Annotated in this window: 96 protein-coding genes (1 of these 96 running past the window's edge); 28 read left to right on the forward strand and 68 right to left on the reverse strand. The window is 32.0% G+C overall.

Annotated features, from left to right (window positions below; translation table 11 throughout):
- From Q0807_RS04805 to Q0807_RS04835, 7 genes are all read right to left on the reverse strand, one after another.
- Positions 1 to 524 (reverse strand): choice-of-anchor L domain-containing protein (locus tag Q0807_RS04805; RefSeq protein ID WP_299107007.1); only part of this gene is annotated, 524 nt, incomplete at its 3' end.
- Positions 525 to 663: 139 nt separating this feature from the next.
- Entirely contained in the window at positions 664 to 5,505 is a 4,842-nt protein-coding gene (locus Q0807_RS04810; RefSeq protein ID WP_299107009.1) for a T9SS type B sorting domain-containing protein, read from the reverse strand.
- A 413-nt stretch (positions 5,506 to 5,918) separates the two neighbouring features.
- On the reverse strand, positions 5,919 to 7,700 hold the full coding sequence (locus Q0807_RS04815) for a gliding motility-associated C-terminal domain-containing protein (protein ID WP_299107011.1): 1,782 nt from the start codon (positions 7,698 to 7,700) through the stop codon (positions 5,919 to 5,921).
- Between the two features lie 38 nt (positions 7,701 to 7,738).
- Positions 7,739 to 10,180 (reverse strand): T9SS type B sorting domain-containing protein, encoded by a 2,442-nt coding sequence (locus tag Q0807_RS04820; protein WP_299107013.1) that lies wholly within the window; start codon positions 10,178 to 10,180, stop codon positions 7,739 to 7,741.
- 19 nt (positions 10,181 to 10,199) lie between these two features.
- Positions 10,200 to 13,637: a T9SS type B sorting domain-containing protein gene (locus Q0807_RS04825; protein ID WP_299107015.1), complete on the reverse strand. Its 3,438-nt coding sequence runs from the start codon at positions 13,635 to 13,637 to the stop codon at positions 10,200 to 10,202.
- 107 nt (positions 13,638 to 13,744) lie between these two features.
- Entirely contained in the window at positions 13,745 to 14,569 is an 825-nt protein-coding gene (locus Q0807_RS04830; RefSeq protein ID WP_299107017.1) for an ABC transporter permease subunit, read from the reverse strand.
- 81 nt (positions 14,570 to 14,650) lie between these two features.
- Positions 14,651 to 15,553 carry an ABC transporter ATP-binding protein gene (locus tag Q0807_RS04835; RefSeq protein WP_299107019.1) on the reverse strand — a complete coding sequence of 301 codons (903 nt, stop codon included), beginning with the start codon at positions 15,551 to 15,553 and terminating at the stop codon, positions 14,651 to 14,653.
- A gap of 137 nt (positions 15,554 to 15,690) precedes the next feature.
- On the opposite strand from Q0807_RS04835, the gene Q0807_RS04840 reads away from it, so the two are divergent.
- Positions 15,691 to 16,752 (forward strand): hypothetical protein, encoded by a 1,062-nt coding sequence (locus Q0807_RS04840; protein WP_299107021.1) that lies wholly within the window; start codon positions 15,691 to 15,693, stop codon positions 16,750 to 16,752.
- Positions 16,753 to 16,764: 12 nt separating this feature from the next.
- A complete protein-coding gene (locus Q0807_RS04845) occupies positions 16,765 to 17,214 on the forward strand; it encodes a hypothetical protein (protein ID WP_299107023.1) in 450 nt (149 codons plus the stop codon).
- Between the two features lie 60 nt (positions 17,215 to 17,274).
- Here Q0807_RS04845 and Q0807_RS04850 read toward each other — a convergent pair whose 3' ends face one another.
- The 7 genes from Q0807_RS04850 to Q0807_RS04880 all read right to left on the reverse strand — a co-directional run bounded on the left by Q0807_RS04850 (position 17,275) and on the right by Q0807_RS04880 (position 23,435).
- Complete coding sequence (locus tag Q0807_RS04850; RefSeq protein ID WP_299107025.1) at positions 17,275 to 17,790, reverse strand: hypothetical protein; 516 nt, start codon at positions 17,788 to 17,790, stop codon at positions 17,275 to 17,277.
- A gap of 25 nt (positions 17,791 to 17,815) precedes the next feature.
- Positions 17,816 to 18,832, reverse strand: coding sequence for a COX15/CtaA family protein (locus Q0807_RS04855; protein WP_299107027.1), 1,017 nt, complete (start codon positions 18,830 to 18,832; stop codon positions 17,816 to 17,818).
- Positions 18,829 to 19,284 carry a GNAT family N-acetyltransferase gene (locus Q0807_RS04860; protein WP_299107029.1) on the reverse strand — a complete coding sequence of 152 codons (456 nt, stop codon included), beginning with the start codon at positions 19,282 to 19,284 and terminating at the stop codon, positions 18,829 to 18,831. The genes Q0807_RS04855 and Q0807_RS04860 overlap by 4 nt, the downstream gene beginning before the upstream one ends.
- Before the next feature lie 4 nt (positions 19,285 to 19,288).
- Positions 19,289 to 20,701, reverse strand: a complete 1,413-nt coding sequence (locus Q0807_RS04865; RefSeq protein ID WP_299107032.1) for a CCA tRNA nucleotidyltransferase — start codon at positions 20,699 to 20,701, stop codon at positions 19,289 to 19,291.
- A gap of 129 nt (positions 20,702 to 20,830) precedes the next feature.
- Positions 20,831 to 21,511 (reverse strand): acylneuraminate cytidylyltransferase family protein, encoded by a 681-nt coding sequence (locus Q0807_RS04870; protein ID WP_299107034.1) that lies wholly within the window; start codon positions 21,509 to 21,511, stop codon positions 20,831 to 20,833.
- 1 nt (position 21,512) lies between these two features.
- A complete protein-coding gene (locus tag Q0807_RS04875) occupies positions 21,513 to 22,217 on the reverse strand; it encodes a sugar phosphate nucleotidyltransferase (RefSeq protein ID WP_299107036.1) in 705 nt (234 codons plus the stop codon).
- A 3-nt stretch (positions 22,218 to 22,220) separates the two neighbouring features.
- Complete coding sequence (locus tag Q0807_RS04880) at positions 22,221 to 23,435, reverse strand: UDP-N-acetylglucosamine 4,6-dehydratase (RefSeq protein WP_299107038.1); 1,215 nt, start codon at positions 23,433 to 23,435, stop codon at positions 22,221 to 22,223.
- Positions 23,436 to 23,651: 216 nt separating this feature from the next.
- Between Q0807_RS04880 and Q0807_RS04885 the strand changes: the two genes are divergently transcribed.
- The gene (locus Q0807_RS04885; RefSeq protein ID WP_299107040.1) at positions 23,652 to 24,416 is read left to right on the forward strand and encodes a lipopolysaccharide kinase InaA family protein; all 765 of its coding nucleotides are present in this window, start codon (positions 23,652 to 23,654) and stop codon (positions 24,414 to 24,416) included.
- Here Q0807_RS04885 and Q0807_RS04890 read toward each other — a convergent pair whose 3' ends face one another.
- On the reverse strand, positions 24,417 to 25,181 hold the full coding sequence (locus tag Q0807_RS04890; RefSeq protein ID WP_173301551.1) for a glycosyltransferase family 2 protein: 765 nt from the start codon (positions 25,179 to 25,181) through the stop codon (positions 24,417 to 24,419). It lies immediately after the preceding gene.
- A 40-nt stretch (positions 25,182 to 25,221) separates the two neighbouring features.
- Between Q0807_RS04890 and Q0807_RS04895 the strand changes: the two genes are divergently transcribed.
- The gene (locus Q0807_RS04895; protein WP_173301552.1) at positions 25,222 to 26,046 is read left to right on the forward strand and encodes a glycosyltransferase family 2 protein; all 825 of its coding nucleotides are present in this window, start codon (positions 25,222 to 25,224) and stop codon (positions 26,044 to 26,046) included.
- Here the strand turns inward: Q0807_RS04895 and Q0807_RS04900 are convergent, their stop codons facing one another.
- The 3 genes from Q0807_RS04900 to Q0807_RS04910 form a co-directional block, all read right to left on the reverse strand.
- Positions 26,047 to 27,129 carry a CDP-glycerol glycerophosphotransferase family protein gene (locus Q0807_RS04900; RefSeq protein ID WP_299107045.1) on the reverse strand — a complete coding sequence of 361 codons (1,083 nt, stop codon included), beginning with the start codon at positions 27,127 to 27,129 and terminating at the stop codon, positions 26,047 to 26,049.
- Between the two features lie 52 nt (positions 27,130 to 27,181).
- Positions 27,182 to 28,171 carry a Stealth CR1 domain-containing protein gene (locus Q0807_RS04905; RefSeq protein WP_299107047.1) on the reverse strand — a complete coding sequence of 330 codons (990 nt, stop codon included), beginning with the start codon at positions 28,169 to 28,171 and terminating at the stop codon, positions 27,182 to 27,184.
- A 79-nt stretch (positions 28,172 to 28,250) separates the two neighbouring features.
- Positions 28,251 to 29,066 (reverse strand): 2,3,4,5-tetrahydropyridine-2,6-dicarboxylate N-succinyltransferase, encoded by an 816-nt coding sequence (locus Q0807_RS04910; RefSeq protein ID WP_299107049.1) that lies wholly within the window; start codon positions 29,064 to 29,066, stop codon positions 28,251 to 28,253.
- 491 nt (positions 29,067 to 29,557) lie between these two features.
- On the opposite strand from Q0807_RS04910, the gene ruvX reads away from it, so the two are divergent.
- The 4 genes from ruvX to mazG all read left to right on the forward strand — a co-directional run bounded on the left by ruvX (position 29,558) and on the right by mazG (position 32,044).
- Entirely contained in the window at positions 29,558 to 29,971 is a 414-nt protein-coding gene (ruvX, locus tag Q0807_RS04915; RefSeq protein ID WP_299107050.1) for a Holliday junction resolvase RuvX, read from the forward strand.
- Between the two features lie 132 nt (positions 29,972 to 30,103).
- Positions 30,104 to 30,694, forward strand: a complete 591-nt coding sequence (def, locus tag Q0807_RS04920) for a peptide deformylase (RefSeq protein WP_299107053.1) — start codon at positions 30,104 to 30,106, stop codon at positions 30,692 to 30,694.
- Between the two features lie 10 nt (positions 30,695 to 30,704).
- On the forward strand, positions 30,705 to 31,133 hold the full coding sequence (locus tag Q0807_RS04925) for a DUF5606 domain-containing protein (protein ID WP_299107055.1): 429 nt from the start codon (positions 30,705 to 30,707) through the stop codon (positions 31,131 to 31,133).
- Between the two features lie 137 nt (positions 31,134 to 31,270).
- Complete coding sequence (mazG, locus tag Q0807_RS04930) at positions 31,271 to 32,044, forward strand: nucleoside triphosphate pyrophosphohydrolase (RefSeq protein ID WP_299107057.1); 774 nt, start codon at positions 31,271 to 31,273, stop codon at positions 32,042 to 32,044.
- Positions 32,045 to 32,314: 270 nt separating this feature from the next.
- Here mazG and Q0807_RS04935 read toward each other — a convergent pair whose 3' ends face one another.
- The 15 genes from Q0807_RS04935 to Q0807_RS05005 form a co-directional block, all read right to left on the reverse strand.
- Positions 32,315 to 32,500 carry a hypothetical protein gene (locus Q0807_RS04935; RefSeq protein WP_299107059.1) on the reverse strand — a complete coding sequence of 62 codons (186 nt, stop codon included), beginning with the start codon at positions 32,498 to 32,500 and terminating at the stop codon, positions 32,315 to 32,317.
- Positions 32,501 to 32,518: 18 nt separating this feature from the next.
- Positions 32,519 to 34,516, reverse strand: coding sequence for a DUF349 domain-containing protein (locus tag Q0807_RS04940; protein WP_299107061.1), 1,998 nt, complete (start codon positions 34,514 to 34,516; stop codon positions 32,519 to 32,521).
- A gap of 77 nt (positions 34,517 to 34,593) precedes the next feature.
- Complete coding sequence (locus tag Q0807_RS04945) at positions 34,594 to 35,355, reverse strand: shikimate dehydrogenase (RefSeq protein WP_299107063.1); 762 nt, start codon at positions 35,353 to 35,355, stop codon at positions 34,594 to 34,596.
- Positions 35,324 to 36,343 (reverse strand): DUF368 domain-containing protein, encoded by a 1,020-nt coding sequence (locus Q0807_RS04950; protein ID WP_299107066.1) that lies wholly within the window; start codon positions 36,341 to 36,343, stop codon positions 35,324 to 35,326. Before Q0807_RS04950 ends, Q0807_RS04945 begins: the two co-directional genes overlap by 32 nt.
- Entirely contained in the window at positions 36,343 to 37,311 is a 969-nt protein-coding gene (locus tag Q0807_RS04955; protein ID WP_299107068.1) for a DUF368 domain-containing protein, read from the reverse strand. Before Q0807_RS04955 ends, Q0807_RS04950 begins: the two co-directional genes overlap by 1 nt.
- A gap of 39 nt (positions 37,312 to 37,350) precedes the next feature.
- Entirely contained in the window at positions 37,351 to 38,757 is a 1,407-nt protein-coding gene (locus tag Q0807_RS04960) for a tetratricopeptide repeat protein (protein WP_299107070.1), read from the reverse strand.
- A 161-nt stretch (positions 38,758 to 38,918) separates the two neighbouring features.
- On the reverse strand, positions 38,919 to 40,094 hold the full coding sequence (locus Q0807_RS04965; RefSeq protein WP_299107072.1) for an aspartate aminotransferase family protein: 1,176 nt from the start codon (positions 40,092 to 40,094) through the stop codon (positions 38,919 to 38,921).
- Positions 40,095 to 41,957, reverse strand: a complete 1,863-nt coding sequence (locus tag Q0807_RS04970; protein WP_299107880.1) for an OstA-like protein — start codon at positions 41,955 to 41,957, stop codon at positions 40,095 to 40,097.
- A 79-nt stretch (positions 41,958 to 42,036) separates the two neighbouring features.
- A complete protein-coding gene (locus tag Q0807_RS04975) occupies positions 42,037 to 43,317 on the reverse strand; it encodes an adenylosuccinate synthase (RefSeq protein WP_299107077.1) in 1,281 nt (426 codons plus the stop codon).
- A gap of 11 nt (positions 43,318 to 43,328) precedes the next feature.
- Positions 43,329 to 43,781, reverse strand: coding sequence for a Fur family transcriptional regulator (locus tag Q0807_RS04980; RefSeq protein ID WP_299107080.1), 453 nt, complete (start codon positions 43,779 to 43,781; stop codon positions 43,329 to 43,331).
- 114 nt (positions 43,782 to 43,895) lie between these two features.
- Complete coding sequence (locus Q0807_RS04985) at positions 43,896 to 46,103, reverse strand: RelA/SpoT family protein (RefSeq protein WP_299107083.1); 2,208 nt, start codon at positions 46,101 to 46,103, stop codon at positions 43,896 to 43,898.
- A 149-nt stretch (positions 46,104 to 46,252) separates the two neighbouring features.
- The gene (locus Q0807_RS04990; RefSeq protein WP_299107086.1) at positions 46,253 to 46,972 is read right to left on the reverse strand and encodes a 3-ketoacyl-ACP reductase; all 720 of its coding nucleotides are present in this window, start codon (positions 46,970 to 46,972) and stop codon (positions 46,253 to 46,255) included.
- A 143-nt stretch (positions 46,973 to 47,115) separates the two neighbouring features.
- Complete coding sequence (locus Q0807_RS04995; RefSeq protein ID WP_299107089.1) at positions 47,116 to 47,565, reverse strand: SET domain-containing protein; 450 nt, start codon at positions 47,563 to 47,565, stop codon at positions 47,116 to 47,118.
- A gap of 49 nt (positions 47,566 to 47,614) precedes the next feature.
- On the reverse strand, positions 47,615 to 48,847 hold the full coding sequence (locus Q0807_RS05000; protein WP_299107091.1) for a M48 family metallopeptidase: 1,233 nt from the start codon (positions 48,845 to 48,847) through the stop codon (positions 47,615 to 47,617).
- Positions 48,848 to 48,993: 146 nt separating this feature from the next.
- Positions 48,994 to 49,791, reverse strand: a complete 798-nt coding sequence (locus Q0807_RS05005) for an RNA methyltransferase (RefSeq protein ID WP_299107093.1) — start codon at positions 49,789 to 49,791, stop codon at positions 48,994 to 48,996.
- Between the two features lie 480 nt (positions 49,792 to 50,271).
- Here Q0807_RS05005 and Q0807_RS05010 point away from each other — a divergent pair, with 480 nt between their 5' ends.
- The 3 genes from Q0807_RS05010 to Q0807_RS05020 all read left to right on the forward strand — a co-directional run bounded on the left by Q0807_RS05010 (position 50,272) and on the right by Q0807_RS05020 (position 53,812).
- Positions 50,272 to 50,883 (forward strand): hypothetical protein, encoded by a 612-nt coding sequence (locus tag Q0807_RS05010; RefSeq protein ID WP_299107095.1) that lies wholly within the window; start codon positions 50,272 to 50,274, stop codon positions 50,881 to 50,883.
- Between the two features lie 255 nt (positions 50,884 to 51,138).
- Complete coding sequence (locus Q0807_RS05015) at positions 51,139 to 52,905, forward strand: T9SS type A sorting domain-containing protein (RefSeq protein WP_299107097.1); 1,767 nt, start codon at positions 51,139 to 51,141, stop codon at positions 52,903 to 52,905.
- Between the two features lie 106 nt (positions 52,906 to 53,011).
- The gene (locus tag Q0807_RS05020) at positions 53,012 to 53,812 is read left to right on the forward strand and encodes a DUF6503 family protein (RefSeq protein WP_299107100.1); all 801 of its coding nucleotides are present in this window, start codon (positions 53,012 to 53,014) and stop codon (positions 53,810 to 53,812) included.
- Positions 53,813 to 53,902: 90 nt separating this feature from the next.
- On the opposite strand, the gene Q0807_RS05025 is transcribed toward Q0807_RS05020, so the two are convergent.
- From Q0807_RS05025 to Q0807_RS05045, 5 genes are all read right to left on the reverse strand, one after another.
- Entirely contained in the window at positions 53,903 to 55,213 is a 1,311-nt protein-coding gene (locus Q0807_RS05025; protein WP_299107102.1) for an amidohydrolase family protein, read from the reverse strand.
- An 11-nt stretch (positions 55,214 to 55,224) separates the two neighbouring features.
- Positions 55,225 to 58,206, reverse strand: a complete 2,982-nt coding sequence (locus tag Q0807_RS05030) for an amidohydrolase family protein (RefSeq protein WP_299107104.1) — start codon at positions 58,204 to 58,206, stop codon at positions 55,225 to 55,227.
- A gap of 135 nt (positions 58,207 to 58,341) precedes the next feature.
- Complete coding sequence (locus Q0807_RS05035) at positions 58,342 to 59,409, reverse strand: DUF3810 domain-containing protein (protein WP_299107106.1); 1,068 nt, start codon at positions 59,407 to 59,409, stop codon at positions 58,342 to 58,344.
- A 5-nt stretch (positions 59,410 to 59,414) separates the two neighbouring features.
- Positions 59,415 to 59,573: a hypothetical protein gene (locus Q0807_RS05040; RefSeq protein WP_299107109.1), complete on the reverse strand. Its 159-nt coding sequence runs from the start codon at positions 59,571 to 59,573 to the stop codon at positions 59,415 to 59,417.
- Positions 59,574 to 60,326: 753 nt separating this feature from the next.
- Positions 60,327 to 60,851, reverse strand: a complete 525-nt coding sequence (locus tag Q0807_RS05045; RefSeq protein WP_299107111.1) for a hypothetical protein — start codon at positions 60,849 to 60,851, stop codon at positions 60,327 to 60,329.
- Positions 60,852 to 61,047: 196 nt separating this feature from the next.
- Here Q0807_RS05045 and Q0807_RS05050 point away from each other — a divergent pair, with 196 nt between their 5' ends.
- Positions 61,048 to 62,511, forward strand: coding sequence for an aminoacyl-histidine dipeptidase (locus Q0807_RS05050; RefSeq protein WP_299107113.1), 1,464 nt, complete (start codon positions 61,048 to 61,050; stop codon positions 62,509 to 62,511).
- Positions 62,512 to 62,678: 167 nt separating this feature from the next.
- On the opposite strand, the gene Q0807_RS05055 is transcribed toward Q0807_RS05050, so the two are convergent.
- The 3 genes from Q0807_RS05055 to Q0807_RS05065 all read right to left on the reverse strand — a co-directional run bounded on the left by Q0807_RS05055 (position 62,679) and on the right by Q0807_RS05065 (position 65,503).
- Positions 62,679 to 63,842 (reverse strand): peptidylprolyl isomerase, encoded by a 1,164-nt coding sequence (locus tag Q0807_RS05055; RefSeq protein WP_299107116.1) that lies wholly within the window; start codon positions 63,840 to 63,842, stop codon positions 62,679 to 62,681.
- Complete coding sequence (gene gldI, locus Q0807_RS05060) at positions 63,835 to 64,368, reverse strand: gliding motility-associated peptidyl-prolyl isomerase GldI (RefSeq protein ID WP_299107119.1); 534 nt, start codon at positions 64,366 to 64,368, stop codon at positions 63,835 to 63,837. Before gldI ends, Q0807_RS05055 begins: the two co-directional genes overlap by 8 nt.
- 100 nt (positions 64,369 to 64,468) lie before the next feature.
- Complete coding sequence (locus Q0807_RS05065) at positions 64,469 to 65,503, reverse strand: bifunctional oligoribonuclease/PAP phosphatase NrnA (RefSeq protein WP_299107121.1); 1,035 nt, start codon at positions 65,501 to 65,503, stop codon at positions 64,469 to 64,471.
- 392 nt (positions 65,504 to 65,895) lie between these two features.
- On the opposite strand from Q0807_RS05065, the gene Q0807_RS05070 reads away from it, so the two are divergent.
- Positions 65,896 to 66,315, forward strand: a complete 420-nt coding sequence (locus tag Q0807_RS05070) for a nucleoside-diphosphate kinase (RefSeq protein WP_299107124.1) — start codon at positions 65,896 to 65,898, stop codon at positions 66,313 to 66,315.
- A 109-nt stretch (positions 66,316 to 66,424) separates the two neighbouring features.
- On the opposite strand, the gene Q0807_RS05075 is transcribed toward Q0807_RS05070, so the two are convergent.
- Positions 66,425 to 66,838, reverse strand: coding sequence for an MFS transporter (locus tag Q0807_RS05075; protein WP_299107127.1), 414 nt, complete (start codon positions 66,836 to 66,838; stop codon positions 66,425 to 66,427).
- A 215-nt stretch (positions 66,839 to 67,053) separates the two neighbouring features.
- Between Q0807_RS05075 and Q0807_RS05080 the strand changes: the two genes are divergently transcribed.
- The 7 genes from Q0807_RS05080 to Q0807_RS05110 all read left to right on the forward strand — a co-directional run bounded on the left by Q0807_RS05080 (position 67,054) and on the right by Q0807_RS05110 (position 71,373).
- Positions 67,054 to 67,476 carry a DUF2141 domain-containing protein gene (locus Q0807_RS05080; protein WP_299107129.1) on the forward strand — a complete coding sequence of 141 codons (423 nt, stop codon included), beginning with the start codon at positions 67,054 to 67,056 and terminating at the stop codon, positions 67,474 to 67,476.
- Positions 67,477 to 67,539: 63 nt separating this feature from the next.
- On the forward strand, positions 67,540 to 68,166 hold the full coding sequence (locus tag Q0807_RS05085) for a M48 family metallopeptidase (protein WP_299107132.1): 627 nt from the start codon (positions 67,540 to 67,542) through the stop codon (positions 68,164 to 68,166).
- Between the two features lie 13 nt (positions 68,167 to 68,179).
- Positions 68,180 to 69,532 (forward strand): histidine kinase, encoded by a 1,353-nt coding sequence (locus tag Q0807_RS05090; RefSeq protein WP_299107134.1) that lies wholly within the window; start codon positions 68,180 to 68,182, stop codon positions 69,530 to 69,532.
- 12 nt (positions 69,533 to 69,544) lie between these two features.
- Positions 69,545 to 69,871 (forward strand): 2TM domain-containing protein, encoded by a 327-nt coding sequence (locus Q0807_RS05095; protein ID WP_299107136.1) that lies wholly within the window; start codon positions 69,545 to 69,547, stop codon positions 69,869 to 69,871.
- Positions 69,872 to 69,882: 11 nt separating this feature from the next.
- A complete protein-coding gene (locus Q0807_RS05100) occupies positions 69,883 to 70,221 on the forward strand; it encodes a 2TM domain-containing protein (protein WP_299107139.1) in 339 nt (112 codons plus the stop codon).
- A gap of 19 nt (positions 70,222 to 70,240) precedes the next feature.
- Positions 70,241 to 70,567, forward strand: a complete 327-nt coding sequence (locus tag Q0807_RS05105) for a 2TM domain-containing protein (protein WP_299107141.1) — start codon at positions 70,241 to 70,243, stop codon at positions 70,565 to 70,567.
- Between the two features lie 50 nt (positions 70,568 to 70,617).
- Positions 70,618 to 71,373 carry a LytTR family DNA-binding domain-containing protein gene (locus Q0807_RS05110; protein WP_299107143.1) on the forward strand — a complete coding sequence of 252 codons (756 nt, stop codon included), beginning with the start codon at positions 70,618 to 70,620 and terminating at the stop codon, positions 71,371 to 71,373.
- Between the two features lie 47 nt (positions 71,374 to 71,420).
- Here the strand turns inward: Q0807_RS05110 and Q0807_RS05115 are convergent, their stop codons facing one another.
- From Q0807_RS05115 to Q0807_RS05140, 6 genes are all read right to left on the reverse strand, one after another.
- On the reverse strand, positions 71,421 to 71,981 hold the full coding sequence (locus tag Q0807_RS05115; protein ID WP_299107145.1) for a hypothetical protein: 561 nt from the start codon (positions 71,979 to 71,981) through the stop codon (positions 71,421 to 71,423).
- Between the two features lie 26 nt (positions 71,982 to 72,007).
- The gene (locus tag Q0807_RS05120) at positions 72,008 to 73,183 is read right to left on the reverse strand and encodes an LETM1-related biofilm-associated protein (RefSeq protein ID WP_299107148.1); all 1,176 of its coding nucleotides are present in this window, start codon (positions 73,181 to 73,183) and stop codon (positions 72,008 to 72,010) included.
- Positions 73,184 to 73,256: 73 nt separating this feature from the next.
- On the reverse strand, positions 73,257 to 73,946 hold the full coding sequence (locus Q0807_RS05125; RefSeq protein ID WP_299107150.1) for a DUF4253 domain-containing protein: 690 nt from the start codon (positions 73,944 to 73,946) through the stop codon (positions 73,257 to 73,259).
- Positions 73,947 to 73,973: 27 nt separating this feature from the next.
- Complete coding sequence (locus tag Q0807_RS05130; RefSeq protein ID WP_299107152.1) at positions 73,974 to 74,516, reverse strand: DinB family protein; 543 nt, start codon at positions 74,514 to 74,516, stop codon at positions 73,974 to 73,976.
- Between the two features lie 134 nt (positions 74,517 to 74,650).
- Positions 74,651 to 75,235, reverse strand: a complete 585-nt coding sequence (locus Q0807_RS05135; RefSeq protein ID WP_299107154.1) for a hypothetical protein — start codon at positions 75,233 to 75,235, stop codon at positions 74,651 to 74,653.
- 257 nt (positions 75,236 to 75,492) lie between these two features.
- Entirely contained in the window at positions 75,493 to 76,122 is a 630-nt protein-coding gene (locus Q0807_RS05140; RefSeq protein ID WP_299107156.1) for a YceI family protein, read from the reverse strand.
- Between the two features lie 146 nt (positions 76,123 to 76,268).
- On the opposite strand from Q0807_RS05140, the gene hemN reads away from it, so the two are divergent.
- Both hemN and Q0807_RS05150 read left to right on the forward strand, forming a co-directional pair.
- Positions 76,269 to 77,633, forward strand: a complete 1,365-nt coding sequence (gene hemN, locus Q0807_RS05145; protein ID WP_299107159.1) for an oxygen-independent coproporphyrinogen III oxidase — start codon at positions 76,269 to 76,271, stop codon at positions 77,631 to 77,633.
- A 91-nt stretch (positions 77,634 to 77,724) separates the two neighbouring features.
- Complete coding sequence (locus tag Q0807_RS05150; protein ID WP_299107161.1) at positions 77,725 to 78,558, forward strand: universal stress protein; 834 nt, start codon at positions 77,725 to 77,727, stop codon at positions 78,556 to 78,558.
- Positions 78,559 to 78,664: 106 nt separating this feature from the next.
- On the opposite strand, the gene Q0807_RS05155 is transcribed toward Q0807_RS05150, so the two are convergent.
- From Q0807_RS05155 to Q0807_RS05195, 9 genes are all read right to left on the reverse strand, one after another.
- Positions 78,665 to 79,240, reverse strand: coding sequence for a hypothetical protein (locus Q0807_RS05155; RefSeq protein WP_299107163.1), 576 nt, complete (start codon positions 79,238 to 79,240; stop codon positions 78,665 to 78,667).
- 68 nt (positions 79,241 to 79,308) lie between these two features.
- Positions 79,309 to 80,010, reverse strand: coding sequence for a sulfite exporter TauE/SafE family protein (locus Q0807_RS05160; protein WP_299107165.1), 702 nt, complete (start codon positions 80,008 to 80,010; stop codon positions 79,309 to 79,311).
- The gene (locus tag Q0807_RS05165; RefSeq protein WP_299107167.1) at positions 80,011 to 80,457 is read right to left on the reverse strand and encodes a FixH family protein; all 447 of its coding nucleotides are present in this window, start codon (positions 80,455 to 80,457) and stop codon (positions 80,011 to 80,013) included. It lies immediately after the preceding gene.
- A gap of 89 nt (positions 80,458 to 80,546) precedes the next feature.
- On the reverse strand, positions 80,547 to 81,971 hold the full coding sequence (ccoG, locus tag Q0807_RS05170) for a cytochrome c oxidase accessory protein CcoG (protein WP_299107169.1): 1,425 nt from the start codon (positions 81,969 to 81,971) through the stop codon (positions 80,547 to 80,549).
- Between the two features lie 22 nt (positions 81,972 to 81,993).
- Positions 81,994 to 82,968 carry a cbb3-type cytochrome c oxidase N-terminal domain-containing protein gene (locus Q0807_RS05175; protein ID WP_299107171.1) on the reverse strand — a complete coding sequence of 325 codons (975 nt, stop codon included), beginning with the start codon at positions 82,966 to 82,968 and terminating at the stop codon, positions 81,994 to 81,996.
- Positions 82,965 to 83,150: a CcoQ/FixQ family Cbb3-type cytochrome c oxidase assembly chaperone gene (locus Q0807_RS05180; RefSeq protein ID WP_299107173.1), complete on the reverse strand. Its 186-nt coding sequence runs from the start codon at positions 83,148 to 83,150 to the stop codon at positions 82,965 to 82,967. The genes Q0807_RS05175 and Q0807_RS05180 overlap by 4 nt, the downstream gene beginning before the upstream one ends.
- 6 nt (positions 83,151 to 83,156) lie before the next feature.
- The gene (gene ccoN / locus Q0807_RS05185) at positions 83,157 to 85,355 is read right to left on the reverse strand and encodes a cytochrome-c oxidase, cbb3-type subunit I (RefSeq protein WP_299107175.1); all 2,199 of its coding nucleotides are present in this window, start codon (positions 85,353 to 85,355) and stop codon (positions 83,157 to 83,159) included.
- 10 nt (positions 85,356 to 85,365) lie between these two features.
- A complete protein-coding gene (gene ccoS, locus Q0807_RS05190) occupies positions 85,366 to 85,551 on the reverse strand; it encodes a cbb3-type cytochrome oxidase assembly protein CcoS (RefSeq protein ID WP_299107177.1) in 186 nt (61 codons plus the stop codon).
- A 73-nt stretch (positions 85,552 to 85,624) separates the two neighbouring features.
- Positions 85,625 to 88,000 carry a heavy metal translocating P-type ATPase metal-binding domain-containing protein gene (locus tag Q0807_RS05195; RefSeq protein ID WP_299107179.1) on the reverse strand — a complete coding sequence of 792 codons (2,376 nt, stop codon included), beginning with the start codon at positions 87,998 to 88,000 and terminating at the stop codon, positions 85,625 to 85,627.
- A 106-nt stretch (positions 88,001 to 88,106) separates the two neighbouring features.
- On the opposite strand from Q0807_RS05195, the gene Q0807_RS05200 reads away from it, so the two are divergent.
- Positions 88,107 to 88,784: a Crp/Fnr family transcriptional regulator gene (locus tag Q0807_RS05200; protein WP_299107883.1), complete on the forward strand. Its 678-nt coding sequence runs from the start codon at positions 88,107 to 88,109 to the stop codon at positions 88,782 to 88,784.
- Positions 88,785 to 88,881: 97 nt separating this feature from the next.
- On the opposite strand, the gene Q0807_RS05205 is transcribed toward Q0807_RS05200, so the two are convergent.
- Positions 88,882 to 92,103 carry a hypothetical protein gene (locus tag Q0807_RS05205; protein WP_299107181.1) on the reverse strand — a complete coding sequence of 1,074 codons (3,222 nt, stop codon included), beginning with the start codon at positions 92,101 to 92,103 and terminating at the stop codon, positions 88,882 to 88,884.
- A 211-nt stretch (positions 92,104 to 92,314) separates the two neighbouring features.
- Between Q0807_RS05205 and Q0807_RS05210 the strand changes: the two genes are divergently transcribed.
- Together Q0807_RS05210 and Q0807_RS05215 are read left to right on the forward strand one after the other, a co-directional pair.
- A complete protein-coding gene (locus Q0807_RS05210; RefSeq protein WP_299107183.1) occupies positions 92,315 to 93,445 on the forward strand; it encodes a VWA domain-containing protein in 1,131 nt (376 codons plus the stop codon).
- 84 nt (positions 93,446 to 93,529) lie between these two features.
- A complete protein-coding gene (locus tag Q0807_RS05215) occupies positions 93,530 to 94,987 on the forward strand; it encodes a magnesium chelatase (RefSeq protein WP_299107186.1) in 1,458 nt (485 codons plus the stop codon).
- A gap of 2 nt (positions 94,988 to 94,989) precedes the next feature.
- Here Q0807_RS05215 and Q0807_RS05220 read toward each other — a convergent pair whose 3' ends face one another.
- The 10 genes from Q0807_RS05220 to Q0807_RS05265 all read right to left on the reverse strand — a co-directional run bounded on the left by Q0807_RS05220 (position 94,990) and on the right by Q0807_RS05265 (position 109,414).
- Positions 94,990 to 95,565 carry a YdeI family protein gene (locus tag Q0807_RS05220; protein WP_299107188.1) on the reverse strand — a complete coding sequence of 192 codons (576 nt, stop codon included), beginning with the start codon at positions 95,563 to 95,565 and terminating at the stop codon, positions 94,990 to 94,992.
- Positions 95,566 to 97,203: a M1 family metallopeptidase gene (locus tag Q0807_RS05225; RefSeq protein WP_299107190.1), complete on the reverse strand. Its 1,638-nt coding sequence runs from the start codon at positions 97,201 to 97,203 to the stop codon at positions 95,566 to 95,568.
- 50 nt (positions 97,204 to 97,253) lie between these two features.
- Complete coding sequence (locus tag Q0807_RS05230; RefSeq protein ID WP_299107192.1) at positions 97,254 to 98,600, reverse strand: M28 family metallopeptidase; 1,347 nt, start codon at positions 98,598 to 98,600, stop codon at positions 97,254 to 97,256.
- A gap of 3 nt (positions 98,601 to 98,603) precedes the next feature.
- The gene (locus tag Q0807_RS05235; RefSeq protein WP_299107194.1) at positions 98,604 to 99,746 is read right to left on the reverse strand and encodes a DUF6265 family protein; all 1,143 of its coding nucleotides are present in this window, start codon (positions 99,744 to 99,746) and stop codon (positions 98,604 to 98,606) included.
- A gap of 5 nt (positions 99,747 to 99,751) precedes the next feature.
- The gene (locus Q0807_RS05240) at positions 99,752 to 101,365 is read right to left on the reverse strand and encodes a nuclear transport factor 2 family protein (protein WP_299107196.1); all 1,614 of its coding nucleotides are present in this window, start codon (positions 101,363 to 101,365) and stop codon (positions 99,752 to 99,754) included.
- A 119-nt stretch (positions 101,366 to 101,484) separates the two neighbouring features.
- Positions 101,485 to 103,293 carry an acyl-CoA dehydrogenase family protein gene (locus Q0807_RS05245; RefSeq protein ID WP_299107198.1) on the reverse strand — a complete coding sequence of 603 codons (1,809 nt, stop codon included), beginning with the start codon at positions 103,291 to 103,293 and terminating at the stop codon, positions 101,485 to 101,487.
- A gap of 27 nt (positions 103,294 to 103,320) precedes the next feature.
- Positions 103,321 to 104,511: an acetyl-CoA C-acyltransferase gene (locus Q0807_RS05250; protein ID WP_115818335.1), complete on the reverse strand. Its 1,191-nt coding sequence runs from the start codon at positions 104,509 to 104,511 to the stop codon at positions 103,321 to 103,323.
- A gap of 5 nt (positions 104,512 to 104,516) precedes the next feature.
- Positions 104,517 to 106,925: a 3-hydroxyacyl-CoA dehydrogenase NAD-binding domain-containing protein gene (locus Q0807_RS05255; protein ID WP_299107203.1), complete on the reverse strand. Its 2,409-nt coding sequence runs from the start codon at positions 106,923 to 106,925 to the stop codon at positions 104,517 to 104,519.
- A 1-nt stretch (position 106,926) separates the two neighbouring features.
- Positions 106,927 to 107,382: a MarR family winged helix-turn-helix transcriptional regulator gene (locus Q0807_RS05260; protein ID WP_299107205.1), complete on the reverse strand. Its 456-nt coding sequence runs from the start codon at positions 107,380 to 107,382 to the stop codon at positions 106,927 to 106,929.
- 262 nt (positions 107,383 to 107,644) lie between these two features.
- Positions 107,645 to 109,414: a long-chain fatty acid--CoA ligase gene (locus Q0807_RS05265; protein WP_299107207.1), complete on the reverse strand. Its 1,770-nt coding sequence runs from the start codon at positions 109,412 to 109,414 to the stop codon at positions 107,645 to 107,647.
- A 249-nt stretch (positions 109,415 to 109,663) separates the two neighbouring features.
- Between Q0807_RS05265 and Q0807_RS05270 the strand changes: the two genes are divergently transcribed.
- From Q0807_RS05270 to pflA, 3 genes are all read left to right on the forward strand, one after another.
- Positions 109,664 to 112,294 (forward strand): chondroitinase-B domain-containing protein, encoded by a 2,631-nt coding sequence (locus Q0807_RS05270; RefSeq protein WP_299107209.1) that lies wholly within the window; start codon positions 109,664 to 109,666, stop codon positions 112,292 to 112,294.
- A 359-nt stretch (positions 112,295 to 112,653) separates the two neighbouring features.
- Positions 112,654 to 114,879, forward strand: a complete 2,226-nt coding sequence (pflB, locus tag Q0807_RS05275) for a formate C-acetyltransferase (protein ID WP_299107214.1) — start codon at positions 112,654 to 112,656, stop codon at positions 114,877 to 114,879.
- 57 nt (positions 114,880 to 114,936) lie between these two features.
- On the forward strand, positions 114,937 to 115,343 hold the 5' portion of the coding sequence (gene pflA, locus Q0807_RS05280) for a pyruvate formate-lyase-activating protein (RefSeq protein ID WP_299107217.1). The gene runs 367 nt beyond the window's last position; 407 of the gene's 774 nt are visible here — the first part of the coding sequence; the start codon lies at positions 114,937 to 114,939; the stop codon falls past the right edge of the window.

Raw genomic sequence — 115,343 nt, forward strand, 5'->3', positions numbered from 1 at the left:
TAAGGGTCTGCTGTACTTGCTCGTTTTATAAGAATGGCGAAAACATCTTTAAAATTACAAGGGTATTCTTGCTGATACTCATCTGAAGCGAATATATACTTAAAAGACACAAAATTATTAACAGTTTCGAAATCGAATTCTATAGAGGTTGCATTTAAAGTTTGGGTAATGCCTGTTATAGCTTCAATATCTGAGTCAGTTGGCCAATAAATAGACCCTTCGTTTAAGTCTGAAGCAATAAGTGTATTACCAGCGGAACTAACACTACCAGTAGATAATACTAAACCATTTTGAAACGGAAAATTTGAAGTATCACTGTTAAAAGAACCATAACTAACAATATTATCTATGCTACCGTTAATTGAAGAAGCTACATTCGATGCGGTTGCGCAACTATTTCCAACTAAGTCTTGAATTAATGTGTTTGGTTGTTGACTGTTATCCGTAGAAATCTGTTGCGCATTTAAAACATAAAGCTGCAGAATTAAAACAACAATTAAATAAATATTTCTTTTTTTTATCAAACTAACTTTAATCTAAAAAAGAGTTCGTAAAATAAATCACAAACCCTCTTTTTGTATAAAAGTAAGAAAAATCAATTAAACAGATGTTAAAATAATTGTTGAAGTTTAAAATTTAGTTTAATTTTTAAGTATTTTGTTTTTAGCGTTTTAAAGTGAAATGTCCTTTTACTTCGAAAGCTATAGAGCCACGTTGTACTTGCGCTACATACCAATAATCGCTCGTTGGCATTTTATTCCCATTATAATAACCATCCCATCCTGGTGTGTTAGAATTTATTTGAGCTAGCATTTTACCATAGCGATCAAATATATTAATTATAGTGCCAGGTAATGTTTCAATACCTACAACATGCCATGTGTCAAAGTCTCCATCACTGTTAGGTGTAAAGAACTTAGGGAAATCTACAACTAAAACTTCTTTTGTAACATTAGCACAACCATTTAAGTCAATAATAGTCACAGTATGGTAACCCATTGCTACATTTTCAAAGTGATTAGACTCTTGAGGTTCAAAGTTATCTAATTGGTATAAATAATCACCAATACCACTAATGGTAACGGTAATATTATTTGGGTCAGAGAAATCAACGATTTCAGTTGTTTCAATAGTCGCCGTTTCAGATTCTGATACACCAAAGTAACCTGTGTTTTCACAACCAAACTGCGTCGTTATTTTTACCCAATAATTCCCAATTTGAGAAATTTCGATTTCAGGTGTTACTTCTCCTGTTGACCACAAGTATGTATCTGTACTAATATTTGTATTAGCAGACACTAATAATGGTTGGCTTTCTAAACAGATGACTTGGTTTTCAATATCAATTACCGGAATAGGATTCACAATTGTTGTAAAACTTGTAATACTATAACAGCCTGTGTTATTATTTTCTATACGAGCATAAATTGTTTCATTATCAAAAGCCATATAAGGCGATTCTATTGCTGAATTATTTTCGTTTGCTTGAAGCTCAGAACCATGATAGGTAACTGTATAGTTAATTGGACTTTGTCCTCCTAATACGGTTGAGGTTTGTTGTGATAAATCAAACTCCATAATTCCGTCAAAATCATCATCGCAAGTCACTAAATCACTTGGTTGATTAGCAATAGGTAATGGGTTTACATTTAGATTAAACTTATAATACGTAGAACAATGTGTTGTACTGTATTCTGTTCTCACAAACAACGTGTCAAAATCAGTTTGATACGTATAATTAGTATCTAGAGCATTAGTATTAGCAATGGCATCTGCTTCATTATCAAAATAACTAAACAATACATTATAATTTGTGTCTCTAGCAGCTTCATTAATTTCTGTTAAATCTACTGTTTGTGTATCATTAGCACAAGCGTCAAATATTTCGAAATCATTAATAAGTGGAGGTTGGTTTACAATCAATTCAATAGGAATTGTAACATAACAATTAGAAATTGTGTTGGTTACAGTCATATAAACTGTTTGTGGGTTTGATGTATTGGTATAATTATCAGGATTTACAATTTCATTGGCTGTAGCCTCTGAGTCAGCAAAGTTTTCGTAAAAACTAACTTCAAGATCTTCTTGTCTTATATCTAAAATGTTAGCTTGTGCAAAGGTTAAATCAAATTGAAGTGTTCCATCTAAGTCATCATCGCATTCAGTCAATGAACCAGCAGGTAAAACCTCAGGAGTACTAATAACATTAATTACAAAAGATGTTATAGATTGACAAATGGTTCCATTATCTATTTGAACATAGATTTGTTGTGGGTTTACTGTATTTTGAAATTGTAAAGGAATCTCATTAACATCATTAATTGCATCATCTTCTGATGTAAAGAATTTTACCGTTTGTATATCTGGAATACCAGAAGAAACCTCGGTTATTTTATCAGTAAAATCGAACATTGTTGAACCATCAACAACACTATCATCACAAACCAAAATATTAGTTGGTTCATTATAGGTTGGATTTGTACCTACTTCAATAGTAAATGAAGAGGTTGTATAACAAGATTCATCTGTAGTATTATGTATTCTTACATAGATCTCTTGAGGATTCGTTACATTTTCGTAAATGTTTGCTTTATCTATAGCATTTGCTTTGTTATCAGCATCTGCTTGATTAAGATAATAAGAAACTTCCATTCCTGTTTGTCCACTCAGAGCTTCATCATCTTTATTTTCAAAAATGAATTCACCAATACCATCAGATGCATCTTCACAAAAATTAAGTTCGTTTATATAGTTGGTTAAATCACCAACAAAAGGTAATTTGTTAACAATAATATCTAATTCTTCAATGGCATAACAGCCAGTGTTTGTATTCTCAACACGCATTAAAACGGTTTCAGTTTGCGCATTATAATTTAAACTGTTTATTATTTCGTTTTCATTTAATTGTGCGTCTGATAAGGTGTTATGAAAAGTAACACTTCTATTTGCAGTTGCTAAAACAGAATTCGGAATAGTTTGAACTAAATTAATTTCAGAAAAACCATCTCTGTCAGCATCACAAAGAATAATATCTAGAGGCTTTTCACTTTCTGGTGCAGGTAATACATTAACTTCTAGAGTATTTGTGTCGTAACAACCTGTGTTGTCAGATGCTATTCTAGTATATATTGTAAATGGGTTAGTAGTATTAGTGTAAAAATTTGAAAATGCATTAGTATCGTCTTCTGCGTCTTGAGCTGTTGGGTAATATGACACATTGTATCCTTCTTGCCCATCAGTAACAGCGCTATCTAATGTAGCAAGTTCTGTTGATGTAAAACCATCTTGGTTTTCATCACATACATCTGTACTTACAATTGAAGTAAACTCTACAATAGGATTAACTACTAATTTAAAATCTGAATCTTCACTACAAGTAGTGCTCGTTATGGTAATATATATAGTTTGTGGATTACTTGTGTTCTCATATGGTAAGAGTGTATTAATAGCATTATTACCATTGTCTCTATCGTTTTCAGTTTCGTAGAATTCAACAGTAACATCTTCTAATTCGTTAATAATAGTTTCTGAGATATTTACAAAATCGAATTCTTCTACGTCATTATTTCCTATATCACAGAGGGTAACATCTTCTATAACTGTACCAGTTAATAATAGATTGGTATGGATTTCAACGGGTACTATAGAGGCACAACCAGAGTTGTTATTAGCAACTCTAACAAATACAATTTGTTGGTCAGCTATTAAATTTTCATAATTTGTGTCATTTATAATGGGATTGTCTCCTGTAGAGGCATCAGCTGCCGATTCATGAAAAGTTACAGTGACATCAGTTAATCCTTCTAATATTTCAGGTATAATAGAAGTTAAATCAAAAAAGGCATAACCGTCATGATCAGAATCACAGGCATCAATAAAGTGTGGTTCCATATTAATTACAGGACTCTCAATTACGGAAATATCTAGTGTAGTTATGCTAATACAACCTGTTTCAGCATTTTGTACACTTACAAATAATTGTTCTGTTGCATTAGTATTAGTATAAGGCATTGGGTAAGCATTAATACCAGCAGCAGCATCACTTGCAGAACTGTGATAAGTAACAATTAAGCCAGATTGAGATAATGTGATTTCAGAATCCTTTAAGGAGTTTAAATCCATAGCAGTACTTCCATCAGCAGTTTGGTCATCACAAACAACTAAAGCCGTTGGATTTGTAATGATTGGTAATGAATTTACAATTAAATCAAATGAAGAATATGCTAAACAGCCGTTAATAATATCTTCAATTCTAACTTGTATGGTTTGAGGATTTTCTGAATTTTGTATTGGGCTATTAATAGCATTAGTATTACTAATAGCTTCTGCATTAGTATAATGATAAGAAATGACATAACTAGATGCTGGTACAGAGGTTAAAACTTCTGCATCCTTGGTAGAAAGGTCAAACATTTCTATGCCATCACCACTTTGGTCATCACATAAAGCGAAGTCCGAAATAGGCTCAGCCGTCTGAGTAGAGTTTAGTGTTATGTTTACATCATCCTCAATAATGCAAGAACTTCCTGCTAGAGGTAATGAAATTTCAACACGATAGTTACCACTTTGTGTCGCTGTTAATGTTGCTTGGTTTGCTGAAGCAATTTGTACATTATTTAAAAACCAAGAATAAGTTGCACTTGTATTTGCTATGTTTCCATCTAGTTCTGTACTGTTAGCACAAGTAGAAATATCATCACCTAAATCTACTGAAGCATCAAAACTATTTCCTTCAATGAAAACAGCTGAATCATAGTTTTTATCGGTTTGATCGGCAATTACTAATTTTATTTGATATTGAACATTTGGTTGAATTGTTGCTGTTGCAGAAAGAACAGTTGTTCTACCGTTATAATTAGTATCTCCTACATTATAACCTTCAAAATATTCTTCGTTAGAAGCAGGACAAAAGCCCACAATATCATCATGTACGGTTTTTGTGTTCACAGGTGTTGTTGTACCTGGTACTAATGCAATATTGGTATAAGGATCACTCGTACCGCTTTCTCTAATTAAAAAAGCAAATCCATCACTGTATTCACAAGGGAAATTTCCAAAGTACTCTTCGGATGCTAGTATGTAATTAAATTGTATTTGATTTGATATTGAGACAAAATCAAATTCAATAGAGGTTGCGTTGACTGTTCCTGTTATACCTAAAGCTGTTTCTAGGTCACTATCTGTAAGCCAAGTTGCATCTCCATCATTTAAAATATCGTTATTTTGTCCGTTACCAGCAGAATTTGCATTACCAGTGGTTAATACAATTCCGTTTTCAAAAGGAAAGTCTGAAGCCGATTTTTCAAAGTATCCATAACTTCCTACTCCAATGGATGATCCGTTAGAGGGCGAGGAAATGTTAGATACTTCTACACATCCTTGGATTAAGGTATTCTGAATTAAGTCTTGGGGTGAAACTGAATTATCTACGGTAACTTGTTGTGCATACGAAATACTACAAATTAAGCCCATAAACAAGCAGAGGGAGCGATTTAAATAAGTCATTTAGTTTCGGTTAAGGTTTAAAAGTTTTAGTGTAGAGTAGATTTGGGGCTAACACATACACGTGTTCTAACTATGGCCGAAAAGTAGCGCTAATAAAGATGAAATACAAATATAAACGATGAAATACACTAAATGTTAACATTTAGTGTGTAAAAATGGGTGAAAGTGCAGAAAATAACTCTCTGAAATCTAATTTATTAGAATTTTAAAGACTACAAATTTTTAGCAAAAAGTAAGAAATACCTTCAGTTGATGTCAGATTATATTTTTATAAGATTTAAAAAAACGAGGGAAATTGTAATTATATTTTTGGAGGGAATTAACAATGATAATATTGTTAACGTTGATAAAGCTAAAGTAACATTTCTATAAAAACAAAAAAATAAGCTGAATGGTTGAAAAATTTAACACTTTTAATAATTTACATATACCCAGCCCATAAAAGACTTATAATTTGGGTCATTTAGATTTAAAATATAATAATATGTACCTACCGGAACAGTATTTCCTTTATTGTTAAGACCTCTATTTATTTTACCATACCATGGTTTACTATTATCACCTTTATAAATGAGAATGCCGTAACGATTATATATCTGTAGCTCATGCTCAGTAAAAATATCATACAAACCTTGAATATTAAACCAATCATTATGAGTGTCGTTATTAGGGGAAAAGCCTTGTGGAATATAAGGTGGACAATTTTCAATACTTAAATTAAACTGAAAAATTTCATAGCAAGGTGGACTCGCTAAACGCACATAGATGGTTTCAGGATTAAAACTATTGTGGTAGTCATAAGGGATTAAAATAGCGTTTGAGTTAGATTCTAAATCTTCTAAAGCCTTAAAAAATGTGACATCATCTTCGTTATACTCGATACTTTCCAGAGCCTCAAAAAGATTATAAGTTGAAGATTCAAAACCTTCATTACATCCAATAATTGTTGGTAAGACAATAATTTCTGGGATTACGAGCAATTCAACTTCAAAAGATATCTCATTATTGTCTTCATTTGTTTCAGTTATTATGCCTGCCATGGTTCCATTGTCATCTACAATTCCTGTGATTATAACGTTGGTATCAGCATCTGCAGGTAATGTTAGTAATACTGAGTTACTTTCGTTAGCATCAATCGCAATGTCATTTTGGGTTATATTTTGTCCTATTAAATTATTATTGTAATAAAATGCAATAGGTGTATTGGCAGGTAAAACTGCTGTACTATTGATATTGTATACGGTATAAAACACTTCAATTGTATTGTCTCCGCAGTTAACAATATAGTCTTCAATGGTTATTGTAGCATCTGGTAATTGACTATTTAAAACAGTAATTACATTATTAATCATTACAAAATCTTGTCCAGATGTCAATGATATTGTTGCAGAGGTATCTCCAATATTTATATTGTTCTGTATGTTATACACATCAATATCCATATTATACAAATCTGAAGCCCCTGTAAAAGAATTGGTACCATTAAAAGCATTATTTGCAGGATTAAGCGGAAAATTACTAATAACACTTCCGTTTATGGTGAGTTGCTCGTTAACTGCGATACCATTGTCACCTTCCCAAGCCACAAAGCCTATTTTTGCGTCTTCATTATCTAAAACATTAAGATTATCTAAAGTTATACTCAAAAATGTTGGTACACTTTGCAAGCCATCATAAACATTGAGTTGATTAAGAGGAAGGTTTTCATCTCCATAAATGATTGTAATAGCCCAACCACCAAAGTTTGTGCCTGAAGGACAATAAGGAGAAATAGCGCCAGTTAAATCAAAGTTAGAAATTGTATAATCTGTGTTTCCTAATGTTGTGATAATTGAAGTGACATCTGCAAAAGCAGCAAAAAAAACGCGATCAGTATCTAAGGCATCACTGAATGTACGTTCTGCCGTAACTTCAATGTCATTTAATGTTATATTAAAATCGCCATCACCAGAACCTGCCCAATATAAATACGCAGCGACTATATTTTGGTCACTACTAAGATTTAAGCTTGCTGAAGATGATGTTAAAATTGTGCATGCTCCTAACAAGCCATTTTCTTCAGTATTCATGGTGTTACCAATGGCAGTATAATCATAACGCCCATTGAATTGCTGATATAAAGCAATGTCTTGCGCAACTAATTGAATTGTTGAACAAATAAAAAGGAAGTAGAATATGTTTACTTTATTCTTCAATATTATGGCTTTACCAATCTAAAGTACAATTTTTAATATTAGCGTTTTAGGGTGAAATGACCTCTTAATGTTCTACCATCTTCGAGTTTTACTTTAAACCAATAATCACTGTTTGGTAAGTCCTCTCCATTAAATTTGCCATCCCAACCAGGACTAAGAGGGTCAAGTTCAGCTAATAATTTCCCATAGCGATCAAAAATATAAATGACTGTATTAGATTGAAATTGAGTCGAAATACCACTTACTCTCCAAAAATCGTTTGTAGTATCGTTATTTGGTGTAAAAAATTTAGGGAAACCTATTACAGAAACGAGTTGCTCGTTAATTCCACAATTGTTTTTGTCTCGCACATATATGGTATGAAGTCCAGCTTGTACATTATTAAATGTACTAGAGTCTTGATAAGGACCATCAATAGAATCTAAGGCATATTCATAATCACCTTGTCCATCTACAGAAACTGCAATAGCGTTGTTTTGAGTTGCATCGGTTACTTCAATATTAGTGATAGTTGCAATGCTAGAAGGTAAAACAGTTATTGTTCTGTCTTTAAAACAACCATTAGAATTGGAAACTCTAACTGTATAAGTACCTGCAGCACTTACTTCAATTTCCATTGAAGTCTCTCCTGTTGACCATAAATAACTGTAATTGTTTGGAATGTCATCAATAAGTCCTCCATTTAATGTCGTTGTTTCTGGAGCGAGATTTTCACAGTAAATGGTTTCATCCGTAATTTCAATATTTGGTAATTTAAAAACTGTGAGTGAGATTTCGCTAATACCATAACAAGCATTTGCATTTTCTACGCGTGCATAAATCGTTTGATTGTATGCAATAGTATTAGTAAATGTGGCATTGAGAGGATTGGTTTCAACTAATGCATCGTTATAAGTTTCATAATAAGTAATATCTAAACCAGAAGGAGTTCCGGCTAATACGTCATTATTAATGTCGTTAATATCAAATTGCATAAAACCATCTTCCGTGCCATCAGTATCACAAAGTTCTATGTTAGCATTGTTTGACGATGTTGTACTAACTTCTAAAGAAATCTGACTATAGTTAATACAACCACTTGCTGTATTTGTTACTCGAGCATAAACAATTTGAGGATTAAAGAAATTTTCAAATGAGTTGCCATCAATAGCGTTTGTTTGATTTTCTGCATCAACTTGACTTAAATAGCATTCAATAACTGAATTTTGAGCACTGTTTGTAATAGCATCATATGCTTCTGTAATATTAAAAGTTGTAAACCCTTCTGGTATACCGTCTTCATCACATTGTAATAGGGAAATGTCATTAGCAATAGGTTTTGGTAAAACATCAATATTAAAAGATGTAAAGCCAATACAACCAAAATCTAAATCTTCAATTCTAACAAATATTTCAGTTGGAGTAGGTGCTGTATTTGTATAGTTGAGTGGAAGAGGAGCAGAAAATGCTTCTGCATCAGTTTGACTTAAATAATAACTTATGTCATAATTTACACCTGTAATTCCGTCAATAATTTCTTGGGTTTTAGTACTAAAATCAAAAGTAGATAGTCCATTTTGATCATCACCATCTAGGTCGTCATCACAGATTTGGTAATCAGTTGGTGTATTAAAATTTGTTAATGCAGTAACATTAATATTAAATTTATTAATGATAAAACAGTCTGTTGTTGTGTTTTCAATTCTCACAAAAATACTTTGACTACTCGCAGTATTGTTAAAAACATCACCTAAAGCATCTGCATTAATATTTGCATCACTTTCAGATGTGTGGTAACTGACAACAACATCAGACTCACCATTAATAATATCTTGCGTGAGTTGCGTAAAATTAAATTCCCTAAGCGTATCATTAAATGGTGCAGAATCATCGCAAATATCTACATTAGGAAGGTCAGTCGAACTAGGATTAGATAATAAAGGATTCGTAGGTCCTTCTGGAAATGTAGCTGTACCTGTCCAATCTATAGAAAAAGGACTATTACCAATAGGTCTGTCTATAACAATAAAGTAACTTTCGCCTGCAAGGACATTTATATCACTAACAAAACTATCTCCATCAGCTCCAGGACCTTCATCAGGATCAGAATCTGTACTGTTCATTCCTGTTAAATTATTGCCTTGATTAGCATTTGAAGGGTTAGTTGTTGAACAACGAATAGCTTGTCCTATATTACCACAAGTGACATTGGGACCAAAGACAAAAAAGTCATAATCTTCATTAATACTAGTACTTCCTGGAGTAAGTGTAAATGCTAACGTACCATCTGTTGCAATATTAACTACTAACCATATACTATTGTTTTCTTGACCAGAACAGGTATTTGATCCGTTTAATTCTTGTGTGCCAACACCATTAACATCTAAGCTAAAACTAGAATTACCGCATACAGTTACGGCATTAACGCAATCATTAGGTTGCTGAGCAAAAATCAATAAATTAAAGCAAAAAAAGAGGGCAAATGTTAAGGTCGATTTCAATATGAATTAGGGTTTAGGGTTATCGTTTTAGGGTGAAATGATTGGTGAAAATTCGTCCGTCTTCTAAAGTTACTTTAAACCAATAATCACTAGTTGGCATTTTATGACCATTGTAATTACCATCCCAACCAGGACTTAAAGGATCCAGTTCTATTAAAAGTTTTCCGTATCTGTCAAATATATATATAATTGAATTTGTTTGAAACTGTTTTGTGATTCCATAAACTTGCCAAAAATCATTTACGGTATCATTATTAGGTGTAAAGAATTTAGGGAAACCAATTACTGATACTAAATCTTCTGTAATTCCGCATTCGTTTTTATCACTTACAAAAACGGTATGCAAACCGGGTAAAACATTATTAAACGTATTACTATCTTGGTAAGGACCCAATTCATCATCTAGAGCATATTCATAATGACCTTCACCACTCACAAATATTGAAATTGAATTGTTTTGAGAAGCATCTATTACTTCAATACTTGTTATAGTTGCAACATTAGATGGTAAAACAGTTATTGTTCGGTCTTTAAAACAACCGTTGGTATTACTAACTCTAACAGTGTAAATTCCGGTTGCGTTAATTTCTATTTCAGAAGTTGTTTCACCAGTAGACCATTCGTAATAATAGTTGTTAGGTAAATCTTCAAGAACGCCTCCATTAATAATGGTCGGTTCAGGAAATGTATTTAAACAATACAAGGTTTCAGATTCCGTTTCAATATTTGGCAGATTAAAAACTGTTAAGTCTACCTCACTAATACCATAACAAGCATTAGCATTTTCTACACGACCAAATATGGTTTGATTATAGGGAATTGAATTTGTAAATGAATTACCTAACGGATTAATTTCTAATAAGGCATCTTCATAAGTTTCATAATAGATTAAATCTAAATCTGCAGTTGTTCCGGCTAATATAGAATCATTAGCGTCAGATAAATTAAAAGTCATAAAACCATCCTCAGTTCCATCCGTATCACACAATTCTAAACTAGTATTGTAAGACGCGGTAGTGCTAACTTCTAGTGAGATTTCACTAAAATTAATACAGCTAGAAATCGTATTAGTTACTCTTGCATATATGATTTGTGGGTTGTAATAATTCTCAAAAGCATTAGCATCAATAGCATTTTCTTGATTTTCTGCATCTAATTGTGATACATAGAATTCAACAGTAGAATCTATAGCATTATTAGTAATATCATCTAAGTGATTATTAATATTGAATGAGGTAAAACCTTCTGGTATGCCATCTTCATCACACTGTATAATAGATAAATCATTTGCAACAGGAATTGCGTTGACCTGAAAATTAAAACTAAGCGTACTATAACAATCTGCTTTTAAGCTATTTTCAATCCTAACAAATATCGTTTCATTAAAAGCTGCAGAATTGGTATAGTTAATCGGTAAAGCCGAAGTATTTGCGTCTGCATCATCTTGCGAAATATGATAGGTGATGATAACTTCACTTGTGTCTTGCTCACCAAAAATAGTAGGAATTAATTCTTCAAGATTTATAGTTCCAATACCATCTACTGGATCATTAAGGTTATCACAAATAGCGATACTATTTAAATCTGAAAATTGCGGCACACTAAAGACTTCAAGATTAAAAGAATTTATGTCGTAGCAATTGGTGTTTTCAGAATTATCAACACGCACAAAGATGGTTTGCGGATTTGTTATATTGGTATACGGAAAAGTAATTTCATTATCGCCAGAATTGGCATCTTCAATAGTTTCAAAATAATGCACATTATATATTGAAGCATCCTGACTTTCTAAGGCTTCAGAATTTTTATCGGTAAAATCAAAATTTTGAAATCCATCATTAATAAAGTCATCGCAAACTTCTAAATCCGTAAGTGAATTTGCAACAGGAATATCAAAAACGCCGACAACAGCACTTCCTTCAATTGGGCAATTTCCGTTATTAGGTTCTATATATACTTCATAAAAGCCTGGTGTATCTACAAATAATTGAGAAGAGGTTTCTGTTAATGGAGTGTCATTAAATTTCCAAAAATAATCTGCACCTTCAATAGCTTCTGCTTCTAAGACATAAGAGTCGTTGGTACATAATTTTAGTTCGGTTGTACTGATGCCATTTTGAATAATATCAATTTCAGAATTAAATAAAGATTGAATAAAAGGTGGTAAACCAATACGACTTTTATTAACATTGGTACCATTAATATCTAAAAGAACACCTTGCTCGTTATAATTTGCTAAGGTTCCGTTGGCCTCTGGACTAGTGATAACACCAAGATAATCCGAAATATTATCAACACCAGTGTAACTTAATTGGGCTCTGTAAATACGTCTATCAATACCTAACTGTAAAGCTCCTGCAGTAATAGATGTTGAGGAATGTATAATTTGCATAGAATTTACAATATCTGCACTTTCCAAATCCCATTGCATAACGTGGCTGGTTCCTGCGCCTCCAGCACCTTCGCTAATTGTAGCGTAAACTTTTCTGTTTTCAGCAGAAAATTCTACACCATAAGGACTGTCATTATTTTGTGGTCCATATAGTTCTATATGGTTAGAGATAACACCTGTTTCATTATTAAAATCATACAAATCAACACTTCCGGCAGCATTACCAGCAGCAACAGTAGCTGTACCAAAATTGGCTACAATTATTTTAGAAGCATCTGGTGACGCTTTTAAATACCCTAAAGAATTTCGTCTATAACCTTCAATAGGAATGTATGGACCAACTGTAGAAATAACAGGTGTAGTATTTACACCATTTACATCTACTCTAAAGGAATAGAATTTATCACCAAAATGTGTAATCACCCAAAAAGATGAGCAATCTTCAGCGCGAACGGCTGTAATTTTTTCAGAACATTTATATTGAATTTCTAATAGAATAGAAGGGTCATAAGTTACTAGATGTACATTTTTTTCAATAGGATCTACATCACCTAAGCCACTATTGAGTGACATGTCTATTAAAGAGTAATTGAAACCATTATTAAAGCCATCATCTTGGCCAGGCACGTTTCCGCCTTGATCATAAGTACCAGTAAATTGGTTTGGGTAGGCACTGGCATTATCGTGATGAGGTTCATCTACTGTAAAGAGATAGTATTTTGTTGGGTCTTCTGGTTTTGGAACAATAAGTCCAGATGAGGTACTAGATGGATCACCTAAAAGACCAGTGCCTCCAAAATAATCTCCATTAGACATTATTTGGTGGTTGCTATTCCAAACGGTTCTACCATCAGAATAAAATTGTAAATTTCCTTCTGCATCAGAGATAGAAGTACAACCTTCTAAAGTGTTTATTTGACCGTTGGTAATTGCAGTAACAGAGCCATTTTCGGCATTAAATTGCAGACCAGCATTTTGCCCAAAATACCAAAATGAAGCTTCATTTTGAGCATTAATTTGGACAGTAGTAATTATTAATATAAAAACTAAATAGATCTTTTTCATAAGAGCTTAATGTGCAGCATACACATAATGCATACAATATAACAACTAGAACTTAAAAATCCCTAGTTTTTGTACCGAAACATTTCTCAGCAATACTGATAAAGCTATTACAAATCTCGCTTTTTTAGTAATTGATACGATAAAAAGACGAAAATGGCTGTCCAACCTAACACAATAGCAATCTCATACCAATGTACAGCGTAGTCGTACATCATATTAGTTTTTTCAGGAAATTTGGTCATCGCAATTCTCTGAATAGGCTGGTTTATAAGATTCCACATAGATTGTAATGGCATAAAATCATGAATTCCATTGGCAATTGAATCGCTTAATTTCCATTTCATTAATCCATAAGTAATACTTTCTGTTATAAATAATAAGAACAAAAAGCCTAGAGCAAAAGCTGAGCGTTTTACTAACATCCCTAAGAATAAACACAGACTAAAAAAGCCAACTAATTTCACAAAATATGCTAATAAAAATTCAACCTCTCTAAAAACAATAGATGCTTCTGTATAACTAGAATAATACAAACCAATAAAGTATGTCGCTAAACCAATTAGTAGCGTTGCACACAATGAGAAAAATACAATGGTATAGAATTTTGATAAGATAAATTCCTTTTTACTTAAGCCATCAATAAGGTTTTGTTTCAGTGTTTTATTACTGTACTCATTTCCAATCATGCTCACTACTACAATAGCAAAGAAGAACTTAAATTGTGCTGCAAAAAACGTGGTTATATGCCAAATTATAGGAAAATTAAAAATGCCAAGTTCGCCTAATTCTAAAGTAAAAAAACCAAAGAAGTTAATTTTAATTGACGAAAGAATTAATACCGTAAAAGGTAGAATGAATGATATAATTATTAAAACTCTACTGGCTTTGTTTAGCCAAAGTTTTTGTAATTCGAGTTGTATAAGACGTAACATATTTTGATTGGTTTTTTGGTTGTATACATAATAGAATTTTACTTCTACAATGCATTTTGTAATACAGAAATTGTAATAAGTTTAATTCTCTTGATTGTCTGTTAACTGCAAGAACTGCTCTTCTAAACTTTCTTTTCTTTTAACGAGATGCGAAAGCAAAATGCCTTTTTCAAACATTAATTTATTCAAATCTGCAGCAGACATTGGTTCGTTTAAAAACGCAGTGATTAATTCCCCTTCAACTTTTACTTTTTCAATATTTGAATGTGATTCTAAAATACTAATTAATTCTTGATGCTTTTCGGCCTTTAATTCAAAGAAACCATGACTATTAATCATTTCATCAACACGGCCAGAATATAGTTTTTCACCTTTACGCAAAACCACTACATGAGAACATACTTTTTCAACCTCGTCTAATAAGTGGGAAGCCAATAAAATAGTTGTACCGTTTGCAGCAATATCTTTTATTATTTGACGTATTTGATGAATTCCTTGCGGATCTAAACCATTGGTTGGTTCATCTAAAATTAAAATTTCGGGATCATTAAGTAGGGCAGAAGCAATGGCTAAACGTTGTTTCATACCTAAGGAATAGGTCTTAAACTTGTGTGTTTTTCTGTCTAATAAGCCTACAATATCTAGTTTTTCGTCTATTTTGCTCTTATCTACACCTTTAATTTTACAAACCAATTTTAGGTTTTGTTCAGCCGTCATGTAAGGGTAAAAGTTTGGTCGCTCAATAATGGCACCAACTTGTTTTAAAGCGTCATGCGTAGTTGTATTGCCATCAAACCAATGAAAGTCGCCTTGTGTTTTGTTTACTACATTTAACACAATACCTAATGTGGTAGATTTTCCACTTCCGTTAGGCCCTAGAATACCATAAACATTGCCTTTATTTATAGTGAAACTTAAGTCTTTTACAGCTGTTAAATAGCCAAATTTCTTTGTGAGATTATTAATGGTAAGGATTGGTTCCAAAATAATTGGTTTTTGAGATACCTAAAAACACTTTATTTTTCATAAAGTAGCAGCTAGATATTGATTGGTTATGTAAGTAAGACGAAAGAGGCTTTTATTTGTTACAGTAATTTAAATAAAACTCTTAAATTTAGAGAATGAATGAAGATTTAAAAATATCGAAAAAGAAACCGACTTATCCTATATCTACTAAGTTAGATGCTTATTTAACGCATTACAATCGAAATATAAATTTGCCGATTTTTTATTCAGATTTATTGCGTTTTCAAGGTTCTATTGTGGTTTATGATAAGAATGATGTAGATACACTTTGGGTACGTGTTTATTATAATGATTTTGAACGCGACGAAATTGATTTAAGTTTAAAACGTGTGTATTCAAGTTTAATATCTGATGGTAGTGAAGGTATTTTAAAGTATTTAAGTGTTGATGCTATTGATTTTTGCACCTTCGGAAATTCTAAACCTTTTAGAGTTAAGGTTAGGAATATTTTAAATGATAATTACACCTATTTCTATATCAAGAAAGCAGATGCATCGCGTGTTTATGGTTTGGAGTTAGAACATATGTTGTCGCCACATAGTTTAAACTTTTTGGTGTGTAAGGAAACATTAATCGAAGAACATATTGCAGGAATTCCAGGTGATGAGTTTATTAAAAATTTGTTGCCAGATTGTAGTTCTTCAGAAAAATCGCAGATAGCAAAGGAGTTTGTTAAATTTAACGAGCGTTGCATGATTAGGCTTTTGGGAGATATGCGCTCCTATAACTATGTGTTTGTACCAATACATGATTTTGATCAAGTTGTTTTTAGAATTAGGGCAATAGATTTTGATCAGCAATGTTACGAAGGCAATTTAAAAATTTACAGACCTCAATTTTTTAAAGAGAATTTTAAGATGGTAGAGTTGGTAAAAGAAAAAATACAGAAAGAATCTGTAGATCAATATAAAATTGAAGAACGCTCTATTGTTGCTAAACGTATGTTGAGTTATAAAAATAGATTAAGACGATTGTTAGATTGTATGACACATGATGAAATATCAATAGAAAAACATATTGATATGATTAAAGAAGAAATCTTTGAGTATACACATGATGTTAATTTTAAGAAGAGCAAAAATATGGGTGAAGTTCTAAAACATGCACTCGATTTTGTTAAGCGTAATTATGAAGGTGTAGGTTTAAAGCAGTTATAAAATTCGCTGTAAATGTTAGATTTAATAGGGATGTTATTAAGCTGGAGGGAAGACTATAAATTTAGTAATATCGTAAAAGCTAGACGAAAATTTGAAGATGAGAATAACCTTCCTAAAAAAATAATGATTCATCCTGTTTGGAAACTTTTAGGAATCCTCGTGATTTTATTTTTTATTTTAAACTCAGTGATTGGGTATGTTTTCTTTTCCGATTACGGATTAAAACAGACGTCAGAAAAAATAGTAGAAATTAATAAGATTTTAGAAAAAGAAAGAACTGATATAGGGAATTACCCAGAAGAGTTAAAAATAATCATTAGAAATAATCCGCTTAGAAAAGACATAACCAAAGATTATTGGGGAAATGAATTGTTTTATAAGTTAGGAGAAAATGGAGATTCTTATGTCCTTATATCAAAAGGAAAGGATGGTATTCTAAAAACAAAAGATGATATAAAGTAAAAACTTGCCAAAACGATTAATTAAGGCAAGTCTGTATTATTTTGAGTAAAGAGGTAATTGTTAATTCCAGTTCTCGTCAAAATTTAGATTGTCATAATCGTCCAAATCTAAATCATCTTCAAATTCATTAAAATCATCATCTTCTTCAGCTTCAAAAGTTTTTTCAGGAGCTTCATCAGGTATTTGTCCATGCACATACATTAAATTAGGGTAGTCAGTTCCTTCAGCCTCTTCTACAATTTCGCCTAATTCTACATAGAACGTCCACATATTCATAAAATCATACAAGTATATTAAACGTGTAGATGCTTCATGAATCATATCTTTAATGATGGTAGTACTCATCATTTTTACTTCATTGCCAGCTTCGCTCATATCCATCATTGAGATTTCCTCTCCTTGATTCCATTCGTCGTCACTCATATAAAAAGAAGCTATTTCCATACCATCAAACCCAAAAGATTGGGTAATAACGTTGTGTAAATCTTCCATTGTGTCACTTTCACGAATCTCTATATCGCGGAACACATCATCTTCGGTATCGTTATCTAGGATAACTCTAAATCTGTAAATCATGCTGCAAAGTTAATAGATTTTTTAATTATTTACTGAAGCGATGTAAAGTAAATGTCATTGCACTTAATAAAATAAATGCACCAACTTGGTGTAGTACACCTAACCAAACAGGTACAGCTAAAATTAAGGTTAAAACACCCAATAAAAATTGAATACAAACCATTAATAAAAGCGCATTAATACCTTTCTTTTGAAAAGATGTTAATGATAAACGGTTGGCTTTATACCAAATTGCCAAGATTAATATAGCAACTAGATAAGCTAATGTTCTGTGTACAAACTGAACACCGCTTTTGCCTTCTAAGAAATTAAGATATGTTGGGCTTTGTTCTATAAATACGGTTTCGTGTATCCATTTACCTTCGCTCATTAATGGCCAATGATTATGAATCCAACCAGCATCTAAACCAGCAACAAAAGCACCATATATAATTTGAATGACAAGAATTACTAAGCTGATTCTTATAAAATTTCTTAATTTTTTATCAATAACTTTCTTATCAGGAAACATTAGATCTAAAGCTACCCAGAAAGTGTAAGCAAAGGTTAAGAACGCTGTAGTTAAGTGTGCGGCAAGTCTGTAATGACTAACATCTGGTCTGTCTACTAAACCACTTTTTACCATATACCAACCTAAAAACCCTTGAAATCCTCCCATAATTAGAAGAATCGTAGCCTTTTTTATAGTCGATTTTGAGAGTCGTTTTTTAATTAAGAAATAAACGAAAGGAATAAAAAATACCAAGCCAATAAAACGACCAATAACTCTGTGAATCCACTCCCAGAAATAGATATCTTTAAATTCTTCTATGCTGAAATGGTTATTAAGTTTTTGGTATTCAGGATATTGTTTATAAAGTTCAAAAGCTTCGTTCCATTCAACATCATTTATTGGTGGGATTGTACCAGAAATTAGTTTATAATTTGAAATTGATAAACCAGAATGTGTTAACCTAGTGATACCTCCAACGACAACCATAATGAAGATTAAAATGCAACCTGTAAGTAGCCAATAGATGACAGCCTTATTCTCTTTTTTCATCTTTTTATTTTTTTTTCAAAGCACAAACTATTTTCAACGCCTTTATATTGACCATAGTTTGTGATAATTTGATAATCATTTTTTTTATAAAACTGAATAGCTTCTTTTTGACGAACTCCTGTTTCAAGTACGCATGAAGAATAATTTAATTCATTAGCCCAGCATTCTAATTCAGTTAAAATTTGAGTCGCAATGGCTTTTCCTCTTGCTTCAGTAGTTGTAAACATTCGTTTTACTTCAACACTATTATCATTAAAATGTTTAAAAGCACCACATCCAGAAGGTTGGCCGTCTAAGTAAGCAATAACAACATGTTTTAGTGTGTTTATAGAATTAAACTGATTATAAAATTCATGCTCATCTCCATCTGTTGTCTTTAGATAAGCATCGAGTTGCTTAACTAAAAATATAAAGTCCTTGTTTTCTGAATTTGATCTTACAATTTTTATCATCTTATTAAGATATTTCAAGTCCTAATTGCTTTCCTTTTTTTAACATTAATTCAAAAGCCGCTGCATGTTCATTTGGGATTTCTCCTTCTAAAATAGCTTCTTTTATCGCTTCCTTAATTAATCCTATTTCTCTAGAAGGTTTTAAGTTGAAAGTTTTCATAATTTCTTCACCAGTAACTGGTGGTTGAAAATTTCTAACCTGATCGCGTTCTTCTACCTCCACAATTTTATCTCTTACCTTCTGAAAATTATTATGATATTTCTTAAATTTTTTAGGATTCTTAGTTGTGATATCTGCTTCGCAAAGCGTCATTAAATCTTCAACATAATCACCAGCATCAAACACCAAACGTCGTACAGCAGCATCTGTAACATCAGTTGCTAATACAATTGGTCTAGAGCTCATAAATACCATTTTCTGAACAAATTTCATTTTCTCATTCAGAGGCATTTTTAATCGCTTAAATAATTTGTAAACCATTTTTGAACCTACAAATTCGTGCGCATGAAATGTCCAACCAATTTTCTTATGGAATTTTTTGGTAGGTGCTTTTCCTATATCGTGTAATAATGCAGCCCAACGTAACCAAAGGTTATCTGTAGTTTGGGCAATATTATCAACGACTTCTAAGGTGTGATAAAAATTATCTTTATGTCGTTGACCTTCAATTTCGTCAATACCTTTTAGAGCTGTTAATTCTGGAAGAATGTATTCTAAAAGTCCGGTTTTTTCCAAATGAATAAAACCAATAGAAGGAACTTTACTTTCTATAATTTTATTAAGCTCAACTACAATTCGTTCTTTCGTAATTATTTTAATACGTTCCTTATTGTCTGCAATTGCTTTAAGAGATGCGTCTTCAATTTTAAAATTTAATTGCGTCGCAAATCTTATTGCACGCATCATCCTTAACGGATCATCACTATACGTAATGTTTGGGTCTAAAGGTGTGCGAATTATGCCTTTATCTAAATCGCTTAGTCCATTAAATGGATCTAGTAATTCGCCAAAATTGTTTTCATTTAAACTTAATGCTAATGCATTGATCGTAAAATCACGACGGTTTTGATCGTCTGCTAAAGTACCATTTTCTACAATTGGGTTTCTACTGTCTTCGTTATAACTCTCTTTACGTGCGCCAACAAATTCAATTTCAATATCATCATACCGTAACATGGCTGTTCCGTATGTTTTAAAAACTTGAACTTTAGGTTGGTTAGGTAGGTTTTTAGCTACTTGTTTTGCAAGTTCAATTCCACTGCCAACGGCTACCACATCAATATCTTTTGCATCACCACGTTCTAGTAAATAATCACGAACAAAACCACCAATAACATAACTTTCTACTTGTAGTTCTTCTGCAGATTGGGTAATGTATTTAAAAATACTGTGCTTTAATGCTTGTTTGTGGTTCATACTGATAATTGAATCAACAGAAATTCTTCAAATTAATTAAAAAACATACTGTTTTTTGAGCTGTGCAAAGATACGACACATGACTAATCTTTTAAAATGAATAACAAGCTTTTTAGAGCGTTTTTATGATTAAGAATCTTGAAGGTAGAATTCAGCAATTTTCCAGTCGAGAAGTGTGTCTAGGTCAAGAGAGGTTTCTTCAGACATTATGTATTTTTTTACTTTACTAAACGCTTTCATTTTATGCTGTCTTAATGAATCTGAATTTATCACATAGATTGCTCCATTAAATTCCCAAACATCAGGACAGTCTTGTCGTCTCGTATAGTTACCTTCTTTTGAAGGTTTAAGAAAACCATTGTCTTCTTCGTAGAGATTGTAATACGGATTGGCACTAGCTTGTTTAGCAGAAACGACCATGTCTAAAGCATTGTCATAAAGTTGAATACAGTCTTTTACTTGCTTTAGAGTTCTAAAAGGTGAGGTTGGTTGTAATAGTAAAATAGCATCATAAGTTTTGTTATTTAGCTTTTCATAAGCTTCTAATGCATGTAAAATGACATCTCGAGAATTTGCTGAATCTGTTGCTAATTCTGCTGGTCGTTTAAAAGGAATTTCTAAACCCAAATTTTTAGCAACAGTTATTATTTCGTCACTATCTGTAGTGAAACAAATATCTTTTATATCTGCAATTTGTATTGCAATATCTATACTGTATTTAATTAATGGTTTTCCGTTTAAAAGCTTAATATTCTTTTTCGGAATACCTTTACTTCCGCCTCTTGCAGTAATTACAACTAAAAAGTTCATCTTACAATTTTATGTTTTTTATATCTTCTTGTGCTTTTTTAAAATCTTCGGGTTTACCAATATCTAACCAATACTCTGAAATTGGATAATTTGTGATTTTTTTGCCCTTTTCTAATAAGACTTTAATTAAATCTGTAGCATCAAAAAATGTATTTTCGGGAATAAAATCAATGCATTCTTTTTTAAATAAATAAATTCCTGCATTTAAATTATAAGAATAAGAATGTTTCGCTTTTAACTGGGTTACATAAGCGTCTTTAGTTTCAATAACATCATGCGGAATTTTTACTTCATAAGTTATAGTTGCTACTAAGGCATCCCCTTTTTTTGATAAAAAATCATTAAAAAGTGCTTCGAAATTTACATTGGTTAATAAATCGGCATTCATAACTAAAACATACTCTTTATTCAGATTATCTAATAGTTTTAATGAACCAATTGTACCCAGCGATTTAGATTCTGAAATGAAATTAAAATCAATTTGATGCTTATTGTTTGCTTTAAAATGGTCTATTATTTGCTCTTTTAGATAATTGACAGAAATGTTAATCTGCTTTATATTGTTATGTGCTAAACGGTCAATATTGTACTCAATAATGGGTTTGTCACCAACTTTTAAAAGAGGTTTAGGCCTGTTTTGGGTTAAAGGCATTAAGCGATTACCTTTACCACCAGCCATAATAACAATATCTATTTTACTGTGCATTAATTACATTTTGTGATCTAAAAAAACACCTGTTTCTTTATGGTTAAAATTCGGTAATATTGTATGAAATATCGTGGTTATTTCGTCTTTTGTCCAAGATTTTTTTTCTTTGAGTTTCTGTATTGAGTTGGAAAAAGCATCTAGTTTATCATCAAGCGTAATATCAAGATTATTTTTAATAATACCAATAGTCTTATAAGTTTCTAAATCTAAGATTTCATTTTTAGTAAAAAATTCTTCAACATCTTTTTCGCCTGTTGTATCACTTTTGGTTAATAGATAAGGCCATTTTCCTTTTCGTGGTAAAGATTTAACTAATTGTCTTGCCTCATTTTCGTCTTTGCACAAATAAGGTTTGTAGCCTAGGTTTTTAATGCAGTTTATAGCGATATCCGCAAAGCTAATAAGATTTAAATTCTCATTTTGTTTCGGGAAAAATACATCTCTATTATCACCCAATAAACAAGACATTAAACATAGTTCTCCAGATTCTTTGGGTGTAATAAAATAGCGTTTAATATCGTTTGGCGCAACTATCGGTTGCTGTTTTTTAATCCGTTGTTCAAAGCTATGTAATAAAGAACCATCAGAGAATGCAACATTTGCAAAACGCGCTGTAGAGATAGTAATGTCTTTACTTTTTTGAAATAAAAACAATTCCAAAATACGTTTAGAAGCTCCCATCATATTCACTGGATCTGTTGCTTTATCAGTAGAAACGCAAAAGTATTTTTTTACACCTTTGTTTATAGATTGTTCAATTGTTTTTTTAGTGTTTAAAATATTTACATTTATCATTCTCATTAATGTAAATGGGTCTTCTTCACTGCGTACATGCTTTAAGGCAGAAAGATTAAGGACATAGTCGTAATATCCATCTGAAGCAATAAAAGCATCATATTCAACAGAACCAATATCTAAAGCAAAGGTTTTAAAATCACCATTAATATAACCTAAAGAACTTCTGATATCTCTAACTAATTCTACAAGATTATTCTCACTAATGTCAACGATGTGAAGTTTACTTGGGTTTTGCTTAAAAATGGCTTTAGTAACAGCTTGTCCGATAGTACCAGCACCACCAAGTACTAAAAATTTTGAAGATGAAATTATAGTGTTTATTTCGTTTCGATTCGCATTAACGTCATATTCAAACAAATCTTCATCTCTATTAATGAGGTTTAAAATATTATTTTGAAAAGTTTGTTTCTGAGTCATGATGTAAATGTTGCGATTGAAGTATTATAATTTCAAAAAAATAATTCATTCTTAGCGTTGTAAATATAAGGTTTAGCACTTGTGATTAAAAATCAATTTCCTATAAAATATAAGAAAACAAGCGAAAATGATTAAACGCTTTAATTGCATTAAAGTTGCATTAAGCATATTCACTCAAAATATATAAATGTTGTAAATTTGTTTAAAATAATTTAGGTGCAGCAGACTAAAGACATTCATAATAATTTTAGCAAACACGAGGCTTTTTTAGATGATATTATTATCAATTATGATAGTAAAGGCGAGGATTATGGAAACCAGAAAAGAAATTCTTTAAAGCTTTTTAAGCTTAACGATAAAACACTTAATGTGAAGTCGTTTAGAATTCCTAATGTCATTAACCAAATTGCATATCGTTTTTTTAGAAAAAGTAAGGCGCAACGTTCTTTTGAATACGCTAAACAGTTGCAAAGTTTAAATGTAGGAACGCCTCAGCCTATTGCTTATTACGAATTTAAGACGCTGTTTCTATTTAAAAAAAGCTATTACATTTCTGAACATTTGGAATGTGATTTAACTTACCGAGAGCTTATTCACGATTTTAATTATCCAGATTACAATACTATTTTAAGAGCTTTTACAAGATTTACTTTTAATCTGCATGAAAAAGGAATTAAATTTTTGGACCATTCACCAGGAAATACTTTGATTAAAAAAACCGAAAATGGTTATGATTTTTTCTTGGTTGATTTAAATAGAATGGAGTTTAAGCAATTGGGTTTTGAAGAACGCATGAAAAATTTTGCACGTCTTTCTAAATATCGTGAGATGGTAGAAATTATGAGCGATGAATATGCAAAATCCTATAACAAACCGTATAAAGAGGTTTTTGATTTAATGTGGAAAGAAGTTCAGGTTTTTAGAACTAAACACGAAGGTAAGCAACGTCTTAAAAAGCGTTTAAAGTTTTGGAAAAAATAACTAAGCGTTTTTAGTTTTTTGTAAAGACCTAAGTTTACTGTATTTTAAGAATGTAATTCTGGCCGTTTCTTTACATATCACAAAACCATTATAGCCATCTAAAAACCCAAGTCTTATAATATAAGATTTAAAAAAGGCCCAAACAGGATTTAAAATTAGTTTCCAGATTGGTGCTTTCTTCCCTAATTCGAAATACGATTGCGCTGAAATTGAAGAAAAATAGTCCGTTTTTTTGCTAAATTCTGAATACGATTGATACGTATAATGTAAAATATCGCCTTTTAATTTTCCTGCTTTTGAAGCTTCAGAATTAAGACTTACGGTTTCATGGATTTTATGACCTGTCCATTGGGCTTTTTGTCTGTCAAAAACACGTAGCTTTTTATTAGGATACCAGTCAGAATGTTTAATCCACTGACCACAAAAATTATTGAAACGATTAGCGTAATAACCATCAAATTTCCAATTAGATTTTAATTCAATTATCGACTTCTGAAGCGTTTCGGATAAAGCCTCATCGCCATCTAAAGATACGATATGGTCATATGCAGCTTGTGTTAGTGCAAAATTCTTTTGTTCTACATAACCTAAGAATTTTTGTTCAATAAATTTCACATTAAAACGCTCACAAATTGCTTTGGTGTTATCTGTAGAAAAGGAATCCACAACAACAATTTCATCTACGACATCGACTAAAGATTGTAAACATTTTTCAATGTTGCGCTCTTCGTTAAAAGTTATAATAACTCCAGATAGTTTTAGCATCGTTGTAATTTCTCAGCTGTAAAAATAGTATTTTTGTGTTATGCAATCTAATCCAAATACTTCTGTAATTATAAGTACATATAATCAGCCCGAATGGTTAAGATTAGTTTTACATAGTTATAGCTTGCAAACAGCAAGTGATTTTGAAATCATTATTGCAGATGATGGGTCTGATGAGCGTACAAAAGTTGTTATTAAAGAATTTACTGAGCAATCTAATTTAAACGTTATTCACGTTTGGCAAGAAGACAATGGATTTCAGAAAACTAAAATATTGAATAAAGCCATTGTGGCTTCAAATTCTGATTACCTCATTTTTACTGATGGAGATTGTATTGCTCGTAAAGATTTTGTAGAAACACATCTTAATTTACGTCGAAAAAAGTGTGCACTTTCAGGAGGTTATTTTAAGTTAAATGAATCTATTTCAAAAGATATTACAATAGAAGATATTTCTCAAAAAAATTGTTTTGATCAAGATTGGTTAATCTCAAAGGGTCAGTCTAAAAGCTTTAAATTAAATAAGTTAACCAAGTCAAAAACCAAAGCTAAACTTCTAAATGCGCTAACTCCAACAAAAGCAACTTTTGATGGCATGAATGTCTCTTGTTTTAAAGAAGATATTTTAGCTGTAAATGGTTTTGACGAGCGCATGCAATATGGGGCAGAGGATAGGGAAGTAGGCGAACGTATGATGAATAATGGGATTAAGTTTTTACAAGTACGTTATAGTACAATCTGTGTGCACTTGTTTCATCAAAGACCTTATAAAAATGAGGAGAATTTAAAATTGAACAATTCCATTAGAAAAGAAACTAAGAAAAGGAAATTACGATTTACCGACTTCGGAATAGTAAAAAAGTAATTATTTGACAGTAATGGTATAGGGTTTATTGTAACTTTTAAACGTAAAGTAGCCCAAACGTTTTCTTATTTTGTATTTCCTTATAAGGTTTAAAGGCTTGTTTTTTATATGCGTTTTGTCTTGGTGTAAATAGGTAATACAGGCTTCTATAACGCGCTGACTAGATTTGCCATCATTATAAGGGTGTAACTGATTGATAAAAATTTCAATATTTTTTAATAAATTTTCAGGGTAACTTAAGGCATATTCAAATCGCTCTTCTAGTTTAGCTGCGTCATTTACATGAATTAAATAATCATGATTGAATGTATGATTAAAACTTACTACAGGTTTCTTTTGAAGTAAAAACTCTTGAATAGCTGATGTCGTATCTGCAAACATAATATTTGCTTTTTTAAAAAGAGGCACTAAATCTGTAGTGTCGTAATACTTAAAGTGTTTTCCTTCTAAACTTTTCCATTTCTCTTTGGTTTCAATAGGTAATTTAGGATGCAATACCATAATGAAATTGTACTTCCTAGATTGCGCTAATATTTTAATAGTTTCAAAAACATCATTATTCAAAGCTAAACTTAAGCGTTTACTAAATGTTGAAGCAATCATTATAGTCGGAAGACTATTTTTTTCTTTTTTAACAATAGGAAATAACGGGTCTACTTTGCTCCAGCCAGTTTCTTTTACCTCAAAATGTGGATGTTTTTTTTGTTCTGCTTTAAAACCAGATGTGGTTGTTGGACCTTGAGTACAATACAAATCAAAAAATCCACGAATCCTGTAGTGCGAAAAACTGTTATTACCTTCAGGGCGTTTTTGGGCATTAAAACCATGAAATATCTGAACTTTAAGTCCAGATATAAAATCAGGAACATCATTAGTCGCAGATAAAACAATATGCGGTTTATAATTTACAACATCTTTTATGGTATTTAAAACGTTGCTTTTATTTTCTAATGCTAACTTTCCATCATTAAGATCACTATACCACATTACAGTATCACCTCGTCTTAAAATTTCTACCTCCAAAGGATTACCTATGGGAAGTGCGTAACTGTAAGATATGTATATTAGAAACTTGTAATTCATGAATATTTGAATGAATAAAGAAGAATTATAGATTTTTAAAAGCTTCTAAATACTAATTAAACGTCAACTGTTTATCTATCCAATTTAAGATGTAATTTAAACTTTTATCATCTGCCATGTCTAAACTTTGAAAAGTGATAAATATTTTATTCTTATTTTGTTCAAACCCCTTTAACTTCAGTTTTGTAATAAATAAATTCTTGTAATTTCTAAAATAAGTTAATTGCGCATTATTTCTGTAATGAAAAGTCTTCTTTTTAATCTCTAAATGTTCAGATAGAGAGGATATAATAAACTGATTCTCATTTCTAAATCTGTGTTTAATATTTTCTTCCAAAAGATTCTCATTATCTTTAAAGAAATTTTCTAATGTTGATTTTCTGAGACATACAGGTGTGTGAAAACGTCTTATGTATCTTTCAGTATTAGCTATTTTTGCACTGTTTTGCTGTAATTTTTTAAAGCTGTAACCTTTTTTATCTGGCTTACCTAAAAAAGATTTAAACTTTAAATAAAACGTTCTTAGTTTTCTTTGTTCGTTAAATTTTTGCCATTGACCTCTAATAATTGGTTGTCCATCAATAAAAAAATCATTAACGGCTACATTACTCATTATAAAAGTGTCATCATTGAAAATAACAAAGTGTTCTGATAAATTTGGAATATTAAAAAGCATTGAGCCGATAGAGCATGAGTTAAAGCAAGGTAGATATTCTTCATGTCCACTAAAAATAATTTTATGGTCAATAATTTGAAGATTTATACCACGGCTTTTTGCTAAAGACTTTAAGGATTCAAATGCCTCGGGTTTTTGATTATCCGTTACTAAATATATGTTTTTAAAAAAAGGAGCAAATTTTATTATAGATTTAATAGCTATGTCAATTTCTCCGATAGAATTGTATCGCTTTTGATGTTTTTTTGACGAGAAATCAATTTTAGTTTCTGAATAAGTGTTTATTTTTTCTTGCCAATATTTATCGTTACCATTAACCCAAGTTATAACAGCATCAATTGAAATATTAGTTTCTAATTTATTCATATTTGTATTTTGGTTTAACTTGTAAAATCATCAAAAAAATGAATTTATTAAGTTAAAAAATATTTAATCTAATTCCTAATTATACAGCCACATCATACTCGCGTAAAGCATCATTTAAAGAGGTCTTCTTATTAGTGCTTTCTTTTCGTTTTCCAATGATTAATGCACAGGGCACTTGGAATTCGCCAGCAGCAAATTTTTTAGTGTAGCTTCCTGGGATTACAACAGAGCGCGCAGGAACAACACCTTTAGTTTCTATAGGTTCGTCACCAGTAACATCAATAATTTTTGTGCTCATAGTTAATACTACATTGGCACCTAAAACAGCTTCTTTTTCTACTCTTACGCCTTCAACAACTATGCAACGCGAACCAATAAAAGCACCATCTTCAATGATAACAGGAGCAGCTTGTAAAGGTTCTAAAACACCACCAATACCAACACCTCCAGAAAGATGAACATTTTTACCAATTTGCGCACAACTACCAACAGTTGCCCAAGTATCTACCATAGTACCTTCATCTACATAAGCACCTATATTTACGTAACTTGGCATTAATATAGTACCTGCAGAAATATAAGCACCATGTCTTGCAACGGCATGTGGTACAACTCTAATTCCTTTTTCTGCATAACCGCGTTTTAGTGGAATTTTATCATGATATTCAAAAATACCAACTTCAAAAGTTTCCATTTTCTGAATTGGGAAATACAAAACAACTGCTTTTTTTACCCATTCGTTCACTTGCCAGCCGTCTGCAGTTGGTTCTGCAACTCGTAAGGTACCAGCATCGACAAGGTCTACAACGCTTCTAATAGCATCAATAGTTACTTTATCTGTTAAAAGTGAGCGATCTTCCCAAGCATTTTCTATTACTGTTTGTAGTTGTTTCATGTGTATATGTTTGTTAAAATGATATATAGATTAATCTATTCTGATAATAATTAAACTATTGGAATCTTTGTTTCAAATTTATGTCAAATAAAAAAATAAACTCAAATATAAGTCCATATGTTACCATCAAAAAATATTTTAATTTCTTTTTGATATAAATGTGACCTATTTAAATTGTAAGTGTCTTAATACTAGTTAAACGGATGATAATTTATTTCTAATAACTTTATCTGAGAATTTAATTAATAGCTAATTTAGAAAACCCCTTTCCCCTTATTTAAGGGGTTTTCTTTTTTTTTTATAATGAGTAAAGTGTGACCACATTAAATATTGTGTGTCTTATTAGTAATTAATGAAGTGATTTATTTTTTAGAGGGAATAAAATCATAAAATTGGTTTGTTTAGATTGGTTATCTATAAACGCTTCCTTAAAAAGGAAGCGTTTTTTATTTAGGCATACTAAAGAATAGAATTACATTATCTTTGCAATTATGGGAAGAATTTTAGCCATTGATTACGGAACAAAGCGGACAGGTTTAGCTGTCACCGACGAAATGCAAATTATTGCATCAGGACTTACAACTGTAGGAACTAAAGAATTGCTTCAGTTTTTAAAAGACTATGTATCTAAAGAAAATGTAGAAAAAATTGTAGTTGGTTTGCCAAAACAGATGGATAACACAGCTTCAGAAAGTGAAGTTTATATTAAGAAGTTTTTAGTGCAATTGGCAAAAGCTATTCCGGAAATCCCAGTAGATCGTGTAGATGAACGTTTTACTTCAAAAATGGCATTTCAAACTATGATTGATAGTGGATTAAAGAAAAAACAAAGAAAAAATAAAGCTTTAGTTGATGAGATTAGTGCAACTTTGATTTTACAGAGTTATCTAACTAGTGTTCAATAAAATTATAAAGTAAAAAGTATTAGAACGTTTCGTTCTTTTGATTTAACGTGAAAAATCATTAGAATTTAGTTTTTTAAATTTTAAATATTATCCACGATTTTTGATACTTTTGCACCCGAAAATAAACGAATTATGATTTTACCAATCGTTGCATATGGTGACGCTGTTTTAAAGAAAAAAGCAATTACCATTGATAAAGATTACCCAAAGTTAAATGAACTTATCACTAATATGTACGAAACTATGTATGGTGCTTATGGTGTTGGTTTGGCTGCACCTCAAATAGGATTAGCAATTCGAATGTTTTTAGTAGATACAAGTCCTTTTGCTGATGATGAAAGTTTTTCTGAAGAAGAACAAGAAGAACTTAAAAACTTTAAGAAGACATTTATTAATGCTCAAATTTTAGAAGAAAATGGTGAAGAATGGGCTTTTAATGAAGGTTGTTTAAGTATACCAGATGTAAGAGAAGATGTCTTTAGACGACCAACAATAAAAATTCAATATCAAGATGAAAATTTTGATACACATGTTGAAGAGTATGATGGATTAATTGCCAGAGTTATTCAGCATGAATATGATCACATTGAAGGTGTTTTGTTCACGGATAAATTATCATCATTTAAAAAACGTTTAATAAAAGGACGTTTAGCAAATATTGCAAAAGGAAAGATTAAAATTGATTATAAAATGCGTTTTCCTCTTATGAGTAAAAAACGTTAATACAAAATATATGAGCTTAGAGAAAATTTTATCCATTTCTGGAAAACCAGGTTTATACCAAATCGTTACACAAACTAGAACAGGTGCTGTTGTTGAGTCTTTAGTGGACAAAAAACGTATTACTGTTGGTGCACATAGTAACATTAGTATTCTTAGTGAAATCGCTATTTATACGTTAGCAGAAGAAGTGCCTTTAAGAGAAGTACTTAAAAAAGTAAAAGAAAAAGAAGGCGGAAACGCAACTTCAATTAGTCATAAAGATAGTAAAGATACGTTAGAAGAATTTTTCTTTGAAGTATTGCCAGATTATGATGAAGATAGAGTTTACCCTTCAGATATTAAGAAAATTGTGCAATGGTACAACTTGCTTCATAAAAACAATCTTTTAGATAGTTTAGACGAAGTAAAAGAAGCAAAGGATACTTCAGAAGAGGAATAAAATATCCTAAAGTCTTGTCGAGTTAAGCGTAACGCACAAACATTGTATCGAGAAACTTATTCAATTTTATGTTTCTCGATACAAAATTCCAATAGAGGAGTTTCACTCGAAGTGACGTAAATATTACTATTTTTTTTATGTCTGATAAAAAAGCCCAATTAAAAGCCTTTGAGCGTTTGTTAATTATCATGGACGAGTTGCGCGAGCAATGTCCTTGGGATAAAAAACAAACCATGGAATCTTTGCGTCATCTCACCATTGAGGAAGTTTACGAACTTGGTGATGCTATTCTAGATAATGATTTAGAGGAAGTTAAAAAGGAATTGGGCGATGTATTACTTCATATTGTTTTTTATTCTAAAATAGGAAGCGAAACTAATAACTTTGATATTGCAGATGTCTGTAATAGTATTTGTGATAAGTTAATCAGTCGTCATCCGCATATTTATGGAGATGTTGTGGTTAAGGACGAAGCTGAAGTAAAGCGTAATTGGGAACAATTAAAGCTAAAAGAAGGTAAGACAAGTGTTCTAGAAGGTGTTCCAAAAAGTTTGCCAGCTATGGTAAAAGCAAGTAGAATACAAGAAAAAGTTGCAGGAGTAGGTTTTGATTGGGAAGAACCAGAACAGGTCTTCGCTAAGGTAGAAGAGGAGTTAGCAGAATTAAAAGTTGAAATAGCAAAAGGTGATCAAGACGCTATTGAAAGTGAATTTGGAGATGTTATATTTTCAATGATTAATTATGCACGTTTTCTTAAAGTAAACCCTGAAAATGCCTTAGAGCGTACTAACAAAAAATTCATTAAACGCTTTCAATATCTAGAAAGCAAAGCCAAAGAATTGAATAAGTCCTTAAAAGACATGTCACTTTCTGAAATGGATGTCTTTTGGGAAGAAGCAAAATCTTTATAAATCTTTACTATATTTTAAATCATTAGCATTGGTGTTGTACCTATGGATTACATCATTTATATAATGTTAAAGTTATCTAAAAATAGAATTTCAAACATCTAAAAGTAAATTCTGTGCGTAATTACTCTATATAAAAGCCAATACGCTTTTATTTCTTAGTAGGAAATCTTAATTATTATTTTAAGCGGTTGTAATTAAGGTTAAATTTAGTTTAGTTAGGGCAAAACCCATCTGTTGAAACAGATGGGTTTTGATTTTTTTAAGAGTATTTTATTTCACTTCGCCTTTCTTCTTTATTTTAGAACCAATTATATAGCTTGAAAAAGCTATTAGTGCAGTAATAATATATTGAACAAAGTCTATTTCGGTATTAGCTTCTGCCATTACCGCATTGTAAGTTAAGTAAGCTGCGGTTGGAAAAGCAATAATAAAATTTCCTAATAATTTGTTATCCATAAAATTTTAAGCAAAAGCTTAAGAATACATTCCACGCACCTTTATCAACTTAGCTTTCCAAGTGTCTAAATCTTTCTTGTGGTTAGCAATGTTCTTATGTACATCTTTTACTAATGGATTGTCTGCTTTTACATTAGAGAAAAACTGTAAGTTATTTTCTAATTGATTTATTTCAGACTTAATCTCACTCATACGTTTTTTGATAAAATTATATTCATTATCAAGTAATCTTGTATCATCAGGATTGGCAAGGTTTTCAAGTTTGCTGTCAAACTTTATCATCTCTAATTGAGCCTTGTCCATTTTTAATTTGTCAAAAGTATCATCGATAGCTTTATAGAATTTTCCATCAATGTAACGCTTGTTTTGTGGTACATGTCCGATTTCTTTCCATTCAGCAATCTTAGCTTTAAGAATATCAATATCAGCTTTTGGATCTTCAGTAAGTTCCATGGCTTTTAAGGCATCTAAGAGCTTAACTTTTTTGTCAAATGCATCAAATAGATGTTGGTCCTCAGCTTTTCTTGCTGTATGCATATTATCAAAATAATGATTACAAGCATTCTTAAATTGCTTCCATATTTTATCGCTATCACGTCTAGGAACATGACCAATTTTTTTCCATTCATTCTGAATTTTCTTCATCAATGGAGTAACCGTCTTAAAGTCATCACTATCCTTATTGTCTTCAGCAATTTGGATTAATTCCTTTTTCTTTTTGAGGTTATCGTATTGGTCTTTCTTTAAATTTTTGTAAAAGCTGTTTTTTCCTCTATTAAAAGTTCTAACAGCATCTTTAAATTTAGCCCAAGTAGCTTCATTTACTTTAATTGGCACTTTTCCTGCCTTAAAGAAAGCATCTCTTAAAGCTTCAATTTCTTTTATTTTTTTCTGCCAAGCGCTATGTGAATTGTTTTTATCCTCAGCAATGGCTACTATTTTAGCAATGATTTCTTCTTTGCGCTCAAGATTTTTTTCGTGAGCTTTATCCATGTCAGCATAATAAGCCTGACGTTTATCATGTATTGCTTTTGTTGCATTACTAAAACGTTCCCAAATGGCTTCTCTATGTTCTTTACCAACTGGTCCAAGTTCTTCTTTCCACAATTTGTGTAATACTTGTAATTCTCTAAATGAACGATTGGTATTTTCATCTTGTGCTAATTCTTCAGCACGTTCAATGATTTTTAATTTCTGATCATAGTTATGCTTAAAATCCATATCTCTCAAATCATTATTGAGATGTAAAAAGTCGTAAAAACGCTCTACATGATGATGGTATGTATTCCAAGCGTTATTATATTTATCTCTAGGTATTGGACCAGCATTTCTCCATTTCTCTTGCAGTTCTTTGAAGGTTTTATAGGTTGTACCCATATTTTCTTCAACACTAAGCAAGCCTTTAATATCCTCAATGATTTGTAATCTATTATCTAGATTTGACTTTAAGTTTTGCTCACGCTCTTTGTAATAAGCGTTTATAGATTGTTTGTATTCTTTATAAAGCGAATTGAAATTCTTTTTGGTATCGTTAGAATAATAGAAATCCATATCCACACCACCATCCGCAATAAACTCTTCCTTTTTCTCTTCTAAAAGTTCACTGAATTTAGCATTGAATTCTGTTTTGATTTCATTGATGTTTTTAGAAATCGTCTGAACTTTATGATGCTTAAGTAGTCTATTGAATTCTGTTACCAACTCATCCATTGACATGGCATGGTAATCCTTTTCTTCAACTTCATGGCGCTCAGCATTAGACTCGTCTTCTGCATCTTCTGCGTTTGAAGCTTCAATTTCATCAACATGCTCTTCTTTTGGAGACTCTGAGGTTGTTTCTGTTTCGGCTTCCACCTTAACGTCTTCAGTTTCTGTTATCACGTCATCCTCAGCAGATTCAGTTCTAACTTCAGCTTGATTTTCAACATGTTGTGTTGTTTCTTCTATTGGAGTAGTCTCTGTAGATTCTACTTCGTTTTTTCCATCTGCTTCTAGCAGGTTATCATTCTCAGACATATGTCAATTTTTTTATAGGAGTTAAAGATACTAACAACTGTTAGAACTACAAAGGAAATGCTTCTAGAGCTTATATTTTATGACTTATGCCATATTTCCCAAGATTTTTCGGCTTGCAATCTTAACATTTCTAAACCATTAATGATTGTGGCTCCTTTTTGGTAACCATGGTTTAAAAATTTTGTTCGTTCTGGATTGTAAATAAGGTCATACAAAATATGATGTTCTGTTAATCCTTTATACGGAATTGCAGGGCATGCTTCAATATTAGGAAACGTACCGATAGGTGTACAATTAATAATAATAGTATATTCTGAAATAATTTGTTCCGTTAAGTCTGAATACGAAAAAGTAACACCTTCTTTATGTGAACGCGATACAAAATCAAATTGAATTTTTAATTTTTTAAGCGCATAAGCAATAGCTTTAGAGGCACCTCCTGTTCCTAGTATTAAAGCTTTTTTATGGTGTGATTTTAAATGTGGCTTTAATGAATTTTTAAAGCCATAATAATCGGTATTGTAGCCAACGAGTTTATTTTTTTTCGTAAATCTAATCGTGTTTACAGCACCAATTTTTTCTGCTGTTTTGTTAAGTTTGTCGAGTAGAGGAATTACTTGTTCTTTATATGGAATTGTAACATTAATCCCTTTTAAATTTGAAGTGTTCTCAATGATGGCCTTTAGCTCATCAATAGTTTGTAAGTCGAAATTAACATAAGAATGTGGTAAATTTTCATTCTCAAATTTCTTAGCAAAATACCCTCTAGAAAAAGAGTAGGAGATATCTCGTCCTAGTAATCCAAATTTATGCTTTTTGTTGTCTTGTGCGTTTTCCATACCATTCTAATCCTAAAACTATAAGAATTCCAAGGGCAATATAAACAATTGCAATATAAGTTTGACTATTGAATTCTGGTAAATAGCGCCTGTAATTAGTAATAATTTGTTTTCCTCCAGAATTTAAAATCAAAGTGCCATCCATATTTGTTTTGTATATGGTTTCTTTCCACGGCCAAACAACGCCAAGTGAACCTATTATAAAACCCATTATAGTTGCTAAGGTGATGTTTTTATAATGCTTTAAGATGTAATTTAAAATATGAGAAAATGTTACTAAGCCAGCAACAGAGCCTAGTGTAAATACGACTAAAACTTTTAAAAGTCTTACGCGTATTTCATTATCTATAAATTCAAAATTTCCACTAACAATATCCAAAATAGTATCGAATAAAGCGTTTACCGAATCTACTAATAGTAATACGTAGTTGCCTAATATTATTAATATAAATGAACCAGAAAATCCTGGTAGCGTCATGCCAGAAACACTAATAATACCACAAAAGAATACAAAAAACAGGTTGTCATTTTCCGTTGCTGGGTCGAGGAAACTAATACTTATACCTGCAATAGAACCAAGTGTTAATGCTAAAATTGTTGTTCGGTTCCATTCTTTGAAATCTTTACTTAAATAATAAATAGAACCTAGAATCATTCCGAAGAACGTACTCCAAACATAAAGCTCGTAATGTACAATTAGATAATCTAAGATTTTAGATATGCTGAAGTAGCTTATAATCATTCCTAAGAATAATAAGCTCAAAAATTTACCGTTGATGTAGCGGAAGAAACTTTTTAAACGTCCATTAATTAGAAGTTTAAACGCCTTTTTGTTAACCCGTTGTAATGAATAAATAAATTCTTCGTAGAAACCAGCAACGAAAGCAACAACACCTCCAGAAACACCAGGAACTTTGTTGGCTGCTCCCATGGCCAAACCTTTAATGACCAAAAACATACGATCTTTAAGGCTTCTGGTACTTTGCATTATGCCTTATCTTTTTGTTTTCCTAATGTTTCTAAAAGAAGGATGGCACCAAAACCAATAACGATAAATACAATTGCCATTACAATCTCGCTGTCGCCAGTATAAGACGTAGGTAAAATACTTCTGTCTAGTAAGGTTACCACTTCACCTTCAGAATTTACACGTGTTTTTAAAACTTCTTTCCAAGGCCAGATTTTGTTTAGCGAACCAATCATAAAACCAGTTAAAATAGCTAAGGTGATATTTTTTTGATGCTTAAACATCCAATTTAAAGCTTTAGAAAAAACTTTTAAACCAACAATAGCACCAACTGCTAGCAATATGAATTTAAAAAATGCATCTTTAAATAATTCCATATCACCATTTATAACACCATCTCTTAAATTATTAATGGTATCAATAGCTGTTTGGTAAGCACCAAGAATAAGTAAAATAAAGGCACCAGAAACACCTGGCAATATCATGGCAATTATAGCAATAAAGCCACAGAATAATAGATAAAAAGGACTATCTGGTGACGCAAATGGTTCTGCAAGTGTAATGTAATATGATAATGCAGAAGTGATGATTATTGCAATGATGACTTTTATAGACCAACCTTTAATTTGTTTGGCTATGTAGAGTATACTCGCTAAAACAAGACCAAAAAAGAAAGACCAAAGCAATATAGGTTCGTGGTGTAATAACCACTTAATTAGTTTCGCTAAGGATAAGATACTTATGGCAATACCCGAAAATAAGGCTAACAAAAAATTACCATTAATGGAATTCCAAGCTGTTTTGAATCCTTCTTTTTTCCAGACTTTAAAAACGCTTAGGTTTACTTTGTCTATACTTTCTAGAAGTTCTTCGTAAATACCAGATATAAAAGCTATTGTTCCTCCAGAAACACCTGGTACAACGTCTGCTGCTCCCATGGCAATACCTTTAAAAGTGATGACTAAATAATCTATAAATCGTCTTTGCATTTTGTATCTTATAATAAGACTGCTAAGTTATGATTTTTTTTAGTTTGATGACTTTTTACCATCTGAAATTATGGCCTTAATCAAAGGTCTATCTGTAAGTTGTGGGAATAATTCTGAAATAATGAAACTGTAGTCAATATTAAGACGTGTGGCATTTTTAAGATGAAAACGACCTTCTTCGGATTGATGAACCATAAAATAGAGTCCGGCTAATCGGTATTCTACTTCTGCATTTTCTGGATAAAATTCTGTGGTTTGAAGCAGATTAAAAATTGCAGCTTGGTATTCGCCAAGAGATACTAATATATCGGTTCTGTTTAACCAAGTATCTAATTCGTAATTACCTAATTCTATAGTGCGCTTATAAGCCTGTTCTGCCTCTTCTAAGAAGTTTAAGCGTTTGTTAACTGTTGCGTATAATTTCCAATAAACCACATTATCTCCATCAACGGAAACTGCTTTTTTAATATAATCGAGAGCATTTAGGTAGTCTAAGCGTTTTATGTAAAACTTAGTAATTGCAATCCAGCCCTTATCTAATAAAGGGTCTTCATCAATCGTTTTTTTGAAGAATTGTACAGCTAAATCATCTTGTTTAAGTTTAGAATAACACTGACCAATTCGCAATAATGCAAATGATGTAGGGTCTTCTAAAGCTAAAGTGATTTTATAATTTTCAATGGCTTCTTCGTGCTTTTTAAGCTTCTCTAAAACCTTTCCTTTTTCTATGTATGCACCAACAAAAGTATCGTCAGAGATGATAGCAAAATCAAAGGCTGCATTGGCTTTTGCAAAATCATCGATTTCAAAATACTGTCTGCCTAATTGGTGCCATGCAACTTCACAATAGGGATTGCTGTCTAAAAAATTGTTTAGATATTCTATGGCTTCATCGTTAAGATTTAAAAAATCATAGCAATAAATAATATTGTGAAGCGCTGAATAATCTGATGGGTCACTTTCTAGACATTTTTTGAAAAACACAATGGCTTTATCAAATTTATCTAAGAACAAATATTCCATACCAACTAGTGCATATAAATCGGCATCATCCTCTGGCGTATTAGACATTTCAATAGCAATTAGTAATGTGTCAATTGCTTTTTGATGTTCATCTTGCTTAGATAAAACATTTGCTTTTTGAATGAATATTTCTTCGTTGGTTGGTTCTAAATTATGAAGTCTATCTAATAATTCATTAGCTTCAGAAAACTTGTTTTCAATAACTAGTATTTCAACCTGAAATAACCTTAGGTTGATAGAAGTTGGGTGTTGTTCTAAACCTAATTTAATTGCGCGTTTAGACAGGGCAATTTTGCCATTCTCTAAATAATGATGAATAATATTTTCAAACTCATTTGAATCAAAGAACAATATATCATTGGTCTTTAACATCGATTCAAATCGAGTAAGGGATAAATTTTCGTCGTCGCGACTGTATTGCATAAATGGATTAATAGTTCAATGGAATAAAATTACAGTTATACTTAGTGCAAGATTGAAATTTAAACTATTGTTTTTAACAAAGTAGTTAACATTAAAAGAATGCTTTATAAGGAAACACTTAAGGTGTTGATTAGTAGTGTTTTTTAAGCTCTTAAAAAGTGTTAAATTTTATCTAAAATAGAAGTTATAATACGGCAACCTTCAATAATTTCATCGTTTGAAATTGTTAAAGGAGGTGTAATTCTTATGGCTTTAGGTTCAAAAAGTAACCAAAATAAGATTAATCCTTTATTTTGGGCTTGTAAAATTACCTCATTGGTAAGTTCAGCATTATCAGTAAATGCAGCTAACATTAATCCACGACCTCTAATTTCTTTAATGCGTTTATGCTGAAGGTGTTTACGTATTAATTGTTCTTTTTCTAAAGTTTCAGAAATAAGATTAGATTCTGTAATCTCTTTTAGAGTTGCTAAAGCTGCTGCTGCAATTACAGGGTTTCCACCAAAAGTAGTAATATGTCCAAGTTTAGGATTGTCACTTAAAGTATCCATCATTTCTTTTGAAGCTGTAAATGCTCCAATTGGTAAACCGCCTCCTAAACCTTTCCCAGTAACGACAATGTCTGGTTGGCAGTTGTAATTTTCAAAGCCAAATAATTTTCCTGTTCTACCAATTCCTGGTTGAATTTCGTCTAAAATAAAAACAGCGCCAACTTGGTGACAACGCGCTTGTACCTTAGTTAAATAATTATTTGTAGGCTCTATAAAACCAGCGCCTCCTTGGATGGTTTCTAAAATAACTGCAGCTGTATTTTCTGTTATTTTATGTAAATCACTTTCAAGGTTAAATGCAATATGTTTTATATCTGGAATTAATGGTAAAAACGGTTTTTTGCGTTCTTCGTAATCCATAAGACTAAGAGAACCCATTGTGTTTCCGTGATAGGCATTCTTTGCTGCAATAATTTCTGAACGACCTGTGTAGCGTCTTGCCAATTTAATGCTGCCTTCAATAGCTTCTGTACCAGAGTTTACTAAATATGTAGACTCTAAAGGTTCTGGTAAATGCTTTGCTAGTAATTTTGATAATTCTACCGCTGGTTTTTGTACATATTCGCCATAAACCATAACATGAAGATATTGGTCTACTTGTGTTTTTATAGCTTTCACTACTTTGGGATGTGAATGTCCTAAACTACACGCAGAAACTCCTGCTACAAAATCTAGATATGCTTTTTTATTTGAATCGTAAATGTAAGACCCTTTTGCATGACTAATTTCCATCGCCAAAGGATGTGGTGTCGTTTGCGCTTGGTATTTAATGAACTCTGCTTTCAATTACTTGTCTTCTTTTTCTAAATCTTTTTTCACGTCTTCTTTTAAGACTTTTTTCACGTCCTTTTGCAAAGCTTGTTTAGCCTGTGAAATTGGTTTCGTAGTATTGACTTTAGTTAAAGGCAGTGCGGTTGCAGGTGCTGGTTTTGGTAAGTTACGAGCAGCTTTGTTTTCTTTTTCGGGTGTTATTTTACCTGCTTCTTCAATACGTTCTGTAACAGCATCATCAATAAATTCTTCAGGTGGTACGTAATCATCTAAGCCTTTTATTTTTGGTAAAACTAAAGGAGGATCATCTTTAAATAAATCTTCAACAGACATTGGTCGTTCTTCGCCACGCCAATCAAATCCTCTTAATCGTCTACCAGCTTTTGGGAACTCTGATTCTGGGAATAATTCAGCATCAGTTTGAAGAATAAATCGTGTTTCTACAATTTCCTTGTTTTCAATCTGAATATTAATACTACCAGACTTAGACTTGTCAATTCCTACCAATTCATTTTTGTCATTTCTTAAATAATAGATGACTTCAGCATTTTTAATAATATCTACATTGTAGAGTTCATTGTCTCTAAATAAACCAATTAAACGTTTTCCTTTTATTTGATTGTAGCTATCTTCACTTAGCGTGTCTTTACTTACTAAAAACGCATTTTCAAATACTTTTAATGAATCTAGTTTTTCGGTTTCAACATTAGATATTAAATGAATGGTATCTCCTGTCATTTGGTTACCAACATTCCATAGTACAGGTTTTCGTTTTGCGGCAAAAGCATCAGTAGAACTATATCTGCTGAGATTAATTAATTGTGTTAATCCTTTTTTATGATCTACATGAATAGAATCCGCTTTGCCTGCCATGTTACTCTTATATAATTTCACATTATAAAAAGCTCTGGTAATTCGGTTGGGGTCTTTTCCTGTTAACATTAAAGTGTCCGCGTGGATATAAACAGAATCTTGTTCTTGAACCGTAATCGCTAAAGCGCGTTTGGTAATAAAAACCGAATCTTTAGCTCTCCAAACTTCAGCATAATGTCCCTTTATAATACTTTTATTTAAAGTATCTGTAACAGTAATATTATTGGTGGCAGAAGCAAAACTTTTGTTCCGGTCAAAATATAAACTATCGCCTTCTACGGTTCGGTTATCGTAATCGATTTTAGCATTCCGTTGAAAGTTCCCTATATTTTTATTAGTGTCATAAAAACCACGTTCGCAATACACTTTACTGGTTTCACCAGTAATGGTAGAAGGTCCAAAAAGGTAAGCATGTCCGTTTTCTGTAAAGAAATCAAGACGGTCTGTGTTTAAAGTATATTGTGGATTTACGAGAACTACATCTTTTACAAACTGATATTTGCTCGCAGCCATATAGTAGCGACCTATTTTACTTGTAATGGTACCAGATGAGTCTCTAACAACTGTACCACCTGTATTGTAGTAGGCTTGTTGTTTAACTCTATCAAAATGAAGTGTATCTGTTTTGAGCGTAGATTGAGGCTCTGTTAAAACAACATCTCCTCTTGCGAATGCTAATTGGGTTTTACCACTATATTCAACATATTTGGCGACCATATTAATTGTGTCGCCTTGTTTCATAATAACGTTACTAAAGGCTTCAAGATAATCCTGGTCTTCATAATAGATGGCTTTATCGCACCAGACATTGACACCTTTATGGATAAAGTGAACTTGTTGAGATTTGTCTCTAAGAAAAACTAGAGCACCATCTTCAATATCTGGTGCTGTAGATGTATTACCAGAATACTCTACAGTTATTTTCTGTTTTTCTTGAGCAAAATTGATGGTTACAACAGTTAAACAAATAAATAAGATGAGATTTTTAAAACGTTTCAAAGCCATATATTTTACAAAATAACACTTAAAAGATTGCATTAGTATATGTTAACGTTTTATTTAACAGAATAATAAAGTTAAAAATCTAAACCGTCTTACGAATAATTGTTTGCTTTCTATCTGGTCCTACAGAAACAATTGTAATAGGAATATTTAATTCTTTTTCTAAGAATTCTACATAACCATTTAAGTTGTCTGGTAATTGAGATGCTTCCGTCATACCTGTTAAATCTGCAGCCCAACCATTTACTTCTGTATAAATAGGAGTGACGTTCTCTTCTTCAATATTGTATGGTAAATGCGTGATAGTTTCACCTTTATAATTGTAAGCCGTACATACTTTTAAGGTTTTAAAACCAGAAAGTACATCACCTTTCATCATAATTAATTGAGTTACACCATTTACTTGGCAAGCATAGCGTAAAGCTACTAAATCTAACCAACCACAACGTCTTGGGCGACCTGTTGTTGCACCAAATTCGTTACCAACTTTAGCCATAGTTTCGCCATCCTTATCAAACAATTCTGTAGGGAAAGGACCAGAACCTACACGAGTTGTGTATGCTTTAAAAATTCCGAAAACTTCACCAATTTGGTTAGGAGCAACGCCTAAACCTGTACAAGCACCTGCGGCAGTTGTATTAGATGATGTAACAAACGGATACGTACCAAAATCAATATCTAATAAAGAACCTTGAGCACCTTCTGCTAAAATAGATTTACCAGCTAGTTGTGCTTGGTGCACATATTCTTCAGAATCTATAAATTTTAAACTTTTTAAAGTGTCGATAGCAGCAAAGAAATCGGCCTCTAATTCTTTTAAATCATACTGAATATCTACATTATAGAATTCAATCATCGCTTCATGTTTATCTGCTAAAGCTCTGTATTTATCTTTCCAATCAGCTAATTCAATATCACCAACTCTAATTCCGTTTCTGCCAGTTTTGTCCATGTAAGTTGGGCCAATTCCTTTTAATGTAGAACCAATTTTAGCTTTTCCTTTTGAAGCTTCACTTGCAGCATCTAATAATCGATGCGTTGGTAAAATGATATGTGCTTTTCTAGAAATGCAAAGTGATTTTCTGTAATCAACATTTTGCTCTTCTAATTTATCGAGTTCTTTTTTGAAAATAACAGGATCTATAACTACACCATTACCAACAAGGTTGATTTTTCCTTCATGAAAAATACCAGATGGAATAGTATGTAAAACATGTTTTTTGCCGTTAAATACTAAAGTGTGTCCTGCATTTGGGCCACCTTGAAAACGTGCAATAATATCGTAGTTAGAGGTGAATACATCGACAATTTTTCCTTTGCCTTCGTCGCCCCATTGTAATCCAAGTAGTAAATCTACTGCCATTTTAAATCTGATTAGTCGTCTTTTTTACGATTGCCGTAAAAATATAGTGAATGATTAGTTATTTGAATATCAAAAACTTCTTCGATAGTTTTTTTGATGGATTGAATGCGTGGGTCACAAAACTCAATGACTTCGCCAGTATCTGTAAGAATAACGTGGTCGTGATTTTTGTCGAAATATGATTTTTCGTAATGTGCCTGACTTTGTCCAAATTGATGTTTGCGGACAAGTGCACACTCCAATAGCAATTCAATTGTATTATAAAGTGTTGCTCTACTTACACGGTAGTTTTTGTTTTTCATTTTGATATAAAGAGATTCTATATCAAAGTGTTCTTCACTATCGTATATTTCTTGAAGTATAGCGTAACGCTCAGGCGTTTTTCTATGACCTTTGTCTTCAAGGAATTGAGTAAAGACACGCTTTACTATTTCCTGATTGCTTTCTTCTGTGGTTACATTCATAATTAGAGAACAAATTTAAGTAATTTTTAAATGATATGAATTGTAAAAACTGCCTTAAAAAAGAAAAGAAATGAACATGCTTTTAATAACTTTTTTAAAGCTTTGCAAAAGCTGTTATACTCTAGTCACTTTATCAATACCATTAATCTTTTTTAGGTTATCCATAAGTTTTTTTAGCATCGTTTGATTTTTTACATCTACGGTTATTTTTCCCGTAAAAACGCCATCATCACTAGAAAAACTTAAACTTTTCATATTAACATGCATGTTTTCTGAAATTAACTTGGTAATATGATTTACAAGTCCCATGTCATCTATACCAGACAACGTAAGTTGTGAGGTATAGACCTGCTGTGAAGAATCTATCCATTTAGCTTGCAAAATTCTATAGGCATAATTAGATTGTAAACTTACTGCATTTGGACAATTTTTTTTATGGATTTTAATACCATCATTAATGGTTAAGAACCCAAATACTTTATCTCCAGGAATGGGGTTACAACAATTGGCTAATGTATAATTAAGCTTTTCTTCTTCTTTACCAAAAACCAGCATATCATATTTAGAGGTGATTTCTTCTTTATGTATATCTTTTGGTACAGATGGTTTATAAATCTTATTTTTAAAATAACTGACAAAAGCATTGCTACGAGATGAAGCAAAGGCTTTCAGTTTTGTATTATCAATGGTGCCAATACCAACACGATAAAATAAATCTAAGGAGGTATTTAATTTAAAATAACTGACTAAATCGTTAATTGAACTTTCATTCAAATTAATTTTAAGTTGTTTTAATTTTCGTCTTAAAATTTCTTTACCTTCTTCTGCTATAAGTTTGGTGTCTTCATTTAATGCCGATTTTATTTTGCTTCGTGCTCTAGCAGTTGTCGCGTAATCTAACCAGTTAGCATTAGGTTTAGCATTTTCTGAGGTCATTACTTCAACACGATCACCACTTTTTAATTCGGTACTTAACGGAACTAATTTACCATTTACTTTTGCACCTCTGGTTTTCATGCCAATTTCTGTATGTATACTAAAAGCAAAATCTAAAGGTGTTGCACCTTTTGGTAATGATTTTAAATCTCCTTTTGGTGAAAAGACAAATATTTCTTTAGAATATAAATTGAGTTTAAACTGCTCTACAAAATCTACAGCATCAGCTTCGTGATTTTCTAATGCTTCTTGCAAACGGTTAATCCATAAATCAAGATTATCTTCTTTGGCGTCTGCATTCTTATATTTATAGTGTGCTGCATAGCCTTTTTCTGCAATCTCATTCATGCGTTCACTTCTAATCTGAACTTCTACCCAACGGCTTTTTGGTCCGACAACAGTAATATGAAGTGCTTCGTAACCTGTAGATTTTGGTGAAGAAATCCAATCTCTTAGTCTAATTGGATTAGGTGTAAAATGATCTGTAACGATAGAATATATTTTCCAAGCCAAGAATTTTTCGTTGGCTATATCCGATTTGTAAATAATTCTAACAGCAAACTTGTCATAAACTTCCTCAAAGGCAACACCTTGTTTTACCATTTTTCTACGAATACTAAAAATAGATTTTGGTCGTCCTTTTATTTCGTAATGTAAACCTTCAGTAGTTAAGGAGTCGTCTATAACTTTAGAAAATGCTTTAATATAAGCATCTTGGTCCTCCTTACTATCTTGTATTTTTTCTAGAATGTCATTATAGACTTCCGGTTCTGTATATTTTAATCCTAAATCTTCAAGCTCAGTTTTAATATTATAAAGGCCTATTCTGTGGGCTAAAGGTGCATATATGTATAAGGTTTCAGAGGCAATTTTAACTTGTTTGTCTGCACGCATAGAATCCATTGTTTGCATATTATGCAAACGGTCTGCTATTTTTATAATAATAACTCTAACGTCATCATTTAACGTTAATAGCATTTTTCTGAAATTCTCAGCTTGTAAAGACACATCCATGTCTTTTTTTAGTGATGATATTTTTGTTAATCCATCAACAATTCTGGCCACAGTTTCGCCAAAGAGTTGTTCCATATCATCTATGGTGTAATCTGGATTGTCTTCAACAACATCATGAAGTAAAGCCGCAGCAATAGATGTAGCATCCATACCAATCTCTTGTGCTACAATTTTTGCAACAGCAATGGGATGGAAAATATAAGCCTCTCCAGACTTGCGTCTTTGGTCTTTGTGCGCATCGAGAGCCACCTCAAAAGCATGACGAATTAATTTTTTATCATCAACCGTTAAAGTTTGATAGCTTACCTTAAGTAATTCTTTATAAGCTTTGGCAATGGCTTTGTTTTCTATTTCTATGGCTTCTTCCGTCATAGAACTAAATTAGTGAAATGCTTTTTAATTGGCAATTGTTTTTTTGAATGAAATTTAGAATTAGTCCTTTTTAAAGAAATTAGATTTTATATAAACAACAAAACCCACATTTAATGCAGGTTTTGTAATAATTTATTTCAAGTTGAAACTTATGGATTAGTAGACCATAATGACGCATTTGCCATCATAGCTCTTCGTGGTAATTTTAAACCAGATACAATTAGTTCTGCAAAATCTTCGGGTTGTAAAACGCTGTCTTCAGAATCTTTATTTGCAATGCCTAAATCTATTGACATATCTGATGCAATAGTACTTGGTGTTAAAGTACAAACTCTAATATTGTTTTTGCGGACTTCTTTCATTAGCGACTGAGACATTCCGATAACTGCAAATTTAGATGCTGAATAAGCTGAAGTTGTAGCATTACCACTTAAGCCTGCTGTAGATGATACATTTATAATGTCGCCTTCGTTTTTAGCTATTAAATGTGGTAAAACCTCTTTGGTTACGTAATACATTCCCATAACATTGGTTTGTATAATTTGGCTCCATTGGTGCACTTCCATATCGTTTAACGAACCAAAGGCTGCAATACCTGCGTTATTTACTAAAATATCTATTGATCCTAAAGTGTCAATAAGAGATTTAATACCTTTTTGAACCTCTGCATAAACGCCAACATCAAAAACAGCATAAATAGCATTAACACCAAATTCTTTTAATTCTGCAACAGTTTCTTTTAATACAGCTTCATTTCTTCCCGTAATGGCAACATCAATGCCTTCTTTTGCAAAAGCGATTGCTGTAGCTTTTCCTAAGCCTCTTCCGCCTCCTGTTATTATTGCTTTTCTATTTTTTAATTCTGTCATGATTTTATGTTTTCTTTTATTCAAAGTTATAAAAATTGAGGGTCTTTAATGTTATAATAATGTGAAGTTATGGCCTTAAATTCCTAAGGTATTCTAAAAGTGTGAAATACGTGTTTTAAGTATTTATGGGATGGTAGTAAATGCTATTCACTATGTTTTTTCCAATACGGTTTACCGTAGCTGCAAAATACTTCTTCACCATAGTCTATATTTTTTGTTGCTTTTATACAGACATTATTATCGTCGTCTAAAGTGATTGCAGCATTGTTTTTAAAATTATTTTGCGATAAGCCTTCTGCGTCATTAGCATACTTGGCGTAGCAATCTGTATGCATACTGTCCATAATGTTGCCATCTAGCAAATTAATAAAATATCGATCTTTATTTTGTTGTGATCTTATGGCAGCTTCTTTGTTATCAATAATTTCTCCTTTAAATAAAGAAATTATTTCATCTTCATAAATATCTATCGCAGTAAATAAACCTTTACCAGCATTTTTAATTTGTGAAGGCTGAATAAACAAGTAATCTGATTCTGGAGCTTCAATAGTGTTTGTGCTTGTATAATGGTCTTCTGTATTGGAGTCGCTCAAAGTTTCTGAGATTTATTAACGTTGTATGTTTTTAAAAAGCAAAGTGGTTTTACTTCTTTAAATTTTTAACGCGTTCTAAAAGCGTTGGATGTGAATAATGCATAAATACATAGGCTTTATGAGGTGTTAAATTACTCAAACTATTTTTAGATAATTTCTTTAATGAGGTGATTAAAGATTCCGCTTTATAAGTGTTTTTAGCATAATCATCTGCTTGGTATTCAAAAACGCGTGAAACATAATTCATTATTAAACCTGTGATTTCCGAAATAGGCGAGTAGAGCAATCCAAAGGTAATTAAACCAACATGGAAACTTGGAATTTCAACTCCAATAGCATTTGATAATAATGGATTCGAAATAAATATAGATAAGATAAAAAGTGTTAGTCCTGTGAGTATGATAGAGGTCACCAAATTAAAAATGATGTGCTTTTTTTTGTAATGCCCAACTTCGTGTGCTAACACAGCAACGATTTCTTCATCGTCTAAATCGTTCACTAAAGTGTCATAAAGTGTCACACGTTTTTCGCTGCCAAAACCAGAAAAATAGGCATTAGCTTTAGTACTTCGTTTAGAACCATCAATGACAAATATTTTATCGAGATTAAAACCAACTGACTCAGCATAGGCTGAAATCTTATTTCGTAATTCGCCCGCTTCTAAAGGCGTTTGTTTATTGAAAAGTGGTACAATAAGTTTGGAGTAAAACATATTCATAAAAACCGTAAAAACAGTCACAATTCCCCAAGTATATAACCAAAACTCATTACCAGTAATCTGATAAAACCAAACAATAAGTGCAATGATACCTCCTCCAAGTAATATGGTCATTAGTAAACCTTTCAATTTATCTAATATGAAGGTTTTTTTCGTCGTTTTATTAAAACCAAATTTCTCTTCAATCACAAAGGTTTTGTAGTAGCCAAAAGGCGTGGTAATAATATCGCTTGTAATCATAATAATGCCGAAGAAAATTAACGCGATAATTATTGGGTTATCAGAATAACTTCTAGCAAAATTATCAACGTATTCAAAACCATCTAAAAGCAAGAACCCTAAGGTTAATGCAAAAGAAAACAAGGAGGTTATAAGTCCAAACTTATAATTAACAGATTTATAATTTTGTGATTTTTTATACTCCTCTGCGTCATATACATCGTTTAATATTTCAGGAATTGGATCGTTATAGTGTTTTGCGTTTATAGCATCGAGCACTTTATCAACTATAAAATTGATGATAATGATGGCTATTATGATAAAGAAAAGGGTTTGTGATGTCATTATTATAGTTTGTATATTTTCGTCACTTCGAGTGAAATTTCTTTTTTTTTTTTTTTGAAATTTTGTATCGAGAAGCTTATTTGTTACAATGGTTCTCGATACAATTTTCTCGTTCCTCGAAAATCACTTGAACTGACGTTTTTTATTTATTTAAAATCGCGTTGGCGTTTCGCTTCAAAAATAAGGATTCCGGCAGCAACAGAAACATTCATAGAGTCTATAACTCCTTGCATTGGGATACTAATATTTTGAGTGGCAGTTTCTCGCCATTCTTCAGTTAGACCTGTTGCTTCTGTGCCAACCACAATTGCTGTTGGTAACGTATAATCTTGAGAGTAGTAAGGTTCTGACTCTTGTAAAATGGCAGAATAAATATTGAAGTTATATTTTTTGAGAAAAGCAATCGCTTCTTCAGAGCTTGTCATGGCAATTTCTGTTGTAAACACACAACCAACACTAGAACGAATGATATTTGGATTGTATAAATCTGATTTAGGATTTGCAATAATTACAGCATCTACATTTGCTGCATCTGCGGTGCGTAATAAAGCACCAATATTTCCAGGTTTTTCTGGAGCTTCTGCCACTAAGATTAATGGATTTTTAGATGTGAGTTTTAAATCTTCAAGTTGATGTGTTTTTGAATTTACAACAGCAATAACACCTTCAGTAGTATCTCTATGGGCTAATTTTTGAAACACCTCCTTTGATATTTCAATAATGTCAATATTGTATTGTGACATAGCTTTCGCTTCGCTTTCCGAAAATAAATCAGGTAAAAACAAAAGTGTTTCAACCTTATAGCCTCCTTTTATGGCTAATGATAATTCGCGTTTCCCTTCAATTAAAAATTGATTGGATTTTTTGCGAGCTCTCGACTTTTCTTTCAGTAAGAAGAGTTGCTTTATTAAAGGGTTTTGTGCGCTAGATATAATCTTATTCATGTAAAACATTTGATTACCTTCAAAGGTACTATTTAAATAAAATAGGTTTTTTAAAGGAAGGGTAAAGTTAAGAATTTACTGCTTTTATTAGAATTATTTTTAGTTAAGACATAAACCTTAAATCTACTTGGAATTTGTAATCATAATAAAAGAGCATTTTGTCGAATTTTTTAAACGAATTTCCAATAAAAAAAGTTGAATGTGTTTTTGGAGCAATTGTTGTGTTATAAAAAGTGATTGTGACCAATTAGGTTAAGTTCGGTCTAATAGTTAAGGTATTTACGTTAATCTAAAATCGGTGTCACTCACGTATATATAAGACTAATAATATTTAAATTTAGATAATTACAAATGAAAATAATGATTAAAAAATATTGCTTTATAGTATTTATTACAATCAGTCTATTTTCATATAGTCAAGATATTAATTTTCAAAAAAATACTAATTCGATTGCTAGTGAATTATTAGTGGAACAAAAATTGAATAAAAACGGTGATAGTCTCATATTAGAAAGTGAGAAAATAAAGATAGACCAAGTAGATATATTAAATGAAGACTATTTTGAAACTATTAAAGTGGATAGTATTAAAACCAAGATTGGTCTTGATAAATTGCCTTATGGTAATTATGTAATACAAGCCAAAGTTGAAAAGCATTGGATTGTTATGTATATGGAGAAAACTAAAAATTTGCGTGCAGATTTGGATTTTACGGATATCATAACCAATGCAAAGTTGAAGAAAGTATCTAAAATAACTATAGATGTAAAGGATGGACAATTGTTGTCTAAACAGCATTCAGTTGAGAATCAAATTGAAGAAAAAACCATGTATTGGGTGGTGTCCGAAACTAATTCTCGATTTTCATCTACAAAAACGATGAGCTTAAAATATCCTGAAGAAATAAATGATTTGATTGCTAAAATAAGATTAGAAGCAAAATCTGAAGTAGGAAGAAATAATAAGCTGTTGGTTTATGAAGTTTATAATACAGTAGAATTTATGAGTAAGCAACTTAGAAATTGTAAGTATTATAAAAAAACAGAATCGGATTATTTTAATGTAATACCATTTTATAGCTCTGAGGATTAGACGAGTAATAAGTTTAGTCTTAAGCATAACGTGTGTAACTATTTGGGGTTTTAGAATATCTATACTTTTCTTTCAGCAAAACGAGTTTTAATTAATGGTTTTTTAGGTTTTCTATTCGATTTAATCATGTGGTTGATGTTCTCGTATGAGTGACAATGCAAATTTTAGTGAATAAAATGAAATTATCTTATTTTAAGGTAGTAGGAGTTTTTTTGCTTAACTTGTTTTATTATTGAATCATTAACCCAACCAATTATGAAACAAAAATTACTATTCTTTTTTCTATTCACATTTTCAATAACAACAATGTTTGCTCAAGTCGCTAATCAACCAAGTGATTTAGTAATTTGCGATAACGATAATGATGGCTTTGCGTTGTTTGATTTAACCGTTTTAGACGCACAAGTTTTAGGGTCTCAGAGTGGAATTGATTATACTATAACTTATCACGAAACTCAAACTGAAGCAATAACTGGTGCGAATCCGATAGCATCACCTTACGGCAATGTAGTAAGTGGTTACCAAACTATACACATAAGGGTAGAAGAAAATGAGACTCAAAATACAGCATTAACCACTGTTAATTTAATTGTGAACCCTGTTCCAATACCAACTCAGACAACACCATTAGAGTTATGTGATGATGATAATGACGAGATTGCAACATTCGATTTAACTATTAATGATAATCAAATAACAGCGGGTAATGCAGATTGGTCTGTATCGTATTATGAATCTCAGATGGATGCTGAAATGCAATTAAACAATATACTAACGCCAACATCTTATGATAATACTTATAGCCCACAAACTTTGTATGTTGCCGTAACAGATGTAAACACTGGATGTGTTGGTTTTACAACATTAACTCTATATGTATTACCTAATCCGTCAGGTGCTATGGGCATACCATCGGATTTGGAACAATGTGATTATAATAATAACGTAACAGCTGAATTTGATTTAACCATAAATGAAGGGGTAATTAATCCTTCTGGTGAACCCTTCAATATCACTTATTTTTTAAGTGAAGCAGATGCATCAGCTAATACAGGTGTATTGGCAACGCCAGATAATTTTATAAATACAACTAATCCTCAAACAATTTATGTGAGAGTTGAAGCTTTAGAAGGATGCTTTGCAGTAACCAATTTTGATCTCATTATTAATTCATTGCCAGAATTAAATTTAGAAAGTAGTTACACTTTTTGTTTAGGAGATACATTAGTGCTAGATACAGAATTATCTGAATTAGATTATAGTTTTCAATGGGCAACTGATAGTGGTCCATTACCAGGTGAAACTCAACCGTTTCTAACGGTATCAGAACCTGGTTTTTATTATGTAACAGTTGTCGCTTTTTCTGGGTGTGGAATGGTGACTACAATGGTTAATGTAGTGGAAGTGGTTTGTACAGATATAGATAATGACGGAGTAATAGATGCTGATGAAGATATAAATGGAAATGGTAATTTAGAAGATGATGATACCGATAATGATAATATTCCAAATTATTTAGATGATGATGACGATGGCGATGGTGTAGATACATTAATTGAAATTAATATTGTTTTAGGTAGAAATGTATCACATATTTTTGTTGACACTGATAATGATTTAATTGAAAATTTTTTAGATGACGACGATGATGGCGATAATGTGTTAACCATAGATGAAGATTATAACAACAATGGAGACCCAACAGATGATGATACTAACAATAACAATATACCAGATTACTTAGAGCCAAGTGTTGCGTTAAGTGTTACTGGTTTTAATGTTTCTGAATTTTCAATGTTTCCAAATCCAACAAAAGATGAAGTGACCATCCAAATCTCAAATTCTAGTTCAGTTGATGGATTAATAAATATATATAATATCCAAGGCAAAATGATTTTGAAAGACATCAAGCTTCAAGAACAATCTTCAACTTTAGATATTTCAAATTTAGAAAGTGGATTGTATTTTGTTGAATTAACAGCAGGAAACTCCAAGACTATTGAAAAATTAATGGTCGACTAAACGAACGTAGTTACTATAGGATTAAAAAAGCTTCAGATAAATTCTGAAGCTTTTTTGTAATGTATGCTAATTATTCGCGTCAAACCAATCAACTTAAAACTTAATCATGAAAAAAATATTACCTCTATTAGCTTTTGCAATTTTTGTTTCTGCTTGTAAAAATGAACCAAAACAAGAACAAGAAGTGATGACTGAAGCTGTTACAACAGAAGAAATCACAACCAGTATTTATCCAGAATCTATCACTAAAGTATTTGATGCCCACGGAAGTATAGATACATGGAATAAAATGCAAACACTGTCTTTTTCTATTGATAAACCAACAGGAAAAGAAGTTATCACTGAAAACTTAAAAACAAGAGCAGAACAAATTGATACGCCAAATTACACACAAGGATTTGATGGAACAACGCTTTGGATTAGTGAAAAAGATGGAAAAGAATATAAAGGAAAGCCAAAATTTTATAAAGGTTTAATGTTTTATTTCTATGCCATGCCATTTGTATTAGCTGATGATGGTATTAAATACGAAACTACAGAACCATTGGTTTTTGAAGGTAAATCATATCCAGGGATTTTAATTTCTTACGAAGATGGCATTGGTGCATCATCAGAAGACCAATACAAGATTTTTTATGATGCTGAAACCGGAAAAATGGAATGGTTAGGTTACACGGTAACATATGGTAAAAACGAAGGAAGTGAAGATTTTCATTTTATAAGATATAACAATTGGCAGACCGTTAATGGTTTAGTAGTGCCAGCTAGCATTGATTGGTACAAGTATGAAAATAACATACCAACAGAAAAACGAAATACAGTTGCTTTTACAGATGTTGTACTTTCTGAAAAAGCGCCAGACGCAAAATTATTTATGCAACCAGAAGGTGCAAAAGTGATTGAGTAATGTATATAAATTTTAGATGAGGTTTTTTACTTCATTCTCAATGAAAAAAGCGAGCCATTTGGCTCGCTTTTTTTATAATCTAAGTGTTAGTTATTTTTTCTCTGAGAGTTTCTCAGAATAACGTTTCCAAAGTTCAGTTTGGTGTGTTTCTAAACTTAGGTTTCTGCCATCGATAAATGCGTGCGTTAATATATTTGTTCGCATATCTAAAGCATCGCCTTCACTGATAAAAAGTGTTGCGCTTTTGCCAACTTTTAGCGTACCATACAAATCGTCAATCCCTAATATCTTCGCCGGATTTTCAGTAATTAATTGCAAGGCTTGTGCTTTTGTTAATCCATGAGCAACCGTTGTACCAGCATAAAATGGAAGGTTTCTAGAATTCATACGTTCCATTTGTCCGCTTGGTTCTAAAGCTACCAAAACGCCTGCGTCAACTAAAGATTTAGCAAGTTTAAAAGGTAAATCGTAATCATCATCTTCTAATTCTGGTCTAGTATGTACACGTCTTAAAAAAACAGAAACATTATTTTCTTTTAAGAAGCTAGTTAATTTATCGGCTTGGTAAGCACCAACAATAGTAATTTTAGAAACCCCTTGTGCTTTTGCAAAATTAACAACATCGGTAATTCCTTTTTCGTCATTCACATTAATATATAAACGTTTAGAACCATCAAACAAACCAGACATGGCTTCAAATGGTAAATGTGATTCTTTTTTATCGCCTTTATTGTAGCTTTTAGATTCTGTAAAATAAGCTTCTAATTCTGTAACTTGTTTCTTATACTGTTTATTAGGCTTTAAACCAGCATCTTCGCCTAGCCACCAACGACCACGACTGAAGCTGCTTGGCCAATTGATATGAATTCCATTATCCATTTTAATAGCTGCATCTTCCCAGTTCCAAGCATCATATTGTACAACTGATGAGGTTCCAGAAATTCGTCCACCTCTTGGTACAACTTGCCCAAGCAACACGCCATTTGGTCGCATAGATTCTATAACTTTAGATTCTGTGTTATAAGCAATAATACTTCTAATATGTGGATTGTATGTTCCAAGTTCAGAAAGGTCAACAGATGCTTTTACAGCATCAACTTCTACCAATCCTAAAGTTCCGTTAGCCACAATAAAGCCAGGATAAACGTGCTTACCTTTGGCATCAATAATGTCCATAGCTTGCTTAGTAAGTGGTGTTGAAGCTTCTGGTCCAATGGTTGTTATTTTTCCATCACTAACAACAATTATGCTGTTTTCAATGACGGTTCCATCTCCAATATGAGCGGTTGCCCCAACAATAGCAAAATCTTTAGTTTGCACTGGTGCAGGTGTTTGTTGTGCGAAACCTAACGTAATGCACAACAAAAATATAACGGTATTTATTTTATTTAAAGTTTTCATTTTTAATTGTTTTAGTGTGCAGTATGTTCATTATCCATTGAGTCGCAATGCAATAATTTATCTTCTTTCTTCTTAACAGGTTGCGTTTTTAAACCTTTGTTTTTATCCTGAAGCATTAAATTAATAAGTTCGCTTTTTTCTTTTTTGATTGCTTCACGCATTTGCTTGTCTTTTTCTAGGTCAAAATAAGTGACACCTTCAATAATGGTTTTTTCAGCTTTTGCATAAATGGACATCGGATGGTCAGACCATAAAACAACATCTGCATCTTTACCAACTTTAAGACTTCCGACGCGTTTATCTAAATGCAATAGTTTTGCCGGATTCAACGTCACAAATTTCCAAGCGTCTTCTTCACTAATACTACCATATTTCACAGATTTAGCAGCTTCTTGGTTGAGTCGTCTAGACATTTCGGCATCATCAGAATTTATGGCGACAGTAACACCTGCATTATGCATAATTGCTGCATTATAAGGTATAGCATCATTTACTTCGTATTTGTAAGCCCACCAATCACTAAAAGTAGAACCGCCAACACCATGTGCTTTCATTTTGTCAGCCACTTTATAACCTTCAAGTATGTGCGTAAAAGTGTTTATTTTAAAGTCGAATTGTTCTGCAACTTTCATCAGCATATTAATTTCACTTTGCACATAAGAATGACAAGAAATAAAACGCTCGCTGTTTAAAATTTCGGCAAGCGTTTCCATTTCAATATCCTTTCGGTAGGGTTTGCCGCTTTTTTTAAGTTCATCGTATGCTTTCGCTCTTGTGAAATAATCAATAAAAACTTGTTCAACTCCCATTCTAGATTGCGGGAAACGAGAATTTCTTCGCACTCTAGATTGTTTTACGTTTTCACCTAAAGCGAATTTTATAAATTTTGGTGAGTTATCATAAATTAAATTTTCAGCAGATTCGCCCCATTTTAATTTAATGATGGCAGAGCGTCCACCAATAGGATTTGCTGAACCATGTAAAATTTGAATCGATGTTACGCCACCTGCTAAATTTCTGTAGATATCAATAGATTCATCATCTAAGACATCTTCAATAGTGACTTCTGCCGAGGAATTCTGTCCACCTTCATTAATAGATGAAGCTGCAATATGCGAATGCTCATCAATTATACCAGCTGTAATATGTTTACCAGTAGCATCAATCACTTTCGCGTTTTTATTTGAAAGGTTTTTTCCGATTTTAGCAATCTTTCCATCTTTAATTAAAACATCTGTGTTTTCTAAAATGCCTTCCTTTTCATTGGTCCAAACGGTTGCGTTTTTAAATAGTAGCACTTCAGATTTTGGTTTTTCCGTAAAACCATAAGCTAAGTTAGGGTAGGTGATAGGACTCATAAAAGGTTCATCTTCTATGTCTCCATGCATTTTTTTAGTACCCTTTTTATCTGCATCTTTTTGTTTCAATTTAATGGCATTAAACAGTAATTCATTTCCGTTTGGTAAAATTGCTTTTCCGTTTAACGAATTATTGTTAGCAGCATTAGCTACCACTCTTACAAACTCTTTTTTAGTGCTATCTGCAGTTTTAAAAGTTAGGTTAACCCAATCATCTTTATAACTCATTTTAGTACCTAAGCTATTGTCGTTACTTTTAATTGTAGCATTTGGTTTGCTTGTACTACCAGAAACTGAAAGTTCATAATCTGTTCCATTAAGTTGAAACTTGTAATCACCATCAATATCATTTTTAGTCATATCTGATACCACATTTGCAGTGCCTTGAACCCAATTTTCGTAGAGTTTGGTTTTCTTTTCAAAAATATCACCATCTGTAATTAAAAAGTTAGCATAGCTTCCTGCTTTTAAAGTACCTAAAACATCTGATTTACCTAATAATGAAGCCGGAACTGTGGTTAAAGCTTCTAAAGCTTTTTGTTTAGAAAGTCCCATTTCTATGGCTTTCATTAAGTTTGATGAGAATGATTTTTTAGATTTTAAACCATGTGTTGTAAAGGTGAAGTTAATTCCGTTTTCTGCCAATAATCTAGGATTGTGAGGTTCTTGATTCCATGAGCGCATATCACTTAAAGATAATGTACTCGCTAAAAATGGGTCGTCAACATCATAAGCTAATTGAAAATCTAATGGCAAAATTACTGTGGCATTTGTTGCTTTTATTTCATTGATACGTTCATATTCATCACCACCTCCAAGAATAGTATATTGAATATTAAAAGCATCACCAACTTTATCAGCACGTAAAAGATTCAGTCTGCTGCCAGCTTCAAAAATCTGAAGTAAACTCTTGTTTTTATTTAAGGCTTCTAAGGATAAATCTTTAGTGTCTATGTTCCCTGCTTCATACCATTTAGCATCATTATACATTTGTCGCAATAAAGCCATACTTCCCATAATAGACGATGGGTAAGATTGGTTAGATTTTGCACTTTTACTAAACGAAAAATGTTGAGATGTTTTACCATCTACAATTCGCATGGCATTGTCAGCATTATTGTTTAAAGCAATTAAAGCACCAGTTCCGCGTACCACACCATCAGGGAAATGCGTGTTTACAACACCAAAGCCTAGATTGAGTAATTCTGAAGCTGATTTTTTATCATACTTAAAACTGGTCATCACATCTTGTTCTGGCATAATGTGGTCATTCCAATAAAATCCGCTTCTACTAGGACCATATTGTGCATCACCTCTTTGTCTTTTTGGTTTTTCTACACCAAAAGAGGTATACAAATCAATGAAAGAAGGATAAATTGTTTTACCAGAAAGGTCAATTGTTGTGGTATTCTTCGGAATGGTTACCGATTGACCAACACTTACAACTTTGCCATCTTTTATAAGAAGTGTGGCATTGTCTATGACTTCGGTTGGCGATACATGAATCTTTGCATTTGTAAATGCAGTGTAATTGGTATTATTTGCAATGACACCAGAATTACTCGGAAAGTAGTCTTGTGCAAATAACGAAAAACTGCACATCAGTACGAGCAGTCGTAAATAATATTTTATCATAAGAGTGGTTGGTTGGATTAACTTCCTAAAGATAGGAATTATTGATTGAACCTAAATAGATTTAAATATTTTAACGTTTTAAGGGTAGTCGTACAGTTAAGTTTCGATTGCGCTCAACTAGACATTTAGGATATATTAAAGGCTTTTGCCTTCATAATAATTAACCAAAAGCGCAACAACATAACTATAACTTTTCATACCAGCAGATTGGTTATTTGCTTTTAGAAAATTATCGAAGGTGGCTTCAAAAAGTGGTTCGATAGGATTCTCGTAAGATTGCCAGAAATCTTGAGTTTCTTTATAGTTTTTTAAGATGCCTTTGTTAATAGTAGGAAGTATAGACTTATAACGTTCAAAGTCTCTTTTATAAACTTCAGCCAAACAATAACGTAATGCGAATGTATAGCCTGAATATTTAAAATAAATATCTTCATTGTGAATAGCAGCCAAGCTACCTATAAAGTTAGCTTCATTTTCTGCTGCGTAGCCTAATTGGTGAGCAGCTTCATGACAAGAGGTTGTTGGGAATTTGTATGTTGATATTAAGCCATTAACCTGAGCCTCGTTAGTAAACGGATTTAGATAACCAGAAAATCCCATGTAGGTTAATGGCAAACTATAAATCGATTTTTTAATGCTTTTAGGATGATACTCCAAATGCGGATAAACTTCAGAGAGTTTTTGGTAACCATCTTTTACTTTATTAAAAATCTCTGATTTGGTATGAGGTGAAACTACCTTTACAGTATCGTTTTTAGTAAGTTGAAATTGTAAGGCATTTGATTTTTTAATTAATCGTTCGGTAAAATAAATCAATTGCTCGGTTGTATAATCTGCTTTAATGTCTAAGGATTTATAAAGTGGTTGTCTATAATAATTAAAAGCCCAAAGAATATGAAAAGAAAAATAAGCAATAGATAAGGTTGCTCCAATATCTAAAAGCCAATTTTTAGTATCTTTTACAATGCGTTTTCTATTTACAATTAACCACCTTATTAAATAGATTCCGGCTAATGTGTAGAAGATGTCACCAGCAGAAAATGGTAGCCATCCAAAAGCATAGCGCATTAATTTTGAAATAAAAACATAAAGTCCGTTACTGTAAAATTGCTCTACAAACTCCGGGTAATGCTTCAATTGAGATAATAATAGTAACTGAATTCCGAAGAAAATTACAAGGATTAGTTTTTTGTTTTTATGCATATCGCTTAAATAGCAGGTTTGTTTATTTTACCAACAATAAGTAGTCCAAATCCACAACCAATAAATAAGCCAGAAATAAAATCGGTTAAATCATTTTCTAAGGTAAATTGAAGAACAACTCCAATTACTAATATTATTAAACCTATACTTCTTACTTTATTCATTTTTTTTAGAGTTTGTATGTGGTTCGTAAAGAATCAATGTGCTTGTAAGTAATTTGCTCCGCGTTAAAGCAACTAATTTAGTAATTAAATTACAGATAGAATATTCCGCGAAGATTTTCTTGAGTAGGCTTTAGATCAGCAATTGATTATACATGGTATTACCTACGTTATTTTTTTAATTGATTCGGATATTTAAAATTTGACCAAAACCAATTAGTCACATATTCGGAACCAAGAGTAAAATAATCCTTATGATAGTTTTTCTGATTTTTAAATAGAATTATTCCTTTTTCACATCTGCCATATCTAGCATAATCAATTGTTTTGAAAAAAATATTTTTAATATCGGTTTTGGAATAGTGATGTTTAAAATTAGGGCGTAAAAGATATTCTACTGTAACATTAAAATTATCACCTATTAAATGTCGGACGATTATTTTTCTACCGATAAGAATAAAAGTTATTATTCCGATTGATAGACTTACAATTCTGCTCAGACTTTTGTTTAAGTTAATGATATTATACATTACAAAAAAAACGGTAAGAATACAAAATGCAGAAATTAAGAGTGTAATTACGATATTCTTATATTTTGATTTGTGAATTAGTTTCATTCAAATTGTAGGTAATGTTTGTTGTTTTGTTAGTGCATGCTTAATCCCATAATCTAAGGAATAATAATTGAATAAAAAATCCTCAGGAATGCCAGGAAGTCGGAATTAATCGAGCAATTAATTATACCCAGTATTTTAATTAGTTTTTTGTTTCCCAAGTCCATAACCCTAATTCGTCATATGACTCAAGAGTCAAATTCAGTGCTTTAGAAATATTTGGATTGTCATAAGAACTGTTTTTAATCCATTTTTCAATTATATCTCTTTTGTTTTCAATAGATTTCAGTTCAAACAATTCGCTGTGTTTTGCATTTTCATAAAGGTCTTTTTTTAGGATTTTATTGTCAATTCCCCATTTTTTGAAAATTGGAATAAATTCAATTAATTCAGTTGGTAAATCTTCATTATTGATTTTTGGTGTTAAGTCACTTTTTTTGTTTTTTAATTCCGCTAAATGATTGGCTTTTATTTCATTTTTTTTGTGTTCTATTTTTTTCTTTTTATAAATTCCCTCGTAGAATATATGCCCAATAAATACGGCATAAATTGTAGCCATAAAATAAGGGTTTTTAACGGATTCAAATTTCTGAATTTTCGTAATAAAATATATTACAATCCAAAAAATCGCAACTAAAATCAGTCTAATTTGTTTTTTTTTATCCATTCAGTTAAATTAAACACAACATCTAAATATACATAAGTAATTTAAAATTTAAGAAATTCACTACAAAATTCAATCTATAACAAATAGGAATTAAGCTATGAGATAATCTAATTTTTAAGATTCTGAAACATCTGCATAATCACAAAGAAGACTGCTTCATATTTCGTAAATTTGTAATTCAATAAATTAGAGACATATGAGTTCAGAAATAAGAGACTTAGAACCAAAACAACTTTGGAATAAATTCGCAGATTTAAATGCTGTACCACGACCTTCTAAAAAGGAAGAGCGCGTGATTCAATTCATGAAAGATTTCGGAAATAACTTAGGTTTAGATACCATAGAAGATGAAGTTGGTAATGTGATTATCCGCAAGCCAGCAACAAAAGGTATGGAAGATAGAAAACCTATTGTGATGCAAAGTCATTTAGATATGGTGCACCAAAAAAATAACGATACCGTTTTTGATTTTGATACACAAGGTATAGAAATGTATATTGAAGGTGATTGGGTTAAGGCAAAAGGAACAACGCTTGGTGCAGATAATGGATTAGGTGTGGCTACAATTATGGCTGTTTTAGAAAGTGATACTATTGCACATCCTGCTTTAGAGGCTTTATTCACTATTGATGAAGAGACAGGTATGACAGGAGCACAAGGTTTAAAAGGTGGTTTGTTACATGGAGAAATCCTTTTGAATTTAGATACAGAAGAAGATGATGAAATTGGTGTAGGTTGTGCTGGTGGAATTGATGTGACTGCTACACGTGATTATACTGAGGAAGAAACACCAGAATTTAAAATTGGTTATAAAATTACAGTAAAAGGTTTACAAGGTGGACATTCTGGAATGCAAATTCATGAAGGTTTAGGTAATGCCAATAAACTAATGAACCGTTTATTATTTGATGGTTTTGAAAACTTTGGATTGCGTATTTCTGAAATTGATGGTGGAAGTTTACGTAATGCTATACCTAGAGAAAGTAATGCAACAGTGGCTATTGATGCTGTACATAAAGATGCTTTTGAAGCTGAAATGAAAGATTTCGCTGATATGCTTAAGCTTGAATTTAAAACCATGGAACCAGATTTAGAGATTGTTATTTCTGAAATTGAGACTCCAGAGAAAATTATGGATTTAGGTGTGCAAGAAGGTTTAACTAGAGCTTTATATGCAGCTCATAATGGTGTTTATCGTATGAGTCCAGATATTGAAGGTTTAGTTGAAACATCAAATAATATCGCTAGGGTTATTGTAAAAGATGGCCATATAAAAATAGGTTGTTTAACACGTAGCTCTGTAGAAAGTACAAAAGAAGATTTAGCAAATACATTACGCGCTACATTTGAGTTAACAGGTTGTGAAGTAGAGCTTTCTGGTGATTATCCTGGTTGGGCTCCAAATATGGATTCTGACATCTTAAAATTAATGGTGCCTATTTACGAGCGATTAAATAATGGAGAGAAACCTCATGTTGCGGCTTGCCACGCAGGTTTAGAATGTGGAATTCTAGGAACTAATTATCCTGATATGGATATGATTAGTTTTGGCCCAAATATTAAAGGTGCGCACTCACCAGATGAACGCGCTCAAATTTCTTCGGCTCAGAAGTATTGGGAATTTGTATTAGAGATTTTGAAAAATATCCCTAAAGCTTAATTTTGTTCCTTGCAGGTCTTAAAGACCTCACAGGAATAAAATTAATAACAAAATACCTGTCAGGTTTCCAAAACTTGACAGGTATTTTACTACAATATAAAATAAAAAAGTAGCTGTACTATTAACATAGTGTCAGCTGCTTTTTTTATTTATAGTAGAGTATAAAACTATTTTTTAATACTTGCTAATTCAATATCAAATACTAAGTTAGCACTTGGTGGAATAACAGGAGGATTTCCTCTTTCTCCATAACCTAAATAGTAAGGTATAAATACTCTTGCTTTATCTCCAATTTTCATGTTGAGCATTGCTTCTCTAAAACCAGCAATTAAACCTGCTGTTTTATTGTATGGCATGTCAAAAGACTTGTAACGACCTGCTTGGTCAGTACGTTCGTCATATTTACCATTCTTCTCAGCAACATCTTTCCAAGTAGTCCAAAACAATTCGCCATTTTCTAGATAACCAGCACATTCAATATTTACACGGTCTGTAGCTTCTGGAGTTACACCATTACTTTCATGTGTAAAAATCATAGCCATACCAGTTGGTGATTCTATTTTTCTTCCTTTTAAATCTTCGTTCTTTTTTAAGAAAGCAATCTGTGCTTGTTTAGCTAATTCTTCAGCTTCCTTTTTAGCTTCTTCCTTAATCTTAGCTTGTCTCTCTTTAATTTTAGGTAACTCTTCAGTAAATACCTTTGCAGCATCAAATGCTTTAGCATCAGCACCTTTTCTTATAATGTTAAGCTTAGTGATTACAACATCTTCAACAGGTTTGTGATTTCTAGCTCTTGGATCAATTACTTTAACGTTAGATATAGAATCTTGTACATCTAAACCTTCTACTAATTCTCCAAAAACAGCATGTTTATTATCTAATCTTGGGTCAGGTCTTTCCATAATAAAGAATTGACTTCCATTACCATTTGGTCCACCATTTGCCATAGATAAAATCCCAGGTTTATCATGTTTTAAACCAGGATAAAATTCGTCATCAAATTTGTATCCAGGATCTCCCATTCCTGTTGCTGTTGGGTCTCCACCTTGAATCATAAAACCATCTATAACTCTATGAAAAGTTGTGCCATCATAATACGGTTTTCCTTTGTATTCATCTTTAGCTAAAGGATGGTTTCCTTCTGCTAATGCTACAAAGTTAGCAACAGTTACAGGTGCTTTGTCTGTATATAATTTGGCTACCATTGTGCCTTTGTTGGTTACAAACTCTGCATAAAGTCCATCTTCTAAATTAGGATATTGAACTTGACAAGAAAAATTTACAGTTAATAATAATACTGCAACGATTGTAGTAAGCGTTTTTTTAATCATTTGTTTTAATTATTGTGTTTAAGGTTACTTCGCAAATTAAAGGAACATTTGTTCCTATTTTATGTTCGTCTCCATAATATCCAAAAGCTTTTTGGGATGGAAATATAAATGTTGCCGATTCGGTTGGTTTTAAAAGTTTTAAGCCTTCGCGCAAACCTGTGAACAATTCTTCCTTGTCCATTACATAGGTTTTATTGGTATCTGCGTAAATTTCATCACCTTCAATAGTAGAAACATCAAAAGTGAAATCTACAACGTCTCCAAATTGTGGTTGTGCAGTTTCATTTTCAATTTGTGTGTTATAAGAATACCAAAAACCACTTTTTGAAGCGATATAGTTTCTTCCAGGATTACTATTTATTACATCTTGAATTTGTTTGTGCTCTAGTTCGTTCAACTTTTTATTTCGTTCGGCTGAAGCTTTTAAAAATGAACCAGATTGAACTGATTCTGGTAGTCTTGCTTCGGGCGATTTGCAGTTGAAGCATACCAGAGAAATGGCGAATAAAATGAGTAGGTTTTTCATGAGTTTATGTTTATATTTTTTAATATGTCACATGCTGTTCGCTAATAATCCTTTTCTTAAGTGATTTAATTTTGATCATGCTCGTTTCACATTAATTATATTAATGTCCGTTTTGGGTTAGGGACAATTCGTTTTTATACTGTGGTAATATACTAATAAAATTATTTATAGTACTTTCCATGTCGTCATCACTACGTCCACCTGCAGCATTTGTGTGACCTCCTCCATGAAAATGAGCTCTAGATAATTCATTAACAGAAAACTCACCTTTACTACGTAATGAGATTTTAATGATTTGATCTTGTTTGCTTTCGGTAAACATGGCAGCAAAAATAATTCCTTTTAAGGATAACGCATAATTAACAAAACCTTCGGTATCCCCTTTTTTAAAGTTAAATTCATCTAACTCTGCCTGAGATAAGGTAATGTAAGCCGTTCTTAATTCCGGAATCACTTTTAAATTCTGCATTGCTCTACCCAATAATTGTAAACGACTGTAACTATTAGTATCGTATATATTATTGTGTATTTGAGAATTTTCAGCACCTTTTTCAATTAAATTTCCAATAACTTGATGCGTTCTTGCCGTTGTTGCCGGAAATCTAAAAGAACCAGTATCTGTCATAATACCGACATATAAACACGTTGCTATTGTAGCATTAACCTTTTCTTTATCACCAAGCATTTCAATGAAATTATAAACCATTTCACATGTAGAAGACATGGTGACATCAGAGTACATATATTTTGCATAATCGTCTGGTTGCTGATGATGGTCTATCATTAATTTAGTGGCTTTAGATTGCTCTAAAACTTCTGCCATTTGATGACCAGCTCTATGGAATGCATTAAAATCTAAGGTAAAAATTAAATCTGCTTTTTCAATAAGCACATTACTTTCTTCTTGTTGGGTTTCAAATTTTAAAACCGTGTCGTCACCAGGTAACCACTTTAAAAAATCTGGATAATCATTTGGTGCAATAACAGTAACCTCATGATTGTATAATTTTAAATAATGATACAAACCAAGTGTAGAGCCCATTGCGTCACCATCTGGATTTCTATGTGGAACTATTAGAATGTGCTTTGGTGTACTTAAAAGCGTTTTTATTTCTGGAATCTGTGTTTTAATCATAAGTGGCGAAGATACGTTTTTCAGATATTTTGAAGAATACTTTTAATATGAAATTAAGACTATAACATAATCTGTCATTCATTTTTATAATGGTTTTCTAGTCAATTTGTAGATCTTTTTTTAAGTTAGAATGATTAACATGCTTCAACATGAAAATGATTTTATTTAATATCAATAACGTCACCTTGCTCGAAATGATTTATTTAGAATTATAGACGAATTTATTTTGAATAAGTAAACTAAAATAAGATTGGTTATGAGTGCTTTAAAGTCTAATTGCTTTTTTTAAATGGGCTTAAAAGCTGTGAAAATGACTGCTATTTATTTATTGAATGTCACTCTTGGTTAATTAAAGAAATACATTACTTTTGCACCTCATTAAAAAAAATAACATGGCAACTAACAGAACATTTACAATGTTAAAGCCTGATGCTGTTGAAAAAGGACACATTGGCGCAATATTAGAAAAGATTACAGCTTCAGGATTTAGAATCGTAGCGATGAAGTTAACGCAAATGACTAAAGCAGATGCTGAGGAATTTTACGCAATACACAACGAACGTCCATTTTTTGGAGAGTTAGTAGAATATATGACTCGTGGACCAATAGTTGCAGCAGTTTTAGAAAAAGATAACGCTGTTGAAGATTTTAGAACTTTAATTGGTGCTACTAATCCTGCTGATGCAGCTGAAGGAACTATCCGTAACATGTTTGCAGATTCAATTAGCGAAAATGCAGCTCACGGAAGTGACAGTGATGATAATGCAGCTATTGAAAGTGCTTTCCATTTTGCTGGAAGAGAAATGTTTTAAGTTAAAACATTATATAATATTAAAAAAGATCATCTGTGAAGATGGTCTTTTTTTGTTTCTATTTGATTTGTTTTTATCCGTTTTACAGTTGCTAACAATTCTTCAATCATTATAATCTATGGTTTTCAAAATCTTTTCTAAATTGATTCTCAGTTGGTCTAATAGAAATAATATAAAGTATTATTAGCATCCCAAATACTATAAAATCTGGTTTTACAAATAATATAAGAAATGCAGCTCCTTCAAGAAGCGCTAAACGCATAATTGTAGCAATTTGATAAAAAGGTATTTTGTCCTCTAACTTTAAGTTTGAATCTACTTTTTTAATTTGAGACTTGTATAAATAGTTGCCAGCCAATATTGCAATCACAGGAATCATAAGATAAATATAAGAGGATCCATCTATAACAGGAAATTTTAAATCGGCTAAAACGCTTAGGTCACTCAATAGGATATAAGCAAATATAACACCAGCACAAATAGCCAGATGAATGATCTTTACAATTTTTAATTTCTCAGCCATTAGTTATTTTTTATTATTCAATTATAGATAGTTTAACTATTGTTAAATCTAACAAATAAATTCAATACTCAGTTAGTATTCTAATCAGAAATGGGTTTTGTCTTCTGCATTTTCTTATATTCTACAATTCATCATATAAAAAATACATTTCGGTAAGTTCAGTTTTAGAAACATGGACTTGTGTTCGATATTTGTATCAAACAAAACTATTAACCATGAATTTACTCGTAAAAATTATAGTTATAATACTGATTAGCTTTTTAAGTTTTCAGGCAGAAGCACAAGGTAAGTTTACCATTACTGTAAAAGTTGAGCATGCTAATAGTAACGACGGAAAAATGTTTGTTGCACTCTATAATACTGAATCTGGTTTTTTAGAAAAATCTTATAAAGGTGAAATAAGTGGTATAGCAAATAAATCTTGTACGGTTTTATTTAAAGATATTCCAGAAGGCGTTTATGCAGTGTCTCTTTTTCATGATGAAAATGATAATGGTAAAATAGACACTAACTTTTTTGGTATTCCTAAAGAAGATTATGGCTGTTCTAATGGAGCAACTGGTTTTATGGGACCGCCAAAATGGGAAGATGCTAAATTTCAATTAACTAAAAATAAATCAATAACTATATCTCTATAATTTTAAAAATATAACGAAATGAAATCGAAGATTCACCAATGTCAAAAGAAAAATAAATATACCATGAGTAAAAGTATAATAATCATCGCTTTACTTGTTGTTACAGGATTTACACAGGCACAAACAAATTTTGAAAAAGGAATGACTAAAGCCTTTGAAATTTGGAAAAACGGAAACACTGATGACGCTGAAAATATGTTTGAACGTATAGCAAAGGCAGAACCAAAAGAATGGTTGCCGAGTTATTACATTGCACAAATCAACAGTTTAAAAAGCTGGAATGAGAAAGATGAAACCATTTTAAAAGCACAGCTAGATAAGGCTCAAGAGCATTTAGATTTAGCAATGACTATTAGTGAAGATAATGCGGAATTAATAGTAATGCAAGCACAAATTTTAACTAATTGGGTTGTTTTTGATGGAATGACTTATGGTATGAAATATGGTGGTAAGATTTCAGAATTATACAGTAAGGCTTTAGAGTTAGAACCAGAAAATCCAAGAGCAACGTTTTGTAAAGCAGATTGGAACTTAAATAGTGCAAAATACTTTGGAAAAGATACAGCACCATTTTGTGAGGATATAGAAACATCAGTAAAACTTTTTGATACCTTTAAACCAGAGAGTGAGTTTCATCCTAATTGGGGAAAAGAGCGTGCAGAATTTGTAGCAAAAGAGTGTAAGGCATAATAAATTAGAACATATGAATAAGTCATTAAAAAAAATCATATTAACTATTGCAATCGGAAGTGCTGTATTTGTAATTGGACATCTGTTCTTTGGAGGTTTTGATTTTAAATCTGTTAATGATTTTTTAATTGACTTTGGGTTTTATCAACTCTATGCATTTGTATTAGGATATTCTAATATGGCGTTTTTTGATTATATGGAAAAGCGTCAATGGAAAACTGGAGACACAGTAAAACGTATTGTTTACGGAATAATTGGGAGTACAATTATAACTTTAAGTGGTCTGTTCTTATTAAGAGCTTTTACTTCAATTGTGATTTATAGTTTAGATTTTGAAACATTTTTAAATAATGAATCTTGGCAAGGCTATTCTTTTGGTTTGTGGATAACACTGTCTGTTGTTACTGTCTTTCATGTTATATATTTCTACAATCGTTATCAAAAAAATAAGATTAAAGAGCAAAAGGTTATTGCTGGTGCTGCAAGTGCAAAGTTTGATGCTTTAAAAAACCAGTTAGATCCTCATTTTTTATTCAATAGTTTAAATGTACTAACGAGTTTAATAGAAGAAAACCCAACTGCAGCGCAAAAATTCACCACCTCATTATCTAAAGTATATCGCTATGTTTTAGAGCAAAAAAGTAAAGAGTTAGTTACTGTAGATGAAGAGTTGAATTTTGCCAGAACCTATATGTCGCTTTTAAAAACGCGTTTTGAGGATAGTATAATTTTTGAAATACCAGATAAAGCGTCTAACCCAGAAAGTAGAGTTGTACCCTTATCACTTCAGCTACTTTTAGAAAATGCAGTAAAGCACAATATGGTAACGTCTAGCAAGCCGTTGCATATTAAAATATATGAAGACAAAGGTCACTTGGTGGTGATGAATAATCTTCAATTAAAACAAATTGTTAAAAAGAGTAGTGGTGTAGGTTTAGAAAATATAAAACAACGTTACAGTCTATTATCAGATAGAAAAGTTATCATCAATCAAAGAGCAAAAGATTTTGCAGTAGCAATACCGATGCTCACAAAACAAGTATCAATCATGAGAACAACACAACAATCAAAAGAACGTCTTAACGACGATTATGTAAGAGCTCGTAAACGCGTAGAAGAATTAAAAGGATTTTATTATAGTTTAATATCTTACGTATTTGTTATCCCTTTTTTAATATTCATTTGGTACACCTATTCTAGGTACACTATACAATGGTTTTGGTTTCCAATGTTTGGTTGGGGAATAAGTTTGGTGGTTCAAGCTTATAGGGTATTTGTAGATGATGGCGCCTTTGGTGCAGGATGGGAAAAACGCAAAATAGAAGAATATATGCGTAAGGAAGATGATACTAAACGTTGGAATTAAAATTTAAAAATAATGGATACACAAGACACTAATTTAGAATATATAAAAGCTAAGAATAAAGTTGAAAAACTAAAGCGATTTTACACGCACTTAGTAGTTTACATTGTAATAAATACAGTTATTACAGCTGTAAAAGTGATGAACAATTTAAATAATGGCGAAACGTTTGAAGAAGCTCTATACGATTTCTCGACATTAGCAACATGGGTTGTTTGGGGAATAGCGCTTGCTATACATGCCTTTTCAGTATTTGGTCTTCCTTTATTTTTGGGTGACGATTGGGAAGAGCGAAAAATAGAAAAGTATATGAATAAAGAATTAGGTAAAGATAAAAATTAAATCATTTAGCGATGGAAAAATATAATATAGAACCTTATGATGAGCATAAGGATTCAAGAGATTTTAAAAAGGAAGAGGCGTATTTAAGAGCGAAGAAAAAAGTTGATGCTATTGTTGGTTTTTACTGGCATTTGGCTGTGTATGTTATTGTAAATTTATTTTTAATTATTCTCATAGGCGTTAACGCAGGTTTTTCAGGCTTTGGTCCTTATGCGACTGCAACATTTTGGGGAATAGGATTAGTATTTCATTTCTTGGGAGTTTTTGGACCAAATTTTTTCTTTGGAGAAGATTGGGAGAGCAAAAAAATTGACGAGTTTATGGAGAAAGAACGCGAACGTTGGGAGTAATTAATTCAATAATTTTAAAATGATGACATTAAATAAAGACGAGAAAGAATCTTTTTATAGAGCCCAAAATAAAGCAAAACGAATTAGAAATTTTTATTTGCACTTAATCTTATATTTTATAGGGATTGCACTAATTGCGTACAATTTTTATATCATGTCAGGACCTTATACAAACATAATTACTGGTGTAAATATTACAACTATAGTATTATGGTCTATAGTAATTATTGTACATGGATGGAGTGTTTTTAAAGGACAACTCTTTTTTAAGAAGAGTTGGGAAGATAGAAAGGTAGAACAGTTTTTAAAAGAAGAGAAAGAAGAAGAAACCACCATGTGGGAATAATGCCTTTCATTTTTTTGATTTAAAACAAAGTCTAACAAAAAGTATTAGTAATGAACGTAATAATTATAGAAGACGAAAAACCATCAGCAAGACGTTTGCAACGTATGTTGGCAACTCTAAATTTTGAAGCCGAAACCATGTTACATTCTGTTGAAGAATCTATAGATTGGTTTCAGAATAACGAACATCCAGATTTGATTTTTTTAGATATTCAGTTAAGTGATGGTTTGTCTTTTGAAATTTTTGAAGCTATTGAGATAAAATCGGCAGTAATATTTACAACCGCTTATGATGAATATGCCTTACAAGCCTTTAAACTTAATAGTATTGATTATTTATTAAAACCAATTGATGATGACGATTTAAAAACTGCTCTTGAAAAATATAAAGGAAGAGCTCCTCAAAAGCAATCGGTCACTTTAGATTTTAATGATATTAAGAATCTATTGGTTAATCCTATAGAGCGTGAATACAAAAAGCGTTTTTCAGTAAAAGTGGGTCAGCATTTAAAACTTATAAATATTGAAGATATAGAATGTATTTATAGTGAAAATAAAGGGACTTATGCTTTTACCAATGAAGGTAGAAATTATCTCTTAGATTCTACTTTAGATCAATTGGAAGACGAGTTAGAACCTGATGTGTTCTTTAGAATTAGTAGAAAATTCTATGTGAATATAAATGCTATAAAAGATATGGTGAGCTACACCAATTCTCGACTTCAGATAAAACTAAACCGTTTTAATGAGCAAGATATTATTGTAGCTAGAGAGCGTGTAAAGGATTTTAAAAATTGGTTAGAATAATAAAATATTATCGGACAAATTTTAATTTTTAAAATAGATTGGCTTCATTAATTTATCTCACGATTCTTATACAATTCAATAGCTTTTAAATAATTTTGAGCACCTTTCATACTCAAATCATTAACAAATCCATCTAATTCAGGATGGTTAATCTTAATCCAATTAACAAGAGTATCTACCTCTTTTGCCCAAACTTTCCAGTTTACGTTACTACAATCTAATTCTTCAATCTTAGATATTTTTCCTGATTGAAATAGGAACTGATAACTACAAGTCAAGGGATTATTCTTAAGGAATTTAAATTTTGAACAACTAATAGAAACTGTCGCAATATATTTCTCGTCTATATAATCTATGGATATCAATTCATATTCAGGCTTAAAAACAGAATCCCATTTAAATTGTTTGTAGTAGCTCTCTTGTGTGAAATAAGTAGTGTAACCTCCATAAACAGTTGTAAGACTATCCGATAATACGTTTTTAACGAGTTGGTAATTTGATGTTTTAAAACCTTTGTAATATGTTGTTATTAGTTCAGATTCTAGGTTTTGTTTATTAGAACAACCAATAATTAATAGTAAAATGAAAATTAAAAAGATATTTTTCATAGGTTCATGGTTCCTTTATTGATAACTTATTCTTTATCTTCAATTCTGTTATCATCAAAAGCAGAAGGTAGTAATTTTGGAATAAATTTAATAAAGAGCGGTAAAAGTAACATGCCTCCAGGAAGCATAAAAATAGCTAAACTAGGTATAGACTTAAATATATCTAATAGTTGGGTTTGAATTTTTTTCTGTTCATCATCTGTTAGATTTCGTTGTGTAGATTGCGCCAAAAGTGACATGGCTTCCTTACTTTCAGATAATTCTTTAATTAGTCGTTTACTGTTTCTTGTAATAAGTTTAGAAACAACTTTACTGCTATTATCGTAAAAACTTTGTGCTAAATTTTTAGAACTTAAAAAAGCGACATCATCCTTATGTTCATCATAAAACAAATTAATGTCATTTACAGACTGCGCTATGATATCACTATCAATTGATAAATCATTTTTTAAACGCACTAAGAATTCACGTTCTTCAGTATCAATGATTTTATCAGTCCAAGAAGCCATACATACTAAATCGATAATATATAACTTTTCAAAAGGGTCATTAATAAATGCTACAGCAGCTTTATAAGATGGTAATTCAGAATTTTTATGTCTTATAGAACCTTCAAATAGTTTAACAAGATTTTCATCGTATTCTGTTTTTTCAGATTTGTTATCAATTGCTGAGAACACAATAGTTTCTAGAGCAGATTCTAGGTTGTTTACATAATCTCTAATATCTCTTTCGTCCTTTAAAAAACGTTGATATCCTAAAACATCAACAAACAAAAGTGCATTAATTAAAAAATAATTAAAGTTTTTAGTAATAAAATTATCATCAATGTGAATACGTTTATGAATCATTTTTTCTAGTAAACTATCGGGTGTTTTGTCTCCAAATAATTCTTCAAAAAATGAACGTTTTTGATTACTAATAGCTTTGTAATATCTAATTAAACTATCTATAAAATTTTCATTGGTTTTGTTCTTAGCGTAAACGAAGTAAAAAGTAAGAAGCAGATTGATTTTGCAACGCTCTTCTTCAGTTAAATCAAAGGGTTTAACAATATCTAAGATGACTTTAATGTTACTTCCGTAAATAAATCCAGCTTGTTTTAAACGGTCATAAAATTCGTAGTTATCTGTTTCAGAATATTTGGTTTCTGAAACGTCATCTAGTAATTTTTTTATCCAGCCACTTGCTGATGGATTCATAACATCTACATTAAGAATACAAAGTTAGTTTTTTATGCTAATAAATCACGAATTTATTTTGTAGACAAATTTTTTAATCCCACCATAACCAAAAATACTTAGTGTCTTTATAGTCCTTAATCATTTCATCCATAGAACTATAACCTTGGTCAATAACATCAGGACAAAACTCATAGACTTCAGTTGAAAATTGTGTTATATTTTTTGGAAGCTTATTCATATAAGCATGAATCCTAGCAACGTCAATTACAACAAATTTAAAACCCACTTCAGTATGCCATTCTTTTAATTGTAAAACAATATCGTTGTTGTATTTGTCGTAATTCACACCATTTGTACCAATACGTTTTATGAGTTCAAAAGGGTCAGAACCATCAATAATTACAATATCATAGTATGTATTGTAAGATTCATCAAAGTCCATATTTGTAAGGAATATATAATTATTCCCTTCTATGACTTTATCAGAATATGTATTGAAAATTGCATGTGCTTTTTCATGATTTACAAATTTGAAAACTAATCCTTTATCTAGAATATAATTTTCTTCATTGCCATCTTTATCGTAATTCCAAACTTCTCGATTTAACTGAATTGGTTCTTTATTTATGCTTTTCTTTATGTTAGAAAGAAGTTGTTGGTCTATTATTAATCCATTGGTGGGAATGTCAGTTGATAGACTAATTGAGGCAATATCTGTATTATTTTTATTTTCACAAGAAATAATGCAGAGACAAAGAAGCGAGTAAAATATGTTTTTCATAAGTTTAATGTTGTCAGTCAGTTCAATCTATTGATACAAAACATATCTAGGAGGTACAAGTCCGTTTAATCTTAAATATACAAGCATTTGTCCTCTGTGGTGTGTAATATGGTCAGTAAGTAATAAGAAAATTTGCCTCTTAGATCTTTTCAATCCAAAATAGTCTAACTTGTTATTTAATTGAGAAGTGTCAAATTCTTTAATAAGCTTAATTGCCTCTTCAAAAGTTTGGTTAATTGTTGCAATCATTTGTTTTTTAGATTTCTCAGCAACTTTATAAACGGTATCTGTTTTCCAATCTCTAGATTCTCTTCCTCCTAAAAGCGACAGACTGTGCCAATCTACAGCAAAACCAATATGCAGTAGGTTTTCAGCAAAGGATAACGATTCTGGCGTCGCTTTAAAATTATATTTATCCTCAGGCATCATTTCAGCCACGAGAATTAAATAGTCTCGAGAATTTTCTAAACGTTCTAAATAATCTTCTATAAAAATGTCTTGTTGAGCAAATAGAGGTGAATAGATAGGAGCAAATAGTATGGTTGTGGCTAAAATAAGTAATTGTTTCATATTAAATTTTATAAGGCGTTATCCGTGCTTTTTTACTGTATCACTACAATTAATAACACCTAATTTAGTAAATAATAATCTAATAAGAAATCGCAAAGATTTTAAGCAGTAGGCTAGAGGTAGTTAAATAATCATTATTGATTGGAGTCTTTCTTAATTTCAATTTTATTTAACTCTTCAAAATACTTTCGTCGATTTTTAGATGCGTTTACATCTGTTTTAAATGATTGTCTTATAAGTCTTTCAATTGGTGTATCTATAATTTTTTTATAGTACTCAACATCGACTAAGCTTTTTCTAGCGACTAATGTATATTTGTTTTTGTCAGTATCTAAAGCCTGCTCGTAACTAATCATAGCATTGACTTGGTTAACTGCTTTACCTAATTTTGTTTGCGTTAAACCTATAGAGTAATTATCAATTTTTTCTAATTGTTCTAAACAGGTTTTGGCATAGTCTAATACTGTTTTTTCATATTCAAAGTTTTGAATATTTCTTGGAAGCCAAGTAAAGTAATTAAAATTTGTTTCAATTAATTTTTTAATAGTGAAGCCTGAATATTGCGTAAAGTGTAATTCGCAAGACAAGGAATATTTTCGAGCTCTAGGAACTCCATTATCGTGAGTAACTGCATTGACAGTGAGTTTATCGAAATTCTTATTAGTTTGAAATTCCGATTCAGAATTATTTTTCTTTTTATTTCTAAAAATTGAATTCATAGTTTTTATTTAAGCGACGATTTCCGTTATTATCAACACGTATTTATAAGTATAATATGTTTAGGATATCATCTCTTTTACATCACTGGTTTTATACTTTTCAAGTTAAGTATAAATTGTAGACGTTTATATACGTAGATCTACGTATATTTTAAATTAAAAAACCACCAAGCAACGCTCGGTGGTTTCAAAAATTAATACTTATTGAGTTTATAAAATAGACACAAGTAGATTAGTGTTTTTTACTTTAAAAACTATTATTTTTCACGTAAGTAAGTGTTCACTTCTATAGCGACATCTTCCCAAGTTTTACTAACGCCATCTGCACCTTTATGCAAATCAAAACACACTTTATTTAAGGCTTCTAGAGCGCCTAATGCATTCCAATCTTTAAGATTCATTGTGCCTTTCATACTTACACGTCTTTCGTCCATAATTGTAACTTCTAACGGTAAATCTGCAGTAACACCATTCATTGTAATTTTTGCAGAATGCTTGTTCTCAGCAAACTTAATTTTACCTTTTAAAAATTCGGTATCTAACATAGATCCAAAAAATGAAGCTTTAAGCTTCGCATCTCTAGAGTCATCTTTAGTAAATAAACTACTCACAGGAATTGAGAATTCTAGATTATGTAAAGCTTCTTCTACAGTTGCGCCTTCTTTTTCATCAAAATTTAAAGTCGCAAACTCACCACCAACTGGTACTTTTTCTGTTGTTTTATAAGCAGTCCACTTTACAGTAGTTGCTTCTGGTTTAACAATGTATTTAACAGTGTTTTCAACTGTTTCGGTTGTTTCGGTTGTCGCTTCTTTTTTGTCGTCTTTACAAGAAGTAATAACTAATGCAACAACAAAGAGTAATGATAAAAATTTAGTGCTTTTCATGGTTTTTTTTATTTAAGTAAAGTTAATCATATAACTGCGTTTGTGCAAGTGAGAAGTGCTTCTTAAGCTGTTAATTTTAACTCGTATGATAAATATCATATTTTAAATCCTAGTCTTCAACTAATTTTGATTCCTTTAAAATAGGTATGAGTCAAACATTAATTCAAAAGTATAATGTTGCAGGTCCTCGTTATACGAGTTACCCAACAGTTCCATATTGGGACTTAGATACATTCTCTTTAGCAGAGTGGAAGGCATCTTTAAAGCGTTCGTTTGAGGAAAGTAATTCTTCAGAAGGTATTAGTCTTTATATTCATTTGCCCTTTTGCGAAAGTCTCTGCACTTTTTGTGGTTGCCATAAACGTATTACTAAACGACACGAGGTAGAATCTCCTTATATAAAAGCGGTATTACAAGAGTGGAATTTATACTGTAAGCTTTTAGGTGAAAAACCCAAAATTAAAGAATTGCATTTAGGTGGTGGTACACCTACTTTTTTCTCACCAGAGCATCTTAATTATTTAATTTCAGAATTATTAAAAGTTTCTGATTTAGCAGATGATTATGAGTTTAGTTTTGAAGGGCATCCTAATAATACTACAGAAGAACATTTACAAACCTTGTTTGATTTAGGTTTTAGACGTGTAAGTTTTGGAGTACAAGATTATAATATTAAAGTACAGATTGCGATACATAGAATTCAGCCTTTTGAAAACGTAAAACGTGTTACAGATTTGGCTCGTAAAATTGGTTATACATCAGTAGGGCACGATATTATTTTTGGTTTACCATTTCAAACCGAAGCTGATGTAATAGAAACTATTAATAAAACCGAAGCTTTAATGCCAGATCGTATTGCTTTTTATAGCTATGCTCATGTGCCTTGGATAAAAGGAAATGGTCAGCGTGGTTTTAATGATAATGATTTACCAACGGCAGAATCTAAACGTAAACAGTACGAAACTGGTAAAAAACATTTTGAAGCTGCAGGTTATGTAGAAATAGGGATGGACCATTTTGCATTAAAAACGGATTCGTTATACAAAGCCATTAAAAACGAAACACTTCATCGTAATTTTATGGGGTATACAGACTCTAAAACACAAGCTATGATTGGTTTAGGAGTGTCTTCTATAAGCGATAGTTGGTATGGTTTTGCTCAAAATGTAAAATCTATTGAAGAGTATTACCATTTAATTGAAGAGAGCATAATTCCGGTATTTAAAGGTCATATTTTAAACGCCGAAGATTTAATTATTAGAAAGCACATACTTAATCTAATGTGTAATTTTAGAACATCTTGGACTAATACCGAATTGTTGTTTGAAGAATTACCAGAAGTACTTATTAAATTAAAAGAGTTTGAATTAGATGGCTTACTTAAATTTGAAACGAAGCAAGTAACCGTTGCAGAAAAAGGGAAACCTTTTATTAGAAATATATGCATGGCTTTTGATGTTTTGTTACAACGAAAAAAGCCTGAAACAAAGTTGTTTTCTATGACAATTTAAATATTAGCAAAAGATAATAATAACACCAAGATTAACAAATTGCAATGTGTTTTTGGATTAAAAAGCATCATCAAATTAAAAATAAATAATAATGGAAAAAATAATTGTACCAATAGATTTTTCGGAACATTCAGAATTTGCACTAGAAGCTGCAGCAAGTTTAGCACAGAAATTCGGTTCTGAACTTATTGTATTACACATGCTTGAATTGTCAAATGCCATTATATCTTCTGCTAGTGATACCTTGAGTCAAGAAGCTGTATTTTACTTAAAACTAGCAGAACAAAAATTTGAAGGTTTTTTAGATAAACCTTACTTAGAGAATATTAAGTTAACACCAATTGTTAAGCATTTTAAAGTATGGAGTGAGGTTAATGATGTCGCAACTGAGCATAATGCAAGTCTTATTATTATGGGTTCACAAGGTGCTAGTGGATTAAAAGAAGTCTTAATAGGCTCTAATACAGAAAAAGTTGTAAGACATTCTGATGTGCCTGTTTTAGTTATAAAGCATAACCCAATTTTGTTAGATTTTGAAAATGTTGTGTTTGCATGTGATTTTTCGGAAGAAGCTGTTGATCCATATTTAAATGCAAAAACAACTTTAGATAAACTTGGTGCAAAGATGCATTTAGTATACGTTAATTCTCCAGATGGTAACTTTAAAAGTTCTTCTGAAATAGACAAAAAAGTGGCCGATTTCTTAAAAAAGGCAGATGGAAATTTAGACAGTTTAAATACTGTAAATGTGGTTTCAGATTATTCAATAGAAAAAGGAATCCTAAATTTTGCTAATGTTATTGGTGCAGATTTAATAGCTGTAGCTACACATGGTAGAAAAGGGTTGTCGCATTTCTTTGAAGGCAGTGTGTCTGAGGATATTGCAAATCATTCTACCTTACCAGTAATGACCTTTAAAATTTAATTTTAGATGGTGCTATAGAATTTAGTTAGTGTTTATAATATAGCATCACATTAAAAACGCCAAAGGTTTAGTTCTTTGGCGTTTTAGTTTTAGTCGTTATTTGGTTTTAGAATTTATATCCAATTCTTAAATGAAGATTTAACGCGAGCATATTATTATTATATTTAATATAAACGTTTTTTTCTTTGAAAAAGTGGATATACCCTAATCCAATACCAGTTTCATAGTTAAAATGTTTACCAATATTTCTGCGAATTCCCCAAGTAGGAACTATAGAAAGATCACTTATAAAGTTGGTGTTATTTGGGATGTCACCAATAATAAGATCTGGATGGTAACTTGTTTTAATAGAGATAAAATTTCCGCTATTACCGTCTATTCGTCTCGACTTAGAAACTCTTTTGTTGAGGTTGTAATACCATCTTGGTTCTAGGGTTATAACAGGAACTAAAATAAAAAAAGAACCATCATTAAAATTATCACCAAAAGCGCCAGCATCAAACCCTAATTCAGCTCTAAGAGCAATTGAGTTTGAAAGTTTATATTCACTATGTGCCCAAATACCTAACAAACCTGTTTGGATACCAGAAGTCGAGTTTTCGACACTAGCATCTTGGTTTTGTTGTGCTGTTGAAGTTAAAATAGAGGTAATTAAAGCTAATAGAAATAATGTCTTTTTCATTTTGATTGATTTATTGATAAAGCTAATATAACAATAATCACTTCAGAATGTAAGAATTTATTTATGATTTAGTGGCATTCAATGGCGCTTGTCGCTGTTTCTATAATTGGAGCAGGAGAGACATAAGGAATACCTAAGCCCAAACCTCTAAGAATAAATAGTAATCCAATAACAACGACAAAAGCCGGAATAGCTTTTTGGATACGTTGCTTTATAGTACTATTTAAAAACTTACCCAAGTAGATAGCTGTGGTCATTAATGGTATTGTACCTAACCCAAATAGAATCATATACAAACTACCTTCTACTAAGCTACCGGTAGCAATAGCACCAAATACAGCCATATAAACTAAGCCACATGGTAAAAAACCATTAAGAAAACCAATAGTTAAAAATGTATCTGCAGTTTTCTTTTTTAGTGCTTTACCTAAAGATGATTTAATTTTAGATATAAATTTATAAAGTGGTTTTGAAAGGTTGTATTTTCCGATTGTTTTATGAGGTAAAAGAATAATTACAATCATTAAAACACCAATTACAATTGAGAGTTGTTGTTGTATGCCAAAAATGTAGAAGCTTTTGCCAAGAAGGCCAAAAACTAATCCGATAATGCTGTATGCGAGTAGTCTACCAAAGTGATAGATCGCAATCTGGCTTACTTTTTTAAAAGAATTGTAGCGATCCACTGGCAACATAAAGGCAATTGGGCCACACATACCAACACAGTGTAAACTCCCTAATAAGCCTAATATGAGAGCCGAAACTAACATTTAATAATTGATTTCTTTTTTATAAAGATAAGAATTAGTGTTATATTTCCAGTCTATTTTAAGGTTCCAACGACCATCCAACAAGCGTTTGTCAGGTATGAGCAAATTATGGTTAGACAATGAAATTGGAGTTTCAAAATCTAATTGCTTGTTAGATGGTCTGTATAGGAACACTTTTCCTTCAATATTTTTATAATCTAAATTTTTTGGGAATGTGATTTGAATACCGTCTTTGGTTTTTTTCCAAGTAATATTAGTGCTTAGCGTTTTTGAATGTTCTTCTTTATCAATATCATGCTGAAACTCTAGTTCTTGTCCATAATAGTCTTCAACTACTAAATCATGGTCATACTTTTTATTCGTACTCATACTTATAACAAAGTACATTATAAATGAAATAAAACATACAAATGCTATTACTACTGCTGTTCCCCAATTTATTTTCATAATTCAACTTCCCAAAAGGGAATCTCCATGTTTTAATTTTATAATTCTGAAAATATGTTTTCAGAATCTTAATATCCCTTTAAGCCTCGCTAATTAAAACTTCTAGGACCTAAGAACGTTACAGATGTGGTTTCAATTAATTCACCGTTACTGTAAAGGTCAATCATTACATCGTTTTTATCGCCAGATAAATCACTTTGTTTAAGCTCAATAAATAAAGTGCCTTCTGCTATGCCTTGAGCATCAACTTTGAAAGTCTCTGAAGTAGATACAACGTCTATTGAACCATCCCAACCTCTTAACTTAAAGGTTAAATCGTCTATATCTTTAGATGTTTTATTAACTAATTTAAAAGTGTAAACATTACTAATTATACCATTATCTTTATGTTCAAATAATTGACCTGGTAAACGTAATATTCTTGCTTCAACATCACTTCTCAGTAATAGCATACCTGCTAAAATCCCTATTAAAATAGTGAGTACAGATATGTAACCTTTCATACGAGCCGTTATTTTAAAAGGCTCTTTTTTCTCAATTTCATCTTCACTAGCAAAACGAATTAAACCTTTGGGAAGATTTATGCTTTCCATAATATGGTCGCATTCATCTATACAAGCGGTACAATTAACACATTCTAATTGCGTTCCATTTCTAATGTCAATACCAGTAGGACAAACGTTAACACATTGATTACAATCAATACAATCACCATTTCCTAAAGCTTCTCGATCTTCATTTTTTCTGAATTTCTTTCTACCGTTTTCTGCTTCTCCACGTTTGTAATCGTATGCGACAACTATAGATTTATTATCTAAAAGAACACCTTGTAAACGGCCGTAAGGACATGCTATGATGCATACTTGCTCTCTAAACCAAGCAAAAACAAAGTAAAATACAGCTGTAAATATTAGTAGCGGAATAAGTGTACCTGTGTGTTCAAATGGACCTTCGGTAATATATTTTAGTAATTTATCTCCTCCAATTAAATAGGCTAAAAATACATTAGCAATTACAAAGGAAATCACTAAAAATATAAACCATTTTAGTACTCGTTTTCTAATTTTATCTGCGTCCCATTTTTGGCGTTGTAAACGCATTTGTTTGTTACGATCACCATCTATCCAATATTCTATTCGTCTAAAGACCATTTCTAAAAAGATAGTCTGAGGACAAATCCAACCACAAAAAACACGTCCAAAACCTACTGTAAACAAGGTAATGAAAACAACACCTATCAACATTGAAATTACAAATAGATAGAAATCTTGTGGCCAAAACGGAAAACCAAAAATATTGAAACGCCTTTCTAAAATATTAAATAAAAGAAATTGATTGCCATTTATTTTTATGAAAGGTGCAGCTAGTAAAAATGCTAATAAGAAATAGCTAACTATTTTGCGTTTTTCATATAATGGACCAGAAGGTTTTTTGGGAAATACCCATTTACGTTTACCTTCTTCATCAATGGTACCAATTGAATCTCTAAATATTTCTTTGTCTGGCGTTTCCATTTTTCTTTTTTAATAACTCTTATTAGTTATTAGATACTACATTTTCAACAGTTTCAGTTACTTCATCAATAGTAGTATTGTTATTCTCTTCTGTCGCATCTGATTTAGGACTTTCAGCACCTTCTTCTACCCAAATATCGCCTTCTGCAGCTTTAGGTTCAGCAGGTGTTGTACCTTGAAAACTTAAAACGTAACTAGCAACCTGAGCCATTTCTAGAGGTTTTAATTCAGATTTCCATGATACCATACCTTTACCATCTCGTCCACCTTCAGAAATAGTTTTGAAGACATTTTTAATACCTCCACCTAAAATCCAGTGTTGGTCAGTTAAGTTAGGTCCAATTCCACCACCACCATCAGCTTTATGACAAGCAACACAGTTAGCTTCGAAGGTTTTTTTACCAGCATTTAAATCTGCTGTTTCAGTTAAAAGTTCTACCGTGTTAAAATCAACTAAGCCTTTAGCAGTTTTTTTATACTCTTCTATTGCTGCATTTGCTTCAGCATATTCAATCTCATATTCAACAAATTGATTATCTGCATTTAGTACATGATAACGTACCATATAAATAACCGCAAATACTATTGAGATATAAAAGCTATATACCCACCATGGTGGTAAATTATTATCTAATTCTTTGATGCCATCGTAATTATGGTCTAATATAATTTCGCTTTCTTCTTCAATCGCTTTTTGCTTACCAACGAGTTTTGTATAAAGTGCTTTTACTTTAGTAAATTGTGGTGTTTTAGTTCTTGATGCTTCGTATCGTTTTTTTCCTTCTTCATCTAAACTTTGATAAAGAATATTGTCCATAGAACTAACAATACCTTCAATTGCAATTAGTACTAGTAATACTAATAATAAGAACAATAAAATAATTGGCTGCTCAATAAAAGCGGGTTTATCTCCTGAGTCTACAAAGTATTCAACAAGTCCGGCAATAGCAAAAAAGATTACAGGTACTCTAATGTATGATGGAATTAAATGTCTCATATTTCGGTGTCGTTTTGGTTGTCTAATGGTATATTACTAACAGTTGTTATATAGTCTTTCTTAGCCGTTATTACCCAGTAGAATAACACAACAAAGAAAACAAAAAAGATAAGAAGTGATATCATTGGGTATATTTCTATACCTGTGATACTTTCCATATGGTTTTTTACAAATTTTAACATGGTTTCTTAGTTTTGAACAGTTTCGTCTATAATATCTTTAACTTTAATATCAGTACCAAGTCGCTGTAAATAAGCAATCATCGCTACGATTTCTCTATTTCGCATTTCTACGAAATCTTCACCAGACGCTGCTTTGTCTGCCTCATAAGAGGCTACAAAATCAGGGTCGTTATATAGACTTTTCTCAATTTTAGTTCCTTGTTCTAACATTGCTGCTTGAGCATTAGCTATATCTTCTTCTGTATATGGAACACCTAAAGTTACCATTACTTCCATTTTCTTTTCGGTATCAGATTTGTCCAATTCGTTTCTAATTAACCATTGGTAAGCTGGCATAATAGAACCTGTAGAAATACCTTGAGGATCATACATGTGGTTAAAGTGCCAGTTATCTGAATACTTTCCACCAACTCTATGTAAATCTGGTCCAGTACGTTTACTTCCCCAAAGGAATGGGTGATCGTATACAAACTCTCCGGCTTTAGAATATTCTCCGTAACGTTCTACTTCTGATCTAAACGGACGTACCATTTGGGAGTGACAACCCACACAACCTTCTCTAATGTAAAGATCTCTACCTTCTAATTCTAAAGGTGTATATGGTTTAACACTACTAATAGTAGGAATGTTAGATTTTACAACAATCGTAGGTATAATCTGTACAACACCACCAATTAAAATAGCAATTGTTGCGTAGATTGTTAATAATACTGGCTTACGCTCTAACCAAGTGTGCCATCCTTCACCTGCAACACGACTTTTAGATACACGTTTTAAAGCTGGTGCTTCTGCAAGTTCATCTGTTACTTTATGATCAGATTTTGCGATAGTCATTATTACATTGTATACTAATATTAACATACCGGTAAGGTATAATGTACCACCAATAGCACGCATCCAATACATTGGCATAATTTCAGTAACAGTTTCTAAGAAGTTACCGTAAACTAAAGTACCATCTGGATTAAATTGTTTCCACATACTTGCTTGTGCAAAACCAGCAACATACAATGGTAATGCATAAAGCATAATACCTAAAGTGCCTATCCAAAAGTGAACGTTTGCTAAACCAATAGAGAAAAGTTTAGTTTTAAATAATCTTGGGATTAACCAATATATCATACCAAAGGCTAAGAAACCATTCCAAGCTAATGCTCCAACGTGAACGTGAGCAATAATCCAATCCGTAAAGTGCGCAATAGCATTTACGTTTTTAAGAGATAGCATTGGTCCTTCAAATGTAGCCATACCATAACCAGTAATAGCTACAACCATAAACTTTAAAACTGGGTCAGTACGGACTTTATCCCAAGCACCACGCAAGGTTAATAATCCGTTAATCATTCCACCCCAAGAAGGCATCAATAACATTACAGAGAATGCTACACCTAAGTGTTGAGCCCATTCTGGTAAAGCTGTATATAGCAAGTGGTGAGGTCCTGCCCAAATATATATGAAGATTAATGACCAAAAGTGAACTATAGATAATCTATAAGAGTAAACAGGTCTATTTGCTGCTTTAGGAACAAAATAATACATTAAACCTAAGAAAGGAGTTGTAAGGAAAAATGCAACCGCATTATGTCCGTACCACCATTGCACCAAGGCATCTTGTACTCCTGCATAAACTGAATAACTTTTCATACCTGTAAAACTCACAGGAATTTCTAAACTATTAAATATATGAAGTACAGCTACCGTTACAAATGTAGCAATGTAAAACCAAATTGCTACATATAAGTGACGTTGACGACGCTTAAGCATTGTACCAATTAAGTTAATACCAAAAGCTACCCAAATTAAAGCAATAGCAATATCAAAAGGCCATTCTAATTCAGCATATTCTTTAGATGTTGAATATCCAAGTGGCAGTGTTATTGCTGCACCGACTATAATAAGTTGCCAACCCCAAAAATTGATATTACTCAATAAATCACTAAACATCCTCGCTTTTAATAAACGTTGAGTAGAATAGTAGACTCCTGCAAAAATAGCATTACCTACAAAGGCAAAGATTACTGCATTGGTATGTAATGGTCTTAATCGACCAAAACTTAACCAAGAGATACCATCAGTCATGTTTGGGAATAAAAACATAAAGGCAAGTAGAAGTCCTACAAGCATTCCAACCACACCAAAAACAATAGTGGCATAGAGGAATTTTTTAACGATTTTATTATCGTAATAGAATTGTTGCATTTCCATATAAAAAAAATTAGTCGGTTTTAGTTTGTATTGATGTATTAGGTTTTTCTTTTACTAACTCGTCTTCAAAAAGCATTCGTACAGATGGTGTATAGTCATCATCGTATTGGCCAGACCTTACTGCTATTATAAAAATAACAAAGAAAGTCACGCCAACGATTACGCTAACAGTTAACAAAATATAAATAACACTCATACCTATTGAAGTTATGGCCCAAAAATAATATTGAACCTTGTCTTAAAACATGACATTTATCATATTGAATAATTTATTTTAATTTTCTTCCTAAAATATTAGTAACAATTGTGGTGAATACAACGATACTAATAGAACTTAAAGGCATTAAGATTGCGGCAACCACAGGTTCTAATTGTCCGGTTACGGCAAAGTATAATCCAATAACATTATAAAAAAATGAAAGTAAAAAGCTCCATTTGATAATCTTTATTACTGATTTAGAAGCCGTTATGTATGAAAACAATTCCTCAAATTTTGTAGCATCTAAAATGGCATCACAAGCAGGAGAGAAAACGTTTACATCTTCAGATATAGCGATACCAACGTCACTTTGTGCTAATGCTCCAGCATCGTTTAATCCATCTCCAATCATTAATACTTTTGCACCTTCGGATTGATGATATTTTATAAAATCTAGTTTGTCTTCTGGTTTCTGATTAAAAATTAATTTGGTTTTAGCTGGAAGCATTTTTTTTAAGTTTTCGCGTTCACCTTCATTATCACCAGAGAGAATAACCAAATCAAATTGCTGTTTTAATTGATTGAATAATTTTGAAACACCTTTTCTATAGCTATTGTAAAATGTGAATTTTCCTTTGTAAACGTTGTTACTACTAACATGAACGGTAGTATTTAAAACAGCTGAATTATTAGGGTTTCCTACAAAACTAGCGGAACCAATTTTCATGTTTATAGCATTATGTTTTACTTCAATGCCTTTACCTATGTGCTCTTCAAAAGCATCAAGCGTGACAATATTGTTTTCTTGTAAAACATTATATAATGTTCTACTTAAAGGATGATTAGAGCCTCTAAGTGAGTTTTTAAGAACTAGATTTTCAGAATCAGATAACAAATCACCATCATACTCTGCATCACTATCTTTATTAGACGTAATAGTTCCGGTTTTATCAAATATAATCGTATTTATTTGGGCAAGTTGCTCAATAACACTTGCATTTTTTACATAGAATTTTTGTTTACCAAATATTCTTAAAAGGTTTCCAAAAGTAAAAGGTGCAGAAAGAGCAATAGCACAAGGGCAAGCTATAATTAATACAGCTGTAAAAACATTCATCGCCTTTGTACTATCTGTAAATAGCCAAAAAACGGTTGCTATCACTGAAACACTTAAAATGGCAATAGTGAAATGTTTGCTTATAGTATTGGTGATATTGGTAAAGCCATCTTCTTTGTTTTTATTAAAAACATCGTTACTCCATAACTGTGTGAGGTAACTTTGTTCAACAGATTTTATAGCTTCCATTTCAATAACACCATTGGTTTGTTTACCACCAGCAAAGAGTTTGTCGCCAGATTGTTTGGAAATTGTTTGTGATTCTCCTGTAACAAAACTGTAATCTATTTTAGCTTTTCCGTTAATTAAAACACCGTCTACAGGGATTAATTCTTCATTCCGAATTAAAATACGGTCACCTTTTTCAATATCATAAACCTGAATCGTTTCTTCAAAACCATCCTTATTAATCTTTGTAATAGCAATAGGGAAGTAAGATTTGTAATCGCGCTCAAAGGATAAAAAATCGTATGTTTTCTGCTGAAAAAACTTACCAACTAACAGGAAGAAAACCAAACCAGCAAGACTATCAAAAAATCCAGAACCTAAGTCAAAAATAATTTCGATAGTACTCCTAATAAATAAGACTGAAATTCCTAATGCAATAGGGACATCAATATTTAGAAGTTTTGTCCTTAATCCTTTAAATGCTGAAATAAAATAATCTTGAGCAGAATAAAATACAATAGGAAGCGAGAGAGCAAACATTAACCATCTAAACAAGGGTTTGTATTGCTCTAACCAATATTCGTTCACTTCAAAATACTCAGGAAATGATAAAAACATAATATTACCAAAACCAAAAGCGGCAACACCAAGTTTATAAATTAAGGTTCTATTAATATGCTGTTTTCCCGATTTAAAATCCTCTAAACTTATATACGGTTCATAACCAATAGAACTTAATAATAGGACTACAGATTTAAGATTAGTAGTTTCAGAATTGTATGTAACTCTTACCGTTTTCTTACCAAAGTTAACTTGAGAATCTGAAATGTTAGGATTAAGTTTGTTAAGGTTTTCTAATATCCAAATACAAGAACTACAGTGAATATGCGGAATATATAAGGTTGCAATTTCAATTGAATCACTTTGGAATTCTGTAAGTTTTTCTATGATGTTTTCTTGAGATAAAAAATCGTATTTACCTTCAATCTCTTTTGGAATTGCACCAGGTGAATTCTGTAAATCGTAATAACACGTTAAATCGTTCTCGTTAAAAATTTCGAAAACGGTTTTACAGCCATTACAACAGAATGATTTCTCCTGAAAACGTATAGGATGACTACCACAGTCATCGCCACAGTGAAAACAAGTATTGTTTTCCATATTAAAATTTGCTCTATTATACCTATAACAAAGGTCATACAATATAGTATTTTAATCTATGATATTTGTCATGTTTTGATTAACTTTGAAATCAATAGTTTCTGCAATGAGTAAGTGTGATCAGTGTATTATTAAACAATTTAATTCTTTAAGAGCCTTAGGGAAAGATGATTTAATTCGTATTTCAGGATGTAAAACATCGAGGTTTGTTAATAAAGGCGAGGTGATTTTTAGAGAAGGTGAGAGTATTAATGGCGTTTATTGTATTAAGGATGGTGTTTGCAAACTATCTAAACTAAGTTCTAACGGAAAAGACCAGATAGTAAAATTGGTCGTTAGAGGTGACTTAATAGGGCAACGTTCTCTAGTTTCTGATGAGAAATCGAACCTTACTGCCATTGCCTTAAATGATATGGAAGTATGTTTTATTCCTAAGAATGAAATTATGCACGACTTAACAAATAATGCGAAATTTTCTTTAGATATGCTTCAGGAAATGGCAAAAGAGTTGAAGTCAGCAGACAATATTATTGTGGATATGGCTCAGAATTCGGTTAAACAACGATTGGCTGATGTCTTAATTTATCTAAATGAAACGTTTGATAAAGATGAAAACGGTTTCTTAAAGGTTGTTTTGTCTAGAGAAGATTATGCTAACCTGGTTGGTACAGCAACAGAGTCTGCCATCAGAATTTTATCTCAGTTTAAAAAAGGTGGTTTGATTTCTACAACAGGAAAACACGTAAAGATTGAAGATTTAGAAGGTTTAAAACGTGTTGAGTAATACGCTTTAAACAATAAGACTTAAAAAAAGAACTGAAGTGCATTCTTTAAATATTGAATGTACTTCAGTTCTTTTTTTTGATTCTAAGATGGTTTTCTTAATTCAATTTAAAAGTTTTTATTTCCTTAAAAGGATTTGTTTTAATTGCTGTCATATTAGCTTTATAGCTTTTCCAATCCTTTTCAAAGAAATCATTTGTTTCAGAAAATAAAGTATCTAATGCATCTTCTGCTTGTTTTATTAAAGTAGTTTCTGTAGTTGTTAACCCATTTTGGCTTCCATTAATATAACCACTGGCAGTTCTTAATCGTAGTAAAGGTGTTACTTCAGGACTTCTGGTTATACCTTGTCTTTTATCAACTTTGCCTAAATATTTATCCAATAATCTATTAATAGATTTTACTATTGTTTTCGAAGATTTAATGTCTTCCTTATATTTTTCTTTATCTAGTTTTGTTAAGTCCTTTTTATAGTTTTCTGCTATAGTTTTGCTTTCTACTAGTTGTTTTACAGCATCTGCAGCTGTTTGTTGCAATTGCTCTATTTGTTTAGAAGCTGCATAAACTTCGTCTATGTTTTTCTGAGAAACCTTTAATCTTGGATCGGATTTTACAGTAATGTTGGTTTCAGAAGTTTGGTCACCATAGTGTAAAACAGCTCTGTATGTTCCTGGTTTTACAGATACACCTCCAGATTCTCTGGTTTGTTTTCTTATTTTTCGAGAAGGTCTATCAGCACCAGCTTCATCCATGCGCCAAGTCCACTTTTGGATGCCATTTTCTTTAGGTGCTTTTGTTTTTAAAGTTCTAATTAAACGGTCTCCATCATATAATTTTAAAGTTAGAGAATCCCATTTTACTTTGTTTTTGTCTTTTTTAGAATCAATTTCCGCAGTCTCTTCATCTTCATTATTGTCCTTATCTTCATTTGTATCAGAATCTAACGACGCATGCTTTTTAAATAAATAAGAAAATCTGACACCTCCAACACGATTCTCACCTCGATACATAGCATCTGCTCCAAAACGACTACCAGTTGGTTGCTGATATGCAGCTTGGTATGCTATTGGTGGTTCAAATAATTTAATTGTTGAGGCCATAACAGATTTGTTTTTAGCCATTTCTCTTAAAGGTCTAATATCATCTAAAATCCAAGCAGCTCTTCCAAAAGTACCAATTACTAAATCGTGCTCTCTTGCATGAATTACCAAATCTTTTACAGATGTAGTTGGGAAACCTTCTGTCCATTTAGTCCAGTTTTTTCCTGCATTAATAGAAACATATAAGCCATCATCTGTTCCTAAAAACATCAAATTTGGTTCCACTAAATCTTCAACAATTGCTAAAGTGTAACTCTGTACATCATTTTCATCAACGATGCGTTCCCATGTTTTTCCATAATTTTTAGTTCTGTATGCATAAGGTGTATAATTAAAGCGTCTATAATCATTGGCTATTAAAAGAACTTCGCCTTTATTTTTGTTAGATGCTTTAATTTGTGCAATCCAACTTCCTTTCGGTAAATCTTTAATGTTTTTGGTAACTTCTGTCCAAGAATCACCTCCATTTGTTGTGTAATGCACACGTCCATCATCTGTACCAGCCCAAAGCATATTTTTTTCAATAGGTGAAGGTTCAATGACTAAAATAGTACAATGATTTTCTGCTCCTGTAGCATCCATGGTTAATCCACCACTTTCAGATTGTTTTAATTTAGAAGGGTCATTTGTTGATAAATCTGGTGAAATTACAGTCCAAGTCTCGCCTTTATCTGTGGATTTGTGTACAAATTGGCTTCCAAAATAGATAGTACTATTATTAAATGGGTCTATGTTTATAGCAGAATTCCAATTGAATCGTAGTTTAACACTAGCATCAGAATGTGTTGGTCTCACGCCATAGTTATTTCCTGTTTGCCAATCGTAACGACTTACGTAACCTTGCTGACTCATAGACCAACCATAACGAGAATCGTCTTTGTCTGGTATCACATCAAAGCCATCTCCAAAACTAATTTCTTGCCAATAGCTATTTCTTATGCCTTGTGCTCGCCAAACATAAGCTGGTCCACGCCAAGAACCATTGTCTTGCATGCCTCCATAAACGTTATATGGAAATTCATTATCTACGTTTATATGATAGAATTGAGCAACAGGAAGATTGCCAATAAAACGCCAAGTTTTTCCACCATCTTTAGTAATGTTCATTCCGCCATCATTTCCGTCAATCATGAAATTTCCATTTTCAGGATGAATCCACCAAGAATGATGATCGGGATGAATGCCATTATCCACACCATAAGCTGGCATTAATTGTTTGAAATTTTTGCCACCATCTTCTGAAACATTGACATAAGTAAAAACAGAATAGACTCTGTTTTCATTTTCAGGATCTACATAAATTTCAGAATAATAGAAAGGTCTGTTCCCAATGTCGCTTTTATCATTGATTTTTTTCCATTTAAAACCACCATCTTCACTTTTGTAAAGTGCATTTTTTTTGGCTTCAACTAAGGCATAAATTATATCTGGTTTGTTAGGAGCAATGGCAACACCAATGCGTCCTAAATTTCCTTTTGGAAAACCATCCTCTTCTGTAATTTTCTTCCATGTTTTTCCGCCATCATGTGTAATATGCATTCCAGAACCTTCACCTCCAGAATTAAAAAACCAAGGTTCACGTTTGTGTTCCCAAAGTGTTGCTATTAATTTATTAGGGTTTGTAGGATCCATTATTAAATCTGCAGCACCAGTTTTGTTATTCGCGAATAATATTTTATTCCAAGTTTCGCCTCCATCAGTGGTTTTAAAAACGCCACGTTGAGGGTGTTCTCCCCAAGGAGAGCCAATGGCGCCAACGTAAACCACATCAGGATTTGTTGGGTCAACAATAATTCTATGAATATGTCTTGTTTTCTCAAGACCCATTGCTACCCAATTTTTTCCACCATCTAAAGATTTATAAATTCCATAGCCACCATTTAAAGAGTTACGTGGATTTCCTTCTCCCGTACCAGCCCAAATCACGCTAGGATTAGATTGCTGGATTTCTACAGCACCAATAGAAGCTGTAACTTCTTTGTTAAAAACGGGTTCCCAAGTAATGCCTCCAGAATTAGATTTCCATAAACCACCAGAAGCTGTACCAACATACATAACATCCGGATTGTCGTTTACTACATCAATGGCAGTAACACGACCAGACATGCCTCCAGGACCAATGTTTCTTGGTGTCATGTTTTTTACTAAATCCATTGAAAAGTCTTGTGCAGAAATAAAAGTTATGCAACAGAGCATAACAAGAGAGAGGAATTGCTTCATTTTATAGTGATTAGTTAAGTAATGCTTAAAATTAAGTAAAATAAATATAGAAATCTTAAGGACTTGTTAAGTTATCTCTAAGTCTGTTTATTGGTTTGAAAAATCATTATTTTTACATAGCTATGAAACGAGCATATTAAAAAAATTCAAGCAAAAAGGAATTTTTAATTGCGAACTGCATGTGTCAGTTAATCACATTAAAGAAAAACACATGAAAGAAAAACAAAATAAATCGGGCTTTGTGTTTAAAACCTACGAAGCTCCAAATCAATCACCTTTTGATAAACTCTTTGAGATTTTTAAAGAGTTAATTACCCATACATCAGGTGATTTTGATGAAGCCATTGATTGGTTGCGTCAATTAGATAAAGAGTATCAGCTAACTACGCCAGATTATTCCATTGATGATTTTATAGAAGACCTTAAAAACAAAGGTTATATACGTGAAGAAGTTGATCCAAATGGAACAGGTGAAGGTGGAATGACTATTACTGCAAAAACAGAACGTGCAATAAGACAGCAGGCTCTAGACCAAATTTTTGGTAAAATTAAGCGCAGTGGTTCAGGCAACCATAAGAGTAAAGGTGTTGGTCTTGGTGATGAGCATACAGGTGATTTTAAAACGTATCAATTTGGAGATAATCTAGACAAAGTTTCTATGACCGAAAGTATTAGAAACGCTCAAATTAATAATGGTATTGGCGATTTTAGTCTCACTGAAGATGATTTGGTGGTAGAGGAAACATTGCATAAAAGTCAAATGAGTACTGTTTTGATGATAGATATCAGTCACAGTATGATTTTATATGGTGAAGACAGAATTACACCTGCAAAAAAAGTTGCTATGGCTTTGGCCGAATTAATTACCACGCGATACCCAAAAGATACATTAGAAATCTTGGTATTTGGTAATGATGCGTGGCCAATTAAAATTAAAGAATTACCATACCTAAAAGTAGGACCTTACCACACTAATACGGTTGCAGGTTTGCAATTAGCCATGGATATGTTGCGCAGAAAACGTAACACTAATAAACAGATTTTTATGATTACAGATGGTAAACCAAGTTGTTTGCGTTTGCCAGATGGTCAATATTATAAAAATAGTAATGGTTTAGATCCATATATAACTAACAAATGTTATGCAATGGCACAGCAGGCGAGACGATTACATATTCCAATCACTACATTTATGATTGCAGAAGATCCTTATTTAATGCAATTTATTAGAGAATTTACACAAGCTAATAGAGGGAAAGCATTCTACACAGGTTTGAAAGGTCTAGGCGAAATGATTTTTGAAGATTACGAGAATAATAGAAAAAAGAGAATTAAAGGATAAAAAAATGCTTTTAGCGTTTAGGTGTTAGCCTTTAGCTCAAACGAGCAGGCTAATAGCTAAAGGCTAATAGCCAAAAGCTATAAAATGAAAGAAATAAAAACACTAGGAGAATTAAAAACATCAGGTTATCAATCAAGATCTATAAAAGATGAATTGAGAGATAATTTAATCGAAAACATAAAAAATAAGAAAACAACTTTTGAAGGTATTCATGGTTATGAGAATACAGTTATTCCTGAGTTAGAACGTGCTATTTTATCTAGACATAATATTAATTTATTAGGACTTAGAGGTCAAGCGAAAACACGTTTGGCTAGGATGATGGTAAATCTTTTGGACGAATATATTCCTGTAGTAAAAGGTTCTGAAATTAATGACGATCCATTAGCGCCAATTTCAAGATTTGCTGTAGAGTTGATTGCTGAAAAAGGAGATAATACACCAATTGTTTGGATGCATAGAAGCGAGCGATTTGCTGAGAAATTAGCAACTCCGGATGTCACTGTAGCAGATATTATTGGAGATGTAGACCCAATAAAAGCTGCGAATTTAAAACTGAGTTATGCAGACGATCGCGTAATTCATTACGGAATGATACCAAGAGCGAACCGTTGCATTTTTGTTATTAATGAATTGCCAGATTTACAAGCTAGAATACAGGTAGCTTTGTTTAATATTTTACAGGAAGGTGATATTCAAATTAGAGGTTTTAAATTAAGATTACCTTTAGATATGCAGTTTGTATTTACAGCAAATCCTGAAGATTATACCAATAGAGGAAGTATTGTAACACCATTAAAGGATAGAATAGGTTCTCAAATTTTAACGCATTACCCAGATTCTGTAGAAACGGCAAGAACAATTACAGCTCAAGAAGCAAAGTTAGATTCTAGACAATCAGAATCTGTTTACGTACCAGAATTAGCAAAAGATTTATTGGAGCAAATTAGTTTTGAAGCTCGTGAGAGTGAATATGTAGATGTAAAAAGTGGTGTAAGTGCACGTATGAGTATTACGGCTTTTGAAAATCTACTAAGTACAGCAGAAAGACGTGCTTTAATTTCTGGAGATGAAACAACTTCTGTACGATTATCTGATTTTATTGGTGTGATTCCTGCGATAACAGGAAAAGTAGAATTGGTTTACGAAGGTGAACAAGAAGGGGCAGATTTTGTGGCTAATTCATTAATGGAAGAAGCTGTGAAAACGTTATTCCCGAAGTATTTCCCTAAGGTTGAAAAATTACAGAAACAAGGAGAAGAAACACCTTATGACGAATTGATTTCTTGGTTTTTTAATGGTGATGGTTTTGAATTATTAGATGATATCGATGATAAAACTTACAAAGCAAAATTAGATGAAGTGAAACCACTGGATACGTTGATTGCAGATTATCAACCAGAAATTGACCCAAAAGATGTCTATTTTGAAAAAGAATTTATTCTTTGGGGTTTAACACAGTTTGAAAAATTGAGTAAGTATCGTTTTTCTGAAGGTATGCAGTTTAAAGACCCTTATGGTAGTTATATTAATGGGTTATAATATTACCAATTATCACGACTTTTAATATTAGCATCGCAGAGTTTAATAATCTCTGCGATTCTTTTTTGTTTTGTAGTTTCTCGTTTAGCTTGGTTTAACCAGTATAAGTAATGCTTCCTGTAACTAGGAGCAAAGTTGAGGTAGTTGTTATAAGCATTTTTATTTTCATTAAATGCAATTTGAAGATTCTCTGGGATTATTCCTTTTTCAACAGCATCTAATGCAGTCCAACTTCCATTTTCTTTGGCTATTTTAATAGATTGATGTCCACTATGATGTATTAAGTTATCATTATGTAATTCTTCAATATGTCCTTTATTAACGGCACTCCAAACGCTTTTTGGTTTTCTTGGACAGAAATATTGTCTTCGTTTGCCGTCACCAAGGCTTTTTACAGTAGAGTCTATCCAACCAAAACAAAGGGCTACTTTTACAGCTTCTTCCCAACGCATAGATTTGTTTTTATGCTCTACTTTATAGAAAATAAGATGAACACCATTTACGGAATCGTGATAGTTGAGCAACCATTCTCTCCATTCAACATCGGTTTTAAAATATAACTCTGGTAAATCTGACATTTATAATTTTTTCGAGTTAACAAAGAAGTCTCTGTCAATTTTTATAGATTCAGCATTGATTTTTTTAGTCTGAGATTTAGCTTTAGGAAACAACCATTCTGATTTTCCATCAATCTCAATTTGAATTGGCATATCAAAGCCATCCACAATGTTTGTCCATCGATATTTAAACTTATTATTTTCAATAGAATATTCTAAAGTCGGAATTTTAATGGTTCTTAAATACTGATTAAAAAATGCAGTTAAATCAATACCTGTTTTTTTACTTATATAATTTTCAATTTGTGCTGAAGTAACGGTTTGATGATAGAATTCTGAATTTAGTCCTCTTAAAATTTGTTGCCATTTTTCATCATCTTCAACCAATTGTCTTAGAGTGTGCAGCATATTAGCACCTTTATAATACATATCGCTAGAACCTTCATTGTTTACATCATACTGTCCAATTAAAGGTTTGTCATTTTGAATGTTTCTACGTGAACCAATGACATAATCTGCAGAAGCTTCTTTACCATAATAGTAATCTAAAAACAAGTTTTCAGAATAGGAGGTAAAGCCTTCATGTATCCACATATCTGCAATATCTTTATTGGTAATATTGTTGGCAAACCACTCATGTCCTGCTTCATGGATAATAATAAAATCGAACTTTAAACCTAATCCAGTTCCAGATAAGTCGTGACCCAAATAGCCTTTTTTGTACTCATTACCATAGGTGACAGAACTTTGGTGTTCCATACCTAAATAAGGCACTTCAACCAATTTAAAACTATCTTCATAAAACGGATAAGGACCAAACCAATGCTCAAAGGCTTTCATCATTTTTGGAGCATCTTTAAAATGGGTTTTGGCTTTTTCTAGATTATAAGAAAGCACCCAATAATCCATATCTAAATTCCCTTTTTCTCCATCGTAAGCCTCAGAGAAATTAGCATAATCGCCAATATTAATATTAACACCATAATTATTAATTGGGTTGTTTACAAACCAATGTGATGTCACTGTGTTATTATCATTTTCTACTAATTTCCGTAAGCGACCGTTTGATACATTTGTTAGCCCTTTTGGATTAGTAACACTAATGAGCATACTATCTACTTCATCGTACATATGGTCTTTGTTAGGCCACCAAACGCTTGCGCCTAAACCTTGACAAGATGTAGCAATAAAATGTTTACCGTTTTTATCTTTTTTCCATGAAAATCCACCATCCCAAGGTGCACGTTTCGCTTCCTTTGGATGACCTTGGTAATAGACATCAATAGTATGAGTTGCTCCAGTGTCTTGATTTTTGTTTAAGGTTATAAAATGTGCATTACTGTTATGTTTTACTTCTAATTCTTTTCCGTCTTGAAGTACTTTAGTAATTTTTAAAGGGTCTTGTAAATCGATTTGCATCACCTGAAAAGGCTTCAAAACTTTATACTGAATTGTGTTTTTTCCTGAAATGAATTTGTCTTCAGGTTTTACTTCAATATCAAGATGGTAATAGGTTAAATCCCACCATTCACGTTCTGGTGTTATGCTTCCTCTTAAAGTATCTTGTTTTGTAAAGTTGTTTTTATCTGTTAGTAAGCCTTGGCCTTGACAACTAGATACTAGAAATATTGCAGTAAGCAATACTAAAAAGTTTTTCATGATGATTTACGTTATAGTTCCTTCCTTTATTAAAGGCTAGAAATGGATATTTATCTCATAATTTTATTAGGGAAAACAACAACACTCTCGTGCCCATTTTCTCCAACAGAAGCGACACCAAAAAGCGAGTTGTCTATTACTATGCCATTCAGAGTAAATTCTGTTTCGTTTTCTACATAACGACTGTTGTCCCAAGTAGGTGATGTTGTATCTCTCCAATAAATTTTATAGCCTTTAGCACCATCTACTTTACTCCATTTTAATTTGGCAGAAGCTTCAACAATGCCTCCAATGCCAACTTCGGTTGGAGCAGGTGGAGCAGAAGCAAGGCTCGCCATTGTAATAGCATTTACAGCGGTTAGTTTTTTACAATAAGGAAAATTAACATGCTCAAAAGTATCACCATAATTGATGCTGTTTTCTGTACGGATATCTTGATGTTGTTGCGTGTAGTTTTCATGTGCTTCCATGATTCTTAATCCTGCAAAACCTATGTCATTAAAAGGTCTATGGTGTCCACCTCGACCAAAACGATCTAATCTGTAAACTAACATCGGATTCATCTCTGGCATATAAGTTTTTGTGGTTTTATATACGTAACGAGCCAATTGACGTGAAATACCATCAACTTCGCCACCATAATAACGTCGTGTTGTATTTTGTTTTGTTAATATTTCAGGGTCTGTTTCTGCTGTAGTGATTGGTTCTGAAAAAATTCGGAATGTACGGTTGTCAATCACACCATCTACACCAGAGATGTTACCTATCATATCATTGTTTAAAACTCCTATAATATCCCAATTCTGTTCTTTAGCATATTTCGCTAACCCTTGTCCACCAAATAAACCTTGCTCTTCGCCTGAAAGTCCGACATAGATAATACTGTTTTCAAATTTATATTGAGATAAAACTCTAGCTGCTTCCATTGCACCAGCCATGCCAGTTGCATTATCATTTGCACCTGGAGCATCTGATGTAAAATCGTTTGGGTCAGTAACTCTAGAATCAATATCACCACTCATTATAATAAAACGATTAGGATATTTTGTGCCTTTTTGAATGGCAACTACATTAACCACATTGACATCTTTAACGATGCGTTGGTTCGTTCCTTTTTCAACGAAGTTATTCTGATAAAATACGTTGAGGCAGTTGTTACAATCTTTAGATATATTATCGAATTCGGATTTTATCCAACGACGAGCAGCACCAATGCCTCTTGTGGCTGAAATAGTATCACTTAAGGTATGTCTTGTGCCAAAATCGGCAAGTTTTTTAACATCATTACGCAAATTTTCTTCAGAAATTGCATCAACGATGTCATAGATTTTTTGATCTGTTTGCGTAAATGCATTTAATGATAATAGAAGTAGAAATAGCGGAATTAGATGTTTCATAGCTTAGTTATTTATAAGTTTTAAAGTTCCGAAAATATTGGCATCAATCCAACCTCTATTTTTGTCTTCTCCGTCAACATATACAGAGCCAATAAAATTTTCGCGTTCCTTGCTATTGTCATTATCGCAGTAGGCTAGAGCAAAGCCCATTAATTTGCCAGCTTGCAGTTTTATAGGAGAATTTTCAGCATCATCTTTATACGTGTCATTGAATAGAGAGATTCTAACTTCCCAAATGGTCTTGTTTACTGTGGTAACGCGTTTAGATTCTATGTGAGAATTGTAAAGTTTTCCTTTTTTCTGGGTTGACATATCAACTACATTTCCGTCTAGAGCAATATGATACGCAAACGCATTATGGTTAAATTGATGTTCGCCACCACTATTATCTTCATCTATAAAAACCTCAAGACAATCATCGTCCCACCATGCAATTAATGGGTTTTTATTGTTATCTATTAATTTGTCATCTTCTATTTCTGCTAAAAGATAAAGCGCGTCTTCTGTCCAAGTTAATTTGTAACGACCAGAAAAATCTTCTTCTGTATAAGGATTACCTAGCCATCTTTGATCTAAGGGTAACCATGTATTATTTTTCCAGATTTCTTCATCTGCTTTTCCATCTATTACTGGTTTTATGGTTGCTTTTTTTACAGTATTGAATTGATTTACAGGTTTGTCTATTTTCTTTTTATAGTTGAATTTAACGGTTTCTGTTTTGCCTTTTGTTTCAATATCAACAAAAATATTCATTTCAGATTCAGATACTTTTTCAAAAATCATACCTTCAAAAACCACTTTGTTTTCTGTGATTTTTATTAAAGGGAAATCTACGGTCTCATCTTTTCCTTCCCAACCTTTTAAATCCCATCTAAAATGTTTTAATTGAAGCATTAATGTATTTTCTACTTCTCTAATAACTTCAATTTCGTAAAAAGAGACTTTACCGTCATTTATAAATTTAAACGAAGCCATCATAGAACCAGCAGATGGTTCGCTCCAAATTTCTTCTGTAATTCCACCAAAAGCTTCACCTTGCCAAGTGCCAGAAATCCATGCAATGTTTTCTAGTTTTGGTGCTAATGTTTTTTCAGTTTGAGCGTTGCTTACTAATATTACCAGTAAGAAGAGTATTAAATACTTCATTATAATTATTGTATAAAAGTAACTTTAGAAATTAGTTCGTTTTCAACTTCATAAATTGCAATGGCGTAATATATTTTGCCATTTATAAGGACTTTCTCTTTATCAATTACCATATTCCCTATCACTATTCTATTTACAATTTCGGCATTTAAATCTGGTACACTATTAAAAAAAGAAGTATATCCTTTTTTTATGGCTTCTTGACCGTCAGAATTTAATGTATCAGGAAAACTATAAAGTTTAATGTTTTCTGAATATGTATAAGTAAAAGCATCAATATCTTTATTGTTATAGGCTTCTAACTGCTGGTTAACAATAGTTTCTGGATTAGAAGTTGTATTAGAGTTTCTAATAAATGTCATTGAATCTATATTTTCAGAATCGACTTTATATATTACTGCTTGTCTAATTGTTCTATTATTTAAAGTAACCAATTCTTCATCAATAATGATGTTTTTTAAGGTCATACGGTTAATTACTTTAACTATTGATTTTTTATTGTTTTTAAAAAATTGTCTATAGTTTTCTTTAAGTGTATTTCTGCCAGAATACATTTTTTCACTTGGAAATCTGTTGACAATAACGTCTGCATCAAAAGAATTAGCGAATTCCTCTAATTGTCTATTATTAAAAGGTTTAATGTGGTTTTGGACAATTTGAGAGGCTATTTCAGAAGTGAGATTTGTGTCTGTTTCATTGATGTCTTGGTTAGTTTCATCTACCGTTTCATTAATTGATTCTTCTGTTGTGTCGGTCGAGTTAATATCGGCAGCAATTAACAATTTTGTAGCAGAAAGGTTTGCTGAAAGTCGTGTGATTTTAGTGATTCCTGATGAAGTCAAATCAGAAACTGTTTTCCAATTATTATCTTTATTTAAGGTTAGTTTAAATAGTGTACTGTCTTTTCCTGAAAGTATAGTTTTACTCGTTAACCAACAAATATCTTCAACGCCTGTTAAAGTGTTTGCAATCACTTTGATGACACCAGTTTTAGGATTCAATGATTTTATTTGCCATTGGTTTTCGTTTTCTTTTGAAATAAAACTGACAAGATTAGAATTTGGGATTTTATGAAACGATCGCCCAACGTTTGAAGCATATTTGGTATTGGTGCCATCTAGTAGATTAGAAACATATAGATTTAGTTCTTTATCTTCAATGACAGCAGATACAATTGTATTTTCATCAAACCATGTATAATACGCAACTATTAAGTTGTTAATGAGTTCTGTAGATTGGCCGTTGCTTAAGCTATACGTATATAAACGTTGTTTACCATCTAAATCTAAGCGGACTGCAGAAATTTCATGCTTATTTGGAATTTTTAATGGTGAGTATTCGCCTCCTTCTGTATGGTTGGTCCATATTTTGGCATTATAGCGTGTATCATATTTAGCAATATCTGTTTGCCCATTTCTTGTAGAAGCAAAAACTATATAACGCTCATCTAAAAACGAAGGTTGGTTATCGTAGCCATCGTTATTTGAAATGTTTTTTGCATTACTAAGTTCAATTTTTGAATTATTGACGTCTAAATCGATAAGAAATATTTCTGTGTTCGATTGGGAGAGTGAAAGTGATGAATATAAACAGCAGATAAAAAGTGTAATAATTCTCATGATAGTTTTTTTTAAAAACTAAAGGTAGTAAAATAAAAAAGCCAATTCAATCCAAATTTCACATCGGTTGAATTGGCTTTATAATTAGAATTATTTGAGTTAGTCTAATTATTGAATCATTAGAAACAGTACTTATTTTCTGCTTTTACTTTTTCTGCAATCTCAATACGTAAATCTACAATATCTGGATAGTTGGCATATTTAGTAAAGCGTTTAAGTCCCATTAACATCATACGTTGCTCATCGCCTTCAGCAAAAGAAATAATGCTTTCTTTTCCTTTTTCTTCAACGATATCTACAGCGTGATATAAATATAATTTAGCCATTGCGATTTGTGCAGATTGCTCTGCTTCGCTAGTACGCTTCACGTTTTTCTCTGTTCTTAAAATTGCAGATTCTGCCATATAGATTTCAATTAAGATATCTGCAGCAGCAATTAATAATTGTTGGTGCTCTTCTAGTTGAGGTCCGAATTTTTGAACGGCTCCACCAGCAACCATTAAGAATGTTTTCTTAAGTTTTGCAATCATTTGCTTTTCTTCTGAAAATAATTCAGAATAATCAGGAGTTTCAAAAGAAGGAATTCCCATTAATTCTTCTTGTACTTTAGAAGCAGGACCTAATAAGTCTACATGACCTTTCATTGCCTTTTTCACTAACATACCAACAGCTAACATTCTGTTAATTTCGTTAGTACCTTCATATATACGAGCAATACGAGCATCTCTCCAAGCAGACTCCATTGGCGTTTCTTCAGAGAATCCCATTCCACCAAAAATTTGGATACCTTCATCTGCAGCATTTTGTACATCTTCAGATACTGCAACTTTTAAAATAGAACATTCTATTGCATATTCTTCAACACCTTTAAGTTCTGCTTCTTGATGTGTATTTCCAGCAGCTTCACGCATTGCGATTCTGTCTTCAATATTTTTTGCAGCTCTATACGTAGCAGATTCACCAGCATAAGTACTAGCAGCCATTTCAGCTAACTTTACTTTGATTGCTCCAAAATCTGCAATAGGAGTTTTAAATTGTTTACGCTCTTTAGCATAATTTACAGCAGTAGACAAAATTCTACGTTGAGAATCTAAACATGCAGCAGCAAGCTTTATACGACCAACGTTAAGTGCATTCATTGCAATTTTAAACCCTTCACCACGACCAGCTAACATATTTTCTACTGGTACTACAGTGTCGTTAAAGAATACTTGACGTGTAGATGATGCACGAATTCCTAATTTGTGCTCTTCTTCACCTAAAGTAATCCCATTTGGAGTATCTCCATTATATTCAACTATAAATCCAGTAATATTTTTATCACCTTCAATACGAGCAAAAACGATCATCACACTACAGAAACCTGCATTTGAGATCCACATTTTTTGACCGTTAATTTTGTATGATTTTCCATCTGCAGATAATTCAGCAGTTGTTTTACCAGAATTTGCATCAGATCCAGCTCCAGGCTCTGTTAAACAGTAAGCTCCAAACCACTCACCAGAAGCTAATTTTGGTACATATTTTTGTTTTTGTTCTTCTGTACCATATAAAGTAATTGGCATAGTCCCAATTCCTGTATGTGCACCAAAAGCAGTACTAAATGATCCTGTTCCAGAAGAAATATAGTCACAAGTTAATACAGTAGATACAAATCCCATTCCCATTCCACCATAAGCTTCAGGAACAGCTACACTTAAAAACCCCATGTCTCCAGCTTTACGCATAACGTCTTCTGTTAATGCATAATCTTTAGCTTCAAAACGTGCTTTATGAGGAATAATTTCACGATCATTAAATTCCATTACAGAATCTTTCATCATTGTTTGCTCTTCTGAAAAATCTTCAGGAGTAAACACATCTTCACATTTTGTTTCTTTTACTAAGAATTGACCTCCACGTAGGATATCTTTTTCTAAATCTGCCATTTTATAGTATTGTATTAAGTTCTTTAATTAGTTTAAAAATTCGAATATTCCACAAGCACCTTGACCGGTTCCAACACACATGGTTACTGCTCCATACTTACCTTTCATGTCTTGCTTACGCATTTCGTCAAAAAGTTGTACAGATAATTTTGCTCCTGTACATCCTAATGGATGACCAAGTGCAATTGCACCACCATTTACATTAATAATATCTGGATTAAGATTTAGTTCTCTAATTACAGCTAAAGATTGAGAAGCAAAAGCTTCATTTAACTCAATTAAAGCTAAATCGTCTTGTTTTAATCCTGCTTGTTTTAGTGCTTTTGGAATAGCTTTTACTGGTCCAATACCCATAATACGAGGCTCAACACCTGCTGCAGCATAGTTTACCATTCTTGCAATTGGCTCTAAACCTAACTCTTTAACCATGTCTTCGCTCATAACCATTACAAAAGCAGCTCCATCACTCATTTGTGACGAGTTACCAGCTGTAACACTTCCTCCAGCAGCAAACACTGCTCTAAGTTTAGCTAAAGCTTCTTTGCTAGTTCCTGCACGAGGACCTTCATCTTTAGTTACTGTGTACGATTTTGTTGCCTTCTTTCCGTTAGCATCAATATAAGTTTGTTCTACTTCAATTGGTACAATTTGATCTTGAAAACGATTTTCAGCTTGCGCTCTTAATGCTTTCATATGCGAATTGAATGCAAACTCATCTTGGTCTTCACGAGATACTTTAAACTGTTTTGCAACAGCTTCTGCAGTATTTCCCATTCCCCAATAATAATCTTCATGACCAGCTTTTACGATATCGTAGTTCAATTCTGGTTTAAAACCAGTCATTGGTACGCTACTCATACTTTCTGCTCCACCAGCAATAATACAATCTGCCATTCCAGCTTGTATTTTTGCAGTTGCCATACCAATTGTTTCTACTCCAGAAGAGCAAAAACGGTTTACAGTTACACCAGGAACATCCACAATATCTAATCCCATTAAAGAGATTAAACGTGCCATATTTAATCCTTGAGAACCTTCTGGCATTGCGTTACCAACAATAACATCGTCAATACGCTTTGGGTCTAAACCTGGCAATTCCTTCATCATATACTTGATGGTTTCTGCTGCCAATTCATCTGTTCTTTTAAAACGGAACACGCCTTTTGGTGCTTTACCAACTGCGGTTCTATATGCTTTTACTATATATGCTGTTTTCATTTTTCTTAGTTTCTTAAAGGTTTACCTTTTGTTAACATGTGCTGAATACGTTCTAAAGTTTTACGCTCTGTACATAAACTTAAGAAAGCTTCACGCTCTAAATCCAATAAATATTGTTCTGTTACGCGTGTTGGTTCAGATAAATCTCCACCAGCCATTACGTAAGCTAATTTATTAGCGATTTTCATATCGTGTTCAGAAATGTAGTTAGAGTCTTCCATAGAGTCTGTACCTACCATAAACATTCCTAATGCTTGTTTACCTAGAACTAAAACGTCATCTCTTTTTACTGGTTGTGTGTAACCTGAATTAGCCATTAGCATAGCGTGTTGTTTTGCAACTGCTATTTGACGGTCTTTGTTTACAACCACAACATCTTTTCCTTTTTGCAATAAGTTTAAGTCAAAAGCTTCGTAAGCAGAAGTAGATACTTTAGCCATACCAATAGTTAAGAAATGCTCTTGTAAAACGTTTAATTGTACATCGCCTTTATGGAAAAGGTCTTGCGCTCTTAAGGCCATTTCTTTAGAACCACCACCACCAGGAATAACACCAACACCAAACTCTACAAGTCCCATGTAAGTTTCTGCTGCTGCAACTACTTTATCCGCGTGTAATGATAATTCACATCCACCACCTAAAGCCATTCCGTGAGGAGCAGAGATAGTTGGGATAGAAGAATAACGCATACGCATCATAGAATCTTGGAAATATTTGATAGCCATGTTAAGCTCATCATATTCTTGTTCTGCAGCCATCATGAAAATCATTCCGATGTTTGCACCAACAGAGAAGTTTGCAGCTTGGTTACCAACGACTAAACCAGCAAAATCTTTTTCTGCTAAATCAATAGCTTTATTTAATCCAGCTAAAACGTCTCCACCAATAGTGTTCATTTTAGATTGGAATTCTAGGTTAAGGATTCCGTCTCCGATATCTTCGATAACAACACCAGAGTTTTTAAACACTTCGTTTGTTTTTCTAATATTATCAAGGATGATGAAACTATCTTGACCAGGTATTTTAGTTTGTTTTTTAGAAGGAATATCATAGAAATATGAAGCACCATCTTTTACAGTGTAGAATGACATGTTGCCAGAAGCAAGCATGTCATTAACCCAAGCAGCAGGCTCTAAACCTTCCGCTTTCATTAATTCAATTCCTTTTTCAACTCCAATAGCATCCCAAATTTGGAAAGGTCCGTGTTCCCAACCAAAACCAGCTTTCATAGCATCATCAATCTTATAAAGCTCATCTGAAATTTCTGGAATACGATTAGATACGTAAGCAAATAATGCCGTGAAGCTTTTTCTGTAAAACTCACCTGCTTTATCTTTTCCTTTTACTAATACTTTAAAACGATCTACTACTTTATCAATAGTTTTAGTCATTTCTAAAGTTGCGAATTTTGCGCGTTTCGCAGAACGGTATTCTAAGGTGTTTAAGTCAAGAGAAAGAATTTCTTTTTTCCCATCGGCTGAAACATTCTTTTTATAAAAACCTTGTCCAGTTTTACTTCCTAACCATTTGTTTTCCATCATTGTGTTGATGAAATCTGGTAATTTAAATAACTCTAAACGTTCGTCATTAGGGCAATTTTCTCTAATTCCGTTAGCCACGTGAACCAAAGTATCTAAACCTACAACATCAACTGTACGGAAGGTTGCCGATTTAGGACGACCAATTACTGGTCCTGATAATTTATCGACTTCCTCGATAGTTAAATCTAAATCTTTAACCGCATGAAATAAACTCTGTATGCTAAAAATACCAACCCTGTTTCCTATGAAAGCAGGAGTGTCTTTAGCAATAACAGATGTTTTTCCTAAGAACTTTTCGCCATATTCATTTAAAAACTCTAAAACAGAAGCATCTGTTTTTGGTCCAGGAATAATTTCGAATAATTTTAAGTAACGCGCTGGATTAAAGAAGTGCGTTCCACAGAAATGCTTCTGGAAATCTTCACTACGACCTTCACTCATAAATTTGATTGGAATACCAGACGTATTTGATGTAATTAATGTTCCTGGCTTACGGTATTTTTCTAAGTTTTCGAACACCATTTTTTTGATGTCTAGTCTTTCAACTACAACTTCCATAATCCAATCTACATCTGCAACCTTAGCAATATCATCTTCTAAGTTACCTGTAGTGATACGACTAGCAAAAGATTGACTGTAAATAGGAGAGGGCTTAGATTTTAAAGATGCTGTTAAGGCATCGTTTACTAATCTATTTCTTACGACTTTGTCTTCTAAAGTTAAACCTTTAGCTTTTTCTTTGTCGTTTAGTTCTCTAGGAACAATGTCTAATAGTAATACATCTACACCAATATTGGCGAAGTGACAGGCGATACCTGATCCCATAATTCCGGAACCAATAATCGCAACTTTTTTAATTCTACGTTTGCTCATCTTACTTTAAAATGTGTTCTTTTTTGTTGTATATCTGTTTATTTGAAATCATATTATTTATAACATCGGCTACTTTTTGAAAGTTAGCCAATTCATCTTCAGAAACATTAGCTCTTATTGTTTCGTTAAAAGTGATAACGCGCTCTTTTGAATAGTTTCTTTTTTCTATTCCAAATTCCGTTAGAAAGATTAAAACACCTCTTCCGTCTTCTGGGTTTGGTTTACGTTCTATCAATCCTTTAGTTTCCATAGTTTTTAAGGTTCTAGATAGGCTAGTAGCCTCCATTCCCATTTTTGGTCCTAAGGATGTTGACGGTGTTCCGTTTTCTGGATCAATACTCAACAAAGCAAATCCTGTTGCCATTGTTGAGTCAAATTTTAACGCCTCTTCATTGTACATTTTGTTAACAGCTAACCATGTGGTTCTCAGTATGTAGTCTATTGTTTTGTCTTTCATGAAACAGTATTGGGAATCAAATATAGTAAAAAATACTATGCACGCATAATAAATTAAGAAAATATTAAATTGTCAATACTTCAATTATCGTGGGTGATAATTTCGAGAAGTCTTTTTTTGAGGTTAGTTTTTTAAGATAATCTTAATTATTGTATTATAAAACTAACAATCAGGTATGCACTAGCTGTCCAATAGCATGGAAGCACGATTCGTTATTAAATTTCTAATAAACCGTGAATAGATTGTAATATCTTTTAAATAATTAGCGATAAATCTTATCATAAAGATCTTGATAAAGGTCTTTAATGATTGCACGTTTCATTTTCATGGTAGGTGTCAATTGACCTCCATCTATAGACCAAACATCTGGCGTGAGCTCAAATCGCTTAATTTGTTCCCATTTTCCAAAGTGTTTATTGTATTTGTCTATTTCTAGTTGAATACGATTAATAACAAGTTCTGAATTTGCTATTTCTGTATTTGTTTTACCAACACCATTTTGTTTATGGTCTATCCAATCGCGAATAAAATCGAAATTTGGTTGAATTAAAGCAGCTGGCATTTTTTCACCTTCACCAACAACCATAATTTGTTCAATGAAAAGGGATTGTTTCATATCGTTTTCTAACAGTGGTGGAATAACATATTTTCCTCCAGATGTTTTAAACATTTCTTTTTTACGACCTGTAATTTTTAAGAAGCCTTCAGCATCAATGATTCCTTTATCTCCCGTGTGGAAATAATCATCTGTCATTACACTTGCTGTTTTTTCTGGGTCTTTGTAATACCCTAACATTACGTTTGGTCCTTTTATTAATATTTCGCCATCATCTGCGATTTTTACCTCTACGTTGGCGATAGGTTTACCAACAGTACCTACTTTGTAACCGTTATCTTTATATAAGCCAACAGCGACTACAGGAGAAGTTTCTGTTAAGCCATAACCTTCCATAACTAACATTTTAGCAGCGCCAAAAATTCTAGCTAATCTTGGCTGTAATGCTGCACTACCAGAAACCATAGTTCCTAATTCTCCACCAAGCGCATCACGCCATTTACTAAATATTAATTTGTTAGCTATTTTTAGTTGAAATTCATACCAAGCGCCATTTGCACCATAAGGTTCCCAGCGTTCACCTAATCTAACTGCCCAAAAGAATAAGCCTTTTTTTATACCAGTTAGTTCTTCGCCTTTAAGCATTATTTTATCGAATACTTTTTCAAGTAATCGAGGTACAACACTCATTAAATTTGGTTTTATCTCTTTTGCATTATCACCAATTTTATCAATAGCTTCAGCAAAATATATAGAAGCGCCAGCGTGTTGATAAACATAAATTAAAAGACGTTCAAAAATATGGCAGATAGGTAAGAAGCTTAATATACGATTATCTCCTTCTACTAAAGGTACTCTTGGTGAGCTGTCTAAGGCATTACTTGTAATATTCCAATGAGACAGCATAACACCTTTAGGTCTTCCTGTAGTACCAGAAGTATAAATAATTGTAGCTAAATCATCTGGTTTTACAGCATCTTTTCTAGCTTCAACTTCAGGTTGGTTACTTTCATCTTTACCTAATTCAAATAATTCTGAATAATGTTTACAACCTTCAATATGATTGAAAGAGTAAACCTCTTTAATTTTTGTGTTTGCTTGTACTTTTCTAACTTTTTCTAAAACATCAGCATCTGAAACAAAACAGTATATAGATTCGCTATGATTTAAGACATATTCATAATCTTCAGCTGAAATTGTAGGGTATATTGGTATGTTTTGTGCACCAAGTTGCAGAATACCAATATCCATAATGTTCCATTCCGTCCTATTCGTCGTGGAAATAACTGCGATTTTATCATTCTTTTGAACACCAAGTTTTAATAAAGCTCTACTGATGGTATTTGCTTTATCAATATATTCTTGTGTTGACGTTGGTGTCCATTTTCCGTTGTATTTAGTAACTAAAGCAGCTTTATTTGGTTTGTGTTTTAGTTGATAGTATGGAAAATCAAAAAGTCTTGTTATTTCAGTCATTTGTATGTTGCAGTTATATTATCGCAAATTATGAAAATAAAAAGGATTTTCAAATATGCTTGCAAAAAAGGATCAGTTTATTAATAAAACCACTCATTTTTTAGAAATCTCATAATTTTTTTAATTTTTTCTATTCTATTTTTTGATTTTTTTATTACTTTTAAATCGAATTTAATTGGTTAACCAGATTGGTGTACCAATTCGGAATTAACTAATTTTCAGTATAGATAACTAAATAATTAAACGTTTATGAAGAATTTTTACGCTTTAAAGTCTCGTACTTTTTTTATGCTCACTATTTTAATGTTGTCCACAATAAGTTTGTTTGCTCAAACAACCTATAACGTGGCTAATCTTGATGATATAGATGCACTTGAGGATTTGTTTGACACACTTGCAGCAGGCGATACTGTTATTTTAGCAGATGGAATTTATAATACTGATGAGAGAATTAAATTTTCGCCTACTACTGGTACAGCAGCAATGCCAATTACTTTTAGAGCTCAAACACCAGGTGGTGTTAAATTTACGGGAGGGTTGCAATTAAGGATTGGTGGAGATTATGTTATCGTAGATGGTTTTCATTGGCAAGGTGGTTACGGATCAAGTAGTGTAATTGAGTTTAGAGATGGTGACGATTATGCCAATCATAGTATTATGCAAAACTGTGCTATGGATGGTTTAGGGATTGATCCAGATGATATGGAAACTGGAACTAGTGAGAAACATAATTGGGTAATGCTATATGGTAACTACAATACAGTTATTAATTGTTCATTTATGAATAAGGTAAGTTCTGGTAATATGATTTTGGTAGAACTGGCTTATAATGCCTATCCTCCGGTTGATGATGGCCAACCAGAAATTAACACGAGTTGTGATATTGTAGGTCATACAATTAGTAATAATTATTTTTATAATTATGAAAAAATTGATGCATCGTTAACCAATGCAGGAGATAGTGAAACTATTCGTATTGGTACAAGTTCTTATCAAAATGTTGATAGTAGTACTATTGTGAGTAACAATTATTTTGTAGAAGCAGATGGTGAAAATGAAATAATTACTAATAAAAGTAAAAACAACTCTTATGTTAATAATACGTTTAGAAGATGTAGAGGTTCTTTAGTTTTACGACATGGTTCTAACGCTACGGTTGATGGAAATTATTTTTTAGGCGGAAATGTTGATGGTACAGGAGGAATTAGAATTGTTGATAGTGAACATATTATAACTAATAATTATATTCAAGATTGTATTACAGTGGTTGACCAAGCTAAATGGAACAATGGAATAACATTTTTAGGCGGAAGTGCTAATAATGCTGTCCCATGTACTTCTGATAATAATTCAAACGGTTATCAGAAAGTTGAAAATATTAATGTTTCTAATAATACAATTATAAATACAAATGCACCTTTATTTTATAATACAGATAAAGGGTCTACGGATCCAACAGGAACAGTTTCTAATAATTTAATATACTTTTCTACAGGAAATGCTAATATTACAGATGTTATTACAGGAGATACAGTGACATCTTATGCTGATCTTGGTACAACTTTAGCATACACAGGAAACGTTTACACAGGAAGTGCTTTAGGAGAAACTAATACAGGTTTCTCTGAAGAGACAGCAATTACTGCAATTTCAGATGGAGAAATATTTACTTTTTCTGGTACTGGCTCAACAGGTAAAGGAGCAGATATGGGAGTTTATGAACCTACAACAGATGATATGGTAGGTTACGGAATTGGTGCTTGTTTTTTAGATAATTTAGGCGGTAATATAACGGATGGAAATTGTACTATAGAAATTCCTGAGTCATTAACTGTAGGTAGTTTAGATGTGCTTGCCGCTGAGGCAAACAGTTATGACGTTTCTGTATATGCTAATGTGAGTTGGACAGCGATGTCTAATGATACTTGGATTTCTATAGATATTAATTCTAGTACGGGAGATGAAACAGTTTCGGTTACCGTTACAGAAAACACAGATACAAATAGTAGAACCGGTTCTGTAACTTTTACACAAGATCCAGGAGGTGATGGTATAGTGAGAACATTAACAGTGACACAAGACGGAGTAAGTTTAACAGATCTGTATGATCTTATAAATGATATTCCAGGAGGTGGACCAGTATCAGTTCATTCTTTTTCTAGCGATAATGCTAGTGATAGTCCACCAGAAGTTGCAATTAACACTTTAGATAAAGTAAATACAAGTGCATCTATTTGGGCAGCACAAGATGGCGCAATTGTTTCTGGAGATTATAAAGGAGATGGAGAATATATAATCTATGATTTAGGTTCTGAGTACAGTTTAGATTTAATTCAGTTTAGCACCACTAATAAATCGGATGCTTTTGGTTATCAAATTTGGGTATCCACAACAGGTACAAATACTTCTGATTTTACTAAAATTTTGCCAGCTATAGACAATCTGCTATTAACAGCAACTAATACAATGGATTTTAATCTGTACGAGATTACCGCAAATGCACGTTATGTAAAAATGATTGGATTTGGGAGGTTTAATAGTGCAGGCGACTCAAGAACAAGTGCATGGAGTACTATAGCCGAAATAGAATTTTTTGGTTCTGAGACTTTATCTACTGATGAAGAAGAGTTTTTAAGTAGCGTAAGTATCTATCCTGTTCCTACAAATAATAATTTAACTATTAAAGTATTAAATAATACAGAAATTGAACTGATAAAGATTTATAGTATAACAGGTCAATTGATTTTAGATAAAAAACCAGAGTTTATAAATTCTCAGCTTTCAATGGATTTATCAAATTTAGAAAGCGGTACTTATATTCTTAATCTAACTAATAATGAAGGATTAAAAGTATCAAAACATATTATCATTTCAAATTGAAGTTTTAGGAATTAATAAACTAAAAAGCTCTTCTTTAATAGGAAGAGCTTTTTTATTGGGAAGAAATTAAATGTTAAGTACTATTTAATTCTCTAATTAATCTTTATTCATTTTTAATTTTATGAAGTTAATAGCATCCATCTTCTGAGGTTTTTAGTGAATTTTTAATGTTTTGGTCAAATCGATATTTTTTTAGCATTCAAATGCTGTTTTTTCAAACGTTTTCGTAAATAAATCATCTAAAAATGGGGTTGTTTTTGATTGAACCTGATAAATGTCAGGTTTATTAAAATGTCTAGTATTTATTTTTGTCGTGTTCAGAAAAATAAAAGAATTACAAAATATTAATAAATATTAGAATGGAAGTAAAAGAATTTAAAAACGGAATTTGGACTGAATCGGTCAACGTAAGAGATTTTGTTGTAAATAATATTACACCTTACCATGGCACAAGTGAATTCTTAGTTGGTCCAAGTGCCAAAACTCAGAAATTATGGGATGTTTGTAAAGAAGCAACTAAAGAGGAAAGACAAAATAATGGCGTTCGTTCTGTTGATACAGAAACTATTTCTACCGTAAGTGCTTTTGAAGCAGGTTATATTGATAAAGACAACGAAGTAATCGTTGGTTTACAAACAGACGAATTATTAAAAAGAACTATGAAGCCTTTTGGAGGTTTTAAAGTTGTGCAGAAAGCATTGTCAGAACAAGGTGTTAAACCTAACGAAGCTATAACTGAGTTGTTTTCAAAATATGTAAAATCTCATAACGATGGTGTTTTTGATGCTTATACTACTGAAATTAAAAAATTCCGTTCTTTAGGTTTTTTAACAGGCTTACCAGATAATTATGCAAGAGGAAGAATAATTGGCGATTATCGTAGAGTTGCACTTTATGGCCTAAATTATTTAATAGAAACTAAAAAAGAAGATAAAGAAAATATTACAGGTCCAATGACAGAGGCTGTTATTCGTTTGCGCGAAGAAGTTTCTGAGCAAATAAAATCATTAAAAGAAATGATTCAATTGGGTGCTAAATATAATTTAGATTTAGGAAGACCTGCAGAAAATGCTCAAGAAGCTGTGCAATGGACTTATATGGCTTATTTAGCAGCTGTAAAAGAGCAAGATGGTGCAGCAATGTCTTTAGGAAATGTTTCTACATTTTTAGATATATATATTGAGAACGATTTACAAGATGGTATAATCACTGAAGTAGAAGCACAAGAGTACATTGATCAATTCGTTATGAAATTACGAATGGTGCGTCACTTAAGAATGGGAGCATACGATGAAATATTTGCAGGTGATCCTACTTGGGTAACTGAAGCTATTGGTGGAATGTTTGATGATGGAAGAACTAAAGTAACTAAAACATCTTACCGTTTCTTAAATACATTATATAATTTAGGACCTTCACCAGAACCAAATATGACAATTCTTTGGTCTGAAGATTTACCACAAAATTTTAAAGATTACTGTGCAAAGGTTTCAATTGATACATCTTCAATTCAGTTTGAAAATGATGAATTAATGAGAAAAAGCAGAGGTTCTGATGATTATGGAATTGCTTGTTGTGTTTCTTACCAAGAGTTAGGTAAATCTATTCAATTCTTTGGTGCACGTACAAACTTAGCTAAAACTTTATTATTAGCTATTAATGGTGGTCGTTGTGAAGAAACAGGAGTACAAATGGTAGAAGGCATTGAAGCTTGTGACTGTGAGTATTTAGATTATGATAAAGTAATGGCTAACTTTAAAATAGCGATGAAAGAAGTAGCGAGAGTTTATAATGATTCAATGAACATTATTCACTACATGCACGATAAATATTATTACGAAAAAGCTCAAATGGCTCTTATAGATACTAATCCAAGTATTAATATTGCCTATGGTATTGCAGGATTATCTATTGTTGCAGATTCACTTTCAGCTATAAAATATGCTAAAGTAAAACCTATAAGAGATGAAGATGGTTTAACTGTTGATTTTAAAATTGAAGGCGAGTTCCCTTGCTATGGAAATGATAATGATAGAGTAGATACATTAGCAGCAAAAGCAGTAGCCGATTTTAACAACGAATTAAAGCAGTTACCAGTGTATAAAAATGCAGAACCAACAATGTCTGTGTTAACAATTACATCTAACGTATCTTATGGTAAGAAAACAGGAGCAACACCAGATGGTAGAGCTAAAGGAATTCCTTTTGCGCCAGGTGCTAACCCAATGCACGGACGAGATTCTCAAGGTGCTATTGCATCATTAAATTCAGTAGCTAAAATTGATTATGAAGATTCTCAAGATGGTATTTCAAATACATTCTCTATTGTGCCCAAATCATTAGGGGCAGATAGTGAGGAGCAAATAGAAAATTTAGCAACTATATTAGATGGTTATTTTTCAAGAAATGCACAACATGTTAATGTGAATGTATTGAATAAGGAAACTTTAATGGATGCTATGGAGCACCCAGAAGAATATCCACAATTAACAATACGTGTTTCTGGCTACGCTGTAAACTTTGTTAGGTTAACAAGAGAGCAGCAATTAGAAGTTATTACACGTTCTTTCCACGAATCCATGTAGTTTTATTAATATTTTGAGAGCATCTAAATAAAGCGTTTAAAAACAATCTTTATTTAGATGCTTAATTTAAAACCTAGTCCAATCAAAACAGCTGAAAACATACTAAGAGTGCACTCTATTGAATCCTTTGGGACACATGATGGTCCGGGAATACGTTTTATTGTATTCTTACAAGGTTGTAAATTAAAATGTATGTATTGTCATAATCCAGATTCTATTGCAACCTCTGGAGGTAAAGAATATCATATTGAGGAATTGGTGCAAATGGCTATTAAAATGAAATCTTACTTTGGGAAGAAAGGTGGTGTTACTGTTTCAGGTGGTGAACCTATGTTGCAAGCTAAAGCCTTAATTTCATTTTTTAAGAGATTAAAAGAAGAAGGCATTAATACCAATATTGATACTAATGGTAGAATTTTAAATCATTTCTCAACAGAGTTATTAGACGATTATGCAGATTTAAT

The sequence above is a fragment of the uncultured Winogradskyella sp. genome (assembly GCF_947495255.1).
GTDB lineage: Bacteria > Bacteroidota > Bacteroidia > Flavobacteriales > Flavobacteriaceae > Winogradskyella.

What these genes read in the sequence shown, in the direction of transcription:
- Q0807_RS05165 (WP_299107167.1), bottom strand. Translation starts at nt 80,457, where the DNA reads ATGAAAATAAATTGGGGAACAGCAGTAGTAATAGCATTTGTATGTTTT.
- gldI (WP_299107119.1), bottom strand. Translation starts at nt 64,368, where the DNA reads ATGAAAAACCTACTCATTTTATTCGCCATTTCTCTGGTATGCTTCAAC.
- Q0807_RS05050 (WP_299107113.1), top strand. Translation starts at nt 61,048, where the DNA reads ATGAGTTCAGAAATAAGAGACTTAGAACCAAAACAACTTTGGAATAAA.
- Q0807_RS05205 (WP_299107181.1), bottom strand. Translation starts at nt 92,103, where the DNA reads ATGAAGCAATTCCTCTCTCTTGTTATGCTCTGTTGCATAACTTTTATT.
- Q0807_RS05220 (WP_299107188.1), bottom strand. Translation starts at nt 95,565, where the DNA reads ATGTCAGATTTACCAGAGTTATATTTTAAAACCGATGTTGAATGGAGA.
- Q0807_RS05140 (WP_299107156.1), bottom strand. Translation starts at nt 76,122, where the DNA reads ATGAAAAGCACTAAATTTTTATCATTACTCTTTGTTGTTGCATTAGTT.
- def (WP_299107053.1), top strand. Translation starts at nt 30,104, where the DNA reads ATGATTTTACCAATCGTTGCATATGGTGACGCTGTTTTAAAGAAAAAA.
- Q0807_RS04970 (WP_299107880.1), bottom strand. Translation starts at nt 41,957, where the DNA reads ATGGCTTTGAAACGTTTTAAAAATCTCATCTTATTTATTTGTTTAACT.
- Q0807_RS05055 (WP_299107116.1), bottom strand. Translation starts at nt 63,842, where the DNA reads ATGATTAAAAAAACGCTTACTACAATCGTTGCAGTATTATTATTAACT.
- Q0807_RS05175 (WP_299107171.1), bottom strand. Translation starts at nt 82,968, where the DNA reads ATGAGACATTTAATTCCATCATACATTAGAGTACCTGTAATCTTTTTT.
- Q0807_RS05235 (WP_299107194.1), bottom strand. Translation starts at nt 99,746, where the DNA reads ATGAAGTATTTAATACTCTTCTTACTGGTAATATTAGTAAGCAACGCT.
- Q0807_RS05125 (WP_299107150.1), bottom strand. Translation starts at nt 73,946, where the DNA reads ATGAAAAACATATTTTACTCGCTTCTTTGTCTCTGCATTATTTCTTGT.
- Q0807_RS04880 (WP_299107038.1), bottom strand. Translation starts at nt 23,435, where the DNA reads ATGACTCAGAAACAAACTTTTCAAAATAATATTTTAAACCTCATTAAT.
- Q0807_RS04975 (WP_299107077.1), bottom strand. Translation starts at nt 43,317, where the DNA reads ATGGCAGTAGATTTACTACTTGGATTACAATGGGGCGACGAAGGCAAA.
- Q0807_RS04980 (WP_299107080.1), bottom strand. Translation starts at nt 43,781, where the DNA reads ATGAATGTAACCACAGAAGAAAGCAATCAGGAAATAGTAAAGCGTGTC.
- Q0807_RS05085 (WP_299107132.1), top strand. Translation starts at nt 67,540, where the DNA reads ATGAGTAAAAGTATAATAATCATCGCTTTACTTGTTGTTACAGGATTT.
- hemN (WP_299107159.1), top strand. Translation starts at nt 76,269, where the DNA reads ATGAGTCAAACATTAATTCAAAAGTATAATGTTGCAGGTCCTCGTTAT.
- Q0807_RS05070 (WP_299107124.1), top strand. Translation starts at nt 65,896, where the DNA reads ATGGCAACTAACAGAACATTTACAATGTTAAAGCCTGATGCTGTTGAA.
- Q0807_RS04940 (WP_299107061.1), bottom strand. Translation starts at nt 34,516, where the DNA reads ATGTCTGAGAATGATAACCTGCTAGAAGCAGATGGAAAAAACGAAGTA.
- Q0807_RS05270 (WP_299107209.1), top strand. Translation starts at nt 109,664, where the DNA reads ATGAAGAATTTTTACGCTTTAAAGTCTCGTACTTTTTTTATGCTCACT.
- Q0807_RS05075 (WP_299107127.1), bottom strand. Translation starts at nt 66,838, where the DNA reads ATGGCTGAGAAATTAAAAATTGTAAAGATCATTCATCTGGCTATTTGT.
- Q0807_RS05035 (WP_299107106.1), bottom strand. Translation starts at nt 59,409, where the DNA reads ATGCATAAAAACAAAAAACTAATCCTTGTAATTTTCTTCGGAATTCAG.
- Q0807_RS05100 (WP_299107139.1), top strand. Translation starts at nt 69,883, where the DNA reads ATGGAAAAATATAATATAGAACCTTATGATGAGCATAAGGATTCAAGA.
- Q0807_RS05255 (WP_299107203.1), bottom strand. Translation starts at nt 106,925, where the DNA reads ATGAGCAAACGTAGAATTAAAAAAGTTGCGATTATTGGTTCCGGAATT.
- Q0807_RS05095 (WP_299107136.1), top strand. Translation starts at nt 69,545, where the DNA reads ATGGATACACAAGACACTAATTTAGAATATATAAAAGCTAAGAATAAA.
- Q0807_RS05265 (WP_299107207.1), bottom strand. Translation starts at nt 109,414, where the DNA reads ATGACTGAAATAACAAGACTTTTTGATTTTCCATACTATCAACTAAAA.
- Q0807_RS04925 (WP_299107055.1), top strand. Translation starts at nt 30,705, where the DNA reads ATGAGCTTAGAGAAAATTTTATCCATTTCTGGAAAACCAGGTTTATAC.
- mazG (WP_299107057.1), top strand. Translation starts at nt 31,271, where the DNA reads ATGTCTGATAAAAAAGCCCAATTAAAAGCCTTTGAGCGTTTGTTAATT.
- Q0807_RS05155 (WP_299107163.1), bottom strand. Translation starts at nt 79,240, where the DNA reads ATGAAAAAGACATTATTTCTATTAGCTTTAATTACCTCTATTTTAACT.
- Q0807_RS04900 (WP_299107045.1), bottom strand. Translation starts at nt 27,129, where the DNA reads ATGAATTACAAGTTTCTAATATACATATCTTACAGTTACGCACTTCCC.
- Q0807_RS05005 (WP_299107093.1), bottom strand. Translation starts at nt 49,791, where the DNA reads ATGAATAAGATTATATCTAGCGCACAAAACCCTTTAATAAAGCAACTC.
- Q0807_RS05250 (WP_115818335.1), bottom strand. Translation starts at nt 104,511, where the DNA reads ATGAAAACAGCATATATAGTAAAAGCATATAGAACCGCAGTTGGTAAA.
- Q0807_RS05260 (WP_299107205.1), bottom strand. Translation starts at nt 107,382, where the DNA reads ATGAAAGACAAAACAATAGACTACATACTGAGAACCACATGGTTAGCT.
- Q0807_RS04950 (WP_299107066.1), bottom strand. Translation starts at nt 36,343, where the DNA reads ATGCAAAGTACCAGAAGCCTTAAAGATCGTATGTTTTTGGTCATTAAA.
- Q0807_RS05065 (WP_299107121.1), bottom strand. Translation starts at nt 65,503, where the DNA reads ATGATTAAAACACAGATTCCAGAAATAAAAACGCTTTTAAGTACACCA.
- ccoG (WP_299107169.1), bottom strand. Translation starts at nt 81,971, where the DNA reads ATGGAAACGCCAGACAAAGAAATATTTAGAGATTCAATTGGTACCATT.
- Q0807_RS05160 (WP_299107165.1), bottom strand. Translation starts at nt 80,010, where the DNA reads ATGTTAGTTTCGGCTCTCATATTAGGCTTATTAGGGAGTTTACACTGT.
- Q0807_RS04935 (WP_299107059.1), bottom strand. Translation starts at nt 32,500, where the DNA reads ATGGATAACAAATTATTAGGAAATTTTATTATTGCTTTTCCAACCGCA.
- Q0807_RS05020 (WP_299107100.1), top strand. Translation starts at nt 53,012, where the DNA reads ATGAAAAAAATATTACCTCTATTAGCTTTTGCAATTTTTGTTTCTGCT.
- Q0807_RS05015 (WP_299107097.1), top strand. Translation starts at nt 51,139, where the DNA reads ATGAAACAAAAATTACTATTCTTTTTTCTATTCACATTTTCAATAACA.
- ccoS (WP_299107177.1), bottom strand. Translation starts at nt 85,551, where the DNA reads ATGAGTGTTATTTATATTTTGTTAACTGTTAGCGTAATCGTTGGCGTG.
- Q0807_RS05030 (WP_299107104.1), bottom strand. Translation starts at nt 58,206, where the DNA reads ATGATAAAATATTATTTACGACTGCTCGTACTGATGTGCAGTTTTTCG.
- Q0807_RS05150 (WP_299107161.1), top strand. Translation starts at nt 77,725, where the DNA reads ATGGAAAAAATAATTGTACCAATAGATTTTTCGGAACATTCAGAATTT.
- Q0807_RS05200 (WP_299107883.1), top strand. Translation starts at nt 88,107, where the DNA reads ATGAGTAAGTGTGATCAGTGTATTATTAAACAATTTAATTCTTTAAGA.
- Q0807_RS04990 (WP_299107086.1), bottom strand. Translation starts at nt 46,972, where the DNA reads ATGACAGAATTAAAAAATAGAAAAGCAATAATAACAGGAGGCGGAAGA.
- Q0807_RS04870 (WP_299107034.1), bottom strand. Translation starts at nt 21,511, where the DNA reads ATGAACTTTTTAGTTGTAATTACTGCAAGAGGCGGAAGTAAAGGTATT.
- ruvX (WP_299107050.1), top strand. Translation starts at nt 29,558, where the DNA reads ATGGGAAGAATTTTAGCCATTGATTACGGAACAAAGCGGACAGGTTTA.
- Q0807_RS04830 (WP_299107017.1), bottom strand. Translation starts at nt 14,569, where the DNA reads ATGTTACGTCTTATACAACTCGAATTACAAAAACTTTGGCTAAACAAA.
- Q0807_RS04855 (WP_299107027.1), bottom strand. Translation starts at nt 18,832, where the DNA reads ATGAAAAAAGAGAATAAGGCTGTCATCTATTGGCTACTTACAGGTTGC.
- Q0807_RS05045 (WP_299107111.1), bottom strand. Translation starts at nt 60,851, where the DNA reads ATGGATAAAAAAAAACAAATTAGACTGATTTTAGTTGCGATTTTTTGG.
- Q0807_RS05180 (WP_299107173.1), bottom strand. Translation starts at nt 83,150, where the DNA reads ATGTTAAAATTTGTAAAAAACCATATGGAAAGTATCACAGGTATAGAA.
- Q0807_RS04890 (WP_173301551.1), bottom strand. Translation starts at nt 25,181, where the DNA reads ATGCTAAAACTATCTGGAGTTATTATAACTTTTAACGAAGAGCGCAAC.
- ccoN (WP_299107175.1), bottom strand. Translation starts at nt 85,355, where the DNA reads ATGGAAATGCAACAATTCTATTACGATAATAAAATCGTTAAAAAATTC.
- Q0807_RS04825 (WP_299107015.1), bottom strand. Translation starts at nt 13,637, where the DNA reads ATGAAAAAGATCTATTTAGTTTTTATATTAATAATTACTACTGTCCAA.
- Q0807_RS04860 (WP_299107029.1), bottom strand. Translation starts at nt 19,284, where the DNA reads ATGATAAAAATTGTAAGATCAAATTCAGAAAACAAGGACTTTATATTT.
- Q0807_RS05195 (WP_299107179.1), bottom strand. Translation starts at nt 88,000, where the DNA reads ATGGAAAACAATACTTGTTTTCACTGTGGCGATGACTGTGGTAGTCAT.
- Q0807_RS04955 (WP_299107068.1), bottom strand. Translation starts at nt 37,311, where the DNA reads ATGCAAAGACGATTTATAGATTATTTAGTCATCACTTTTAAAGGTATT.
- Q0807_RS04960 (WP_299107070.1), bottom strand. Translation starts at nt 38,757, where the DNA reads ATGCAATACAGTCGCGACGACGAAAATTTATCCCTTACTCGATTTGAA.
- Q0807_RS05110 (WP_299107143.1), top strand. Translation starts at nt 70,618, where the DNA reads ATGAACGTAATAATTATAGAAGACGAAAAACCATCAGCAAGACGTTTG.
- Q0807_RS05215 (WP_299107186.1), top strand. Translation starts at nt 93,530, where the DNA reads ATGAAAGAAATAAAAACACTAGGAGAATTAAAAACATCAGGTTATCAA.
- Q0807_RS05090 (WP_299107134.1), top strand. Translation starts at nt 68,180, where the DNA reads ATGAATAAGTCATTAAAAAAAATCATATTAACTATTGCAATCGGAAGT.
- Q0807_RS04850 (WP_299107025.1), bottom strand. Translation starts at nt 17,790, where the DNA reads ATGATTTACAGATTTAGAGTTATCCTAGATAACGATACCGAAGATGAT.
- Q0807_RS04945 (WP_299107063.1), bottom strand. Translation starts at nt 35,355, where the DNA reads ATGGAAAACGCACAAGACAACAAAAAGCATAAATTTGGATTACTAGGA.
- Q0807_RS04985 (WP_299107083.1), bottom strand. Translation starts at nt 46,103, where the DNA reads ATGACGGAAGAAGCCATAGAAATAGAAAACAAAGCCATTGCCAAAGCT.
- Q0807_RS04865 (WP_299107032.1), bottom strand. Translation starts at nt 20,701, where the DNA reads ATGAACCACAAACAAGCATTAAAGCACAGTATTTTTAAATACATTACC.
- Q0807_RS04810 (WP_299107009.1), bottom strand. Translation starts at nt 5,505, where the DNA reads ATGACTTATTTAAATCGCTCCCTCTGCTTGTTTATGGGCTTAATTTGT.
- Q0807_RS05025 (WP_299107102.1), bottom strand. Translation starts at nt 55,213, where the DNA reads ATGAAAACTTTAAATAAAATAAATACCGTTATATTTTTGTTGTGCATT.
- Q0807_RS05115 (WP_299107145.1), bottom strand. Translation starts at nt 71,981, where the DNA reads ATGAAAAATATCTTTTTAATTTTCATTTTACTATTAATTATTGGTTGT.
- pflB (WP_299107214.1), top strand. Translation starts at nt 112,654, where the DNA reads ATGGAAGTAAAAGAATTTAAAAACGGAATTTGGACTGAATCGGTCAAC.
- Q0807_RS05225 (WP_299107190.1), bottom strand. Translation starts at nt 97,203, where the DNA reads ATGAAAAACTTTTTAGTATTGCTTACTGCAATATTTCTAGTATCTAGT.
- Q0807_RS04845 (WP_299107023.1), top strand. Translation starts at nt 16,765, where the DNA reads ATGTTAGATTTAATAGGGATGTTATTAAGCTGGAGGGAAGACTATAAA.
- Q0807_RS05135 (WP_299107154.1), bottom strand. Translation starts at nt 75,235, where the DNA reads ATGAATTCAATTTTTAGAAATAAAAAGAAAAATAATTCTGAATCGGAA.
- Q0807_RS05000 (WP_299107091.1), bottom strand. Translation starts at nt 48,847, where the DNA reads ATGACATCACAAACCCTTTTCTTTATCATAATAGCCATCATTATCATC.
- Q0807_RS04910 (WP_299107049.1), bottom strand. Translation starts at nt 29,066, where the DNA reads ATGAAACAACTACAAACAGTAATAGAAAATGCTTGGGAAGATCGCTCA.
- Q0807_RS05120 (WP_299107148.1), bottom strand. Translation starts at nt 73,183, where the DNA reads ATGAATCCATCAGCAAGTGGCTGGATAAAAAAATTACTAGATGACGTT.
- Q0807_RS05130 (WP_299107152.1), bottom strand. Translation starts at nt 74,516, where the DNA reads ATGAAACAATTACTTATTTTAGCCACAACCATACTATTTGCTCCTATC.
- Q0807_RS05240 (WP_299107196.1), bottom strand. Translation starts at nt 101,365, where the DNA reads ATGAGAATTATTACACTTTTTATCTGCTGTTTATATTCATCACTTTCA.
- Q0807_RS05230 (WP_299107192.1), bottom strand. Translation starts at nt 98,600, where the DNA reads ATGAAACATCTAATTCCGCTATTTCTACTTCTATTATCATTAAATGCA.
- Q0807_RS04895 (WP_173301552.1), top strand. Translation starts at nt 25,222, where the DNA reads ATGCAATCTAATCCAAATACTTCTGTAATTATAAGTACATATAATCAG.
- Q0807_RS04905 (WP_299107047.1), bottom strand. Translation starts at nt 28,171, where the DNA reads ATGAATAAATTAGAAACTAATATTTCAATTGATGCTGTTATAACTTGG.
- Q0807_RS05105 (WP_299107141.1), top strand. Translation starts at nt 70,241, where the DNA reads ATGATGACATTAAATAAAGACGAGAAAGAATCTTTTTATAGAGCCCAA.
- Q0807_RS04840 (WP_299107021.1), top strand. Translation starts at nt 15,691, where the DNA reads ATGAATGAAGATTTAAAAATATCGAAAAAGAAACCGACTTATCCTATA.
- Q0807_RS04875 (WP_299107036.1), bottom strand. Translation starts at nt 22,217, where the DNA reads ATGCACAGTAAAATAGATATTGTTATTATGGCTGGTGGTAAAGGTAAT.
- Q0807_RS05245 (WP_299107198.1), bottom strand. Translation starts at nt 103,293, where the DNA reads ATGGCAGATTTAGAAAAAGATATCCTACGTGGAGGTCAATTCTTAGTA.
- Q0807_RS05080 (WP_299107129.1), top strand. Translation starts at nt 67,054, where the DNA reads ATGAATTTACTCGTAAAAATTATAGTTATAATACTGATTAGCTTTTTA.
- Q0807_RS05210 (WP_299107183.1), top strand. Translation starts at nt 92,315, where the DNA reads ATGAAAGAAAAACAAAATAAATCGGGCTTTGTGTTTAAAACCTACGAA.
- Q0807_RS05040 (WP_299107109.1), bottom strand. Translation starts at nt 59,573, where the DNA reads ATGAATAAAGTAAGAAGTATAGGTTTAATAATATTAGTAATTGGAGTT.